The sequence below is a fragment of the Corynebacterium gallinarum genome (genome assembly GCF_014837045.1).
Classification (GTDB): domain Bacteria; phylum Actinomycetota; class Actinomycetes; order Mycobacteriales; family Mycobacteriaceae; genus Corynebacterium; species Corynebacterium gallinarum.
Genome location: NZ_JACSPR010000003.1, coordinates 56,508 through 171,850, shown reverse-complemented (window position 1 = coordinate 171,850; position 115,343 = coordinate 56,508). Strand labels below are relative to the sequence as shown.

Genomic DNA, 115,343 nt, shown 5'->3' with positions numbered 1-115,343 from the left:
GGCGCAGCTCTCCGCGAGCGAGGGGTACAGGTGTACCTATCCCATTCCTCCCTCTCCGCTGATGAACGACGCCGCGCAGAAGATGCCTTCGCCAATGACCGGGACTGCATCATCGTGGCCACCTCCACCCTGGAACTGGGCATCGATGTCGGAGACCTGGACCGGGTCATCCAGATCGGCACCCCAGGCACCGTATCCTCCTTCCTACAGCGGCTGGGCCGCACCGGACGCCGCGCCGGAACATCCCGCAACTGCCTGCTGATCACCATCGACGATGAGGACGGCCTCATCCACACCCTTGGATTGTTGCAGGCGTGGTCGCAGGGATATGTCGAAAAGGTCACGCCCCCACCACTGCCGATGCACCTTGCTGCCCAACAATTCCTGGCCGCAGCCCTGAGTAACGGCACCATCAACCTGGGCACATGGCGTCGGCTGTGGGCCGCAACCCCGCTGATGTCGGAGGAAGCACTGGGGATCCCTCCCGAACACATCCTCGATCACCTCATTTCCTCCGGCATGCTGGAAACCGACGGCGGCCAGGCGTTCATCGGGGTTGAGGCTGAAAAAGCCTTCGGGCGCCGACACTTCATGGAGCTGCTCTCCGCTTTCACCACCCCACCGGTGTTCACCGTCACCGACGGGCGCTATGACATCGGCACCGTGGAGCTGCGGACCATGCTCTCCGCTTCAGCGTCCGGTGCATCCAGCCCCGCCGCCCCAATGACGTTGTCGCTTGCCGGGCGGTTCTGGAAGGTGACCTCAATTGACTGGCGACGCCACCGTCTCCTCGTGGAACGCAGCGACACCGGATCTGTCACCCGGTGGGGTTCGGTCTCCCGGGGATTCGGTACCGAGGTCACCGCCGGGATGCTCGCGGTGCTGCGCGGGCAGGACCCGGCCGGTGTCACACTCACAAGACGCGCTACCGAAATGATCGGTCATCTCCGTGATGATTACGCCGAATTCACCCCCTCAACCGACGGGATGATCTATCGACCCACCTCGCGGGAAACCGCCTATGGACAGCTGTGGACCTGGGCTGGCACGGCAGCAAACCAACAGCTTGTGTCTGATCTCGGCCCTGACCTCGGCATGGAACTGGCACCGCAGCGCCAGCGGATCCGCCACGACCGGATCTTCATCCACCCGGACATCGCCGAATCCGAGTTACGTACACGGATCCGCGAGTCACGGGACCTACCACCGGAACAACGCCCCCTGCCCGAGATCAATGAGGATGCCCTCGATGAATTGAAGTTCTCGCAGGCATTACCCCGGGAATGGGCAATGCAGGTGCTGGCTGTTCGTCTGGTCAGTGAATAGCGCGTAGGCATCGGCCAGTCAGGTGCTTCTACGACCTGTCTACTCCTTCATTGTCGAGAAGCCCGGTTCACCCATGCCTTCGCTTCCCAGTCCAGAGGTGCGACGCATTCACCCTGATCTGCGATCGCACCACGAAGCTGTTCTTGATAGGTGCGGTATTGCTCCCCGCTGAGCTTCGACCACTTCTTTCCTCCTGGTGGCCGTGGCACTGCGATGCCCAGGGTCGGGTCCTCGGCTTCCTCATACACAATGCTGTCCACCGGTACGTGTAGGTAGGAATAGACCTCCAGCACAGCGGGATGCTGGAGGACGGCTAGATACTTCAACGTCATATTGATCCACTTCTGCGCATGCCCATAGGTGAAGTCGACCTTCTTGTTCTTATCGCCGTGAGGATGCTCTTTGAAGAAACTGATGCGATCTAGGCACCAACGCTCATGACGGTCATCGAAGTCCTGTTGATCACGAACAGGGTCCGTCTCGAGCTGGGTGATGACCCCATAGAGGGAGGAGTGAGTCTCGTCGAGCAGCTTATTCTTCTTAGGATGGGTACCGATGTGGGTGAGGGTGCGACACAGATCCCGGTACGCCCGATGGGATACAGCTTCGATCGCCTTCTTACTTTTCGGGGGAACTTCCTGAGCTACATTGGGTCCGAAATAGAAGGCAATGAGGTTGGCGATCCTAGCGTGCTCATCCATACCGACCACCTTATTGACTGGTTGCTGCGTGCGAAAGGATATCGCGGTTGTCGAGGAGGCTTGTGTACTTTTTCAGATCCGAGGGACCTGCGACTGCCCTGAAACATAGTGCCATTGACCGCCAAGAAAAGGCCCTGCGATTTGCGTCGCAGGGCCTTATCAAAGGGACAGTCAGCTCGAAAGCTCGTCTCCTTCTTCGACTCCGGAAGACCGGTGCCGGTACATGTGCAACAGTATTACCTTGAAAGTCCGAATGCAAGGCAAGGATTGGCGTGAACAGACCTAACCATGTAGCCCCGAAAACGCTGTTAGAAACACTCCCCCACGACCGTGCTGAATCTTACCTCAATCATTGTTCAGGAAACTCAGCTAGCGCTTCCGCTCTTTACCTGTGGGGAATGGATATGGCTGCAGCTCTGCATGAAGTGTTGAGCATGACTGAAGTCGCCGTTCGTGGCGCTATTGATGCACAGCTCCAGAGTTTCGCGAAAAGCCACGGTGTAACTACCGGTGAATGGATCAAAGAGAAAGATTCGCTTCCTCACCTTTCAGAGCTCAGGTTCGCGAACGGTAGACCTCTTTTCGATCATGCCTCGTTGCGCAGGATGTCACGGAAACAGGAAGGTGGCCGAACAAGGATGCATCCGCGCTCCCAGGCCAGTACGTCTCATGGTGATCTCATCGCTCAGGTGATGTTTGGGACATGGGGAGCAATGTTGCCAGATAAGAATGATTCCCGACCCCAGTCAGTACAGGAGGCCATCAACAGTCTTTGGCGTGAAGCACTGCAGGAGGCTTTTCCCCACCGAATCACGACTATTCGACGGTTCACCGCTCCCCAAACTATTGGTGATCATGTCCGTGTTTCTGCCACGCTTCGCAACAGGGTGAATCATGTTGACTCCCTGTTAAACGTAGATGTCGAGTCCTATCTTGAAAATACGATTGCACCTCTACTCCAGGCAATCGGCCCTGAGATTAAGCAGGTGATCATGGCCCAATCTCGTGTGCTCGCGGTCTGGCAACGACGGACGGTCCCGATGATCGGACCTGGGTTGAACATCAAACAGATCAGTCGGAACCATTGATCCTCACCACAATGCAGATTTCGCGACCTGCACGAACCCTTGCACTAACCCAACCAACACAAAAACCGAAGGCCCCAAACCCTTTCGAGTGTGGGACCTTCGGTTAGTGCAGTCAGGAACTGCGTGTTGTGCCCGGGGGGGGACTTGAACCCCCACGCCCTTGCGGACACTGGCACCTGAAGCCAGCGCGTCTGCCATTCCGCCACCCGGGCTGGGTGCTTCTTGCGACTTGTCTAAGATAGCATGCACCCCACGGGCAATACCAAATCCGCAGTTCAGCGCATTTTTCCAACACCCGCGACACTCTAAGCAAAATCCCCTGTCTGCTATTGAACCTATAACTTCTGGGGTCCAGCCCCCTATAATGACGCTATCGTGCGTTTGCCTTATCTCGCCCTGGCACGGCCTTGCTAACGGGGTCTCTCTGAGTCCTGAATGTGGATCCTGGTCACAGGGCGGGACAAACGCATGTTCTTAGGCGTTTTTGTCTATGGAATGCACATCTATTTATTAAGGAGGTCGCACCAGTTGGCTGGTTATGGTCGAGTGGCTAATGCGATGAACAGTCTGGCGAAGCTGGACAGTTCTTTGCAGCGCGGCCTCGATAATGCGTTGGCGTTTGTCTTTAGGGGTCGTGTTGTTCCGGCTGAGCTTGAGGAGTTGCTCAAGCAGGAGGCTGAGGACAATGTGGTCCACACGGCGGACGGTTATGTGGAAGCACCGAATGTGTTCAAGGTGTCGGTGAGCCCGAATGATTTCGCGAATCTCCTGGAGACTTCCCCGGATCTGGCTGGCCGTTTCGCTGATCAGATGATGAGGTTCTGTAGGAATCATTCGTGGTCGTTGGCGGGTCCGGTGGTGGTGTTGATCGCTGAGGATTCCGCACGGCACACGGGCCAGTTGAAGTCGGACTCGGAGAAGGATCCGGATCCAGAGCTGAATAGTGGTTTCCTGCCTATGGACGGTGATGGTGTTTTAGCTGTCACAGAAAGTGAGTCGAAGAACGTGTCCGACAATTCTCCTTATTCCGGTACCGAGTTCCTGCCCGCTCAGGAGGCGGCGCGTCCCCTGACCCACGGTGCACCGAGGGTGCAGACCAACGACAACCGTCATGTGGTGCCACAGTCGTCCGGGCCGGTGGTGACCCTGCTGTTGCAGGATGGCTCCAGTCGCACCTATCTGGTGAAGGAGGGGTCCAACATCATCGGTCGTAGCAATGATGCAGATCTACGCCTGCCGGATACGGGTGTGTCCCGTCAGCATGCCGAGATCACCTGGGATGGCCGTGATGCGATCCTGGTGGATCTGAAGTCCACCAACGGCACCACGGTCAATGACACCCCGGTGGAGAATTGGCTGCTGGCTGATGGCGATGTGATCACGGTGGGACATTCCAATATCGAAGTACGTATTGTCAGCCCGTAACGGGAAAGGGTGAGTATGGATTCTCTGGTCCTTCTTGGGCTGCGCGTGGCGCTGATCGTGGTGCTGTGGCTTTTTGTGCTGCTGGCGCTGCGTGCCATGAAAAACGATGTGAAGGTGGTGGGTGCGGCGTCGAAAAGCACTACGGTGGCCGCCCCCCAGGGGCTCGCGCGCGCCTTCAACCGTTCCACCCCACCACGTCTGCTCACCGTCATTGAGGGGCCGCTGGCCGGGTCCTCGATGGAGGTTGCGGATGACATGGTGATCGGCCGCAGCCCGGACTGCACGTTCGTGGTCGGCGATGATTACGCCTCGGGCCGGCATGCCCGCATCTTCAAGCGGGGTGCGGAATGGTTTGTGGAGGATCTGGATTCCCGCAACGGCACCTTCGTCAGTGGCGTGCGCATCGACCAGCCGGAGCAGATCGAGCTGGGTACCGATATCCGGGTCGGACGCACGACGGTGAGGCTTGTGCCCTGATGCTGAAACTTGATTATGCGGTGGCCTCCGACCGGGGTCTGGTGCGCAGCAACAATGAGGACTCCGCCTACGCGGGCCCCTACCTGCTGGCGCTTGCCGACGGCATGGGCGGCCACGCAGCCGGCGAGATCGCCTCGCAGCTGATGATCAACCACCTGCGCGCCCTGGACACCTACCCGGGCGACAATGACATGCTCGCACTGCTGGGCATGGTCGCCGATGAGGCCAACGCCGCGCTGGCGGAGGGCATCCGCGAGGACGCCACCCGCGACGGGATGGGCACCACGCTCACCGCGTTCATGTTCAACGGACGCGAGCTGGGCATGTGCCACGTCGGCGACTCCCGGGCGTATCTGCTTCGCGACGGCCAACTGACCCAACTCACAGTGGACGACACCTTCGTCCAGTCTCTGGTCGCGGAGGGCAAACTCGATCCCGAGGATGTCTCCACCCACCCGCAGCGCTCCCTGATCCTCAAGGCCTACACCGGCCACCCGGTCCAGCCCACGCTGCAGAACATCCCGGCGCTGGCCGGCGACCGCCTGCTGCTGTGCTCCGATGGCCTGTCCGATCCGGTCACCCACAGCACCATTGAGGAGACCATGCGCACCGGCACCCCGCAGGACGCCACCCGCCGCCTGGTGGAACTGGCCCTGCGCTCCGGTGGCCCGGACAATGTCACCGTGGTGATCGCCGACATCGTCGAGGTCGACGGTGATGATCCCTCGGTGGTGGGCACCGCCCCCGTTACCGCGGGTGCGCTCAACGGTGAGCAGCCGGATGATGCCCGCCCGGACACGGCCGCCAGCCGTGCCGCGGCGATCAGCCGGCAACCCAAGAGCATCGAACCGGTGCCGGAGATAGCGCAACCACCGGAGAAAACCTCGCGCAAACTCCCCGTCCTGGTCGTAGCCCTGGTCGTCCTCATCGGTCTCGTGGCCGCGGGATGGTGGGGCTACACCCGTATCCAAGCCACCTACTTCGTCACCACAACAACCGAGGACACGATCGCCGTGGAACAGGGCGTGGACTACCGGATCTTCGGATTCGACCTCCACGAACCGTACAAGGTGGCCTGCATCGACCGGAACGGGCAGCTGACCCTGGTGGACAACTGCACCACCGATCCCCCATTCACCCTGGATGACCTCCCGGAGAATCTCCGGGGCAGCATCCAGGACCTGCCATCGGGATCCTATGACGATGTCCAGGCACAGATGCAACGACTGGCACAACAGGCCCTCCCGGCCTGTGTGTCCACACAAGAAGGCGGATTCCGCGACAGACCTGGCGTGAACTGCAGGGAGGTGTCATGAACGTGACTGAGAGATTGAAACTACGTCGCACGGAGATGTGGCTGCTCGTGGTGGCCACCCTCGTGGTGGCGGTCATGCTCGTGAGTCTCGAGCTGGCCATGGGCAATGAACTGGACACCCAGGTACTGGTGCTGATCACCGGTTACCTGGGCGTGCTGGTGGTCGCCCACCTGGCCATGTGCTGGGTGGCGCCGTTTGCCGATCAGATCATGCTGCCGGTGGCGGCCACCCTCAACGGCATCGGCCTGGTGATGATCTACCGCCTGGACCTGGCCACCGGGTACACCACCGTCAACAGTCACCTGATGTGGACCTTCATCGGGGTGGTGATCATGATCGGGGTGCTGGTGGTCCTGCGGGACCACAAATCCCTCTCCCGGTACTCCTACCTGCTGGGCATCGTGGGACTGTTCCTGCTCGCCCTGCCCCTGGTGTGGCCACAGCCCGCCGGGGTGGAGGCACGCATCTGGATCTGGCTGGGACCGTTCTCCCTGCAGCCGGGTGAGTTCTCCAAGATCCTGCTGCTGCTGTTCTTCGCGCAGCTGCTGACCACCAAGCGCGCACTGTTCGCCGTGGCGGGCAAGCGTTTCCTGGGCCTGGATTTCCCCCGCCTGCGTGACCTCGCCCCCATCCTCGTGGTGTGGGCACTGGCGATCCTCATCATGGCCGGCGCGAATGACTTCGGCCCGGCGCTGCTGTTGTTCTCCACTGTCCTGGTGATGGTCTACCTGGCTACCGGACGCGGCTCGTGGCTGCTCATCGGCGCCGTTCTGGTGGCCGTGGGTGCCTATGCCGTATACCAGGTGTCCGCCAAGATCCAGGAGCGCGTGCAGAACTTCATCGACCCGATCGCCCACTATGACACCACCGGCTACCAGCTGTCCCAGTCCCTGTTCGGCATGAGCTGGGGCGGGGTCACCGGCACCGGTGTGGGCCAGGGATACCCCAACATGATCCCCGTGGTGCACTCCGACTTCATCCTCGCCGCCATCGGTGAGGAGATGGGCCTGGTCGGCCTGTCAGCCGTGATCATCCTCTTCGGCATCCTGGTCACCCGCGGCATGAAGGCCGCGCTGGCCACCCGCGACACCTATGGAAAGCTGGTGGCCTCGGGCCTGTCCATGACCATCATGATCCAGGTGTTCGTGGTGGTTGCCGGCATCTCCGCACTGATGCCCATGACCGGTCTGACCACCCCGTTCATGTCCCAGGGTGGTTCCTCCCTGATGGCCAACTACATCCTCGTGGCGATCCTGCTGCGTATCTCCGACAGCGCCCGTCGCCCCGCGATGATGCGTGCGCGTGAGGCCGCCGGTGCGCCCGGTGCTGCGTCCGCCAGGGAAGTATCCGCATGAACAAATCCATCCGCATCACCTCGCTCTTCGCGCTGGTCCTCATCGTGATCCTGCTGGCCAACCTCACCTGGATCCAGGGCTTCCGCGAGGATGAACTGGCCCAGAACCCGCTGAACAGCCGCAACTTCCTCGAGGCTAAATCCACCCCGCGCGGGCAGATCTCCGCCGGGGGTCAGATCCTGGCCGAGTCCTACCAGGATGACAACGGCTACTACCAGCGTCAGTACGTCACCAGCCCCCAGGCCTTCGGCCCGGTCCAGGGCTACCTGTCCGATATCTACGGTGCCGCTGGCCTGGAACTGGGGTACAACTCGGTGCTCAACGGCACCGACGCATCCCTGTTCACCTCGCAGTGGCTGGATGTGCTCACCGGCGCCCCGACTCGGGGTGCCAACATCGAACTCACCCTCGACCCGGATCTGCAGCAGACGGCCTACAACCAGCTGAGCAACAACGGTTATGAGGGTGCCGTGGTGGCCCTGCGCCCCAGCACTGGTGAGGTGCTGGCCATGGCGTCCTCGCCCAGTTTCAACCCCAATGCCATTGTGGATCCCGCCACCGCGGAGAACGCCTGGGCGGAGTACACCTCGGATCCGCAGTCACCACTGCTCAACCACGCCACCCAGGAATCACTGCCCCCGGGATCGATCTTCAAGATCATCACCACCGCGGCCGGTCTGAACAATGGCTACTCGGCTGATTCCACGGTCACCGCGGAGGCTGCGGTGACTTTGCCTGGCACCAACACCACCCTGACCAACTACGCCGGCCAGAGCTGTGACGGTGGCGGCACCACCACCCTGCAGACCGCCTTCGCCCTGTCGTGCAACACCGCGTTCGTGGAGATGAGCGTGGATGTCGGCGCCGACGCCCTGCGCGATGCCGCCGAGGGTTTCGGCGTGGGTGAAACCTACGACCTGGGTATCCCGAATGTCCCGGGTGGTCTCGGCGAGATCCCCGATGACGCGGCCCTGGGGCAGAGCTCCATCGGTCAGCGCGATGTGGAGATGACCGTCCTGCAGGCAGCCGTCATGGCGGCCACCGTGTCCAACGGTGGTGTGCGGATGGAACCCTACCTGGTCTCCCGGGTGACCGGTCAGGACCTCAGCGAACTGTCCACCCACGATCCGGATTCCGCCGGTGGTATCGACCAGGACATCGCCGAGCAGATCACCGAGCTGATGAAGGCATCCGAACGCAACACCGCCGGATACACCGGCGCGGATATCGCCTCCAAGACCGGCACCGCCGAACACGGTGCCGAGGGCACCCCACCGCACACCTGGTACGTCGCCTTCGCCGGTGATGTCGCCGTGGCCGTGCTGGTGAAAAACGGCGGCGGCATGGGTAGCAGCGCAACCGGTGGTGCCGTGGCGGCACCCATCGGTCGCGCAGTGCTCCAGGCTGCCGGAGGATTGAACTGATGAACACCGCAGATGACCATGCCAAACAGCGGCTCCAGGAACTGATCGGCCCCGATTACACACTGCAGTGGATCGTGGGCCACGGTGGCATGTCCACGGTGTGGCTGGCCGATGACACCGTCAACGACCGCGAGGTGGCCGTGAAGGTGCTGCGGCCGGAGTTCTCCGACAACACCGAGTTCCTCAGCCGGTTCCGCAACGAGGCCCAGGCCGCGGAGAACATCCACTCCGAGCATGTGGTCACCACCTATGACTACCGCGAGGTGGCGGATCCCGCCGGGCACACCTTCTGCTTCATCGTCCTGGAGTACATCCGTGGCGAGTCCCTGGCGGACATGCTCGAGCGCGAGGGTGCGTTGCCGGAGGAACTTGCCCTGGATGTCATGGAGCAGGCCGCCCACGGGCTCAGCGTGATCCACCGGATGGGTCTGGTGCACCGGGATATCAAACCGGGCAACATGCTCATCACCGCCAATGGCATCCTCAAGATCACCGATTTCGGTATCGCCAAGGCCGCTGCGTCGGTGCCCCTGACCCGCACCGGCATGGTGGTGGGCACCGCACAGTATGTCTCACCCGAGCAGGCCCAGGGCCACCAGGTGACCCCCGCCAGTGATGTCTACTCACTCGGCGTGGTCGGTTATGAAATGCTCTCCGGGCGTCGACCCTTCACCGGGGATTCCTCGGTGTCGGTGGCCATCGCGCACATCAACGAAGCCCCACCGCAGATGTCCACGAGTGTCTCCGCGCAGGCCCGTGAACTCATCGGCATCGCCCTGCGCAAGGACCCGGCACGCCGGTTCGCCGACGGCAATGAACTGGCGCGGGCGGTGTCCGCGGTGAGGTTGGGCAACCGACCACCGCAACCGCACAGCCCGGCGGTACAGGCGACGGCGGTCGCGCCGTCGCCAAGCGCCTCGACGGCGATGCTCGGCCAGGTCGCGCGCCCCACCACCTCGGTGCCGGCCTCCCCCACCGTGCTGCCCGCACGTCAGGAGAAACGCGGATCCGGGGTGGGCCTGGGTCTGCTCATCGCAGGCCTCGTCGCCGCGGTCATCGGCGGGATCATCTGGGCCGGTGCCACAGGCGTGTTCAGTGGCGATTCCGGGGAGACCACCACCCCGGAAACCATCACCCAGACCGTCACCCCGACGGAGACCACCACCTCCGAGGAACCCACGCTGGCACCACCCCCGGTGCAGCCGACGCGCCAACCGGTTCCCACCCCGGATGAAACGCCGACGCGGATTCCAACGACAACACAGGAGAGCCCCACGCGGGTCTCCCCCACCCCGGAGGAGACCGACGAGCCAGGGGAGCAGACCACCCCGGGCCAGCAGACCCGACCGACCGGTCTGCCCACCAACCCCGGTGGGCAGACCAACCCGGGCGGCACGAGCAACCCTGGCAACCCTGGTGCCACCGGCAACCCCGGCAATCCCGGTGCGCCGGGTACCAATGGTGGAAACGGTACCGGGAATGCTGGCGGTAATGCCGCCGGTGGTAATTCCCCGGACGCGGCGGATGAGCTTCTCATGTCGCTTGATGAATTGATGAATGTTGGAGGAAACCAGTGACCTTCGTGATTGCTGACCGTTATGAGCTGGGCGCCAGCATCGGCTCCGGTGGCATGAGCGAGGTGTTCGCGGCCACCGATCTGCTGATCGGCCGTGAGGTCGCGGTGAAGATGCTGCGCACCGACCTGGCCAAGGACATCAACTTCCGCGAGCGGTTCCGCCGCGAGGCCCAGAACGCCGGAAAATTGAGCCACCCGTCGATCGTCGCGGTGTTCGACACCGGTGAGGTGGACCGCGATGGGATCTCGGTGCCGTTCATCGTCATGGAACGTGTCCATGGCCGTGACCTGCGCGATATCGTGCGCGAGGATGGTACCTACAGCCCCAGCCAGGCCGCCACCATCATGATCCCGGTGTGCCACGCCCTGCAGTCCTCGCATGAGGCGGGCATCATCCACCGTGATGTGAAACCCGCCAACATCATGATCAACAACACCGGCGGGGTGAAGGTGATGGATTTCGGCATCGCCCGCGCCCTGGACGATTCCACCTCCGCCATGACGCAGACCGCTGCCGTTATCGGCACCGCCCAGTACCTCTCCCCCGAGCAGGCCCGCGGCAAACCCGCCGACGCGCGTTCCGATGTCTACGCCGCCGGCTGTGTCCTCTATGAACTGGTCACCGGCCGCCCACCGTTCGAGGGGGAATCCCCCTTCGCGGTGGCGTACCAGCATGTCCAGGAGGACCCGACCCCGCCGTCGGAGCACATCCCCGACCTCTCCCCCACCGCCGCACTCAATGTGGATGCGGTGGTGCTCACCGCCATGGCCAAGCACCCCGCCGACCGCTACCAGACCGCCGCGGAGATGGCCGCCGACCTCGAGCTGCTCTCGCGCAACGCTGTCTCCCGGGCGGCGCGTTCGCACGTCGAGAAGCCCGACGAGCCGGAGACCGTGGTGGTCCCCCAACGCTTATCGACGCCTCCACCCCCGCCCACCACCGCCATGCCCGCTGCCACAGCGGTGGCTCCTGCTGCTCCGACAGCGGTCGGTTCGAGGCCTGCGGCCGCCCCGCAACCCAAGCGCGGATCGAGGGCCCTGACCGTGCTGGCCATCGTGCTCACCCTCGGTGTCATCGGTGTGGGTGGCGCGTTCACCTATGACTTCCTCAACAACACCACCACCGCCACCACCCAGCAGATCCCCAACATCGTGGGCCTGCCGGAGAACGAGGCGGTCCTGGAATTGGAGCGGCTCGGTTTCACCGTCGTCCTGACCACCGAACCCAGCCCGGATGTGGCCGAGGGCCTGGTCATCCGCACCAGCCCCAATGTGGGCTCCGAGATCCGTGAGGGCGCCACCGTCACCCTGACCATCTCCAGCGGACGCGAAGTGGTCACCATCCCGGATGTCACCGGCCTCACCCTCGCCGAAGCGACCCAGGAGATCGAGGGCGCCGGACTGGTCCTCAACCAGTCCATCCGCGAGGAGAACTCCGACGACTACCCCGCCGGCACCGTCATCCAACAGAACCCCCAGCCGGGTGGCGAAACCAGCGTGGGCGCAAGCATCACCCTGACCGTCTCCACCGGCCCCTCCCTGGTCCGCGTCCCCGTCATCACCGGCATGCAGTGGTCCCAGGCCGAGAGCAACATCACCTCACTCGGACTGGTTCCGGACATCTACTATGTGGACAGCCTCCTGCCCGAGGGTCAGGTGATCTCCGCGAGTGGTCAGGGCACCGAACTGCGACGTGGTTCCACCATCACCGTGGAGATCTCCAACGGCATGCTCATCGAGGCACCCGACCTGGCCCGACTGGATGTCGACAACGCCCTCGAGGCGCTTCGCGACGCCGGCTGGACCGCCCCGGACACCTCCCTGGCGGAAGGCGCCCCCATCCCCACCGGCGCACTCGTGGACCAGGGCCTCATCGGACTCCAGGAACCCAAACCCGGCGAAACCCTGCGCAAGGATGCGGTGGTGAACGTCCGCCTATACCGCTTCGACCTGACCGCCCTGGTCCCCGAACCTTGAAGGAATAGCCCCGCGACAAAGCCACCGCCGCCGGCCCCGGCGCCTGCCCCCGCGCCGCCGGTATTCCCACCTGGTTTCCCACAGCTGTTCCCACAACCCTGATCCGGTCGATGGCAGCGGGAGCCTGCAGATGGCCGGTAGTGGCAGCTGTAGAGCTACCGGGAACCCCACTGGTACGTTAAGCTCGTAGAACGAACGTACCGGTTGTTTGACCCCCCCAAACGACGTTGAAGATGAAGGTGTAAGCACGTGCCCAAGGCAAAAGTTACCAAGAACTCGATCGCGCCGGTCTCCAGCAACCCCAGCGCCAACCGCACCCCGGTGAAGATCAACTCCACCGGCACACCCATGTGGTACAAGGTCATCATGTTCGGCTTCATGCTGCTCGGACTCCTCTGGCTGATCGCCAACTACCTCGTCGGCCCCCAGATCCCCTTCATGAACGAACTGGGCGCCTGGAACTACGGCATCGGCTTCGGACTGCTCATCATCGGCCTGCTGATGACCATGGGCTGGCGTTAACCCCCCTACAGCTTCAGGCCCCTCTGACCGGGTGCCACCGCGGATGACCCCCGCGGTGGCACCCGGTTTTTTGCTGTCCCCTCCATAAGCGGAATGCGGGTCGTGTGGGGGCCGGGGCCCTGAGGGGTACCCGGGGCGGCAGCATGGACCGGAGCGGATCCTTGAGGGGAAAACGGGCATCGGGAGTGGGAAAGCGTGGTGCACGGGCCTGAGAATAGTGGGTTTCGGTTCCCCTCCACCCCTGAAAGACGGTGTAGTTTTTGTAATTACATAATTGAACTGGTGTGCCTGTTGAACCTCACAGGTGATGTTCGATTCAATATCCGGTGTGAACTGCGGATATATTCCGCTTACCTATCATTCAGGGCCTCCTGCTTTTGTCGAACACATAGCCTATTAATTCTTTTCCACGTCCTGCAGCAAACCCTCCTCAACAGGTGGGAAAGTTATCCACAGCCACAGCGAGTTACACACATGTAATTGTGGATAACTGTAAATGGTGGCTCGGGAGAAAAGTTATCCACAGGCTGTGGAGAGGTCTGTGGATGGGTGGTCCCGGAAGCCAAGTTTTTGTTATTTCCCGTTCCTCCACAGCCTGTGGATAACTCTGTGAACAGTTTCCACGGGCGCGGTATCTGTTCGAATAGCACAGGTCATTTACCGGGTTTTTCAACCATAACCCCATGTTCGAACGACAAACGCGCTGTTCAGCACAATCGAATTACAAGAATGTGACTATCCACAGTGTGGATAACATCTGTGGATAAGTCTGGTGATTGTCGTTTCTTCACATTATCCACAACAGGTGTGGAATTCAATGTGGGATGATGAACCGTTGATGTGCGCAAAGTTAAATCTTGTCATTTCACATCGTGTGCATAACCCTGCCCCTGGGGATAAAAAGATGCTGGGCGCTTCCAGTACGAAGGAAGCGACCAGCATGTGATGAACTTTGTTAAACGGGGGTGGATTAGGCCATATTTCAGGGGTAGGGAATGCCCAGGAAGAGCACCACGATGACCACTACCAGCCCACCCAGGGCGATGATCCACTGGGTCCGGCGGGTCCGAGCACGGACCATGGGCCACACCAGCAGCGCACCCGTAATCAATCCTCCCAGGTGGCCCCACAGGGAGACATTGACGGCCAGGAAGGTGTAACCGATGTTGACGGCGATCAGTGCCAGCGGGGCACGCAGGTCCGCCCCGCGGAGGTAGAACAGGCCCACCAGGATGGACATCATGGCGTAGACGGCACCGGAGGCACCGGCGGTGGGGCTGAGCGGATCAAACCACACCACCGCGGCAGAGGCGCCGATACCACCGACGAAGTACATGACGGTGAACAGTGCCGGTCCGAAATAGTTCTCGATCTCACGTCCCAGCAACCAGAGCAGCACGAGATTGAGGAGCATATGGCCGGGTCCGATGTGGAGGAACATGCCACCGATGGCCCGGAGAGCTCCGATGCCGTCGGTCATGGCCGGCGCCCAGAGGATCCAGCTATCCGCCAGGGGGCTGTCCCAGAGGTTGTTTTGCACCGATCGGGACTGGATGGCGGTGATGAGGTAGACCGCGATGACGACCAGCGAGATGGTGGTGCTGGCCGGTGCCTGGCGGTAGATATCTGTCGTTTTCACTGTGGGGTGTCTCCATAACAGTGTCTGCATGAAGGGGTGGGGACAAAAATCAGGCCCCGCCAGTAGCTGGCGAGGCCTGATCGATAAGGGAAAACCCTTGAGAACCTACTTGATGATCTCGATGGACTCGATGACAACCGGCTCGGTTGGGCGGTCCATGCGGTCGGTCGGGGTGGTGCCGATGGCGTCGACGACCTTCTGGGACTCCGGATCGGTGACCTCACCGAAGATGGTGTGGGCGTTGTTGAGGTGCGGGGTCGGGGTGGTGGTGATGAAGAACTGGGAACCGTTGGTGCCCGGGCCTGCATTCGCCATGGCCAGCAGGTAGGCGCGGTCGAAGCGCAGCTCCGGGTGGAACTCGTCGCCGAAGTTGTAACCGGGGCCGCCACGGCCGGTGCCGGTTGGGTCGCCGCCCTGGATCATAAAACGGTCGATGACGCGGTGGAAGACGGCGCCGTCGTAGAACGGGCCCTCCTGGGAGCCGGATGCGTTGGCGGTCTTGTATTCCTTGGTGCCCTCGGCCAGGCCGATGAAGTTGTCCACGGTCTCAGGGGCGTGGTTTCCGAAGAGGTCGATGGAGATGTCTCCACGGTTGGTGTGCAGGATAGCGGTTGCGGTCTTCAAAGTCATGGAAACCACTATAACCCCAACCAAGCGTCCGCATGTTTCACTAGTCTGGGGTTTTAGAAAATGCTTCCGAGCAAAGGAGAACATTAAATGAAGACTCTTAGCGCAGCAGCGATGGGACTGTCCGGTGCCCGTGCGGCATATAAGGCCTACTCGAATTACAAGAACGAGACCAAGAACAAGGCGTATGACGCATTGTCGTCCGCGGCGGAGAACTACGGCCCGAAGGCCGAGGACGCCATGGAACAGGCCCGGGACAAGTATGACGAGTCCATGAAGAAGGCCGGCGAGGTCACCAAGGCTGCCCGTGCCCGCCTGGAAAAGGCCATCGCCGCAGCAGAGGAGAAGGGCGACAGCGCCCTGCCGGAACTGCGGTCCAAGAACAAGAAGCTCAGCCGCAAGGTGCGTCGCCAGGCAGCGAAGCAGGAGAAGAAGTTGAACAAGAACGACAAGGACAGCCACTGGGTGCGCAACCTGGCGCTTCTCGCGCTGACCGCCTCCGGTGTCGCAGCACTGGCCTACGCCCTGATGAACAAGGACAAGAACACCCCGGGCACCACCCCACCACGGGTCCAGGACGAGGAGCAGACCCCGGTGCAGGAGGCTGTCGACGGCGATGACGCCGCAGCCGCAGACGAGCCGGTGCTGGTGTACTCCACCGAAACCGGTGATGATGCCGCAGCCGAGGTCCCTGCAGATGACGCGGTGGAGAACCTCGCCTCCGAGCTCGAGGCCGACGCCGCCGGCGATGCAGACCTCGCAGCAGATGCCGCTGACGTGGCAGAGCCCACCGCGGATGCCGCAGACGAAACCCCCGAGGATGTCGACGCCCTCCTGGAGGACCTCTCCGACGCAGAGACCATCCAGGCCGAGGCCGACGCGGTCCAGGCTGAATACGACGCCAAGAACGCCCCGCAGCGCGAGCAGAGCGACAAGGATAAGTAAGACACCTGGGAGTCACCCCTCCTGAACGACCAACAGCCACTCCCCTCATCGGGAGTGGCTGTTGTGTTTTCCCAGGTTATTAAGCCAGTTACTCTCCGGCGGGAACAGCGATCTCGAGATGCGCCAGGGTGTGCATGAGATCGAGGAACTTCTCGGGAGTCAACCCTGCCTCCATCACGGCCTGACGGGCGGCGTTCTCCAGAGTGGCCACACTGCTGTGCACCTGATCATGGACATCCCTACCGCGGTCGGACATGAAGACCACAACCTTGCGCCTGTCCACGGGGCTGGCCTCGCGATATACCAGCGCTGCTGATACGAGCTTGTCCACGGCGCGGGTCAAGGTCGCACCCTGACACCCCGATGCCGCGGCGATTTGGGTCATGGCTGCACCATCGTTCCGGGTGACGGCCTCAAGAACCATCCATTCATCCAGGGTGAAGTTGTGCTGTGCCACGACGGTGCCCAGCAATGCGGTGAGTGTTTTCGCCTCCTGCACCGCTATTGTGACTAGTGACTCAGAAATGTTGGTAATGTGATCTGGATCAGCACGCGAGTCGCGCTGATTCTCCCGGGTTTGCATCAGTGGACTCCTCACACACGGTGCCAATCTGGCTGGAACATCAGTCACCTGCAAGTTTAGTAGAATCCTTCCACTTTAAACATTTGAGAATGGTTAATTTTCGGATTCAATAATTTCATCTGTGGTCAGCGCAGCGGATGACCTGAAGCCCCTCCGTCGCGTAACCGTCTTCCCCCTTCACACCCCGAGGCGACCATCCCGAGGAGGTTTACCACCGTGTCCCCCACATCCAATCGTCGTCCCCTCACATTCCTGAACCGGGATTCCCCCCGTGGTGATGTCTACCGGATCGGCATGCTTGTCCCCTTCCAGGGGCCTGCGGGTATCTTCGGGCCCTCCTGTGTGGCGGTGGCGGAGCAGGCGAAGATCGAACTGAATGCTACCTCGGGCATCGGTGGCCGGGAGATTGAACTGGTATATATCGATGGTGGCCGGGATCCGGATACCATCACCCGTGAGGTGGCGGCCCTGGTTCAGGGCGGTGGCATTGATGCCATCACCGGTTGGCATATCTCCTCCATCCGGAAGAAACTGGTGCCGGTCCTCCGCAACCGGATCCCCTATATCTACACCTCACTGAGCGAGGGGGATGTGCCCAACCCCGGGGTGTTCCTCGCGGGTGAGGATCCCGAACAACAGATCTTCCCCGCCCTGAAATGGCTGCGGGAACATTTGGGGCACCGCAGTTGGTATGTGGTGGGTGCTTCCTATATCTGGCCGGTGAAGTCCCTGGAGAAGACGACTCTGGCGGCGAGTGACCTCGGTCTGAAGATCGTGGGCAGCACGCTCGTTGGTATGGGCGGTGGTGGTGACCCGCTGCTCCCCCGTGCTGTCGCTGCCAGCGGATGTGATGCTGTGCTGATGCTCCTGGTGGGTCAGGATGCCGTGGAGTTCAACCGCAGCTTCACCGACCACGGCCTGCAGAAGACAATCATCCGCTACAGCCCTCTCATGGAGGAGAACATGCTGTTGGCCAGCGGCGTCGATGCCACCGAGAACCTCTACTGTTCCGCATCCTATTTCCGCACGATGACCAGCAGTTCCGCGTTGGATTTCCTGGGAAGATATGTGTCCATCAATGGGATTACCGCCCCGCCCATGAACAACATGGCCCAATCCTGTTACCAGGGCGTCTACACGCTTGCCCACCTGGCACGACGAGGCCGCAGTGTGCGTCTGGAGGATTTCAACCGGATCATTGATGATCTGGAATTCGACAGTCCCCGCGGGATCATCAGATTCCGGAACAATCAGGCCATCCAACCGGTGAGTATCGCCCGGGCCGAGGGGTTTGATTTCAATGTGCTCAGCACCCTCACCCCTCATCTAGAGCATTAATGACAGTGCGGGTACCACCACAGCGACAGGGGCCAGGATCAGCCCGAAGAGGATGAAGGTCCGCCACCTGATCTGTACACCTGCCCGGAGAAGCTGATCGTGCCAGAGCAGGGTGGCCAGGGAGGCCCACGGGGTGATGATGGGCCCGGTGTTCACGCCGATGAGCAGGGCGAGGTATTCCTGCGTGGTGGTGACGGCGGGTTCCAGCGCCAGGAAGGCGGGGATGTTGTTGAGGAGGTTCGCGGCTACCGCACCGGTGGTGGCGATGGTGAGGGGGGTGGCGTCGTCAAGCATGGCCTGGACCAGCTGCGCACCGCCGAGCACGCTGACGGCGGTGGCCACGGTGGACATCGCTGTGGCCAGCAGCAGCGACGGCCAGGGAATGAGGTGGACGCGGAGGAGGTCAGGGCGTTTGATCCCCGCGAGCACCACCATGACCACCGCCGCCACGCTGCTGGACAGCCAGTACGGGATCGGGGACGCGAGGGCCGGCAGCAGCAGACCGAGGGTGATCAGGGAGGGACGCAGCAACGGGTCAGCCGTCGGTTGTTCCCGGCGGGGGCGATCGGCTGTGGTGCTGGTGACGCGTTCCGGCAGGCAGTTGATCAACAGGGCGGCACCCATTGCAATGCCGGTGGCGATGGTGGCTGGGACCCAGGCAGCGGTGATGTAGTCGAGCTCGGAGGCGAAACCACCACCGGATAGCGCCAACAGGTTGGTCAGGTTGGAGACCGGCAGATGCAGGGAGGCGATATTGGCGATCCACACCACGGCGAAGGCCACCGCCATGAGATTGAGACCGTTGCGCCTGGCCACCGCGATGGCCAGGGGTGTCAGCAGAATGGCGGTGGTGTCCAGGGAGAGGAACACCGTCACCACGATGCTGATGAGGATCAACCCCGACCAGAGAGCTTGTCGACGCGCGCCCGCCCTCACCGGGGCCACTGTCTCCAGGGCGCGGGTCACCGCGTCGAAGACGCCCACTTGGGCGGCGATATTGACCACCACGGACATGCCGGTGACAAAGGCGAAGATCGGCACGAGTCGACCGAACAGTGTGTAAGCCTCCGCCGCATCGGCGGAGACAAGCGCGATGGTGGCAACAACCGTTGCCACCATCGCGATGAGATTAACCCGTTGGCCCATGACTGTTTATAGTGGCACAGCCACGGATCCGGCGGACTCGCTGCTCTCCGTCTCCTCCCGGTTGCGGAAGAAGAACACCGAAACCACGTAGATCGCCGCAACACTGATCTGCACCATGCCGACGACCACGGGTGAGGTGGTCTCCCAGGAACCGCCGATCATCATCAGGGCCGGGATGGTGGCGGTGGTGAAACCCTGCAGTATCGCCAGGATGCCGGCAGATGGTGTCCACCATGCCCCCGGCACGATCAGCGCCAGGAAAAACGAGATGAACAACAGTGCCCAGGATGCCCACAACCAACCCATCTGTGGGGCTGCCCCGTCGGAGAAATTGATCATGGCCAGGACCGTGGCAATGATTGCCGCCCATCCGCAGTACCACCCCAGCGCCCTGCCGGATCCTCCCAGTAGGGAGTTCAATGCCACCGTGAGATAGGTGAAACCGAACAGCGCGAAGCCGACTGCGCCGAAGGTTGTGGTGGCAGAGGTGGGTGAATCCGGTTCCACAGATGCCACCAGCAACAGCGCGGCGAGGACAAGGGTGGATCCGGCAAGAAGGTTGATGGGTATCGCGGCTCTGCCATCAACACGACCGAGGAACACCAAGCCGTTGACAAGAAGCACCGCGCCGACAAAAAGCAAAGCCACATTAGACATGCTCTCGCTCCATGGGTCTTGTGAGGATGGGGATGACACGTGGCACCGGTGGGGTGGGGACAAACAGTGTGATCACTGATAACCGGCCGCCCGGGGCCACGTGAGCATGGGATTTTCTATGCGGTGGCGGTGGCACCCACCGGAGCACGCTTACCCTCCATCGGGTTGGTGGCCTCGATGATGGATCCCACCTTGAGCACGCGGGCTTCGTCGAAGGCACGACCGATGATCTGAAGGCCGATCGGAAGACCATCGGTCAGTCCGACCGGGACGGTCATGGCCGGCAGACCGGTGAGGTTGCTCGGGCCGGTGAAGCGGATGAAGTTGTCGATGAGATCCACATCCTGACCATTGAGCTTGGCGGTCGGTGACCCGATATTGGGTGCCATGACCGGCAGGGTCGGTGCGATGATGACATCGACGTCCTGGAGCGCCGCGGTGAACTCCTGCTTGATCTGTCGACGTGCCTGCTGGGCCTGGAGGAAGTCCACACCGGAGAACAACTCACCGAGTTCGAAGAGGAAACGGATGTCCGCGCCGAAATCATCGGGACGATTCTGCAGATCACGGTGGTGGATGGCTGAGGCCTCAGACAGACTGGTCGCCAGTTCGGTCCACTCACTGATCGCCAGGCTGGGGATCTTGACGGTCTTGAGGGTGGCACCCTGGCTGACCAGGTCCTCAATCTGCCTGCGCACCGCCTGCTCGATGGGTGAGTCGACATCGCGGAAGAAGTAGTCCTCCTCCACTCCGATGACCAGATCCCTGGCGTCCCCTCCCAGATCGGCGGAGTAATCCGGAACCGGGACATCAACGGCGGTGGGGTCACGGTGGTCGAAGCCTGCGATGGCCTGGAGTGTGGCGGCGGCATCAGCGACGGACTTGGACATCGGTCCGATGTGGTCCAGGGTCCAGGCCAGTGGGTAGCAGCCGTATTTGGCCACGCGGCCGTGGGTAGGTTTGAGTCCCACCAGGCCACAAGCTGCGGATGGGATACGGATCGAACCTGCGGTGTCGGTGCCGAGCGTGGTGAAGGACGCGTCGGAGGCCACCGCTGCTCCGGAACCGCCACTTGATCCACCGGGGACCTTGTCCGTGTTCCACGGATTCTGCACGGAACCGAAATGCGGTGAGTTGTTATCGATACCCCACGCATATTCGTGCATGTTGAGTTTTCCAGTGAGGACGATACCCGCCTCACGCAGCTTCTTCACCACCGAGGCATCATCCTGGGATACGAAGTCGCGGTGGATCTTGGAGGCCATGGTGGTGACCTCCCCGCCGACATAGATGTTGTCCTTGATGGCCATCGGGATGCCGTGGAGGGGGCCGCGGTAGTTGCCACCGGCGATCTCCTCCTCGGCGGCCTTGGCCTCCGCCAGGGCTGCGTCATCGCGGAAGGAGATGTAGGCGTTGGTTGTCTCATTGACCTCATGGGCGTGATCCAGAAGCGCCTGGGTGAGCTCCACCGGGGAGACTTCCTTGGCCTCGATCAGTTTGCCCACCTCGGTGGCAGTCTTGTTGAGCAGTTCCTTAGCCATTGTGATCTCCTCCCGGGAGGTTGCGCAGCGCAATATCCGCGTCGTCGAGGTTGATGTTGTCCAGATTTGCCTTGAGCTGTTCGATCTCAGCCCACTTGCTCTCGAGCTTCTGCAGATGTTCCTCGCTGGGGTGGATACCCTTCAGCGCGAGTAGATCCTTCACTGACACACTCATCAGATCTCCTTGTTCAGGGGTGGTAGAACGTTATGGGGCTTGGATGGGACATCCCGGTAGGGCCGGGAAAAGTCGGGGAGCTTGGGGAGGCTGTGGACCCGACCTGAGGTCTCAGATTTAAGACCATGTGAATTAGTTCCATTTGGAACTAATTCAGAGCATATGTGATCCAGGTGACATTGGCAAGGGGGTGTGGTGGTTTCCGGGAGATCAATTTTCTGCCCCCGAGACATGACAAAACCCCGCGTTCCCCTCCGGAGAGGGAAACGCGGGGCTGTCCTCGGAGTCCTTGACCGGGCCTACCGCTGCAGCTCGTGGCTGAGGGAGTCCAGTTCGCCGCCACCGGCCATCTGGAGGGTGAGTTCCTCCAGAGTGACCTTGTCGCGGGGAACGTCGAGGACCTGCCTACCCAGGTTGAGCAGGATAAAATGGTCACCCACCAGGTGTGCATGGTGGGGGTTGTGGGTGATGAAGATGACGCCGATGCCACGGTCGCGGGCGGCAGCGATGAAACGCAGGACCATGCCGGACTGTTTCACGCCGAGGGCGGCGGTGGGTTCGTCGAGGATGAGCACGCGGGCACCGAAGTAGATGGCGCGGGCGATGGCGACCACCTGGCGCTGACCGCCGGAGAGTGACGCGACGGGGACCTCGACGTCGTGAAGCTCAATGCCCATCCCACGCAGCTGCTCGTCGGTGATGCGACGCATCTCATCCTCACGCATCCGGCCGAGGCGGCCGGTGAGTTCCTGGCCGAGGAAGAAGTTGCGCCACACACTCATCTGTCCGACCACGGCGAGGTCCTGGTAGACGGTGGCGATGCCGGCGTCGAGGGCGTCACGGGGGGAGGTGAAGTCCACGGGTTCACCGTCGACAAGCATGGTGCCGGCGCTGGCGGGGTGCAGGCCGGACAGGATCTTGATGAGGGTGGATTTGCCCGCACCGTTGTCACCGAGCACGCAGGTGACGGCCCCGGCGCGCACCGACAAGGTGATGTCGCTCAGCGCGCTGAATGCGCCGTAGTTCTTGGAGATGCCCTCCAGGCGGATCAGTTCTGTCATGACCGCTCCTTGTTGAAGCGGGCGAACCGGTTATTAGTGATCACGGCGAACAGCAGCATGCCGCCGAGGAAGAACATGAACCAGTCGGGGTTCCAGCCGGCGTAGACGATGCCCTGGTTGGTCATGCCGAAGATGAGTGCGCCGATCATGGTGCCGATGACGGTGCCGCGTCCACCGGTCATGGACACGCCACCGATGACGGCGGCGATGATGTAGAGGAACTCATTGCCCACGCCCTGGCCGGCCTGGATGGAGTCGAAGGTGAACAGGTTGTGCATGCCCAGGAACCAGGCGGCGAAACCGATGAACATGAACAGGGTGATCTTCACGCGCTTGACGGGAACACCGACCGCGCGGGCGGCCTCCTGGTCACCGCCGACGGCGAAGATCCAGTTGCCGAAGCGGGTCTTGAACAGCAGGTAGGTGCCCAGAGCCACGAACAGGATCCACCAGAAGACGGTGATGCGGATGTTCACGCCGAAGATGGGGATGGAGCTGGCGAACACCGCACGCGCGGAGGGGAAACCCTCCATGTCGGCGATGGTCGGGGTGGCCACGGCCCCCGCAACGAGCTTGGTCAGTGCCAGGTTGAGGCCCTGCAGCATGAGGAAGGACGCCAGGGTGATGAGGAAGGAGGCGATCCTCGTCTTCACCACCAGGTAGCCGTTGAAGAAACCGATGGCCAGGGAGATCACCAGTGCCAGCAGTGCGCCCACCCAGGTGTTGAGCCACAGGTTGTAACTCAGCATGGAGGCGGCCAGTGCGGCGGTGGTGACGGCGACACCAGTGGACAGGTCGAATTCATCACCGATCATGAGCAGGCCCACGGCGATCGCCATGATGCCGATGGTGGAGCTGGCATACAGCACGGTGGCCATGGCATCCCAGGAGCGGAACGCCGGGGCGACGATCATGAAGAAGGCGAAGATGATGACCGCGCCGAGCAGACTGGTCAGCTCGGGGCGGCGGATGAGGCGGGTGAGCAGGTTGTCACCGCGCGCCGCCGCGGCAGGAGATTCAGTAACCGGGGTACTCATCGCAGACCTGCCTGTGCCGCGTCGGCGATGATGTCCACGTTACTGACATCGACGAAGCTGGGTCCGGTGTAGACGGGGCGACCGCCGCCGACGGTGGTGCCGTTGCGGTGCGCGAGCCACAGGGCATCCACCGCCAGGTAACCCTGGAGGTAGGGTTGCTGGTCGATGGCGAAGGCGATGTCACCATTCTGGATGGCGGCGACCAGGGCGGCGTTGGTATCGAAGGTTCCGATGGAGACTTCCGCACCGGCGCCCCCGGCGGCCTGCACCGCGGTCAGGGCCACGGGGGCGACCAGGCCCATCACCCAGTCGATGCCGGGGTCCTGGGCCAGCTTGGCCTGCAGGGTGGACTGCACGGCGGTGAGGTCCATGCCGTTGACATAGAGGGTCTCCACCTTCCCGGCGCCACCCATGCCGTCGGCGACACCACCGCAGCGGGCCTCCTGGGAGGAGTTGCCCTGTTCGTGGATGACGCACAGGACGTGTTCCGCACCATCGTCGGCAAGCCGCTCACCGGCGAGTTCACCGGCCACGCGTTCCTCCTGGCCGAAGAAACCGCTCAGGCCGTAGTCCTGGTAGGTGTCCATGCCGGCGTTGAGGCCGACCACGGGGATACCGGCGTCCACGGCCTTCTGGGCGGTGGGTCCGAGCGCCTGGGCGTTCGGCATGGTCACGGCAATGCCGTCCACATTGGCGTCGATGGCGGATTGGATGAGGTTGGCCTGGTTGGGCACCTCGGGGTCGGCGGAGTAGCGCAGTTCGATGTTGTCTTTTTGCGCGGCATCTTCTGCACCCTTGCGCACCAGATCCCAGAAGGTGTCACCGGGTGCGCCGTGGCTGATCATGGACACCACCAGGCGTGGGGTGTCCACGGTTCCGCCACCACCGCTCCCGTCGTTGTCTGTGGGGCGGGGGGCACCGCCGGTGGCTGAGCATCCGGTCACGGCCAGGGCCAGTCCGAGCACAATCGCAGCAGTTCTAATTAGTCTCACCTACGTAAGTCAACGCAGGTCAGGGGCCCAAGTCAAACATCTGACCAGTGTGGTTAATCGATTCAGATGGTTCTTACTGGGGTTTAACCGGCGGTGGTGGAGCGGGCGATGACGGAGCAGGGGGCTTCCATCGCAGTGAGGTGATCGTCGAAAAGCATCCGTGCGCACAGCACCCCCTGGTCGCGCAGGGACTGGCGCACCGTGGTCAGTCCGTGTTGCTTTGCGACGGGCCCGTCGTCCCACCCGGTCACCGTGATCGCGCCGGGTACCGCGCGCCCCGAGGCGCGGATGACGGGCAGCGCGCCGAGCGCGATCTGGTCGCTCATGCAGATCAGGGCGTCGGTGGCGGGGTGGTGCAGCAGGAGCTTATCGACGCCCTCATGCGCCTCATCACCATCGTTCCGCCCCAGAAACAACACCGGCACATCCGCCCAGTTCAGGCAGGCCTCCTCAACCGCCGCGCGGTAACCCTCCAGCCTGCGGCGGTGCACCTCGAAGGTGATGGCCTGCGGATCCGGCCCATAACGCAACGCCTGCGTGCGGTGCTGCGCCTCCGGCAGGGCGATGATCGCCGGATGCTGACGCCCGTGGAGCGCCAGGCGCGCGACCCCCCGGGCAGCAGTGGTGTCATCCAGATGCACCAGACCCCAACCCTCCCGCGCCGGGCCACCACTGACCACCACGGGCTGACCGGTTTCCTCCAGCGCACTGAGCAGGGGGTTGTCATCCGAGGTCGCCCACACGATATACCCGGCCACATCCATCGACAGGATGCGCGCGGAATCCTTCGGCCCCTCCTCACCGGTCACCGGGATCATGGTCATACCCATCCCACGGGTCACACACTCACTGGCCACACCGGAGAGGAAGGCGGACGCCACCGGATCATCAAAGGCATAGGTGAGATGTTCACCCAACACGATCCCGATCTGCAACGGCGCACCCCGACGCAGCGCCGACGCGGTGGGGTGGGGGCGTCGATAACCGATCTCATCAGCCGTCGCCAGCACCCGTTCCCGGGTGTGTGCCGCCACGCGGTCGGGGTGGTTGTAGGCATAGGAAACCGTCATCACCGACACACCGGCAGCCTCGGCGACATCGGCCATGGTGGGATGTTTGCGCCGGGGCCGGCGGGGAAGAGGTTGTGGCTGGGGTGTTGGCTGGTCCTGGGGAGTGGGCATGAGCAGGTCTTCCGGGGTGGGCAGTTGCGGCTGTGTATCGATAAAACACGTGGTTTTAACGATACACAGGCAGGCTTGGAGCTTTGGCCTGGGATGGCCTCGGTGTGGGTGTTCCCTCAGTGAGGTGACAGAAGGGTTGTCAGTGTAGAAAGTGAGGGCCTCAGTGTAGAAACTGACGCTCTCAGTGTGGAAAGTGAGGGCCTCAGTGTTCTACAGTGAGCGCTTTCTGGCGGGTATACTTGCCCGCATGCATCTGTATTTCCTGTAACGGCTGAGTCTGCTGACCGCTCTCGTTGAGTTTCTCCGAGCCTGCGGAAGCCACTCGTTCTGACCCTCATCGGGTCGCCGTCATCTCGCGTGCCCATCCGCCGATACCTGTGGTGTGGGGTGCGCCTGTGTAAAAGGACTAAAAATGCATACCGCTATTCGCCGTCTTCCCGCGCGCGCCCGCGCGCAACTCACCGCCTCCGACGTATCAGTCATGAGAGGCACCAACCCTGTTCTCAATCATGTTGATCTCATCCTCACCCCGTCGTCACGCGTGGCGATCGTCGGTGAGAACGGACGGGGAAAATCAACACTGCTCCATGTGCTCGCCGGCACCCTCATTCCCGATAATGGCACCGTGCAGTGCATCGGCACGATCGGGGTGGCCGAGCAGGAAATGGACACCTCCGACCAGCGCACCGTCGGCGAGGTCATCGCCCAGGCCATCGCCGAACCGCTTGCCGCGCTGACGCGACTCGAGGCTGCAGGCCACCTGCTTGCCGACGGAACAGAGAACGCCACCGCAGAATATGCAACCGCACTAGAACACGCCGAGGCTCTCGATGCCTGGGATGCTGAACGACGCGTGCAGATCGCCCTCGAGGCACTCGACGCGGAAACAGGCACCGCCCGCCCTCTGGCGGAACTGTCGGTCGGTCAGCGTTACCGGGTGCGCCTGGCCTGCCTCCTGGGTGCCGACGATGATTTCCTTCTGCTCGACGAACCCACCAACCATCTCGATCGTGGTGGACTCGACTTCCTGACCGCCCAGCTCCGGTCCCGCAATGGCGGGGTGGTGATCGTCAGTCATGACAGAGCACTCCTGTCGGACTTCGCAGACACCATCGTCGACCTTGATCCCACCCAGGACCATCGCCCGCGGATCTACGGAAATGGTTATGCAGGTTACCGGGAGGGGCGCGCGGCCGAACGGGAGCGCTGGGAGCAGCAGTACAACAAACAGCAGGAGGAACGATCCCGCCTGCAGGATGATCTCAGCGCAGCCCAGAACCGGCTCATCTCCGGGTGGCGGCCAGGTAAGGGAACCAACAAGCACGGCCGGGCCACCCGGGCGGGTGGTCTCGTGCAGAATGTCCACCGACGACGCGAAGCCCTTGAGGCCCACGCCATCACGGTTCCTGAACCGCCCCTGGTCTTCCGTTTCCCGGAACTGCCCACCCGGACCGGTGTGACGTTGTTGAGTGTGGAGAATGTCAGCGTCAGCGGGCGATTGCAGGGCCCGGTGTCGTTCTCACTATCGCGGGGTGGTCGGCTCGTGGTGACCGGACCGAACGGGGCCGGGAAATCCACCCTGCTCAGGGTCGCCGCTGGTGAACTCGCACCGGATACCGGAGTGGGGCGGACAGCCGACGGGATCCGGGTGGGACTCCTCCGCCAGGAATCACATCTCCCCTTTGATCGGCGGGCCAGCGAGGTCTACAACACCCACCTCAGTGCACTCGTCAGCGCCGGGGTAGTCCCTCCCTCGGAGGCCACCGGCATCTCCCAGCTCGGATTGTTGAAACCACCGGAACTGGATAAGCGGGTGAGCGAGCTGTCAATGGGCCAGCAACGACGCCTCGACCTGGCGCTCGTCCTCGCCGCACGTCCCCACGTGCTGCTTCTCGACGAACCGACCAACCACCTCTCCATCACGCTTGTCGACGAGCTCACCGACGCCCTTACCTCCACCCAGGCAGCTGTTGTCCTGTCCTCCCATGACCGGCAACTCCTGCGTGATGTGCAGGACTGGCCGAGCATCAGTCTGTCGCCAGTGACCGATAACGCGATGCCGGGTTAATCCGGAAGGAAACAGCGTGCACTCCCCCGGGTGCGCGCAACAAAAAACCACCTCAGGACTTTAGATCCTGAGGTGGTTATCTTGTGGAGCATAGGAGAATCGAACTCCTGACATCCTGCTTGCAAAGCAGGTGCTCTACCAACTGAGCTAATGCCCCATGTTCCTGGTGGGCCTAGCAAGAATCGAACTTGCGACCTCATCGTTATCAGCGATGCGCTCTAACCGACTGAGCTATAGGCCCTGGGAACGAAATAGAACTTTACCCACAGTTCACAAGAGACACAAATCCGCTGGTTAAACCATCTTTTAATGGTCACCAGCGGATGTGTTCCCAGTGTCTGTTCCCGGTCTATGGGTGGGAGTTAGTCGACTTCCTCCTGCAGCTGCACGGTGAGGCCACCGAAGAGGTCGACGATCGCGTTGTAGATGATCGCGGTCAGGGGTGCGAGGATCGCGATGGTGATCGCGGCGATCGCACCCAGGAGCGCGGAGACACTCAGGACGAGCCCGAAGGTGATCGCCTGCTCACCACCGACGCCACCGATGACGTCGTTGACGTTCTGCCAGACACCGGCGGCGTCCAGGCCCACATACAGAACAACCACGCAGATGATCCAGGCGACCAGTCCGATGATGGACAGTGCCAGCGCCACCCGGAAGGTGGACAGTGGTGAGATGCGGGTGATCGTTACGTCTCTGGTTGCCACGTGCTACTCCTCGCCGTCAGCAGAGTCGGTGTCCTCGGCGTCAGCGTCAGCGTCGGTCTCAACCGCCGCAACCGCCTTCTTGCCCGGGATCTTGGAGGCTGGGCCGTCGACATCGCCCTTGGCCACTGCCTCGGCTTCCTCCTCGCCTTCCTCCTCGACGTTCTTGTCGATGGCGAGCAGTTCCACGTCGTCCTGCAGGTTGACCAGGCGCACACCCATGGTGGCGCGGGAGGACGGGCGGATCTGGTTGACCTCGGTGCGGATGACACCGCCGGCGGAGGTGATGGCGAAGATCTCGTCGTCCTCCTCCACGGCGAGGGCACCGATGAGGCGTCCACGCTTCGGGGTGTACTTGAAGGTCACCACGCCGAGGCCGCCGCGGCCCTGGGTGGAGTACTCGGAGATCGGGGTGCGCTTGCCGTAACCACCGGAGGTGGCCACCAGCAGGAATTCACCGTCGCGGACCACGCTCATGGCCAGCAGCTGGTCGTCCTCGCGGAAGCGCATGCCCTTGACACCGGCGGTGGCACGGCCCATGGGGCGCAGCTGCTCATCGTCGGCGGTGAAGCGGATGGCCTGGCCGTACTCGGAGGTGAGCAGGATGTCATCGCCGTCATTGACCAGGGCGGCACCGATGAGGCGGTCGCCGTCATTGAGGTTGATGGCGATCAGGCCGGCGGAGCGGGCGGATTCGTAGTCGGTGAGACGGGACTTCTTCACGCGACCCTGGGCGGTGGCCAGGACCAGGTAGGGGGCGTCCTCGTAGGTCTGGATCTGGATGACCTGGGCGATGCGCTCCTCCGGCTGGAATTCCAGCAGGTTGGCCACGTGCTGGCCGCGGGCGGTGCGGGAGGCCTCGGGCAGTTCATAGGCCTTGAGGCGGTAGACGCGACCGAAGTTGGTGAAGAACAGGATCCAGTCGTGGGTGGAGCTGACGAAGAAGTGGCGGACCACGTCATCCTGCTTCAGCTCGGCACCGCGGACACCCTTGCCGCCACGCTTCTGTGACTTGTAGGCATCGACCTTGGTGCGCTTGGCGTAACCGGTGGAGGTGATGGTGACCACCACGTTCTCCCGGGCGATGAGGTCCTCCTCGGAGACATCGCCGGTGGCGGCGATGATCTGGGAGCGACGCTCGTCGCCGTACTTCTCGACGATCTCCGCGAGCTCATCGCGGACGATGGAACGCTGACGCTCCGGGCTGGCCAGGATGTCCTTGAGGTCGGCGATGATGTTCTCCAGCTCGGCGAGCTCGTTGACGATCTTCTCACGCTCCAGGGCGGCCAGGCGGCGCAGCTGCATCTCCAGGATGGCATCGGCCTGGATCTGGTCCACATCGAGGAGGTTCATCAGGCCGTCGCGGGCCTCCTCCACGGTGGGGCTGCGACGGATCAGGGCGATGACCTCGTCGAGCATGTCCAGGGCCTTGACCAGGCCGCGCAGGATGTGGGCGCGCTTCTCCGCCTGGTCCAAACGGTACTGGGTGCGGCGGACAATGACCTCGATCTGGTGCGCCACGTAGTAGCGCAGCATCTGGTCCAGGCGCAGGGTGCGGGGCACACCATCGACGATGGAGAGCATGTTGGCACCGAAGTTGGTCTGCAGCTGGGAGTGCTTGAACAGGTTGTTGAGCACCACACGCGGGACGGCGTCGCGCTTGAGGGTGACCACGATGCGCATGCCCACGCGGTCGGAGGACTCATCCTCGATCTTGGAGATGCCCACCAGCTTGCCGTCACGGACCTGCTCCGCGATGTTGGAGATCAGATTGTCCGGGTTGACCTGGTACGGCAGCTCGGTGATGACGATGACGGTGCGGTTGCCCTCCTCCTCGATGGAGGTGACACCCCGCATGCGGATGGAGCCGCGGCCGGTGGTGTAGGCATCGTGGATGCCCTTGTCACCGATGATGAGGCCGGAGGTCGGGAAATCGGGACCCTTGACAAACTCCATGCACTTGTCCAGTGCGGTGGATTCATCGGCCTCGGGGTTCTCCAGCAGCCAGAAGATGGCGTCGGCAAGCTCGTTGAGGTTGTGTGGCGGGATGTTGGTGGCCATGCCCACGGCGATGCCGCCGGAGCCGTTCATCAGCAGGTTGGGCACACGGGAGGGCAGGACATCCGGTTCGGTAGTCTTGCCGTCGTAGTTCGGGGAGAAGTTGACGGTGTTCTCGCGGATGTCGCGGACCATCTCCATGGCCAGCGGGGTCATGCGGCACTCGGTGTAACGCATGGCGGCGGGGCCGTCATTGCCGCGGGAACCGAAGTTGCCCTGGCCGTCAACGAGTGGGTAGCGCATGGACCACGGCTGGGCCATGCGGACCAGGGTGTCGTAGATCGCGGTGTCACCGTGCGGGTGGTAGTTACCCATGGTGTCCGCCACCGGCTTCGCGGACTTCACGTAGCTGCGGTCGGGGCGGTAGCCGTTGTCGTACATCGCGTACAGCACACGGCGGTGCACCGGCTTCATGCCGTCGCGGACCTCGGGGAGTGCGCGTCCCACGATGACCGACATGGCGTAGTCGATATAGCTCGACTGCATCTCCTCATTGATGTCAATGGGATGAACGCGGTCGAACGTTTCGTTATTGTCGTCGCTCACTAGTTACCTTCCAATGGTGTTTGAACTACCACGATCTTACCCGCCCCAGCCCGGAAAACCGCCCCCAGGATGCGTTTTCGGCCACATCACGGCCAAATTCGATACCAGACTGATACCATCCCCCGCATGGCCATGACCTTGAGACTCACCGATGATCAGGACCGGGCACTGACCCTGCTCGCCCGCGCCCAGGGCTCCAGTAAACAGGAGGCCGCGATCCGGGCGATCGTGGCGGCGGCGGCCCGCGTCGTGGCCGATGCGGAAGTCGCGGACCTGGCGCGCGCGTACGTGCCGGAATACGCGGACGTCGACAAGCGCCTGAGGCGGTCGCGGTGAGGGGGCTCAGCGCCGAACAGATGTTGCTCATCGCCGATGAGGTATGCGCAGCGCACGGCGTGCGGGTGCGCGATTTCGCCGCCCTTGCAGCGGCCGCGGCGGTCAGCAGCGCCAGTTTCCACGGCGTGCGCGTGGACGACTCCCCGGAAGCCATGGCCGACCGCGTGGCCACCACCATCACCGCGCTCCGGCCCCTGAGTGGGCGCAACGGCCAGCTCGCGGCTGCGACCCGACGGATCCTGCGACATCTCAACGCCTGAGCGGGGTGCTTGTCGACGCCCCACTGCCCCACCGTCCCCGACCGGTCCGGCGCATTGCACGCCCCTGGTCGCAACTGTAAACTTTGTGACTGTTGTGATTGCAGTGACAGAAGTGGCGCTGTGGAGGAAGAATTACAACGTTGTCCTCTCCACGAAAGATCGGTGTTTCCGGCTGCCCGCCGGGAATGCCGGTCTTTTTCTCGTTACTATGTTCCCCATGACTTCACTCAAGGAACTTCTCGTAGGCAACCGTTTCGATGCAGCGGTCGCCGACATGGCCAACTTCATCACCACCACCGTGGACAAGCAGTCCGGTCTCACCGGCATGGCCCTCAAGGGTGCACTGAGCACGGCCACCAAGTTCGACTCCGACATCGTGGCCAAGGGTTCCCGGCGCGTCATGCCCGAGATGGCCGAGGGCCTGGATCCCCTGTGGCAGGAATACACCACCGGTGGCGGCACCGACTTCGGCGCCCACCTGGTGGCCAACAAGGACCGCGCCATGGATGCCATCCTCAGCGTGGCCGACCGCAACTCCGACACCATCAACATCCCCGGTGTGTCCAAGATGTACGGCACCCTCCGCGGCAAGGCCGCCAAGGTCGTGGAGCAGGAACTGCCCACCATCGGTCAGCTCGTGGAAAAACACGCCCGATAGACAGTGGCCACCTCACTCGACCCGACCCAGCGCTACAGCCTGCCCACCAGATGGGTGCTGTTTCTGAGCGGGATGTTCATCCTCTCCCTCGGCGTGGCCGTCACCGTCCACGCCGGCCTGGGCACCACCACCATCTCCTCCCCGCCGGCGGTGCTGGCGGCCGCCACCAGTTACTCACTGGGCACCTGGACCGTGGTGGTCAATGTCATCATCATGATCATCACGGCCCTGATCCTGGGGCGTAATTACAAGGCCACCATGCTGTGGCAGCTGCCGATCTCCATCCTCTTCGGCGTGATGTGTGATGTGAGCCTGTGGCTGACCCGCTGGGTGGACCCACAGAACTACCTGGTGGCCTGGATGCTCGTCATCCTCGGCACCATGGCGGTGGCGCTCGGCATTGTCATGCAGCTGCTCGGGCAGATCGCCTTCATGCCGGGTGAGGCCGTCGTGCAGGCGCTCAATACCAAACTGACCACGCTGGATTTCGGCGCCTGTAAGCAGATCGTCGACTGGACCCTGGTGGGCATCGCCGTGATCATCTCACTGGTCACCATGGGTGGCCTGGTGGGTGTGCGCGAGGGCACCGTCTTCGCGGCCTTCGGCATCGGTTTCTTCGTCCGGCTCTGGCAGAAGCTGTACCTGAAAAGCATCAGGAGGAACTAGCTGGGGGCCGGGGTGTTCCCGGCGCGGGCAGCCCGTAGACCATTGAGGATGACAATCACCTCGGCAACCTCATGCACCAGCACCACCGCCGCCAACCCCAGCACACCGGTGATCGCCAGGGGGAGCAGGACGATGATGATCGCCAGGGACAACACGATGTTCTGGTTGATGATGGTCCGGCCCCGGTGCGCATGGGCCAGAGCTCGCGGGATCACCCGTAGATCATCACCGGTGAAGGCCACATCCGCGGACTCGACAGCGGCATCCGCCCCTTTCGCACCCATGGCGATACCCACATCGGCTGAGGCCAGGGCGGGGGCATCATTGATGCCATCCCCGATCATCGCCACCGGTCCCCTCTCCGCGAGGCCGGCCACCGCCCGGGCCTTGTCCTGTGGGCGCAGTTGCGCGTGGACATCCTTGATTCCCGCCTCCGCCGCCAGAGCCTCAGCGGTGCGCCGATTATCACCCGTCAGCATGGTGATCCCGAAACCCTGCGCCTCAAGCAACCGGATGACATCGGGGGTCTCCAGGCGCAGTTCATCACGCACCCCGATCGCACCCACCGGTTGCTGATCACGGTGGATGACCACCACGGTCATTCCCTTGGTCTCCAGGTCCTCGACGCTGCCCACCAGCGGACCAGGAGCGAGCCACCGGGGGCTGCCCACGGCGATGCGGGCGCCGTCGATAAGCCCGGTGATGCCCTCACCGGCAACCTCGGTGACCTCCGCAGCTGCGGGAGCCTGGGGTGCGGCAGCGGTGATCGCAGCGGCCAGCGGGTGGGTGCTGTGTGCCTCCAGGGCCGCTGCCCAGCCCAGTACCTCCGCCTGGCTGGCGGCACCGGTGGTCACCACCTCCGCCACCGTGGGCTGGTTGCGGGTGAGCGTGCCCGTCTTGTCCAGGGCCAGCTGCCGGATACCACCGAGACGCTCGAACGCGGCACCGGACTTGATGACCACGCCGAATCTACTGGCCGCACCGATGGCCGAAACCACCGTGACCGGCACCGAGATGGCCAGGGCACACGGGGATGCCGCCACCAGGACCACCAGGGCGCGTTCAATCCACACCCCCGGATCCCCCAACAGGGAACCGATCACCGCGACCAGCGCAGCCAGGATGAGCACCCCGGGTACCAGGGGGCGTGCCAGACGATCAGCGATCCGGGCGCGGTCACCCTTCTCATGCTGGGCCTGCTCCACCAGGGACACCACGGTGGTCAACGAGTTGTCCGTCCCGGCCGCGGTCGCCTCCACCTCGAGCACACCGGAGATGTTGATCGATCCCGCCAGCACCTGATCGCCGGGCCCGACCTCCACCGGGATGGATTCCCCCGTGATCGCGGAAACATCAAGACTGGAGCGCCCGGAATGCACGATCCCGTCGGTGGCCAACCGCTCCCCCGCCACCAGACGCAACCTGTCCCCGGGGAGGAGTTCATCAACAGACACACTGCGCGTGGTGTTGGCTGCGGTGACCACCGTGGCGGTGGCGGGAATCAAGGCGAGCAGGGCACGCAGACCTGCGCGGGCCTTATCCATCGCCCGGTCCTCCAAGGCCTCGGCGACGGAATAGAGAAAGGCCAGTGCAGCTGCCTCCTCAATGAAACCGAGAATCACCGCACCGGTGGCACTGATGGTCATGAGCAGGCCGATACCCAACCGACCCCGGGTCACCAGGTTTCTCACCGCGCCGGGAACAAACTGAGAGGCTCCCAGGAGCAGAGACACCCAGAACAGGACGGATGCGAGGGTTCCTGCCCCGGGGACGAACCAGTCCAGAATCAGACCAATCAGCAGGGCCACACCGGATGCCACCGGGATCAGGACGGCCCGGTCACGCCACCAGGGGGTGTGTTCCTCCGTGTCCACCACTGTGTCTGTGGGTTCACATCCACATGCAGAGGTCACTGTTCCGGATCCCCCTCCGGGGCACAGCAGCCCACGACGGGGCACTGCGGATCAATGCAGTCTGCGTTCTCATCGACCGCCAGGGTGATATCCACCAAGGCGTTGAGTGCGCGTGCCAGGTGGGCATCGGCGATCTCATAGCGGGTGCGTCGACCCTCCGGTTCTGCCACCACAATCCCGCAGTCACGCAAACAGGCCAGGTGGTTGGAGACATTGGTGCGCGTCAACCCCAGGGTGGTGGCGAGTTGAGCCGGATAACCGGGGGTATCAAGCAGGGACAACAGAATCCGTGACCGGGTGGGATCAGCCATGGCCCGACCCAACCGGTTCATCACATCAAGACGCGAGGCAATAGTCAGCATATGCTGACCATACATCAGGTACTGACCTATCGACCGGGAATTCCGACGGAGGTTTTGACGGGGAACTCCCGCCATAGGTGTAGGCCTCGGACAGCACAGAACCCGGGGACCGATGAGGTTTCCCGGGTTCTGATGTAGTGCTGTGATTAACCCTGATTCAACAGGACATTAGAGGCGGTTGGGGCCTGCAACAACCTGCTCACGCTTGTTGATCACGCTGCGTGCACCGGCAACACCGGCCATGGATGCCAGCAGGGCACCGACCAGCAGACCACCGAAGGTCCACCAGGATCCCTCAGCAACCTCAGGGGCGGCTTCCTGGGCAGTCTGGCTGGCCTCATCAGCCACCTGACCGGCGGTCTCCTCAGCCTCAGCCTGTGCCTGATCCACGTCCTCCTGGGAAGTGGCATCGGCGGCACTCTGGGCGTCCTGGCTGGTCACATTGACGGCCTGGGCGGCGGTGTCAGCGACAGTTCCGGCAATGCTGCCAAACGCGCCCAGAACCGAGGTGCCCAGCCAACCGGCCAGGAAGATCACCGCGAGCATGGAGGTGGCCCAGGTGAGGAAACCGTGCAGCAGGCCACCACGGACAGCGAGTGCACCGGCAACATAACCGGCCACCAGGAAGGCGATGACCAGACCCACCAGGGTCCAGATGCCCAGCACAGTGGTGCTGGAGTCCTGCAGCCCCAGGGCTGCGGCACCGATGCCGAGCAGCACCACCAGGGCGATGAAGGTCACCGCACCGGCGATGATCGCACCCCAGGAAACATTCCGGTTGGCAACATGCGGATCATCGGTGCCGATCCAGGCTTCCTGTGCGGAGTGATCATCCGGGGCGGTACGGGTTTCAACTGCGCTGGAAGAAGGTGCGACACTCACCCCTGCTTCATTTCGGTGGGCTGCATGATTACCTGCGGGTCGGTTTACTTTTTCGGCCATGGGTACGCTCCTTTACTGTTGTGCTGCACGATCTCCGATGTGTGTATCGGCTGTCGTGCCCCAGACGCGCACCCCATCTGTCGCAGGGAGAATCGGGCAGAAGCGGGCCAGAGCCCACAATCAGAGGATTAGAGCGCCATCTAAACGACAAAGGTGCTGGTGAGAGTTTCGGACCCAAACAGATAACAGTATTACAACAACCTGAAGTATTGGTTGAGAGTTACTGTTTTCGGCATTTCCGGTGTCGCCGGAACACATCCATGGTAGGAATGCCTAGTCGAGCAACCCGGCGAAGGACACGAAGCGATCCGCCACGATCCCCGGCTCACGCGCCCACCGGTTGTGGCCCAGTTCCCCGGGCAGATCCTCGAAACGCACATCGGCATTGGGCAGGAACTCAGCCAGGGCCTCACTGGAGGCGGTCGGACAATCCTGATCATTGGTGAACCGGGTGAACAGCACCGGCAGTTCCAGGCGGCTGAGGGCTGCCACATAATCCATATCCTGGCCGGTGAGATCATCCAGGGAATTCCGCTTATGGAAGCGCAGCCATTCCCGCATGTGGGCACCTGCCTGACGCCCATAACCGAGGAAATCACGCCCCAGGATCCTCCCCGGCCAGTACCCCAGACCGTGGCCCCCGACCCGTCCCAGGAACAGGGCACCTACCCCGAGTCGACGCCCCATCTGGGGATCGAAGGCGGGGCGGTACGGGGATCCGGACCCCACGCCGAAAATACCGCGGAGGTTGAGTTCGCGGGTGTCCTCGCGGGCGGCGAAGAGACAGGAGATCTGCCCACCCATGGAATGGGCCAGGAAGATCATGGGGTGATCGACCGGCAGACCCAGTTCCTGTTTCACCGCGCGGACCTGACGGGGGAAATCCTCCGACGCCAGGTCGTGATAACCCCAGGTGCTGGACCGGGTGGCCCGCGCGGAGCTCTGGCCCTGGCCCCGGAGTTCACCGATGGCCACGGGGAAACCACGCTCGGCCAGTTCCGCGGCGAGGGGCCGGAAGTAGTATCCGCCCATGCCGAAACCCGGCCACACCATCACCAGGGGCTTGTCATGCCCGCTCTCGTGCCCGCTCCCCTGCCAGACCTGCACGGGGGATACGGAGGCATCGGGCATCTCGACGTGGACGGTGGTGGTGGGTTCAGTTGCTTTCACCCGTCCCAGGGTAGCCAGAACCCAGGCCCCCGGGAATGCAGAACACCCCGTGGGATACCCACGGGGTGCGCTGCTGGGATGACCCAGACGTTCTAGACGTCGAGGAAGCGGACATCCTTGGCATTACGGGTGATGAAGCTGCGGCGTGCCACCACGTCATCGCCCATGAGGATGGAGAACAGCTCGTCGGCACGCTGGCCGTCGAGGAGGTCCACGCGACGCAGAATACGCACGCTGGGGTCCATGGTGGTCTCCCACAGCTCGCTCGGGTTCATCTCACCCAGACCCTTGTAGCGCTGGATGCCGTCATCCTTGTTGATCTTGCGGCCGGCCGCCAGACCCTCCTCGAGCTGCTGGTCGCGCTCGGCATCGGAGTAGGCGAAGCCCGGCTCCCCGCGCTGCCACTTGAGCTTGTATAGCGGTGGCTGGGCCAGGTAGACATGGCCCTCGGCGATGAGATCCGGCATGAAACGGAACAGCAGGGTCAGCAGCAGCGTGGCGATGTGCTGGCCGTCGACGTCAGCATCGGCCATCAGCACAATCTTGTGATAGCGCAGCTTGTTGATGTCGAATTCATCGTGGATACCGGTGCCCAGGGCGGTGATGATCGCCTGGACCTCGGCGTTCTTCAGCACCTTGTCCAGACGTGCCTTCTCCACGTTGAGGATCTTGCCACGCAGCGGCAGGATCGCCTGGAACATCGAGTCACGACCCGACTTGGCGGAACCACCCGCGGAGTCACCCTCCACGATGTAGAGCTCGGACTTCTCCGGATCCTTGGAACGGCAGTCGGCCAGCTTGCCCGGCAGTCCGCCGAGGTCGGTGGCGGACTTGCGACGGACCAGGTCACGGGCCTTACGGGCCGCCAGGCGCGCCTGCGCGGAACCGACAGCCTTGTTGATGATGACCTTGGCCTCGGCCGGGTTGGCCTCCAGCCAGTGGCCGATGTGCTCATTGGCCATGCGCTGCACAAAGGACTTGATCTCGGTGTTGCCGAGCTTGGTCTTGGTCTGACCCTCGAACTGTGGTTCGGAGACACGCACGGAGATCACCGCGGACAGGCCCTCACGGCAGTCATCACCGGTGAGGTTGGTTTCCTTCTCCTTGAGCAGCTTGTGCTCGCGGGCATACCGGTTCATCAGGGAGGTCAGCGCGGAACGGAAACCCTCCTCATGGGTGCCACCCTCAATGGTGTTGATGGTGTTGGCGAAGGTGTGCACGGACTCCTTGTAGGAGGAGTTCCACTGCATGGCGATCTCCACCTCGTGCTCCTCGGCCTTGGCCTCAAACGACACGATCGACGGGTGGATCGCGGTCTTGGTGCGGTTGAGGTGGTTGACGTAATCCTCGAGCCCGTTCGGGTAGTGGAAGATCTTCTTCTTCTCACGCTTCTTGGGCTTCTTCGGGGCGTCGGTGACCTCGGCGTCGACAAGCTCGGTTTCACCGTCGGCGTCGATCTGGTCGAGGGAGAGCTCGACTGCGGTGTCGCCCTGCTCGGCCAGTGCCTCGAGCTCGAGTTCCTCATCGGAGGCGCGGTTGTCGGTCAGGGTCATGGTCAGACCCTTGTTGAGGAAGGCCATCTCCTGCAGGCGACGCGAGATCGTGTCGAAGTCGAAGTCGGTGGTCTCGAAGATCTCGGCATCCGGCCAGAACCGGATGGAGGTGCCGGTGCCGCGGGCATTGGCGCCCTCGACCAGGTCCTCCGGGACCGAATAGTTGAAGTTCTGGTACCAGTGCTTGCCATCTTTTTTAATGTGCGCCTCGACGCGCGTGGACAGGGCGTTGACCACGGAGATGCCCACGCCGTGCAGACCACCGGAGACAGCATAGGAATCGGAGTCGAACTTACCGCCGGCGTGCAGCTGGGTCATGACGACCTGGACGGTGGGTGCACCTGAGGCGTGCATCTCCACGGGGATACCACGGCCGTTGTCGACGACCTCGACGCCGCCGTCCTCCAGGAGTGTCACGTCAACGCGGTCGGCGTAGCCAGCCATGGCTTCGTCCACCGAGTTGTCCACGACCTCCCAGATCAGGTGATGGAGGCCACGCGGGCCGGTGGAACCGATATACATTCCGGGGCGCTTGCGGACTGCCTCGAGACCTTCAAGGATGGTGATCGATGAAGCGTCATAATTGTGTTCAGTGTTTGCCACTTTAAACGAACACTCCTCGCTACTTTTCCGATACAGACCTTTTAATCCTACACCCTTAGGCCCCTACGCAGTAGTGGGGCACAACGCCGGAAACGGCGAAATAGGCCCCTTTTTGAGCGTTGGTGCTTTCAAACTAGCCGTAGGTGTCCCGCGGACCGCGTCCCTTCACATGCAACGGGCCCTTGCGCCAGCTCGGTGCCTGGGGTCCGTAGATGCGCAGCTCCGCAATGATGTCCGGACCCACCTTTTCGGCGATGACCTGCAGGATCTGCTTCTGCATCATGCGCAGATTGGTCGCCCAGGCGGTGGAATCACAGGTGATGAACAGTTTTTTATCCTTGATCATCTCCACTTTTGTGTGCTGGGCGATCTTCGGTCCCACCAGCTCAGCCCAGTGCGAGGTGACCCAACCTGCGGCGATGTCCCGACCCCACCCCCGCGATCGGATTTCCCGGTTGAGAATGGATCCCAATGGCTCAGCCGAACGCACGTACGGTTTATAGCGGCCGTCCGGGCCGGTGGGTCGTCCCCTCCGGCGCTTGTCTCCGACCCCACTGCCCCCGTTTCCCCGTTCCCCTGCGGTGCGGGGAGTGGTGCGTCGAAAAGCATCTTTGTTGTTCAGGTCGGGCACCCGACCGTTGCGGCGCTGGGCCTCGCGGCGCACCCGCTCGAAGGCCTGGGCGATGAAATCCTCGTCGTCGGTCATGGCTGTGTCTCCGGCTGCTCGTCCAGCAGGGAGATCCGGCCGTCATCGGTGTCTCGCACGGTGACGGTGTGGCGGGCGGTGATGGCGTCGGCGAGGTTGGCGGGCAGGTCATCGCTGACGGCCGCGGTGATGATCACCTGTTCGGCATCCCGGGCGATGACGACGAGTTTCTCCCGTCGGCCGGCATCGAGCTCGGAGAAGACATCATCGAGGATGAGGATCGGATCGGTGCCGTCAGAACGCAGCAGGTTGAACTCCGCGATCCGCATGGACAGCGCGAACGACCACGTCTCCCCATGGCTGGCGAACCCCTTCGCGGGTTGGCCACCGAGATGTAATTCCAGATCATCGCGGTGCGGGCCCACCAGGGACATGCCGCGCTCGATCTCCCGCTGGCGTTTGGCGGCCAGTTCGGTGAGCAGGGTGGCCTCGATGATGCCGGCATCGAACCCCGGGAACTGGCTCAGGCCCTGATCGATGGTGGTTTTGTAGTTCACCGCCGCCGGGCGCGATTCCGGGGCGATGGTCTGGTACGCATCATGGACCTGGGATGACAATTCCTGCACCAGGGCGAAACGGGCGGCCATGACTTCCGAGCCGAGACGGGCAAGCTGCCCGTCCCAGGTGTCGAGTGTGGCCAGCGCCGCCGCCCCCTCATCGGTGCCATACCCCCGGCGCAGGGGGATGGTGGCGGTCTTGAGCAGGGCGTTTCGCTGTTTGAGCACCTTGTCATAATCCGCCTTCACGCCGGCCATGCGGGGTCGGCGGGTGGCGATGATGTCATCCAGATACCGTCGGCGCTCCGCGGGTTCCCCGCGCACCAGGGCGAGATCCTCCGGGGCGAACAACACGGTCTTGATCACCCCGAGCAGCTCACGGGGGCTTTTCACGCGGGTGCGGTTGATCTGCCCCTGGTTGGCGGCGTGCGGTTTGATCAACAGGTGCGCGGCCAGTTCCCGCCCCTGGTTGACCGCCACCGCGGAGATCCGGGAATCCGTGGCATTCGCCCGCACCAGCGGGGCATCCGCGGACACCCGGTGGGACGACAGGTGCGCCAGGTACCCGATGGCCTCGACGATGTTGGTCTTGCCGAACCCATTACGGCCGATGAAAATCGTAATTCCAGGTTCGAGCTCGACCTTCAGCTCCGGCCAGGACCGGAAATCACGTAATTCCAGCGAACGGATGTACAAGGTTTGCGGTCCCTCCCTTCGGGCGCGAGATGGGAACTGGATATGGGGTGCGGAAGGGGTGTGATCTGGGAATTTATCCAGCTCACACCCGGGTGTCGGTCTAGCCCGGCAGGCGGACCGGCATGAGCAGGTAGGTGAAGTAGGTCTCCGGGGTCTGGAAGACACCACGTTCATCGGCCTCCGGGAATTCCTCCGGTTCCGGGATCATGATGGCCGGGCGGGACGGCTCGGTGAAGCCGAAAACCGCACGCGAGGTGGGGATGACAGACAGTCCGTCCTTGAGGTAACCCGGGTTGAAGGCGATCTTGAGATCCTTGCCGGTGAACGCACACGGCAGCACCTCCTGGGCGTGGCCGGCATCGGAACCACCGGCGGACAGGATGACCTGACCGTCGCTGAATTCCATGATGATCTGGGCGTTGCGGTCAGCCACCAGGGAGACACGACGCACGGCGTCGAGCAGTGGGGCAATCTCCACCGAGGCGATCGCGGTGTGTTCCTTGGGCAGCAGTGGCTGGATATTCGGGAAGTCCGCGTCGAGCATGCGGGTGGTGCTCTCCCGGTTATCGGTGCGGATACCGAACAGGCCTTCGCGGCCGACCTGCTCGCCGGCGCCCACGGCGATCCCGATTTCCTCGTTGAGTCCGGTGTCGAGGGTGCGGGCGTTTTCCAGGAGGGTCTTCGCCGGGATGAGCAGCTTGGCCTCGATGTCGGAGCTGGCGGGATCCCACTCGAAGGTGCGCAGCGCGAGGCGGAAACGGTCGGTGGCCGCGAGGCTGATCTGGTTGCCGTGGATCTCCATGTTCACGCCGGTCAGCATGGGCAGGGAGTCATCCTTGCCTGCTGCGGAGGCAACCTGGGTGACGGCCTCGGTGAACAGCTTCGGGTTGATCGAACCGGTGCGTTCCGGCAGGGACGGCAGCGGAGGGTAATCATCGAGCGGGATGGAGGGCAGCTCGAAGCTGGCGGAACCACAGGACACCAGGACCTTAGAACCATCGAGGCGGAAATCAACCGGCTTGTTGGGCAGGGTGCCGATGATCTCGGAGAGGATCTTGCCGGCCACCGCAATGCGTCCGGGAACAGCGACCTCGGCGGAGACCCGGACACGGGTGGACACCTCGTAGTCGTAACCGGCGAGCTCCAGGCCCTCGTCATCGGCGGTGATCAGCATGGCTCGCAACACCGGCTGGGTTGGCTTGGTGGGCAGGTTTCGAGCAACCCAGCCCACTGAGGTGACCAGATCCTCCCTGGCCACACGGAATGACACGTTTTGTGGCTCCATGCTGACTTAAAGCTCCTTGCAGAAAAGTTCGTTATCGAAAAATGCCGGACCAGGGGCACTGGCCACGACAGGACACAACCCTTCGATGCCACGGATGTGGTGTGGGTTCATGACAGGTTGCCCTGAACCCGTGCAGCCACCGGTGGGGTTGTGGAATTACACATCCCTAACGTACCTGGGCACCTGACGGTTCGGGAATTTGTAATTTCATTTCCCTGCCGTTCGGAGCGTTGCCCCGAGGCGAGATTTTTGTCATTCACCAACGTTTCTCCCCACCCCCTCTTTCTCTTAGTTAAGTTCTAGTTATAAAAGCGGTAGTAACAGTAAGTCCTGTGCACTCTGTGGATGGAGCATCATCGGCCAAGGTAGCCGTGAAAAACGTGGTTGTGAAACCGGGTGTGGAAAACCTGTGGATAACTCGACCGGGCTGTGGATAACTTTCCGGGCGGTATTTCTATCCCCAGTTCGGTCAAATGTATCCCCAGCTTATGCACACTTTTACTGGGTTTGTCCACAGGGGTTTCGCCTAGCCCCTCCAATCCTAAAAGTGACGCGAATCACGGAATTACAAGTTTGTAATTACACAGCTGTGAATAGGTCTGTGGATAATTTCCCGGTCGTTTCACCCTCTTTCCGACAACTTTTCTTGTCATTTCACCGCTCCCCCGCCTCCTAGGGTGCTGACCAGCGGTTTTACCGCCAGGCCCTCACGGGTGAATGACAAAAGGTGTGGTTTGCTGATGGCAGCGGGATGCGTCGACAAGCTCTCCCCTGTGGATACCGCCCCCGAATCACACAAAACCCGGCCCACCAGAGGTGAACCGGGTTTTATGTCATTTTCGCCCCGGGTACGGGGCGCTGGCACGCGGCGGGTTTAGCTGCGGCCGCGGGATTTGATCAGCTGGGTCAACTGCTGGATCTCGTCGTAGGTGTCGCGCTTCTCCGTCATCTCCTGCCGGATCTTGCGGTCGGCGTACATGACGGTGGTGTGGTCCTTGCCGCCGAAGACATCACCGATCTTGGGCAGGGACATATCGGTCAGCTCGCGGCAGAGATACATCGCCAGCTGGCGGGCATGCGCCACGGCACGGGTCTTGCCGGCGCCACGCAGGGTGTCCACGGAGATCTTGAAGTACTCCGCGGCGACCTCCATGATCACCGGTGCGGTGATCTCCATGTCCTCGGGCTCCGGGAGGATGTCGCGCAGTGCCACCACGGCCATCTCCTTGTCGATCGGCTGGTTGATCAGCGAAGAGTAGGCGGAGACACGGATGAGCGCGCCCTCGAGCTCACGGATGGAGGACTCGAAACGGCTGGCGATCAGTTCCAGGACCTCACGGTCCACGTGCGTGCCGTCTGCCTGGGCCTTCTTCATCAGAATCGCGATACGCGTCTCCAGGTCAGGTGGCTGGATGTCGGTGATCAGACCACCCTCGAAGCGGGTGCGCAGGCGATCCTCCAGCGTGGTGAGCTGGCGAGGCGGTCGGTCGGAGGACAGGATGATCTGCTTCTCTGCCTGGTGCAGGGCGTTGAAGGTGTGGAAGAACTCCTCCTGGGTGCCTTCCTTACCGGCGAGGAACTGGATGTCATCGACCATGAGGATATCCAGGTTGCGGTACCGGCGTTTGAAGGATTCCTGCCGGTCATCACGCACGGAGTTGATGTAGTCGTTGGTGAATTCCTCACTCGAGACGTACTTGATCCGCAACCCGGGCTGAAGTTCCTGGGCGTAATTGCCCACCGCGTGCAGCAGGTGGGTCTTACCCAGGCCGGAACCACCGGAGATGAACAGCGGGTTGAAGGCCTTCGCGGGACTCTCCGCCACGGCAACCGCGGCGGCGTTGGCGAACCGGTTGAACGGCCCGATCACAAAGTTCTCAAACGTGTACTTCGGGTTCAGCGACACTTCCCTGTTGGGGTTGTGAGCTGGGGTTTCACGCGGGATGCGCAGGGGGTGGGCCGGCTGTGGCGGTGGTTCCACCGGAGCCGGACTGGGGTCAAAACCCTGGTCGAAGGCCGGCATGCTGTGGGTCTGTTCCCAGGTACCTGCGCTTTGCGACGCCTGGCCCCGCTCACCACCAACGACATACTGCCCCGGCGCCTGATTCCGTGGGGTCTGCTGGTGCTGGGCCGGAGCATGGGGCCGGACCTCCTGCTGGGCCGGGTGCTGGCTCTGATGACCCTGGTAATCCTGCTGCCCCTGCTGGTGGTGCTGATCCTGCTGGCCCGGGTACGGGTAGTTCAGTTCCTGCTGCCGGGGCGTGGGTGGGGCGTTGGGGTCCTCGCCGTCGCGGGAGGGTTCCACACTGACCGCAAGGCTGAATGACCTGCCCATACGCATGGACAACACCTTGGTCAGGGACTCCCCCAGATCATGTTCGATGGCGTTTTTCGCCAGTGCATGCGGGGTGGAGAGCACGGCATAGCCGTCAACCAGGGCAATCGGCTTGGCCAGGTTGAGGTAGGCGCGCTGGGTGGGGGTCAGTGGTGGTATTCCACTGTCCTGCTGCTGGCTGAGGGAATTGAGGTCTTCGACGACCTGACGCCAGGTTTCGAGCAAAGAAGATGAGTTCTGGCTCACTATTCTGGGTATCTCCTTTTGACGAAACGTTCAGTATTTACATCTTTCCGCGGGGCGCGGAGAGATTAATTTCAGGTGTTTGCGGGATGGCGGGCAAATGACAAAAGTTCAAACGTTGTCCACGGGTGGGGTGGAGAGTTTCTACAGTCTCCTCCACACCCCGAAAACGGCCCTCACCATTGTTTCCACAATGTTGTCCACAGCTGTGGATAACTTTTTTGAAAATCACTTATCCACAGGATACTTGAGAACCTGTGGAAATAGTGCATCGCCTCATAAACTGCCTCTACCTGCATTTTTGTCATTCCACTCCCCCGGTTACAACGGGGATTGAAAAGTTATCCACAGGTGGAGGTTTTCACAAGGTGTTGATCCCAACCGGTTTCACTGTCCTGTTTTCATTGTTACCCGCAGGTCAATCACTGTGTCCAACCCCTGTGGAAACTCCGACCGGGCCCGCCCACCGCCAGGGGTTGGCAAGTGCTCGTCGAAAAGCGTTCAGGCGGGCAATACGCCCTCTCACCAGTGGTTAATGCCACGCTTGTAATTTCAGGGGCACCCGCGTTTTGTGGGCTAGGTCAATTTGTTTTTGCATGTCAAGTTGCCGTAAGCTGGCCTAGTCTGTCACATCGTATGGATGAAGTTATTAATCCCTAATAGCCCAACCATGACGCATGTGCTTTGAGAGCAGCACTTTCCATGAAGTGCAGCGGTGGCTCCCATCCCAGGGACCACAACTCAATTCGAATCATCCAAACTCTGTTGGGTGATCGTTCCCCGGAATCGGGCTGTTGCGGAAGTCGTTACCACGGCTGTGTCCGCAAGGGAGGTCCGTCGTACCGGTGTGTCCGGTGACCTGACAAACAAAATTTTAGGAGTGTTTTAACGTGGCAAAGGGCAAGCGGACGTTCCAGCCGAACAACCGTCGTCGTGCACGTGTTCACGGCTTCCGTACTCGCATGCGCACCCGCGCCGGCCGTGCGATTGTTGCGGCTCGTCGTCGCAAGGGTCGCGAGAAGCTGACCGCGTAGTAGCGTCACCAATCCAGGTGTCATAACGTTGCTCCCCGCGCAGAATAAGCTGACCTCATCCGTGCAATTTCGCACCACGATGAGGAAAGGCCGACGCGCGGGAAGCGCCACCGTTGTGGTGCACCTGTGGGATAGTGCCGAATCGTTGGACGGTTCCGGAGAACAGGGCGAAGTCGCCTCCTTCGGTGGTCCACGGTTCGGCCTCATCGTTTCCAAAGCCGTCGGGAATGCGGTGATCCGTCACCGCACCTCCCGACGGCTTCGGCATGTGTGCGCCCGTATCGCGGCGGATTCACCGGAGCTGCTCACCCCGACCCACCATGTGGTGGTCCGGGCGTTGGCGGGTTCGGGACAGGCATCATCGCAGGACCTGGAGCGGGATATCCGTCATGGTCTGAAGAAGGCCGGTCGTGTGCGAACCGATAAGTGATGACCCACAGGTCATCCCACAACCGAAAGGGCCCGCGGCGAAGACGCTCGCGGGTGCGGTCCGCTTCTACCAAAAGTACCTGTCCGGCCTTAAGATGGGTTCGACCTGTCGCTTTGATCCTGTCTGCAGTACCTATGCGTTGAAGTCAGTGTCCGTGCACGGGGCCGTCAAGGGCACCGTGCTGGCTGCTGTCAGGTTGGCCAAGTGTGGACCGTGGCATCCCGGGGGTTTCGACCCGGTGCCCAATCCCGGCTACTGGTCCACGGAAACGGTCAGGTAGACGCCTTATCCTGTTTGCCTCAACCGTGAGCGCATGGTGTCCTACAAGTACATACGTCTTATAAACAACCGAGGAGTTTCGACTCACAGTGCTCAACTTCATCTATTGGCCGATCTCGGCCATCCTGTGGTTCTGGCACCAGGTGTTCAGTCTCGTACTGAGCCCTGATGAGGGAATCACGTGGGCCCTGTCGATCATGTTCCTGACCTTCACCGTTCGTGTGGTCCTGGTCAAGCCCATGGTCAACACCATGCGTTCGCAGCGCAAGATGCAGGACATGGCTCCGCGTATGCAGGAGATCCGCGAAAAGTACAAGAACGACCAGCAGAAGATGATGGAGGAATCCCGCAAACTCCAGAAGGAGGTGGGAGTCAATCCCATCGCGGGCTGTCTCCCCATGCTGGTGCAGATCCCGGTGTTCCTGGGTCTGTTCCACGTGCTGCGGTCCTTCAACCGCACCGGCGAGGGCGTCGGCCAGCTGGGCATGTCCATCGAGGAGAACCGCAACACGCCCAACTACATCTTCGATGTGGATCATGTGCAGTCCTTCCTGGCCGCGGATCTCTTCGGAGCCCCGCTGTCGGCGTACATCACCATGCCGCAGGAGGCGTACGCAGCCTTCGACTTCGATGTCTCACGGATGAACATTGCGCTGGTCGCCGCACCGATGATTCTCATCATCGTGGTGGCCACCCACATGAACGCCCGTCTGTCGGTCAACCGCCAGGAGGAGCGCAAGCGCTCCGGCAAGCAGGCCGCACCGGCCAATGACCAGATGGCCATGCAGATGCAGATGATGAACAAGATGATGCTGTGGTTCATGCCGCTGACCATCCTGTTCACCGGTTTCATCTGGACCATCGGTCTGCTCATCTACATGATGTCCAACAATGTGTGGACCTTCTTCCAGCAGCGTTACATCTTCGGCAAGATGGACGCCGAGGAAGCCGCTGAGGACGAGCTGAAGAAGGCCGCCAAGCGTTCCACCGCCCCCAAGCCTGGAGCGAAGCCGGTCAACGTGAAGAAGCGCAAGAAATAAGACCTGCTCAACACCACAACAGCCACCAACCACTGGGTTGGTGGCTGTTGTCGTTATAGTTGAAGATTGATACAGCCCTGCACCCCATCCCAGGCAGGCGCACACCCCCGCATCCAAGGAGCACCCTTCCATTGACCACGCCACCAGCAGCCGCTGAACTGTTCGGGGACAACCTCGACAAAGCCATCGCCTACCACGAGTCCCTGGCCACCGACGGGTCCATCCGCGGTTTCATCGGACCCCGTGAGATCCCCCGCCTGTGGGATCGTCACATCCTCAACTGTGGTGTCATCGGTGAGGCCATGGATCAGGGCATCTTGGTGGCGGATGTCGGATCGGGTGCGGGTCTGCCCGGTATCCCCCTGGCGATTGCCCGCCCGGATCTGGAGATCATCCTCATCGAGCCGCTGCTCAAGCGGTCGGTGTACCTGGGTGAGGTGATCGAGCAGCTCGGACTGGACAACGTCTCCGTCATCCGTGGTCGTGCCGAGGAGAAGGCGGTGCGTAAACAGATCGGGCATGTCGACGTGGTCACCTCCCGTGCGGTTGCCCCCCTGGGTCGTCTGGCCAGCTGGTCGCTGCCGCTGGTGAAGGTCGGTGGCAGGATGATCGCCATGAAGGGCGCCAGCGTCGCCGAGGAGATCGAACGCGACGCCAAGGCCATCCGCAACGCCGGCGGCGGCGAGGTCAAGGTGTACACGGTCGGCGGGGAGCTTCTCGACGAACCGACCACCCTCATCTCCATCAGGCGCGAGAAATAGGGCGAGGAAATAGGACACCGTCTTCTCGGTGTCATCCACAGCCCGACCAGCTGTGGTGGAATGGTAACGGTCCAACGCACTAATGTGGATGTGATGCCACGTAAATAGATAAGGGATGGTAGACGTCGATGGATGACAATACATTTTGGGAAGACACACCTATTGCCCAGGCAGCACGCCGGGCTGCCCAGGTGATGACACCCAACTCCCTTAACCTGCCGAAACCCCCGCAGCCGAGGCTCATCACCATCGCCAACCAGAAGGGTGGGGTGGGTAAGACCACCAGCACCGTGAACCTGGCGTCCTCCCTGGCCATCTACGGGCAGAAGGTGCTTGTGGTGGATCTGGATCCGCAGGGTAATGCCTCCACCGCACTCGGTGTGGAGCACCGTTCCGGCACCCTGTCCTCCTATGAGCTGCTCATCGGTGAGTGCACCGCCGACGAGGCGATGCAGCCGACCACCGCGCATGAGAACCTGTTCTGCATCCCGGCCACCCTGGACCTCGCCGGCGCGGAGATCGAACTGGTCAGCCTGGTGCGCCGCGAGTACCGCCTGGCCGATGCGCTGGGCCTGGAGTTCATCACCGCGCACGGCTTCGACTACGTGCTCATCGACTGCCCGCCGTCCCTGGGCCTGCTCACCATCAACGCGATGACCGCCGTGACCGAGGTGCTCATCCCCATCCAGTGCGAGTACTACGCCCTGGAGGGTGTGGGCCAGCTGCTCAACAACATCACCATGCTGCGCCAGCACCTCAACCGTGAGCTGCACATCTCCGCGATCCTGCTGACCATGCACGATGCCCGCACCAACCTGGCCGAGCAGGTGGCCACCGAGGTCAATGAGCACTTCGGTGCGGTGGTGCTGCAGACCAAGATCCCCCGGTCGGTGAAGGTGTCCGAGGCACCGGGTTATGGCCAGACGGTGATCAACTACGATCCGGGTTCCCGCGGTGCCATGGCCTACCTGGATGCGGCGAAGGAACTGGCCACCCGTGGTGATTTCCTCCCGTCGGAGGAATCCGGTCCGATAGGCGTAAAACCTGCTGGTTCGCAGTAAACTTCTATGAATACCTACTTTGTGTTGTGCTGTATGAAAGGTGCGTCGTAAACGATGGCCCAGAACAAGGGTTCCGACAAGTCCCCGGCGGAGAAGCGTAAGGGCGGTCTGGGCCGCGGTCTGGCCGCACTGATCCCATCCGGTCCAACCGATTCACCGGGTCTGGGTGGTGGCGCCGCCGACATCATTCTCGGTGGGGCCGTCGGTGAACGCGCACGTCGTCGTCCCGATGCCGCACCACGCCCGGGTCTGCCACCGATCACCAAGCCCGACACCCCGGCCCGGCCCGAGGGCGCTGCGCCCCGGCCCGGTCCGGTGCGCACCCCGGAGCAGCAGCCGGACCACACCCCGTCACACACTGCGTCACCCACCCCGACCCCGCACCCAACCGCACCGGTGGCGCAGGAGGGTGGGGATGAAACGTCGATAAGCGAGTTCGGTGCCTCCTACCAGGAGATCCCGATCGATTCGATCGTGCCCAACCCGCACCAGCCCAGGAGTGTCTTCGACACCGAGGCGCTGGATGAGCTGGTGCACTCCATCCGCGAATTCGGGCTCATGCAGCCGATCGTGGTGCGCCCGTCCGGTGATGGTTTTGAACTCATCATGGGTGAGCGTCGTCTACGTGCCTCCCGGCGTGCCGGCCTGGAGTTCATCCCCGCGATTGTCCGCGAAACCGATGATTCCGCGATGCTGCGCGACGCCCTGCTGGAGAATATCCACAGGGTGCAGCTCAACCCGCTGGAAGAGGCGGCCGCATATCAGCAGCTGCTGGAGGAATTCGGTGTCACCCAGGCGGAACTGGCCGACAAGCTGGGCCGGTCCCGCCCGGTGATCACCAACATGATCCGCCTGCTCAACCTGCCGGTCAATGTGCAGACCAAGGTCGCCGCCGGTGTGCTCTCTGCAGGTCACGCCCGCGCGATCCTCGGACTCCGCGGCGGGGATGAGGCCCAGGACGCGCTGGCCACCCGCATCATCGCCGAGGGGCTGTCGGTGCGTGCCACCGAGGAACTCGTGCTGCTGACCAACCGCGGTGAGGACGAGGAGAAGAAACCCCCACGGGATAAGGCCCCGACGCCGGAGGTGTTCACCCGTGCGGCGGAATATCTGGCCGACAATCTCGACACCAAGGTGTCGGTGACCATGGGCAAACGCAAGGGCCGGCTCGTGGTGGAGTTCGGCGACCAGGATGACTTCGAGCGCATCATGGGCCTGATCCAGGGGCAGCAGGACTCCTGAGGGACAGGACACGAGTAGAGAGGAAATACTGGCATGCAGGCGTCATTGTTTCCCATCACCCCGGACCAGCTGTCCCTGCTGCATCCGCAGGCCCGCCGGTCGGTGTTCTGGGAGCTGGAACCCGACACGGCACAGCAGGTGCAGGACTCCGGCTACCCCGAATTTGAGAAGGAGGCGTGGCTGACCACCACCCTCTACGAGCAGGAGACCTGCGGGTATTCCATCGGGTACCTCAACCCGGAACCCACCCCGTCGGCCCCGGCGATCTCCACGGTGATCTACTGCCGACGCGAATTCGCCCCCGGGGCCACCGTCCTGCCCACCGCACCGGTATCCCACGATGCCGCCCTGATCACCAGCCTGTTCATCGAGGAGGTGTTCCGCGGGGTGGGCATGGAGGCGGTGCTTCTCGACGCCGCCCTCGTCGACCTCATCAAGATGGAGGTGCCGGCCGTCGAGGCGTTCGGTATCCGCGACATGAAGATCAACGGGTCCGTGGGACTGGACCCCGTTGTCCGGGAGCTCGTCGCCAAACGCAACGACATCGGCCTCATCGAGGTGTCCGTCCTGGAATCCGCCGGCTTCGAGGTCGTGGAGGACCACCCGGTGCTGCCCCGCCTGCGCATGGAGATGCCACCCCAGGACCCACTGATGAGCGCCATGGAGGCACAGCTGCTGCTTGCGGACGTGGAGGCGGCCCAGTAGACAAGTAGACAGATCCCGGTCGCCTACTGGCCCCTACGCGTCGTTGATGGGGGATCTGGTGGGTGGGGGCACCGACGTATCAAAACGTGTACTCGCCAGGCGTCGCTCCGCAATCGTGATCACATCAAAGACATCATGGGCCAGATAACCGGTGACTCCCCTGTCGATTGATTTCCTGGTGAGAACCCCCGCTGCCGTGAGGTTGTCCAGGGCCTGCGCTGCCGATGTCGTGGTTCCACCAAAGATCTCAGTGGCCACCTTGACAGTGAGCAGGGGATGATCGGGAAGCTGCCTGAGGATGCGGTATTCGATGGAATCCGCCCGCAGGGCTCTCCTCTTCCCGGACACCTGCCTGTAGTGACTGACCCGGTTCTGCCATTCCTGTTGCAGCCCGCGGAGTTCCTCCGCCAACCGCGTGGCCTGCAGGGTGGCCTCACCGGTAGCCTCGAAGAAGATCTCCAACCAGTCGAGGACCCCTGTCGAGTCGGGTTGATCATCCCGGAACCTTGTGAGGCCGTGGACGTACCTGTCCGACCATGTTCCCAGAACCATACTGACGGGCAGGATCGGTGACCGTACCAATCCACGCCGTTGAAGAACCGCGTGGATCAGGGCACGCCCCACCCTGCCGTTCCCGTCGGGGAACGGATGAATCGTCTCAAACTGGGCGTGAACCAGCGCGGCCTGGATGAGTGATCCGTGGGTTGCTCCATTGAGATAATCCACGAGGTCATCCATCAGAGCCGGAACGTGGCGTGGCGGGGGCGGCACGAATTCTGCTTCGAGCGGTGAATGGATTGTCCCACCAATCCAGTTCTGGGTGGTTCGGAAACCACTGATTGCCGGATTCCCCAGGAGGAGATATTGGGCTGCGTTGATATCTTGCGCAGTTATTTCCCCTGCAGAGCGCAGCTGGTGGCTCATTTCCTGCAGAACGCGGACATTATTTGCTACCAGCTGGGCTAGTTTCTTACCGGGGGCGTCAGGATCCAGCCTGGTCAACTCCGCGATGGCCACCTTATCGGGCTGGGGTGCAAGGCCCTCAATGCGCGATGAAGAGATGGCTTCCGAGCGGAGCAGGAATCGTGCGATTCCCTCCAACCCGGTCCCCGAATCTCCCGCATTACCCATGGATATCGCCAGAATCTGTTGCTCCACGGAGCTGGCCTTGCGTGCCAGGTCACTGGGGATGTGGATATGGCGTTCCACCAGAGGGTCCGGCACGTAGGCGTGGTAGGTGCCCCCTGCGCGTGCCCGCCTGCTTCTCCCCGGACCATCACCAGGAGTCCAGAACTGTTCAATCCACTGAGCCATAGTTCTTATCCTTGCATCGATGAGGCCTGCATCCAATGATAACTCTTATCCTTGGATGCTCCGGCCGGGGATAACAGGATAACTCTTATTGCTGCCCCGCCAACGACCCCGCCAACGACGCCGGCGATGACACCGGCACACACACCACTGCCGGGGTGGGACACCTCATCATGCGGTGTCCCACCCCGGCAGTCAGCGTTCCCGGAGGCTTTCCGGGACAGGTCTATTCAGCTTCAGATTGGAGCAGTTCGCTGAACTTGAAGGTGCCGGTCTTGGGCTGTTCGTCCTCATCCAGCAGGTAGAGGCGTTTGACGGCCACCACGATGGCTTCGGCGATGCGGTCCCGCATGGTGGGGTCGGTCATCACGGCGAGGTCCTCGGGGTTGGTGAGGTAGCCGGTGACGATCTCCACGGTGGGCATCCGGGTCATGCGCAGCATGTCCCAGGTGCGGGCGTGGCTGCCGCAGCTGTTCAACGGGGTGCGGGCGGTGATCTCCTTGACGATGTAGGACGACAGCGTCTCCCCCACCAGGGAGTTGGCGCCGTTGTCGGAACCAAAGTAGAAGGTGGCCACGCCATTGGCCTTGTCATTGGGGTAGGCATCGCACTGGAGGGTCAGGGTGAGGTCGGCATCGAAGGCGTTGGCGATGGATGCGCGGTCCGCCACAGACGGGTCATCCATGTGGGGACGGGAGAGGATGGTCTCCATGCCGGCGGCGATCATGCGGCCCTCGAGGCGGGTTGCCAGATCCCAGAGGATCTCGGATTCACTGATCGTGCCGTAGGGACCTTCGACGACCTGACCCCGGTTGGCGCCACCGAGCCAGGGGTCGATGACCACGCGTTTACCCGCAAGACGCGGGCCTGCGCTGCGCACACGTTCGCGCTCCTGGATTGCGTGGGCGGAACCGCCGGTGATGCGCAGACCCAGGCGGGATAGCGCGCGGATGGTGTCGGGGCCACAGATGCCATCGACCTGTAGTCCGTAGTTGAGCTGGTAGTCCATGACGGCGCTGTGGGTGTATTCGCCGAAGCGGCCGTCGATACGTTCCCGGTAGAAGCCGAGCTCCTGCAGGTGGGTCTGCATCTCCACCACGTCGTCACCGACCAGGTTGTTGCCCGGCTGGTAGGACAGAACGCGGGCGCCCAGGGTGTAGGAGGCCTCGCGCAGCACGCGGAGAGTGAGGTCATCGATGAAGCCCGTGGGGATGATCCCGCGGGCCTGCTGGAAGGCCTTGAGGTGTTCGCTCAACCCATTGTCGAAGTACGTATCCTCTTCATGGAACTTGCGGGACTCTGACCGTGTGGCCATGTCCCGTTCGTATCCTTCGATCACACCGAGGCGCGCAAGCGTATTGCGTACCTCGGCTACACGGGGGCTGCGATCACCAACCCTCAAGACGTCTGACACCCTGGTCCTCTCGCTGTTCACACCGCACCCCATTGGTGCTTCCGGATGTTCACTGGTTCGTCGAATCTGTTTCTGAATTCTTACTAATAGACTATCAGTTAGAGGTGTTGTTCCAGCTTCGCTACGATCTCGTTCTTGGGTCGCAGACCCACGAATTCGTCCACCTTCTGACCACCCTTGAAGATCAGTACAGAGGGGATGGACATGATCTGGAACATTGCGCCCAGGGTGCGCTCCGCATCGACATCAACGCTGGCCACGACAATCTGGTCACCGTATTCCCCGGCGATTTCCTCGATGATCGGGCTCAGCTTCTTGCATGGCCCACACCACTCCGCCCAGAAATCGACGAGGACCGGCTTGTCGGACTCGACGACGGTGGATTTGAAGGTCTGTTCGGTTACTGCGATTACATTGCTCATGGTTGTTCCTTATGACTGGTGGTGGTGGCGAAAACACCCGGACAGGGATGGTCCGGCCCGTGGGGCGTGCCGACGGGGAGATCTCACGGTGACGGTGTGCCGTCACCCGCGCTCAGACGGTGCTTGTCGACGCATTCACCTAGGCTAATTGTTCTCGTGCACGGGGACTCACGTGTCCGGCCACGAAACGGCAACAAGTCGGACACGTTTCAACCCACGTCTAAATTGACTGGTATTAATAATACCTTATATCTGGTTGGCCAGGTAGTGTTCCGCGTCGATGGCGGCCCGGCAGCCGGAGCCGGCGGCGGTGATGGCCTGCTGGTAGTGGCTATCCACCAGATCACCGGCGGCGAAGACGCCGGGGACGTTGGTGCGGGTGGACGGGTGTTCCGCCACCACATAGTTGGAGGAATCCAGTTCCACCTGGCCCACGAGCATCTCGGAGCGCGGATCGTAGCCGATGGCCACGAACATGGCGGTGACATCCAGATCGGACAGTTCGCCGGTGACGGTGTCCTTCAGCTTCAGTCCGGCAACCTTGCCGTCGTTCTCGACGACCTGCTCGACGGTCTTGTTGGTGACGAACCGGATCTTCTCGTTCTTCTTGGCGCGCTCCAGCATGATGGCGCTGGCGCGGAACTCCTCGCGGCGGTGCACGATGGTGACCGAACGGGCGAACTTGGTGAGGAAAGTGGCCTCCTCCATGGCGGAGTCACCGCCACCGATGACGGCGATGTCCTGGTCGCGGAAGAAGAACCCGTCGCAGGTCGCGCAGGCGGAGACGCCACGGCCGAGCAGTTCCTTCTCGCCCGGCACGCCCAGGTAGCGGGGTGCGGAACCCATGGAGAGGATGACGGCACGTGCCTGGTATTCATCCTCGCCGACCCAGATCTTCTTGATGTCACCGGTGAGGTCAACGCGGTCGACCAGTTCCATGTGCATCTCGGTGCCGAACCGCTCAGCCTGGGCACGCATGTTCTCCATGAGCTCCGGGCCCATGATGCCGTCCTGGAAACCGGGGAAGTTCTCCACATCGGTGGTTGTCATGAGAGAACCGCCGTACTCATAGCCCTCGAACATGATGGGCTTGAGATCGGCACGCGCGGCGTAGATGGCAGCGGTGTAGCCGGCGGGGCCGGAGCCGATGATGGCAACATCGTGGATCTTGGACTGTTCTTCAGACATTGACTTCCTGTTTTCCTTCTACGCGGTTGTTCTTCCCACAGTGGCAACCCCACCGGGTGCATGCTGGATGCGTGCACCGCATCCTCATGAAGTGTAGGTGGCCGGGAACGGCCACCCTATTTAGGCACTGCTTCTCATTCAACGCAAATGACCCGGCTAAAGGTTCCTGATTGTTCCAACATCACAGGGTGGCCGGGATGTTCACTACTTCACAACACCGGAACCGGTGGCGGAAATTCCCCCGGCCTCCTCGGGCGTCGGCTCTGTTTGCCCACCGACGAAGAAATCTGCCTGCAGCAATCCGCGCAGTTGCTGTTTGGCGCGTGCCCGACGCGATTTGATGGTTCCGGGTTTCACACCCTCGAGCCGTGCCACATCCTCGATGCCGTATCCGCCGAGGTCAACCAGGAGCAGGGCGTTGCGCTGATCGACGTGGAGCTGGTCCATGGCCTGGCGGATGGTCAGGGCCACATCGAGGTAGCCCAGGGGGTCGACGGCCAGGCGGGGATCCTCGGCGGGTGTGGTCTCGGTGTCGTCGAGGATGGCCAGTTCCCTGCGGGTGCGGTGTTTGGCCCAGTCGAATCCACTATTGAGAACGAGCTTGTGGAGCCAGGTCGACAGGGCCGCCTCCGCCCGGTAGAGGTGCATGTTGCGACTGGCCTTGAGCAGGGCCTCCTGGAGGATGTCGTGGGCGTCGTCCTCGTTGCGGCTGTACCGGCGTGCCGCCCATTTCAGGTGTCGTTCGTGGCGGGTGATGATGGTGGCAAATGCCCGGGCATCTCCCCCGACGTAGGTGGCCACCAGTTCCGCGTCGGTGGGATCATCACCCCGTGGGTGGTTGGTGGTGGCCTCCGGTGTGACTGTCACTGCTATCCCCCGCTCAGTGGAACACTCCCCGGTGTCCCCTTTGCCGCTGTCTGGTGTCCCCCAGTATGTGGGCTGGGCCACCCGGTGGCCTGGTGGATTCCCATTTCAGTGGGCAGCGATGTCGGATGTGATACCTGGTGTGACCTGGTAATCCTTCCAATATGACATGTCAGCTAAGAGGGTAGTTACTGTGATAACCACACCTTATGGCCCAAATGTCAGACGTGTAATTCAGCATCTTTACAGTCAGATCTCAGCACTTTGGTAGGGGGTCTTCTACTGATGAGATCTCCCACCCCATCAGACGGAAAATGCGGGCCACCCGTGGGCATGTGCCCGTGGGTGACCCGCGGTGGCGGGAATGGCCTATGGAGGGATTACCAGCCCACCATCTCCACCTCGGCGATCTGCATGGCCGGGTCCTTCTGCGCGGTGTTCGTCGAGGTGACCTCCTCCACCCAGATCACCACGGACTCCACATTGGCCGGCAGGTTGCCGGGCTGCTCAATGGTGTGGGTGATGCTGCGGGAGGCGAAGATGATCTCACCGATCTCGATGCCGCTGGACAGGGAACGGGGCGCATCGGTGGTGAAGGCGAACAGCTTCACCGTGGAGGTGACGGTGGCGTCGGCATCCGGCCCCGGGGTGAGGATCACATGGGCGAGCTGGGTGGGATCCTCGAGGGTGACCAACAGCCCCTCTGAACCCGTGGAGGTCCAGGCGGTGGAGGTGTCCCCATCGGTCACCGCGCCCACCTCATCGCGTCGGCCCTCGTCCCACTCATGGGCGGAATCCAGGGTGCGGTACAGCGGCGGGCCGACGGGTTCGGCGTCGTCGGAGTCGCCGGTCGCACCGGCCTCGGCCGGTGCGGTCACCGCGGTTTCGGTGGCACCGAGCGGGGATTCCTCATTGTCGGCACTGAGTAGGCTGGTGAGGAAGGCGGTCACCACGGCCACCATGGATACCAGCAGGAACACCACGAGGGCGATCACCGCCATCATCTTCACCGAGTATTCCGGTGCACCGAAACCGGACCGTCTGGTCGGGCGCGGGGTGCGTTCGGTGTCCACCTGCAGCTGGACGGGTTCCTCATCGTCGGTGTGGAGACCGCAGTCACGGAGGGCCTCGGACAGGTCGTGCAGGGTGTCGGGGTCCACTGTCTCCCCGTCCGGGTCGGCCGCGTTGAAGGCGCGCGCCTCGGAACACAGCACCGCGACGTCGGCGGGTGCGGAGGAGGCGTCGATAAGCATGTCGAGCGCGGCGGCCAGGGAGGTGACATCGCGTTCGCGGCTGGCCTCGGGCAGCACCACCGGGAAGGCGAGGACGGCGTGGCCCTCGGTGTTGATGCGGATGCGGGACTTGTTGTCCAGGCCGAGGGGGATGCCGGCGGCGTGGGCATCGGCCATCGCGTTGGTCAGTTCCGCCATCGCGTAGGACGCGGCGCGGGGATCGGCACCGTCCTCGGCGACCCGGGCCAGGGAACTACCCGGGATCCAGTCGGCGACGATGAGACAACCGTTGCGGTAGGCGCGGGTGCGGATATTCGGCGGGATCGCAGCGCTGTCCAGGGCGGCGAGCTTCTTCGTGCGACGCTGCACCTCATAGGCCACACCGGCGGCGGCCGCAGGGGTGAGCGGTGCATAGGGGGCGTTGCCGGAGGTGTCGACGAAGATGAGCGCGACCTCCCTGCCGGTGGCCACCTCACGGGCCTGCCAGAACCGGGCGCCCGGCACACCACCGTGATCGGCCAGCAGACGGAAGGCACCATCGGAGACCGGCGCACCCGGCACCAGACGGGGGCCACGGACGATACCGGCGGACATCGGTGGTGGCACCGGGGTGGAGGCGAACTCATTGGCCACGATGATCTGGGTGGACAGCTCCTGCTCGGAGACCTCACCGACATCGAGGGACAGGTCCTCATCCGGGCGGATGAAACGACCCATGCCGGGGATGCGGGCCAGGGCCTTACCCAGGTTCTGCACCTCGGGCAGGCGGGACCGGGACAGCACCGCACCGGTGCCGATGAGGAACACCACACCGATGACACCGAGGTAGATCAGGTACCCGAAGGACCCCAGGGTGCCGAAGAGGACATCGCCCATGGTGGCCTGGATACCCAGGCCGAGCAGCCATGCGACACCGGCACCGACCAGCGCGGACCCCAGTGCCCACAGGGAGGTCTTGAGCACCGAACGCATACCCAGCAGACCGAGTTTGCGACGCAGCAGGTAGGCACCGATCACCGCACCGGCGACGAAACCGAAACCGTTGGCCGCACCGAGCAGCACCACCACACGCTCCGGGGAGTTGGACAGCACCGGGGCGGCCAGGGACAGCACGATCTTGGTGACGGTGATGCCGGCGATGATGAAGGTGGGGGTCCACGCCTCCTCGCGGGCGTAGAACACACGCAGGTGCAGCAGCACCAGCGCATAGGGCAGCAGCGTGAACGCGGAGAAACTCAGGGTCCAACCCAGGATGTTCGCCGAGGCGGCATCGAACTCACCCCACTGGAACAGGGCGTTGGCGATGGGCACACCGAAGACGGTGAAGAACACCACGATCGGGATCAGCGCGATGAACGTCAGTTTGGATCCCAGGCCGAGATCGGCGACCACCGCGCGGTCATCACCGTCGGCGGCGTTGCGCGACAGGCGCGGCATGATGGCGGTCAGCAGGGTGACACCGATGATGCCGTACGGCACCTGCAGCAGCAGCCAGTGCTGCTGGTAGATGAACGGCGCCGCCGCATCCGCCAGCGAGGCGATACGGGTGGTGACCACATACCCCAGCTGTGAGATGGCGACGTAGACGACAATCGCCATGGCCATGCCACCGAACTGTTTGAGGCGGTCATCCAGTCCCCACAGCGGACGCAGATCGATCCCGGCCCGGCGCAGGTACGGCACCATGATCAGGGTCTGCACCACCACGCCCAAGGTGGTGCCCACACCCAGGAACACGATCTGCGGATCGAACAGACCCACCTGCGCGTCCTGCGCCAGGCGCCACGGCATCACCATGTAGGTGCCCAGCACGATCAGGGAGATGATGTTGTTGACCACCGGCGCCCAGGCACCGGGTTTGAAGATCTCCCGGGTGTTGAGCACCGCCATGAACAGCGAGAACAGTCCGTAGAAGAAGATCTGCGGCAACAGCCAGTAGGCGAATGCCGTGGACATGCCGACGTTGACCTCACCGTCGACATCCAGCATCATCCGCGTCAGCAGCGGCGCACCGACCACCGACAGCACAGTGACACCACCGAGCAGTGTCACCGACAGGGTGAGCAGCCGTCGGAAGAACCCGGAACCCCGGTCGGCGTCCTCCCGCTCCGCGCGGGTGAGCACCGGCACCACCAGTGAGGTGAGCACGGCACCGAGAACGATCTCGGTGATGAGGTTGGGCAGCGTGTTGGCGGTGTTGAACGCCGACGCGATCGCCGGGGACAGCGCAGCACCGATCATGACGGTGCGCAGGAACCCGGTGATCCGGCTCAGCAGGGTGGCCACCGCCATGGAACCGGTGGAGCGCACCACATCCGCGTCGGAGGTCTCCCGGCGCGCCGGGGGATCCTCGCGGTCAGGCGTGGCCAGCGCGGTGCCCGCACCACCCGTGCTGTCACCGCCCGCGGAGCCGGAGCCGGACCCGGAGGCGGCACCCGATGCAGCCCGTGAGGCGGTTCCGGGCACGGCCTCATTGACCGTCGCGGTGTTCTCGGCGGCGGCCTCGGCGGGTACAGCCGGGGTACGTGCCGGGGTGCGTTCCGGGGTTGCCGGTGCCGCGGGGGCCACCGACGTCACGGGAGCCGGCTGCTCCTGTCGGGTCTGCCCCGTCTCCTTCGGGACGGGCCGGTAGACCGCCCCGGTCGGTGCACTTTTCAGGCTGGACCGGTCCTCCCCGGAGGGTGCCGGGGTGCGGGGTGGTTGTTTCTTGCGGGTCTCCGGCACGGGTGCCGGAGGGGTCGGAGTAACAATCCGGGAGCGTTGTCCCGTGGGTTGCCCCGGATTCATCGGAGTGGAACTCACTGGTGACCATTCTGTTCGTGTACCCACCCGTGGTGGGTGGGCACGTCGATGTGGACTGATTGAACGGATACGTTAGTGCGCACCGGGTGGTTTCGGCGATCCGGAGCCGTCATCGGCGCAGCCACGGCCGCGGGGTACGTACCGGGTTGCTTGACGACGCCCCTCCCCCACGCTTCCCGGTTTCGTCGGCCGCACCACGCCGTGCGGTGCGGAACGGGACCCGGCCCGGTGGCCGGCATCCGGGGATGCCGGGGGGCCACCGTGGGATGTCCGCCCCTTCTGCTTCCTCACGCGCAGCACCCGGAACACCAGCAGCGCCCCGAGCACCAGGATGCCGAGGGCGACGATGCCGACGGTGCCGAGCACGCTGGGGCGCGGCAACACGGAGATCTCCACCGGGTCACTGATGGTGGCGCCGTCCGGGGAGGCCAGCCACACCGTGAGATCGGTGCGCTGGTTGTCATCGGGCAGGTCGGCGGTCATCTGCAGGGTGATCGAGCCGAGGGCCGGGATGCGGACCACACCCGGGGTGTGCACCCGTGCATTGTCGGAGCTGGCGTAGAGGATCTGGGCGGCGGCCGGCAGGGGCAGGCCGTTCTGCGCCACGATGATCAGCGGGGAGGATGCGGAGGTGCGGGTGTAGACATTGCCCGGTGGCAGCAGTGCCACCGAGCTGCGCAACTGCTGCAGCATGTCACGGTTCTGGTTGAGCAGATCCTCGGTGGCCGCGGTGGCATCGGTGTGGTCGGTGTAGGAACGGCGGTGGGTGACCGTCATGGCGCGCAGGAGATCGTGGCGCAGCGGGGCGGTGAAACCATAACGGGTCAGGGCGATGCCCTGGTCATTGAACATCAGCCCGGTGAGATCATCGATGTAGGTGGCCTGTTGGGTGGCGCGGAGGATCTCGGTGTCGGCGATCTGGGAGGGATCGTCGAAGGGCACCCCGAAGGAGGTCTCATCCGGCATGCCGTTGATGGTGACCGACTCGGCCAGCTTGGCCTGTTGGCCCGCATCGGCGGTGAGGTAATCGGGCAGCGTCAGGGGGCGGGCCGCACCGGAATCGATGAGGTCCGCGGTGGTGTCCAGGAGCATCTCGGCGTCAGCACCCTCCAGGACTGCGGAGGGCATGACCAACACCGGGCTGTCACCGTCACTGTTGCCCACCGTGAGCCGGAGGGCACCCTGACCGGTTAGGGTGCGGGCGGTCGTGGAATCCAGGGTGACATCGAACCGGGCATCCGGGTTGGAGAAACCCACCGTCTCCGGGGAGGACCCCAGGGTGGCCAGCGTGGCTGCCAGGGAACCCTGGTAGCTCACCGCCGTCACACCGGGGGCCAGCTGGTGGAACCGGTCCGCCGACGGGGTACGCCACACGGTGTTGTCCGCCACCAGCACGGACACGGGGATCTCCGGTGGGGGCGCCGTGGTGTCGGTGGCGGGTAATTCGGGGTTGTCCAGGGAGGCCTGGCCCGACGGTCCGGTGGCGGGGATCGGGGTCACCGACTCCACCTCCCACACCTGCTCCAGGCTCATCTCCCTGCTCAGGGTGTCGGCCAGCCCCAGGTTGCCCGCGGTGGCCGGGGTGACATAACCGGTGCCCGGGATCACCACATTGCCCACCGGGGTGACACCGAGGATCTCCTCGAGGACGGCACCACCGCGCTGGACGGCCTCCCGCATGAGCCACTGGTTGCCGGTGGAGTTCACGGCATTGAGATCGGTATTGGACCACGGCAGCGCCACCGTGCAGTTGGTGGCCACCGCCCGACGGAGTTTGTCCAGGAACACCGCGGCATCGGCAGCACCCGTTCCCGGGGTGCCGGTCACCGGTTCATTCGTGGAGGTCCACAGATCACGCAGGCGCTGGTTCTGGCGCACGGTACTCACCCGCCGGTCGGTGACGGTGTAACCACCGGTCATGCGGTGCACCACGCTGATCAGGGCGGGGTCGAGGGCCAGGCAGGAGGCTTCCTGGACGGGTGTGGGGGCGGAGAGGAAGGCGTCGACAAGCTCGGTGAGGCGACCCCCGGGGGCGAGCTCCCCGGCGAGCTCGTCGGACTCCAGCAACAGTGGCGGCGTCTCGGGGGCCTCGCCCGTCTCCCCGCCGAGGACATGGGTCTCGGCGGTGAAGGGGTACAACACGGTGGTCGGGGTGGGTGCGGGAGGCTCCTCCTCACCGGTCACAGGCGCGGGCGCCTCCGTCACCACCGGCAGCAGAAACCGCTGGGAATCCAGATGGCTGGCCGTCCCGTCGAGCTGACCGGACAGGGCAATGCGCACCGGGTACGCGCCGGGTTCGGTGATGGCGAGGGTGACGGATTCATCAGCGTCGGTGGGCACCCGCATGGTCGTGGTGGCGGACCTCCCCGGTGCGATCTGCTCATCCAGCACCAGCTGCGTGCCGTAATAGGGGTAGGAGCCGGATCCGTCGGAGGCTAAAGCCATGCGTGCGGTGGCGTTGTCGGTGGCGGCGTTCCCACGCTGGGCCAGCAGGGTCACCTGGTCGAGGTCCGCGGAGGTGTTGTTGCTGATCTCCAGCTCCAGGACCAGTTCATCACCGGCGGTCAGGGCCCCGGTGAGGTGGACATCGGTGATCTCCAGCTCGACATCGTGGACCTGATCATCCGCGCGGGCGAACGGGTTGATCCACTGGTCGGCCACGACGGGGTCATCGGGGTCCAGGGGCAGCGGCAGGGCGTGGGCTGCGGGGAGCGTCGGGCCCGCGGCTCCCAGCCCGATGAAGGCCGAGGCCCCCAGTAGTGTGGTTGCCGTCACAGTGGCGATGAGGTTGCGGGGGGCGGATGACCTGCCCCCGGACGTGGGATTCCCAGGTGCCCGAACCGGTCGCATGGACAGGTCCGCCTCCTTCCCGGTCACCGCGGGGTGGCCCTTCCCTCCGCCTTCTCCCGGCGGGCGAACTCAGGCAGCATGTCATGGGCCTGGCGCGCGAGCTTGCGCTCATCGGCGAAGGCGAGATGCTCGATCAGTTCATTGGCGGGGATCCAGGACACCTCGGTGACCTCCGGATCCTCATCGTTGAGATCACCATCAACATAGCGCAGCAGATGGTGGTGCACCGTCTTGTGGATACGCCTGCCCTCGGAAACGAACCAGTAATCAATGACACCCAGCTCGGCGAACACCTCACCATGGATGCCGGTCTCCTCCCACACCTCACGCTCGGCGGTGGCGGACTTGTCCTCGCCCGGTTCCACATGGCCCTTCGGCATGGACCACAGCAGACGTCCACGGCGGTCGAGCCGCCCGATCAGCGCCACGTAGATCTTCGACAGATCCACCTCACCGTTGTCCATGACAGCCTCAGCCAGCCCGGACACCACGAGCCCACCGGCGGAGGTCTCATTCGACGTCTCCATCCGGGACTGCTGGTTGGCCTGGTGGACCCGCTGGTTGCCGCGGTGGGGTCGGCGACGCTGCTGGGATGCTTTACGACGCCCCCCTGACCTGCCCTCACCCTTCTTATCGGGGGGTGCGGTGGTGCTGGTGCTGGCTGTGCCTGTGGCGGTGCTGGACCGGGTCTGCTCGCCTGCAGTATCTGCACTGTGTGCGCCTCCTGCGCCACCTGAGCCACCGCGTCCGCGACGACGCGAACGCTTCCGGCGGTTGGGGTTGGAGGAACGCTGCTGCCCGGACTCCCCCTGCTGGGAGGTCTTGTCCTGCGGGCCGGCAGACTGCGCCCCGGTCTGTGGCTTCTGGGCCGTGGACTGATTCTGCTCCTGCTGGACGCGGGTATTCTGGTTCTGACCTGAAGGGCGGCGAGAACGGCGGCGGCGCCTACGTTTAGGCGCCCCGCTGGTAGTCCCCTCTGGCTTCAAGTCACTCATTTGTGTAATGGTATCGTGCACGACCGCCAATCGGTATTAATGAACCGCTCTTCCACCGGGATGGTGGTGCCGGCCGGACAGTATTATGTTTCCAGCGTGGGGCACTGGGTAGACTCAGAGCCGTGAATTCCCAGGATGCCCCAAACCAGGAGACGGACGCCACCACGGACCGTCTCGCACTCATGGCGCGCGCGCACCAGGCTGTCGGGGAGCTGTCCCCCATTCTCACACCCCTGGCCGCCGCCTTCACCGAACAGGGCCACTCCCTGTACCTGGTAGGTGGTTCCGTGCGTGATGCCTTCCTGGGCACCCTGGGCAATGACCTCGATTTCACCACCTCCGCTCCCCCGGAGATCACCCGTGCCATCCTGGATGATTACGCCGAGGTGGTGTGGGACACCGGTATCGCGTTCGGCACCCTGTCCGCCGAGAAGCACGGCCAGCAGATCGAGATCACCACCTTCCGCTCCGATGTCTACGACGGCACCTCCCGCAACCCGGAGGTCACCTTCGGTGACACCCTCGACGGGGATCTCATCCGCCGTGACTTTAGGGTCAACGCCATGGCCGTGGAGATCGCCGGTGACGGTGCCCTGTCCTTCCACGACCCGGTCGGTGGTCTGGAGGATCTGCTGCACCGGCGTCTGGACACCCCGGCCGCCCCGGAACAGTCCTTCAACGATGATCCCCTACGGATGCTGCGAGCCGCCCGGTTCGTCTCCCAGCTGGGGTTCACGGTCGCCGACCGCGTGGTCACTGCCATGACGGAGATGTCCGGGCAGATCAGCCGCATCACCGCTGAACGTGTGCAGGTGGAGCTGGACAAACTCATGCTGGGCACCCACCCCGAGGAGGGCATCGACCTCATGGTCGACACCGGCATCGCCGAGGTGATCTTCCCCGAGATCCCCGCCATGCAGATGACCCAGGACGAACACATGCAGCACAAGGACGTCTACCGTCACTCCCTGCAGGTCATGCGCCAGTCCATCGACCAGGAGACCGAACCCGACCTGGTGCTGCGCTGGGCGGCACTGCTGCATGACTGCGGCAAACCCGACACCCGTGACTTCAGCGAGGACGGGCGCGTCAGCTTCCACCAGCACGAGGTGGTGGGTGCCAAACTGGTGCGCCGCCGCATGCGCAAACTCAAGTACTCCAAGCAGATGGTGAACGATGTCTCCCAGCTGGTGTTCCTGCACATGCGGTTCCACGGCTTCGGTGAGGGACAGTGGACGGATTCTGCCGTGCGTCGCTACGTTGCCGACGCCGGTGAGCTGCTCCCCCGCCTGCACAAACTGGTGCGCGCGGACTGCACCACCCGGAATAAAAGGAAAGCACAGCGCCTCCAGGCCACCTACGATCATCTGGAGGAACGGATCACCGACATCGCCGCCCGTGAGGATCTGGCCCGCGTGCGACCAGACCTGGACGGCAATGAGATCATGGAGATCCTCAACATCCCTGCGGGACCCCAGGTGGGTAAGGCCTGGGGTTTCCTCAAGGAACTACGCCTCGAACGCGGACCGCTCGAGCGTGATGATGCCATCGCCGAACTCAAGGCATGGTGGGAAGGAGAAAAAGATGAGTGACTTCTACGCAGATCGACTCTTCAACGCCCTGGAACGCAATGAGGTGGCCCCGGGCACACTGCTGGTCGCTGCACCCGATCTGGCCTCCCCGGAGTTCAGTCGCAGCGTCATCCTCGTCATCGACCACTCCCACGCCACCACCTTCGGTGTGAACCTGGCCTCCCGCAGTGACCTGGCGGTGGCCAATGTCCTGCCCGAGTGGACCGAACTCACCGCCAAACCCCAGGCCCTCTACATCGGTGGTCCTCTGAGCCAGCAGGCCGTGGTGGGACTCGGTGTGACCAAGCCCGGGGTGGACATCGAGGCCTCCACCGGGTTCAACAAACTGGCCAACCGTCTGGTCCACGTGGATCTGCGCGTGACCCCGGACGAGGTCAAGGACGACCTGGAGGGCATGCGCTTTTTCGCCGGTTACGCGGAATGGGCACCGGGCCAGCTCAACGAGGAGATCGAACAGGGTGACTGGTATGTCGCCCCCGCCCTGCCCTCGGATGTGCTCGCGCCGGGACGGGTGGATGTGTGGGGCGATGTCATGCGCCGTCAGCCAATGCCCCTGCCGTTGTACTCCACCCACCCCTCGGACCCGACCGACAATTAAGCCCGGTAGTGTCGGCTCCCAGGTTCGAGGACGAGAAAGGTCGATGCATGTGAGTTCGGAAACTCTTCGGGAGATCCGTGGCGGGATCAGGGAGACCAGTGCCGTGGGCCTGGGCCTGGTTCCCCTCGGTCTGGCCTTCGGTCTGCTCATGGTGCAGTCCGGGTATGCCTGGTGGTGGACCCCGATATTTTCCATCGTGATCTACGCCGGATCCATGGAATACCTGGCCATTGGATTGATCACCGCCGGTGTGGGGCCGTTCTCGGCGCTAGTTACCGGCTTCATGGTGAATTTCCGCCATATCTTCTACGGACTTACCTTTCCCCGCAACGCCATCCAGTCGAGGGCGGGGCGGGCGTATTCCACCTATGCGCTTACCGACGAGGCCTATGCCATCGCATCCGCCCGCCCTCCAGGGGAGATCAGTGGCACCCGCCTTCTTACCATCCAGATCGTGTGCCAATCCCTGTGGGTCTTTCCCGGCATCATCGGGGCCGTGGCCGGCCAGGCGCTTCCCGACGGGCTCAAAGGCATGGAATTCGCCCTGACCGCACTGTTCGTGGTGTTGGCCTGGGAGGCGTTCACCAACAATAAGGACTGGTCGCTGCCCCTGACCGCCGTGGCGCTGGCCCTGCTGGCCGGATTTCTCGCCCCGGGTCAGATGCTGGTGCTCGCCCTGACCGCCTACTTTGTCATCCTCCTGTTCCGGTTCCGCCTCCCGGGGCTTGACCGCAGGATGGAGATGCGGGTTCCCGACAATGGGTGATTACGGACTCCCCGTCGGCGTGAGCCTGGGCCAGGTGGCGGCGGTGCTGATCCCCGTCGCCATCATCACCGTGCTGCTCCGCCTCTTCCCCTTCGTGGCCATGCGGGGCGTGAAGAACAACCAGCTCATGGGCGTGCTCAGCCGGACCATGCCGGTGGGTGTCATGAGCGTGCTGGTGATCTACACTCTGTTCTCCTCCACCGGTGAACCCGGCGGCATCTGGGCCTCCCTCATCGCCGTGGGCATCACCGCTCTGTTGCACTGGTGGCGACGCTCCGCCGGCCTGTCTATCGTGGGCGGAACCGTGGCGTATATGGTGCTGGTCAACGTGGTGTTTCCTTAACCCGGCAGGTTTCTCGGGGTGTCACTGGGATAGCAGGCGCTGTCTGCCCTCCGTGCCGTGGGTGTACCCGGCCCGGTCTGCCAAGGGGCCGACCCGCTGTCCCGGGGCGTGCAGCTCGGCCAGGCCCGCACCCCGAGCCCGTCCATGTTCATGGGCCCAGTCCAGCATGGTGTCCGCCAATCCGGTGTTGCGCAGGGGTTCGATGACACGCAGGAAATCGATTAGTAGCTTCATCGTCCCGCCCCCGGCCAACTGCGGGATGAAGGTCAGTTGCATCGCACCCACCACCGTGTTCGAGTCATCCCGAGCCACCGCCAGGTAGTGCGAGGATTCGTGGGTGAGTACATCAAAGGCGGCTTCCAACCGGGTGAGCGCTGAGGGATCCAGGGGTGTGCCGTCAAGCATCTCGGTGATGGCGGGGACATCCTCACGCCGGGCCGGGGTGATGATGAAGGACCTGTTGAGGATGTGCACCTGGGTTCCAGAGGAGTGGGTACGCATCCTGCTGACCACGGCATCGAGCCAGTGGCCGACGCTGATGCGGGCGGTTGGGGTGTCCGGGTATCGGCAGCGCAGGTGGGCGCCGGAACGGTCCAGGATGAACCACAGCATCACACCATCGGTGTGGATCGCGGCGCTGACGTACTGGGCGTCGAGGCCGATATCGTCGATATGCACGGGCAGACGGCGCAGGTCCAACCAGGATATGGCGAACATACCGGGGGTCTCGGGCAGGCCACCCCAGGGGATGAGGATCTCCTCCAGGGGGTGGCTGCCCAACAGCACGGCTTCGCGTACCGCGGTGGCTGCCCCCTTGATGTCGGATTCTGTGACCTCGATGACGGAGTTGGTGATGAACCAGCCGCAGGAATCATGCCAGCGCTCATCAAAACGACTGTGTACAGGAAATACCGCACGCAACGGGACATTGGCCTGTTCGCGGGTCACCTCCGCCATGATCGAGGTGGTCAGTGCCAGCGTGCTCACGCCGACGGACCGTGCGTGGGAGGAATAGATGGCCAGATCATTCACACCGAAGATATCGCGCACCTCCACCCGCTCCGGCTGGGCAAGGGCATCACCCAGTGGCAAGGGAAACCGCGGCATCTTCCCCTCCCCTGCCGCAATGATCTCCCGCCAGCGTCGGTGGATGGAATCTGGAGCCGGGGGTCGGGACCGCAGTTCGACGGTGTGCTCCTCGAAGGCAGGTACGGGATCACTGATGTCCCCGCCCTCCAGTGCCTCGAGTAGATCTCGGGCGAGGATGAGCATGGACCACATGTCCACATGGGAATGGTCACTGGCGAGGATGATGACGGGCCCAGCGGTGGCCTCAACCACGCAGAGTCGGTGGGATGGGCGGGCATAGGGCGAGCAATGCCGGTTGAGTACGAGGTTTAAAGCATCGTTCATCGTTTCCCCCGGTGCGATGGGATGTTGGATCCAGGCGCCGGGGTGGACCTCAATACGGTGTGCCTGAACCTGTCCGGCCGAATCTGTGCTGAAAGCGGTGCGCAGGGTGCCGTGGCGGTCCACCACCTGTAGCCATGCGTGGGAGAGCTCATCATGGTCGACCCTGTCGTCCAGGCGGATACTCAGCGCCATCCAGCTGCCGGTGCGCTCACCCGCACCGACGTGTCTGTTCTGGTCGAAGGAGACGGGTACCGCGTCGCCGGGGGCCGACACGGTGGCCTGGTAGCTGTGCAATGTGCCGAAGGGAAGGAGTAACTGGTCCACATGAGTCAGTCTCATAGCGGTAGTATAACCCACATACCTATCGGTTGATAGATAAATGGCTAAGGAGACCCAGCATGCTTGAGCACAGCACCTTCGAGGTTCCCGGATCGACGTTGTCCGTTTCCTATAGTGATGAAGGTGGCCAACCTGTCGTACAGCTCCATGGGCTGAGTTCATCCCGGAAGCGCGACCGGCTCCTGGATCTCGACCTCGGCCGTGGACTTTCTGGCACCCGCTTGCTTCGCTACGATGCCCGGGGGCACGGATATTCCACCGGCCGGGCGGTGGCGGGAGACTACACGTGGGAGTGTCTCAGTGCCGACCTGCTGGCGCTGCTGGATGCCTACTTTCCCGACGAGCAGGTCCACGGGGTCGGGCCGTCTATGGGATGTGCGACCCTCCTCCATGCCGCGGTGCGGGATCCGGGGCGCTTCTGCGGTTTCACTTTCATGTTGCCACCGACCGGTTGGGAGACACGGGCCGCGCAGGCTGCCCACTATCTCTCCAGGGCTGATTTTATTGAATTGAACGGTATGGATGCCCTGCTCATCGCGGAATCAATGGGTGCGCATCCCCCGGCAGAAACCGGTGTGCCGGATACGGTGCCCGATATCGCCACCGGGTTGCTTCCCTGGGCCTATCGTGGCGCCGCGGCCAGCGATCTTCCCCCACGTGATGCCATCAGGGGGATCGCGGTCCCGACAACAATCCTCAGTTGGGTGGATGATCCTGGGCACCCGACGTCGACCGCGATTGAACTGACCAGGCTCCTGCCCGACGCACAACTGCGTATCGCCACGACCCCGGCTGAGGTAAGGCAATGGCCACGTCATCTTTGTGATGATGTGGCCCGGTACGGGACCTAGATGATTGATTCCGGGGGGTTTAGTGGTCATAAGCAATCAATGACCGCAGCACCGGTTGCCCAGGCTTATGAATTAACCGTGGAGGGCGACGTCTGCACCATCACCTACACCCCGGCGGACACCCTGTTATTAGAACAGGCCATAAATGAGTCGGATGAACAGATAGCCTCTTCACTGCTGGCGGACCTACCAGGGGTGTCGATGGATGATCTATCTCTCCTTGTCAACCACGTCGGACAGAATCTACTTTTCAGTGAGGATCTAACCGTTGCTTCCTTCGCGGATTCCCCCGCTGCGGAAACTGCAGCACGGGTGAACGCCGCAGCAGTGGCAGCAGGATTCCACGAGAATGAGATATTTACTTCCCTGCAACTGTTGCGAGGGGTTTTCTTTGCTCTGATATTCATGTGGGTTTATATGCCCTCGGAGGATGGGGACTATGTGGTTGAGCCAGTTGTGTATACCAAGGATGAGGCCCGTGAGGCGCTGGTAGGGATGGCAACGACTGGGTTGTTTGATGAGGCTATCTCAGACGCCAGCGAACCGGGTGTCAGACACATTGAACGGACGATGGAGATGCTTGAGAATTCCACGATGATCTTCAGAGCACCTTTGCTGGAATGCGTCGGGGAGGATCCAGCCACCCCGGTGGACCCAGGTCCAGGGGATGAAGTCCCCACCCCGGGTGGAGATAATCGGGGTGGCTCCCTGTCTTCCTTTGGCAGCAGCTAACCCATCCTCCACTGACCGATAAGCCTCACCCGTGCAGTGGAAAGTTGGGACGCCCACCGCACGGTGGCGGTAGCACCCCTAAGGTACGATGGGATGAGTTTTAATCCCCTCCTGCGCCAGCCGGGTGCGGTCATCGGTCCGCCCGGTTGATTGAGTATGTCGGCAGCAGGGCCCTGCATTGTGATTCTAGGATCATCCACATGAATGTTCACCGTCCCGCCACCGTTCTCGCCATGGCTGCCGCACTACTGGTCACCTCTGTTCAGATGCCCGGGGCCAGCGCTCATGAGCTGGTCGTGAATGAGGATAGCTGCACCATCACCTACACCGGGCGTGATGAGGACAAGGTGAACCGGGGTCTGGATCAGGCGATCCTCGCGTCCTATGACCACCTGAGTCGATCCATCCCGATGTCCAGCGCCTATGACGTTTCCCAGCTCACCAATTATGTCTTCGATAACTGGGGCACGCGGGACTTCTCCACCGGGGAGGCATTCCGGGGCACCCCGGTCAATGGTGTCGCCACGCGCCTCAACCGGCAGGCGATGAATGCGGGTTTCCGGGAGAATGAGATTTTCGAGATCATCAACTTCCAATATGAGATGTCGCTCAGCGTGGTCACGGCACGGCAAAGGATCATGGGGCCGACGCAGCCGGTGACCATGAGCCATCAGGAAGCCCTTCTCACCGCCAACACCATCCGCAACACCGATCTCACCCCGCGTGGCGAGTTCAGCCGGGCAGGTAAGCGCACCATCGACTTTCTGGCCCAGCAGGGACATGACCTGCTGGAGCAGGTCTATGAACCGGTGTTCCACTGCGCTGACGGGGACATCGATGATGAGCTCCCCGATCTGCCGGTGAAGGCCTTCGGATCGTCGGGCAGCAGCTAAACGGACAACTACCCCACCTGCGGGAACTTGGTCACCGCCTCCACCCACAGACCCTCGAATTCCTCGGCTGTGATCATGCGTGCGGTGATGTCGGGGAAATCCGCGTAGGAATCCGGGTGTGGCACCGTCTCATTTGGTGTGGCCGCCAATCCCTCCTGGTTGCCACCGATCACCCCGGCGCCGGTGACGGTTTCGCCGGCGGTGGTGCCGGCGAGTTCAATGATCCGCACCATGGTGCACATGGCCGGGGAGGTGGGGGTTGCGTCGACAAGCTCCCTCATCTCCGCGACGTGGATGGCCGACGGGTGGCCGGGGATCTCGATCTCGGTGCGCACGTGGATAATTCTGCTCATGGCCCACGAGTCTACGGGTGACATAAATCAACGGGGGCAATGATTCCCATTACGGGTGAAACCTCGTAAGTTTGTGTAGGTGGTCAATTACGCATTTGTCATTGCAGGTTCCGAGGCAACCGGCGGCGCCGGTATCCAGGTCGACCTGAAAACGTTCCAACAACTGGATGTCTACGGTATTGGTGCCATCACGTGCATCGTCGCCTTCGACCCCAAGAACAACTGGAATCACCGCTTCGTGCCGGTGGATCCGGATGTTATCTCCAACCAGATCGAGGCGGCCACCGGCGCCCATGATCTCGAGGTGGTCAAAATCGGCATGCTGGGCACCCCCGCGACCATCGACACCGTCGCTGGCGCCCTGGAAGCCAACTCGTTCAGGCACGTTGTTCTCGACCCCGTCCTGATCTGCAAGGGCCAGGAGCCGGGCGCGGCCCTGGACACCGACACCGCCCTGCGCGACAAGGTCCTCCCGCAGGCCACCGTCATCACCCCCAACAACTTCGAGGCCACCACCCTGTCCGGCGTGGAAAAGCTCGAGACCATCGATGATCTCAAGGAGGCCGCCCGTCTCATCCACGAACAGGGCCCCCAGTATGTGGTGGTCAAGGGTGGCATGGACTTCCCCGGTGAGGACGCCGTGGATGTGCTTTTCGACGGCTCCGAGTACCACGTGTTCTCCGAGCGCAAGATCGGTGAAGACCGCGTCTCCGGCGCCGGCTGCACCTTCGCCGCCGTGATCACCGCCGAACTGGCCAAGAACGCCTCCGTGGTTGATGCCGTGGCCACCGCCAAGCGCGTGGTCACCCAGGCCGTCCGCGACGCCGTTGCCTCCAACGCGCCGTTCACCTCCGTCTGGCTGAGCGCGGACAACAAGTAGACCCCGTTAGCCCACCGCCCCGCCGACACCCTGTCGGCGGGGTTTGTTCTGCGCGCTTATCGACACCGCCCCTGCCACGCGTGTGGTGGCGGATGCAGGGCGGGGCCCAGTAGGTGATGGCAGCATGGAAAAATCCCGATGTTTCACGTGAAACATCGGGATTTTTCCTCGGCTCCTATGGGAAACTAGCTACGGAACATGCCCTGAACCTGCTCCCACAGATTCGGAATGAAGGCGAAGGCTGCACCCGCCAGTGCTGCAGCGCCGGCGAAGAACCCGCCGATCGCGCCCAGGAAGCCTGCGCGGCCGGAGTCGGAACTGCCCGCCGAGCTGCCATTGTTGTCACTGTCAGACTGGGACCCCTCCCCCGCGGTGAAGGACTGCGCCGGGGAGATCTCCACACCACCGAAGGGATCCTCGGTGCGCACATACCAGCTGTGGCGACCCGCCGGGACATCCTCCCAGACCATAGATCCGGTATCGCCGGAGGCAACATCAGAAACCGAACCAATTTCCTCAGAGGTGAGGAAATCCACGCTGAACGAGTCGCTGGCCAGGGTGCGGCCCTCCGGTTCAATGCCCAGCTGCGCATAGGGCAGGTCGAATTCCTGGTACATCCATGGATCCTCAGCCGGTCCCATGAGGGAGGGCTCGTCGGAGTTGTACTGTCCCAGGGATGGTGAGTAGGTGCGCACCATCATCTTCTCGCCTTCGTTGTCGAAGTGCAGCAGGCGCAGGAAGCCCTGGCCGCCCTCGGGCAGGCCCTGGTAGTCAAACAGCATGGAGGTGACAGTGCGCTCAGCAACGCCGTCGCCGTCATCGTCGAAGGAGTCGGTGCGCTGGTAGGCGTCGTGGTAGTGGCCGGACATGATCATGTGCACGTTCGGGTTGGTGGCGGCCACCTCGTCGAGGATGCGCTGCGGGATCGGCCCGAGACCACCGGTGGTGAGCATGAACTCATGCAGGTTAATGATGGCCACCCGCTCCGGGTGCTTGGCCAGAACCTCGTTCATCCATGCGATGGCGTCATCACCCGGGGCCCAGCCCATGGCCACGTTGATGAAGTCGATGCCGCCGGCGGAAAACAGATCATAGTGGCCACGGTTGTCCCGGAAGCTCTCCATGTACCACGGGTTGTCTGTGAAGCGGGCCTCGCCGAAGCGGCTGCTGAATTCGCTGAAGTCATCGTTGACGTAGTCCACGTCGTGGTTGCCGGCGATGACGGAATACGGCAGACCGGCCTCGTCCAGGCGGTCGTACTGCGGGACGGCGTTGGCCCACTGCTCCGGCTGGTCGTAGTTGTCCACCACGTCACCGGTGTGGAACAGGAACTGGATGTTCTTGTTCTCATGCTCCTCCAGCAGGTAGTCGTGGATGCTCTCCTGGTGCTGGGTGTACTGCTCGTTGTAGTACTGGGTGTCGGATTCCCAGGCGAGAGTGAAGTCGTAGTCGGAGCGCGGCACATCATCCGGGTGGGCGGGTGCCACCTCCGAGTCACGGGTGGTGTGGTCGGGGCCGGAGAAACCCTCGGAGTGCTGCACGAGCACGGTGACGGTACCGTTGTCGGCGAACTCGGCGGCGTTGACCAGGCCCTCGAGGGTGAAGTCCTCGGCCTCTGCGCCGGTGAGGTGGCGGTCCAATTCCACCCACTCCGATCCCCTGAGGGCGTACAGGATCACCTGTGCGCGCCCGTCGGCGTTGCCTGCCCAGTTGACGCGCAGCTGGGTGTCCGTGGCCAGGTTGTCGGCGGCATCCACCTCGAACAGCTGGTACGGGAAGGCGGTGTCCGAGGCGGCCTCGGTGCCCAGGCCATCAAGACCGGCGAGCTTGTCGACGTCCTCCCGGCTCAGGTTGGTGGCCTCGGTGCGGTCGGTGGTGGCGGCGTCGGCAACGGTGCCGGTGGCCATGCGCACCCGCCCACTGTCGAGCGCCGGGGTGTCGGCCTCCAGGAAGGTCAGGTCCAGATCATCCCCACTGGGATCATTCGCGCGGGCGGTGAGGGTGACATCACCGGCGGCCACGGTCTCCCCACCGGTCGGTGCGAAATCACCGCTGATGGGGTTTTCCTCCGGGGTGGTGAAGGTGATGGTGTGCTCGGTGCGGTTGCCCACCTTGTCCTCGGCGCGGATGGTGATGGTGTGCTCGCCGGCCGGCAGGTCGAGGGATCCGGTGGTGAAGGGCAGCTCCACGCGTTCGCCGTTGAGGAGGGTTTCGATGTTCTCCACACCGGCACCCGCGTCGGTGGCGGTGGCGTTGATTTCCACCGCGCCGCGCAGCTCGGCGCCGTCGGTGACACCGGTGACGTTGAGCTCCGGGCCGGTGTTGTCCACACGCACGGTGCGGTTGATGGTTTCACCATCCGCGCGGGTGACGGTGACGGTGTGCTCCCCGTCGGTCACGCCGGTGGTGTCCCAGGCGTGTGCCACACCGGTGAAGGCATCCTCCGGCAGGGTGAAGGTGGCATCGAAGAAATCGAGCTTCCCTGCGCTGTCACCCATCTTCAACCACTCCTGCTGGTCGGTGATGCCGGCCGGGGTCAGGGTGCGGCCATCGGGCAGGATGAGGCGCAGGTTGCGGATCTGGAAGTCGTCGTTGTTCTCATTGAGGTCGATGGCCGCGGCCGCCTTGGTGCCGGCGTACACGCTCACGGTGACGGTGCCGTCATCATTGACGTGGTACAGCGGAACAGCGGTGGAGACGGATTCAATGCGCTCATAGGTGCCCTCATCGAAGATGAGGAGCTCCTCTCCCCCGGCGAGGATGCCGTTGCGGAAGAACACGTCGGTCTGGGTGATTTCCATCGCGAACGTCGGCGCCGCTGGGAGGCTGGGGGACGTGGTGACGGGGGAAGCGTCGATAAGCAGCTCGACGTCCTCCCCGAAGGTGTCGGACGCGCCGATGATGTCGGTGGTGCCGTTGACCCACTGGTCATTGGTGAGGTTGAGACGCACCGGGTCGGTGTTGGCACCGTCGACACCCAGGCGGACCGGGTCGGTGGTGACGGTGTTGATGCCATCAGTGGCGGTGACGGTGTACTCGAACCAGGCCTTGCCGGTGATGTCCGCGGCCGGCAGTTGCCAGGAGTAGTTGCCCTCGGTGTCGGCGGTGAGGTTGATCTCCTGCGCCTCGGTGGAGATGTTGGAGCGCAGGTTCAGGGTGAGGGTGCGCACCAGTTCATTGTCGGTGGCCTCGAAGGAGAAGGTGAACGGCTCACCTGGGGTGATGGTGCCGGAGGTGGTGTCGGTGACCACCGGGGCCTGGGTATCCACGGTGACCGGCAGCAGCGGGTTCGGCAGTTGGGAGGGGTGTGCGGTGCCCGGGGTGGGGCTGGCGTTACCGAGCAGGGTCTGCTTGAGCAGGTCCCCGGCGTCGACGGCGTAGTTGAGGGACCGGTTGAGCTCCACATCGGAGGCGCCGGCCATGTTGTAGTACCCGCGGTTGATCATGTGACCGGTGTTGGTCTGGATCTGGATGCCACGTGCCGAACCGTTGGCCATGCCACCGGAGTTGATCTCCACCAGATCCACACCTGCGGTGAGGTTGGTGCCATAGGCGGCGTTGAAATCGGCGGCGGTCAGCTCATTGTTGGGGCCGTTCTTGATCCAGAACACCAGGGAGGCACCCGGGGCGATGATGACATCACCCGGCTGGGAGGCCCACACCGCGGCATTGGTGTTGATGAACTCATCCTGTGGGTACAGGTAATTGAGGGTGTAGTCGGAGAAATCCACTGGCTCAGCGGTGGTGTTGGTGACCTCGATGAACTCGTAGGCATCGGAACCGCCGACATTGTCGGAGTTGGCCAGCAGTTCGGTGAGCACCAGCGGGGCGGCCACGGTGGGTGGGGTGAGGCCGTCGAAGATGGCCAGGTCCAGCTCGGGGTCCACCACCGGGTCCTCCGGGTCTGCGGGGAGCTCACCGGTGGCACCTCCCGGCAGTAACTGATCCGCGGTGATGACACCCGGTGTCGGGGCGGTCTGGGTGCGCACCGGGACAGCCGAATGCTCCCCTGCCACCGGGAGGGCGAACTCGACGCCCAGCTGCACACCGGCGCTACCTGAGGGGTAATGCGACCAGCTGGAGACCTCACCGTTGTGGAGGATACGGATGCCACGGTCACCACCGTTGGCCATGCCGTTCTGCCCGGTGGCGCGGAAGATGCGTGCGGAATCATCCATGCCGTAGAAATCCCGGAACTCCTGTTCGGAGCGGGCGAAGGAATCGATGTTGGTGGCGGTGTAGTTCAACCAGATGACCACCGTCTCACCGGGGGTGACAGTGACAGGTGCGCCGAGGTCGAGGGCAACATCGCGGGTGGTGTCGGTGGAATCGGCGTAGCTGTAGGCGAAGGTGTACTCCCCCGCCCCGATCGTTGCGGGCACCGTTCCGGTGTTGTGAACCTCGAAGAACTCGAACTCATCATGCCCGGTGGTGTTGGGCAGGATCTCGGTGATCACCAGATCAGACGGGGTGCCTGCGGTGGCGGCAGCAAGATCGGCGACCGCGGTGGTGAGATCACCCACTGCGTTATCCTGGGCGACCGCGATGTGGCCGGTGGTGACGGCACAGGCGGCGGTGGCTGCGATAGCCAGACGTAGACCGTTTCTACGGAGTTTCAAGGTGGTGTCCTTCTCGAGGGTGCGTTGTTGAGTTCTTCACTAGCGCGACGGACCAACCCTGGGCGGGCGTCCACTCCCCTGCTTTCTGAAACACGGCATTGCGGAACACGAAAAACACCCCGGTGCACAAGGCGGGGTGTGTCGGAAAAGGAGGGTGGCGGATCTCTACCACGGGGCTGTCCGGCTGCTGAGAAGAACCTTAGAACTGCCCGTTGAATAAGGTATGAACTATGGAGTAATTGATGGTGTCATTCGGGTATCTAAGATGTGATGCTATCTTTTCTTGGCCAGGATGGCGGCCATCTGGGCACTCCGCACAGTTGCTATACAGGTGACGTACCCTGGATCTGATCACCACTGACCCGGCAGCACCCCACCGAAACCCCCCGATACCCCAGCGAGGCACCAGAATGAATCTCAAGGACAAGAAGGCCGCGGACACCCGACAGCGGTTTATCACCGCCGCCCGGGAGCTCTTCCTGGAAAAGGGATTCGGCCCGACGTCGATGAACCAGGTGGCCCAGCGTGCCGGGGGCAGTCGTGCCAACCTCTACCTGCATTTCCGGAACAAGCCGGATCTCATGCTGGCGCTCATGCAGGAGATCGAACCCGGGATCCGGGCACCGATCCGGGAGGTGTTCGACCTGCCGGAGCACACGATGGAATCCATCATGGGCTGGCTGGGCGACATGGCGACTTTGTGGCGTGAGCATTCCGTGGAGTTCTCCTCCATCGAACAGGCCATGGCCGAGGATGCCGTGGTGGCCAATGAGTGGCTGGACATGCTGCGTCGTCTGAGCAACTCGATCCCCGAGCTGGAGGACAATGAGGAACGCCGCTACCAGTTCATCATCAGCCTGATGAGCCTGGACCGGAATTTCTACTTCCTCTATGTGCGTAACCAGGGCACCAATGAGGAACTGGTCCACCGCTCCCTGGCCCGGCAGTGGTTGACCGTCTTCGAGCTCTAGGTCTAGTCCCCCACCAGCAGGGCGGAGAGGTTGTCCAGTTCCTGTTTGAGCAGGATCGGATCGATGCCGGAATCTTTGTACATGCAGGCAATCTTCGTGGGGATCTCCGCAGCCTGCGTCCGGAGTGCCCTGCCCTGGTCGGTGAGGGTGATGATGAGTCTGCGTTCATCCACGGTGTCGCGCTGCCGGGTGAGCAGGCCCGCCTGCTCCAGTCGGCGACACACAGGGGTCAGGGTTCCGCTGTCCAATCCGAGTTCCCGGACCAGTTCATGCATGCCCCGGGGTCGGTCATGTTCCCACAGTGTGAGCATGGTGATGTACTGCGGGTAGGTCAGGCCCAGGTCGTTGAGAAGTGGCTGGTAGGCGCGGGTTACCGCCCGGCTGGCCCGGTAGAGGGAGAAACACAGCTGGTTGTCCAGGGAGAGTTCGGGATGGCTGTCCATAGGGGGAAATGTTACCGCACCCCACAGAAAAAGGTTGTGCACAACTTAATTGTGGTGCATGATGGGCGTTGTTCCCGAGCATTCCCCCAACTCGCAAGGAGTCACCCCTCATGGACGCGTTGTACAGCACAGAAGCACTCGCCACCGGCGCAGGCCGCAACGGTCACGCCGCCACCGCCGATGGATCCCTGGAATTCTCCATGGCCATCCCGAAGGAGATGGGTGGCAGTGGCGACGGTGCCAACCCCGAGCAGCTGTTCGCCCTCGGCTACGCCGCCTGCTTCCACTCCGCCCTGCAATCAGTCGCCCGCGCCGAGAAGAAGGATCTCGGTGACTCCTCCGTGGGTGCCCGGGTGTCCATCGGCAAGCAGCGTGAGGGCTTCGGTCTGGCTGTGGACCTCGAGGTGGTCATCCCCGCGCTCGGACAGGAGGAGGCCCAGGCTCTGGCGGATGCCGCCCATCAGGTCTGCCCGTATTCCAACGCCACTCGCGGCAACATCCCCGTGACCGTCACCGTCTCCCAGGACTAACCACTCCCCCGGTAGCTGACAAACGGCCGCCATCCCCTGGGCAACAAACCAGGGGGCGGCGGCCATCAGCACTTGGTGTCTAGCTCTTATCCAGTTGCAGGATCTTGTCACCGGCGACGCTGCCGACGAAGATCCGGTCACCGACCTCCAGTGCGGTGGTGGGGTTACCGAAACCGGGGACTTCACCCGCGGCGACGGTTTCCACGGTGAAGGTCTCCGGGTCGAGGGCGAAGACGTCGTAACGCTCCGCTGGCTTGAGGTCGCCGAACTCATAACCCACGAAGGTCTCGAAGGAGTCGATGACCTGGCCGGTCACCAGCAGCTTGCCGTCCTCGGTGTAGCGCAGGTTGTCGGGCATGATCTCCATGGCGACGGTGTTGAGGACCTCACCGGTGGTGCGGTCGAGCTCCACCAGTTCGCGGCCACCCCAGGAAGCGACATAGAGGGACTGGCCATCCGCGGACACGGCGATGCCGTTCGGGGTGGACATCTCGGAACCCTCCACCACGGACCAGCCCTTCTCGGGGGTCCAGTGCAGGACCTCACCGGTGGCCTCGCCAGCGAACGCCTTCTCAAATTCGGCCTGCATGTCGGCCGGGTTGAGGAAGTTGGTCACGTAGAAACCATCGGTGTCGGGATCGGCCACCACGCCGTTGCCCATGCTGCCCTCGGGCAGGGTGGAACATCCGACCCAGGTCAGGGCCTCATTGTCCACGGTGAACACCTCGATGCTCTCACGTCCGCCGTGGTTGACCACATAGAGGTATTCGGTGCCGTCCTCGGCGGTTTCGGCTCCCAGGCCGTGGGGTGCGGCCACCGATGGATCCAGTGGGCCCTCGCACTCGCCGAAGGTGGCGGTGTCATGGGCCTCGGTGATGTTCTCAGCGGTCCAGACGTTGGTGAGTTCACCGGTTTCCGGGTCCACCGCGTGCAGGCTGCCCGCGCCGCCGTCCTCGGAACCGGGGTTCTCGGACATGCCGCTGAGGAACACCGTGCCGGACTCCAGGAGGACGAGATCCTCCGGCTTGGTGGGCCCGTCGAGCAGGGTCTCGGTCCAGGCCACCTGCTGCGCCTGGGTCGTGGTGCTTTGCGACGCCCCGGTGGTCACCGTCCCCGTCGACGTAGCGGTCGCCGTCTCGGTCACCGTGTCGATGGCGGTGGCCGTGGAATCAGCTTCCCCGGACGGGGAACAGGCGGACAGGACAAGCAGACCGGTCAGGGCGGCTGCGGTGGGGATCAGGCGGTGAAGGCGCATGGGGCTCCTCGTATGTAGGGGGTTTAGCGTGCGAGCACGAGCTTCGGGCAGGTGCCCTGGGCGCGGGACACGCAGATCATCATGGTGCGGTTGGCCTCCTGCTCATCGGCGGTGAGGATGGAATCGCGGTGATCCACCTCCCCGGAGACCACCGTGGTCTCACAGGTGCCGCAGGTGCCGGTCTCACATGAGGAGATCACGCTGATCCCCTCCCGCTTGGCGGCGTCCAGGATGGACTCGTCCGCACCGACGGTGACGGTTGTGCCCGACTGGGTGAACTCCACCTCGAAGGGTTGATCATCACCGTCACGCACAATCACCTTCGGGGCGAAGCGCTCCAGGCGCAGACTCCCCTTCTGCCAGTGCGCGGACTTCTCCTCCACGGCCTGCAGCAGGCCTTCCGGACCACAGCAGTAGATCAGCGTGTCCTCGGCTGCCTCTGCGAGGGCGGCATCCAGATCCAGGTGGCCGAGCTCATCCTGGGGAACCAGCTGGACGCGGTCGCCGTAGGCCTCGAGCTCGGAGACAAACGCCATGGAGGAACGGGTGCGCCCGCCGTAGAGAAGGGTCCAGTCCTTACCCTGGCGTTCCGCCTCGCGGATCATCGCGAGGATCGGGGTGACGCCGATGCCACCGGCGATGAACAGGTAGCGCCCGGCATCGACGAAGCGGAAGTTGTTGCGGGGCCAGGAGATGGTGATCGGGGAACCGTCGACAAGCGTGTCGTGGACCGCGGCCGACCCGCCGCGTCCGGCAGGCTCGCGCAGCACGCCGACCCGGTAGGAGGTCGGGTCTTCGCAGTCACCGGCGAGCGAGTACTGGCGGACCACACCGTCAGGCAGGTTGAGGTCGATGTGCGCGCCCGGCTTCCAGCGCGGCAGCTCACCGCCGTCGGGGTGGGTCAGCGTCAGGGAGATCACGCCGTCGGACTCGGTCGTACGCTTGTCGACGACCAGATCCAACGTGCGGACGGTCGTGCGCTTGGAGCGTTCAATATCGGCCAGATCCCAGTGGACATTGAGGGAGCGGCGGGCCGGCAGCAGCGCCATGCGCACGAAGTCGAGGGAATCGGGGTCATCGACGGTGATGGACGGCAGACGCTCGAAGAGCACCTGCAGGCCGATGGATCCCTGCACGCGCGCCAGCGGGTTGCCGAGGCACTTGTGGCGGCCGGTGGAAAACGCCAGGTGGTCCTGCGGATCCGGGCGGTGGATATCAAATTCGAAGGGGTTGTCCTGGTAGGACGGGTCGGTGTTGACCGAGGACAGGGCGATCCACACCATGTCACCCTTCTTGATCTCCGCGCCACCGAGCTCGATGTCGATCATGGCCTGGCGGGAGGCGAAGGTGGAGGACGGACGACGGCGCACCGTCTCCTCGAACACCCGGGACCACAGCTCGGGCTCCAGCAGGGCATCTTCGAGGGCCTCGGGGTTCTTCTGCAGGAACAGCAGCGCGTTGGCCATGGCCTGGGCGGTGGTGTCGGTGCCGGCGGCGCAGAACTCGGTGAGGTGGATGGCGATCTGGTCGGAGCTGAGGATGAAGTTGCCGTCCTCGTCCTTCTGGGAGGCCATGATGGAGATGAGATCGCGGGCATCGGAGTCGCGGCGGGACTCGATGACCTCACGCAGCTTGAGGTTGCCGGCGACATAACGCTCCCACACCTCAGAGCGCATCGGCTCGGGCAGGGGCTCCTGTGCGGAGGCGAGCACGGCGAAGAAATCATCGCGCAGCTGACGGATCTGGGCATCCCAGGAGTAGTCCAGGCCCATGTGGGCCAGCAGCGTCTGGGTGGTCAGCTCCAGGCAGTAATCCTCCAGCAGGTTGCCGGAGCCGTTGTTCTCGAACTTGTCGATGATGCGGTGCGCACGCGCCTCGATCTCCGGGGCGAGGGCATCCATATCTTCCTGGAGGAAGCCCAGCTGTGCGACACCACGGGCGATGGTGTGACCCTGTGGATCGGATCCGACCAGCACCCGGGAGATCAGCTCCGCGGAGATGACGTCCTGGAACTGCTCGGGTACCTCGATCAGACCACCGTTGGCGGCGGAGGAGAACTTCTTCCAGTCACCGAGCACCTGCAGGGCGTCCTCGTGGCGGGTGACCATCCAGGCATTGAGGTAGGGGTAGAAGAACGTCGGGGTCTCATCGCGGAACTCCGCGAAGTGGGCGGCCGGGTCCATGTAGTAGGCATCCCCCATGGCGTCGAAGCCGTGGGCGACGGGGCACCGGCCGAAGGAGACAGGGGCGGTGGGGGCGTCGGTGAGGGTGTCGCTCAGGCCGCCGTTGGCTGCGGCTGCGTTGATGGCGTTGATCGCGGCGGCGGATCCGGTCTTGTGCGTGGAAGTAGACATATCAGTGGCTGCTTTCAGGTTGGAGCTGGTGATGCTGGAGGGGGTGTTAACCGGCGAGGTAGGCGCCGGCGGACGGTGAGAGGATCTGGCCGGTGTAGTGCGCACCCGCATCGGAGGCGAGGAACACCAGGGTCTCGGCGATCTCCTCGGGTTCGGCGAGCCGCTTGAGGGGCTGCATGGACAGCAGTGCCTGGACGTGCTCATCGCCGGACTGGGTCAGCAGCGCGGTGTGGATGCCTGCCGGTGCCAGCGCATTGACGCGGATGTTGAAGGGGGCGAGTTCACCGGCGACCGCGCGGGTCATGCCGACCACGGCTGCCTTGGAGGCTGGGTAGTAGGCGGGCATGGGCAGGGCGACCAGGCCCGCGACAGAGGCGAAGTTGACGATCGCTCCCCCACCAGCGGCCTTGAGCAGCGGTGCGGCTGCGCGGATGGTGAAGAAGGTGCCATGGACATTGATGCGCATGACGCGGTCGAAATCCTCATCGGGGATGTCGGTGAGGAACTCCGGGGCGAAGGCCTCCCCGCGTTTCATGTGGTCCATCATCGTGTGGTTGATGGAGTCCAGCCATTCGGTGGCCCGGCGGTTGGGGGTGTTCACGCCGGCGGCGTTGATGAGGGCGTCCAGCTTGCCGTGCTCGGTGGCGATGCGGGCGAAGGCCTCGTTGATGGCGGTGGAGTCGGCGATGTCGAGGGCGATGGTGGTCACGGCCTGCTCGCTACCCAGCTCGCGGTCGAGGTTGTCCTGCGAGATGTCCAGGGCGTAGACGGTGGCGCCCTCACGGATGAATGCCCGCACGGTGGCCAGTCCCATGCCGGAACCGGCTCCCGTGACCACTGCGATTTTCCCGTTGAGACTCATCTCAACCCTCCTTGCGATTGGGCGCTTAACCACTTTTTGTGATTGCGCACACTATGCCGGAATCATTGGACACGTGTCTAGCGATCCGGGGGTGGATGTCGCCCATGCAGGCTTTTCGACGAAAAAACCACCCCTGAATGGGGTGGTTTTGAGGTTATTCGGTGTGTGATCGCCCGGGTCCGGGGCCGGGGTGGGTTGTGTTTCCGGTTGCTATGCTCCCGCCGTCAGTGGCACCACGCCCACCACCACGGAGACCACCAGCATGACGATGGACACCACGCAGGCGCGCCACAGCACCTTCTTGTGGTGGTCACCCAGGTTGACGCTGGCCAGTGACACCAGCAGCAGGATCGCGGGCACCAGGGGGCTCTGCATGTGGACGGGCTGGCCGGTGATGGAGGCCCGGGCCATCTCGACGGGCTCCACCCCGAAGTGGGAGGCACTTTCCGCGAGCACCGGCAGGATGCCGAAGTAGAAGGCGTCATTGGACAGGAAGAAGGTCATGGGGATCGACAGGATGCCGGTGATCACGGCCAGGTGCGGGCCCATGACATCAGGGATGACGGTGGTGATCCAGGTGGCCATCGCCTCCACCATGCCGGTGCCGTTGAGTACACCCACCAGGACAGCTGCGGCCAGGACCATGGACACCACGCCGACGATGCTGGAGGAATGTGCCAGCATCTCCTCCGCCTGATCCTTCACCTTCGGGAAGTTCACGGCCAGGGCTAGACCGGCGCCCACCATGAAGATATAGGCCAGGGGGAGGATATCGGCGATGAGCAGCACCATGACGGTGACGGTGAGCAGGGCGTTGAACCAGAACAGGCGGGGGCGCAGGGTGGCGCGGTGCGGGTCCAGGAGGGTGTCGGTGAGGTTCTCGGACAGGGTGGGCTCATCCAGGTCGATCTGCTCGGTGCGTTCCTTCACCAGCACGCCCCCGGTCGGCTGAGACTGACCGGAACCGCGGCCACCTGCCGGGGTGCCGCCACCCAGGCCGGGGCCACCGAAGCGGGAGGAATCAATTTTGCCCAGGCGCTTGCGCTCCGCCAGGCCCAGGAACCAGGCGAAGATGATGCACACGGCCACACCCGCGATCAGCGACGGGATCATGGGGACGAACACCTCGGCCGGATCCAAGCCGAGTGCGGTGGCGGCACGGACGGTGGGGCCACCCCAGGGCAGGATGTTCATCGTGCCGTTGATCAGGCCGGCGACACAGGTCAACACCACCGGGCTCATGCCCAGTCGCAGATAGATGGGCAGCATCGCGGAGGTGGTGATGATGAAGGTGGTCGAGCCGTCACCGTCGAGGGACACCACGCCCGCGAGGATCGCGGTGCCCAGGACGACCTTGGCGGGATCGTCGTGAAGCACCCGGGTGATGCCGCGGATCAGCGGATCAAACAGGCCGACATCGATCATGATGCCGAAGAACATGATGGCGAACATCAACAGTGCCGCGGTGGGTGCCATGTCCTTGACGGCGTCGAGCACCATCTCCCCCATGCCCAGCCCGGCGCCCGCGATGAGGCCGAAGATGGTGGGGACCAGGAGCATGGCCACCATGGGGGTCAGGCGACCCAGCATGATCAGTGTCATGAAGGTGAGGATCATGGTGAAACCCAGGACGACCAGCACACCATCGGAGGGTGTGTGACTGACCGCGTAATCCGAGGCGAGGGTAAATATGGAGCTGCTCATCGCAAGCCCTTCCTGATTGGCCGTGAGTGTTCTATATTGCTGACGGCAGTCTAAGGTGGTCTGGATCACTCCCGGAAGTGTTGCGCGCATTGCGGTCACTACTGCGCATTTAAAGAATTAAGTGCATTTAGCTCACGGCCGAAACGCCAGGACAAGGCCGTATTCTGGTCACCATCAGCTCCCCCAACAAGAAAGACGGCCATCATGCGTTTTGCCACCCGCATCCTGGTGATCCAGGTGCTCACCGTCGCGGTGGTTGTCGCTGTGTGCTCCGCGGTGTTCACCTCCTTGACGGTGGAGCAGCTCAAGGCGGAGGCCGAGCAGTCCGCGCTGTCGATCAGCCGGGTGGTCGCCGCTGACCCCCAGGTGCGTGAGCAGGTGGCGCGTGACACCCTCACCGGCGCGGAACCCACCGCCGACGAGCTGGCCCGGGGACCCCTCCAGGAGTTCGCCCACGCAGCAGAGGTGAGCACGGGGGCATTGTTCATCGTCATCACCGACGGCAATGGCATCCGGCTGGCGCACCCGGATCCGCAGCGGTTGGGCCAGGTGGTCAGCACCAGTTTCGACGCGGCCCTGCGTGGGGAGGAGACCATCGCCTGGGAGACGGGCACGCTCGGTGAGTCCGCGCGGGCGAAGGTGCCGGTGTTCGCGCCGGGTACCACCACCCCGGTGGGTGAGGTCAGTGTGGGTTTTGAACGCGCCAGCGTCTTCGACCGCCTGCCTCCCCTGCTCATGGCGGTGGCGGCCGGTGCGGTGCTCGCCCTGATCATCGGTGCGGGCGTGGCGGTGGTGATGCGTCGCCGGTGGGAGGAGATTACCTTGGGCCTGCAACCGGAGGAGCTGGTGGAACTGCTCAAGAACCACACCGCGGTGCTCAACGGCGTGGAGGAGGGTGTGCTGGCGCTGCGCCCCGACGGCACCATTGACGTGCACAACCAGCAGGCCCGGGAGATTACTGGGATCCAGGCGTTGGCGGGCAGGACATTGCAGGAGCTCGGGATGGATGAGGGGATCGTCGACAAGCTCCTGCGCGGTGACCGGCCCGGGGCGGTCAGCCTCAACAACCGCATCCTCTACCTGGATTCCCACCCGGTTACGCGTGGGGATCAGGAGCTCGGCCACGTGATCACCATCCGCGACCGCACCGACATGGTGGAACTGACCGAACGCCTGGATTCCGTCCGCACCATGACCCAGGCGCTACGTGCCCAGCGGCACGAGTTCTCCAACCGCATCCACACCGCCACCGGGCTTATCGACGCCGGCCGCCCCCACGACGCCGCCGCGTTCCTCCGGTCGATCGGTGGGCACGGGGGCCAGGTGCACCCCCTGCTCGGTGCGGAGCTGCTGGAGGAGGCGTTCCTCAGTTCTTTCATCACCACCGCGGCGATCACCGCCTCGGAACGCGGGGTGGGTCTGCGCATCACCGACGACACGCTGATCCTCGGGGAGGTGGACAACGCGGAGGATATCGCCACCGTCCTGGGTAACCTGCTCACCAATGCCATCGACGCCGCCACCCGTGGTGACGAACCCCGGCAGGTGGATCTCACCCTCCTGGATGACGGCGCCACCCTGGTGATGACCGTGGCGGATACCGGCCCGGGCATCACCGGGGACGTGGATGTCTTCGCCGCCACTCCGGTGGTGGATGATTGGAGGGATACCATCCACGGCCACGGAATCGGATTGAAACTGAGCCGTGCCCTCGCGCGTTCCCTGGGCGGGGATGTGTGGATCATCGACCGTGGTGGCCTGGAGGCGGGATCCGGTGCGGTCTTCGGTGCCAGTCTGCCCGGGGTGATGCGCTCTGGACAGCCCTCCCCCGCACCGCCGACCCCTGAAGGAAAGGACAACCGATGACGAGAACACTGCAGGTGCTGGTGGTCGACGATGACTTCCGGGTGGCGGACCTCCACGCCGCGGCGGTGGAGGCGGCACCGGGGTTCACGGTGGCCGGTACCGCCCGCACCGTCACCGAGGCGCGTGTCTTCCTGGCGGAGCGCCCCGTGGATCTGCTGCTCGCCGATATCTACCTCCCCGACGGTGATGGCATCACCCTGGCACGGGCGAGTGACGTTGATGCCTTCATCCTCAGCGCCGCCGATGATGTCCCCACCGTGCGCCGGGCACTGCGCGCCGGGGCGCTGGCCTACCTGGTCAAACCCTTCCCCCAGCGGGTCCTCATCGAACGGCTGGACCGCTATGCCCGTTACCGCCATGTGCTCTCCGGATCCCAGGGACTGTCACAGGAGAAGGTGGATCAGGCGCTCGCCATCCTCAACGGGGCGCAGGCCCCCACCCCGGTGTCGCGCTCGGCCACCGAACAGCTGCTGCTGGATGCCCTGGGGGGTGGGGAACTGTCCGCCACGGAGGCCGCTGAACTCGCCGGGGTGTCCCGGGCCACCGCCCAACGGCGACTCGCCGCGATGGCCAGCAGTGGCCTGGTGCAGGTGAGGCTGCGTTATGGTCAGTCGGGCAGGCCGGAACATCTGTATTCCCGGCCGGGCAGGTAGGGGTTGGTCCGGTGTTGTGATACCCGGGCCATGGTGGTGGAACGGATAGATCACACCTGATGTGACTTATTTCAATCTGTGAATTCTGCGGGCATGATGTCACTTTCTTGCCTGGTCTGAGATCATTTCACCGGGGTTGGGTGTCGGGATGAATGTTCTGTTACCTAAATACTGATTTATAAGTATCAGGTTAGCTCATAATGGGGTGTCTGGTGGCGTGTGCCCGCCGAGCTGTCCACATGTAGCTGATTGACTGCGGGGCATAATGGGGGCATTGGCCCGTCCCGCCCTGTGGGATGGAAATGTTTCACGTGAAACATTGTTTGTTCCACGGTGTCGGTCCTGTTTTGGGATGTCTGCAAAAGAGGTGGTCAGGATTGGTTTTGCACCCCCGGGTGCGGAACGATATTCAGAATGAACACCGACATCACCAACGACGGTGTGCCACCAGAACCTGCTGGCTCCTCAACTGGAGTAGCGGTTGCTGACGCTCACCGTGAAAAGAAATTCTTCGGCCAACCCTGGGGTCTGGCCAACCTCTTCGGCGTGGAAATGTGGGAGCGGTTCAGCTTCTACGGCATGCAGTCCATCCTCGCCTTCTACCTGTACTACTCCGTCACCGACGGCGGACTGGGTATGGATCAGGCCGCCGCGTTGTCCATCGTGGGCGCCTACGGCGGCTTCGTCTACATGACCTCCCTGGTGGCCTCCTTCCTCGCTGACCGTGTCTTCGGGTCCGAGCGCACCCTCTTCTACTCGGCCATCATCGTCATGATCGGCCACGTCGCCCTGGCTCTGGTCCCCGGCTATGTGGGACTGGCCATCGGCCTGGTCCTCATCGGCCTGGGTTCCGGTGGCGTCAAGACCGCCGCCCAGGTGGTCCTCGGCCAGCTGTATTCCCGCACCGACACCCGCCGTGATGCCGGTTTCTCCATCTTCTATATGGGTGTCAACATCGGTGGCCTGTTCGGCCCTCTGATCACCAACGCCGTGTGGGGCTGGGGTGGCTTCCACTGGGGCTTCGGCATCGCCGCCATCGGCATGGCCGCGGGCCTCATCCAGTATGTGGCCATGCGCAAGACCACCATCGGCGCTGCGGGCCATGACATCCCGAACCCGCTGCCGAAGTCGGAGTACCCGAAGTGGATCGGCGGCACTGTTGTGGTCGTGGCCATCGTGGTCGCCCTCATCGCCACCGGCGTAATCAAGCTGGAATGGCTGTCCAACATCACCGCCACGATCGCCCTGATCGCCGCCGTGGGACTGCTGGCCCAGATGTACACCTCCCCACTGACCACCGCAGCCGAAAAGTCCCGCCTGCTCGGGTTCATCCCGATGTTCATCGGTGGCGTGCTGTTCTTCGCCATCTTCCAGACCCAGTTCACCGTCCTGGCCGTCTACTCTGACGCCCGTCTGGACCGTAACTTCCTGGGCATTGAACTGCCCCCCGGGCTAATCAACTCCTTCAACCCGATCTTCATCATCATCTTCTCCGGCATCTTCGCCACCCTGTGGACCAAGCTGGGTTCCAGGCAGTGGTCCACGGCCGTGAAGTTCGGTGTGGCCAACATCGTCATCGGCTGCGCCCTGTTCTTCTTCCTGCCGTTCGCCGGCGGGGAGGCCAACTCCACCCCGATGCTGCTGATCATCTGGGTGTACTTCCTGTTCACCATCGCCGAGCTGCTGCTCTCCCCCGTCGGAAACTCCCTGGCCACCAAGGTCGCCCCGCAGGCGTTCCAGTCCCGCATGTTCGCGGTCTGGCTCATGGCCGTGTCCATGGGTACCTCCCTGTCCGGCACCCTCGGTGGTTACTACGACCCGACCAACGCTGAGGCGGAAAAGACCTTCTTCATCACCGTCGGTGTGGTCACCATCATCATCGGTATCGTCATCATCGCCTCCAAGAACTGGGTGACGAAGAAGTTCATCGACGTGCGCTAACTGATGCGGTTGCAATAGACGTCGTAAAGCAAAAAAGGGGCCCTCCCTGAGGGCCCCTTTTCCTATCCCGCGATCACCCGGGTGAGCAGACGCGCGAGACGGTCCGGCGCCAGCGAGCGACCCAGGTAGAGCGCCTTATCCAGCGTGGACACCCCGTGGTGCACCCTGCCCCGCGCCCACCGGCTGCGGGGATGCAGCGCCTGCCACACCGCCTCGGCCACCTGCTCCGGGGTCAGCCGCACCCCCAGGCGACGCGTGGAACTGGCCGTGACATCCGCCAACGGCGTCTTCGCCCACAACGGCCAGATATCAAGCACGCGGATATCATCACGCCGCCACTCCAGACTGAGCGCCTCCGTCAACCCGGCCACATAGAACTTGGTCGCCGAATACACCGCGATCTGGGGCTGCCCGTAGATCGCGGAGGCCGACGCCATGTTCACCAGCTGCGCACCCGCGGTGCGCCGGAGGTAGGGGTGGGCCGCCCGTGCGCCGAGGGTGACGCCGGTGCAGTTGACCTCGATGAGCTTTGCGACGCCCGCCCCATCCGCATCCCGCAGGGGCCCATCCATGATGATCCCCGCGTTGTTATCCAGCACATCCAGCATCCCGCCGGTGTGGGAGGTGAAGTCCTTCAACGCGGCATCCCAGTCCCCCGCACTGGTTACATCGAGGTGGCCGGTGATGAGGGTTCCGGGTGTGTCGGCGGCATCGTAGGTCACCGGGGCAATGTCATAGGCGCCGACGGTCCACCCCTCCGCAAGGAAACGCTCGGCCACGGCCCTGCCGATGCCCTGTGCGGCACCGCTGATGAAAATACTTGGCATGGTGAATATTTTAGGGGTTAGTTAAGGGCGAGGATGCCTACGCGGGGAAGAAGGGTTTATCTCGGCGTCGACAAGCATCTGCCTGCTACCCCAGCGCCACGTACCCCGCCTCGAAGGTGGGATAGTGCAGCGAGCCGAGCAGGCTGAGCAGCAGCTCACCGCTGAGGACGGTACCGCCGGGCATCGCGGGTTCCATCGCCGGCGGCGGGGTGACACCGAGTTGATCGGCGATGAAGGTGACCACCTCTTCCATGGTGGCCGGGCGCTGATCCACCGCATGCACGACCGCGGGCGGATTCTCCAGGGTGAGCATCACCTCCAGAGCGCGGGCCAGATCCACCTCATGGATACGGTTGGTGCGCTGCGCGTACTGGACCGGGGTGTGGTTGACCACCTTCCGGATCATCATCTCGCGACCTGGACCGTAGATCCCGGCGGGGCGCACGATGTGAGCATCGAAGAGATCGATGGCCAGGAGCTCCGCATCCCGCAATAACCTGCCACGCGGGGTGATCGGGGCTGGTTCGTCCTGCTCGGTGAGCACCTGCTCCCCCGCCTTCCCCTCAAATACCCTGGTGGAGGACACGAACACCACCCGTGGTGGGACCGCGGGCAGTGCCTGCGCGAGGTTGGTCAGCGCATCGAGATACCCGGTGGGATGCCAGGGAGACTGGGCCTGTTCCTGGGCCGGGATCTGGGTGGATGCCTCCCCCATGCTGGGGCTGAGGGTGATCACCATCGCATCCACATCCGGCAGGGGCTGTTCCAGTGGCTCCACCAGATCCGCCGACAGCGCCTGAAAAGACCTGGGCAGATTACCGGTGGTACGCCGTAGCGCCACCACCTCTCCGCCCGCAGCCACCAGGCTCTCCCCCAGGCGCGTGGCGGTCCTGCCGCAACCGACCAACAGGGTGCGGTGTGGGATTCTCTGATGGTCACCCTGTGGGATTTCGACGGTCTGGGGTCTGTCGCTGTTATTCTCCGGGGAGTTCATGTGTGTTCTATCGCTTCCTCTGGGTACGGATCACCGTCCGTTGATGTGCGGGTGGGTGGGACTGACGGGTAACGCTGAGATGGGTGACACGAAGCCTGGGAACGCTGATCAGCAGCGCGGTTCGCGTCGCGGTGATCCAAGGCTAGTGAACATCAGGTGTGATCAGTGGATGGGGCTTGGTTTCCCAGGTCACGGTCGTGACACCTTGGATTCAAGGCACCCGGCTATCTGATTACCCTTCGTGGTCTATCTAAGAGATGTTACTTTCCCTGCCCGGCACACGGCCTCGTCCCGGTGTGGTCAGAGTGCCTGCATGAGCAGGCGGGTCATGGCATCTTCGGTGACGGGTACCGGGTTGTCCTTCGGTGCGGCGGTGATGATGCGTTCCACGGCCTCCGGGATATTGTCCTGGGTGAACCCGATCTCCCCCAGGTGGCGGGGTGCAGTGATGCGCTCATACAGCTCGTCGAGTCCGTCCACAGCGTCCTCCACCCCGAAGACCTCGGCCAGGCGCCCCACATGGGCTGCATCACCGGCGGCGGCGTTGAACTGGAGGACGTGGGGCAGGATAATCGCGTGGGTCTCCGCATGCGGCAGGTTGAAGGTTCCCCCGAGCACATGACAGATTTTGTGGTGGAGACCAGACCCGGCGGAGGAGAAACTCAAGGCCGCGAGATAACAGCCTGCGAGGGTGAGTTCCCGGGAGGCGACCATATCGGCAGCGTTGGACGCAGCAGATAATCCCGTGAGTCCATCCCGGAGCAGTCGGGCCCCCTCCAGGGCGTGGGCCCGGTTGATGGGATCTGCCTTGGGCGCCCAGAGGGAGTCCACACAGTGGGCCATGGCGTTCAGTCCCGAGGCGACTGTCATCCCGGTGGGCAGGGTGGACAGCAGGTCGGAATCGTAGACCACCACCTTGGGAAGCACCGTGATATCGGTGCCGGTCGTTTTGGTGCGGTTCTCGGTCATGCCCCACACCGCGGTGGCCTCCGATCCCGCATAGGTGGTGGGCACGGCGATGATGGGCAGGCCGCTCGTCAGCGCGACCGCTTTGGCCAGGCCTGTCGTGGAACCCCCGCCGATGGCGATCAGTGCGTCGACATCCGCGTCGGCGGCAACCCGGCGCGCACGCTCGGCCACCTCCTTGGGCACATGCATGACCACGTCGGTGAACACCGCAGCCACTCCGGTTCCGTCGGTGATCTGCCGTGCCGTCGCCTCCTCCCGGGTAGAGGTGATGAGCATGGGCCGATGGGCCCCCAGTGAGGTGACGGCCTGTCGGACATTGGCGGCAGCGAGGCCGGTACCGAACCTGACCTCCTGCGCGAGGAGCTGGTGGTTGAAGGTGAGGGGTGTCATTTTTCTCTCCCGTTGCGTGCGGTGGGGGGTGCGTCCCGGTCATCGGTGGACACCAGCGTAGCGACGAGCTTGTCGACGCCTATGTCGCCCGCAGTGATATCCCCAGCCGCTTTTCGGAAAACAGCATGATCAGTGCGATACCGAGTGCGCCCGCGGTTGCCGTGAGCCACCAGGACGTGTGCCAACCGCCGGCCTGCGCGGCCAGCCACGCCAGCACCACCGGACCGAGGAAGTTTCCGGTGTTCTGCAGCTGGTTCATCAGACCCACCACGGCCGGTGGTGAACCCCCGGGTGGTGCCAGGTCCACGGCGATCCGGAACATGGAGGTCGGGATCAGTGCGCCGACCATGGAGAAGATGCAGACCAGGATGAACTGGGTGATGAAGGTGCCGGGCAGTGTGGACCAGTCCACTGCATACACGCCGATGGCAGTGATGCCCATGACCATGAAGGCGGTGACCACCAGCGAACGGATGGACAATCCGCGTTGCAGCAGGAATCCCGCCAGCACCGCACCCACCGCGTTGATCCCGCCGGCGACCGCCGACAGTGCGCCACCGAGCACAGCCCCGACGCCGTATTCCTGGTAGACGGTGGGCAGGAACCCGATCACCGCAGTCCACTGAATGGTGTAACAGGAGAACACCGCACCGGCGACCCACGGTTTCCAGCTGCGCATGGTGATCCACACCCGGTGGAAGGCAGCCCCCACCCCACCCTCCCGCGGTGGATCCGGTGCCGTGTACCTCACCAGCAGTGGAATCCCGACCGCGGTGATCACCGCCATCATCCAGTACCACATGCGCCAGTCGGTGACCTGGAGGAGAAGGGAGCTGCCCAGCACCGCGATGAAGGTCGCTGTGCCCTGGAAACCGGCCCACGCCCCCATTGCGATGGTCAGGCGGTGGGTGGGTGTCTCCCGTCGGATGAGGGCGGGAGCCGTGACCGTGACCGAGAGATAACCGATGCCCTCCAGGGCACGGGCCGCCATCATCACCCCGGACATGGTGGCCAGGGCGCTGATCACTGTGCCCACCACCAGCAGCACCAGCCCGAGCGCCATGGTGCGGCGCAGGCCCACGTGCTCGCTCACAACGGATGCCGGGATCCCACCCAGCATGCCAGCCAGCTGCACCAGTCCCAACAGCAGACCTGCCTGCACCAGGCTGATGCTGAGGTCCCCCTGGACCTGGGTGAGCGCGCTGGGGAGTTTCCAGATGTGCATCGCTGCGATGACACCGCAGACCACCACGACAATCCAGGTGGTGTTGTCCCCATGGCGACGTGTGCGGGAGGGGGTGGCAGCCTGCGAGACAGTGGACATGCCGGGGAGCTCCTAACCTCGGACGGTGTTATAGATAGGTGACACTAGCCCAGTCCCCCGGCATTGATTCAGGGATTGTTGATTTAGTTGCCCCACGGGTGCACCCCACCCTGCTTTACGACGAAAAAAGCCGCCCGAGGAGCAGTTCGGTGAACTGCCCTTCGGGCGGTGATCATGCAACACAGCCTAGGAATTCTGTGCTTCATCCTTGGCTTCGTTCTTCACGTGCTGCGCTGCCTGCTGGGTATCGTCCTTGAGGGTGGAAGCATGGTGCTTTCCCTCCTCCTGAACGTTCTGCACGCTGGAACGACCGGTTTCCTGCAGGGTCTGGGCTGCCTCCTGTGCCTGTGGCTTGAGATTCTCACCCATTTCCTGCGCGGCGCTCTTGGCCTCCTCGACGAGGGGCTCGGCCTTGTCCTTGAGCGCGGCGGCAGCGTCCTGCTCCGGCTTGCTGGAGGGCATCATGGAACCGACAAGCCAACCTGCGCCGAGGGCGATGAGCCCAGCGGCCAGTGGGTTGCCCCGGGTGCGCTGCTTCACCTGCGCGGGAGCGCCCTGAACCATCTCGCCAGCCCGGTCCTTGGCATCCTGTGCGTGTGCCTTGGCATCGTCCAGGGTGCTGCTGTCATCTGGGCTGCCCATGATTGACTCCTGAAAACCGCGAACCTTGTCGCGGACCTTGTCGGTTTGACGGTCAACAACCTTGGAGGGGTCTACCTTCTCTGCCAGGGCATCAACATCGCGGCTGAGCTCGTGACGGGTGCGGTCGATGTCTGCACGGATCTGATCAGGATTGTCGCTCATGGTGACCCACTTAGTTCTGCATCTAAATGGGTGACGGGGTCGTCGGGGATGTCGCTTCGCGCTCCTTCGGCGGGCGTTGGTGCGATGGCTGGAGGGAGTTCGATTCTGCCCCGCTCCGCCTCCTCCCCATTGCTGACCACCCAGAGGTGTTCCACGGCCAGTTGACCCATCCTCTGTTGTGGATGGTGCCATGTCCATGGGTTCTGGGAATTCTCTATCGTCCCCGTCTCGTGCGGCAGATGGTGCCGGGGCATCCGCATATCCCGAAAGGCACCTTGCTTCCAACCATCCACCACTTGCACTCACAGGTCCCCCGACGGACGAACGGTTAATTGCCCCCTATTGGCAACATCAGTTATAAGTGATAATTTGTGGTCACGGCGAGATGGGAAGTCTGCACAGACTTTATAGATAACTGGCTCGATTCCCTCCCTGATGATGTTTATGATGCGGTGCTGGCCGCCACTGAATATCTCGGAATATCTCGCGGAACAGGGTCCCACCTGTGGGAGGCCATTCGTCGATACCATTTCGCGGTCGCGTTATAAAAACTTGAAAGAGTTACGCCCTCGGGAAAAATCAGCCGCCAAGAATATTAGGATCCTCTTCGCGTTCGATCCTCGCAGGAGGGCGATTTTCTTAGTCGCTGGAGACAAGACCGGTCAATGGAATAAGTGGTACGACAGGAATATTCCCCTCGCTGAAACCCGCTTTGAGCAGCATCTTCGAGACCTTCTAGAGGGGGTTAACCGCTTTTCACCAACCCCACCATCGCAAACCGTAGATTCGGTATCAACATCATCTTCTAGGAGAACCCCCATGACTTCACTTGATGACTTCCGCCGACGACGTCCCGGAAATCGGGAGAATATCGATCGGATCAAGGCCGGGATGTACGCGGATGCACGGGCCTATCGGCTGCGAGCTCTCCGCCAGGACTCCGGCCTCACGCAAGAATCCCTGGCGAAGAAAATCGGAGTGGGACAGAACAGAATCTCCCAAATGGAAAACGGCCACCTCGCCTCGGCCCGGGTGTCTACGATTCAGAAGTACGTCGACGCTTTAGGGGGAAGTTTGGAGCTCATCGTCAGGCGAGCTGACGGCAGCACCGTCACCCTTCCGGTTGATGAGGAGCAGGAAGGTGTGACAGACACCTGATAGGGCGTGATCCATACCAGGATCACGCCCCATCAAGGCCTGCCCCCACACAACCATCATCCTGCTCCCCACGGCGTCGATTATTGCCATTCAACGCCCCGGCATGTGACGCCCATCATAGGTAGCATCGGGCCCATGACTGCTCAAGCACATCAGGCCAAGCATGCGTCCCTGTGGCAGGAGGACGCTGTCTCGCAGGACTTCCCGACACTTGAAGGTGACCGTTCATTCGATGTGATTGTCGTGGGAGGTGGGATCACCGGGATGACCACGGCCCTGTTGCTCGCCCGTGAAGGCAGGTCGGTCGGTCTGATTGATCAGAACAAGGTGGGCACCGGCACCACCGGGTACACCACCGGCAAGGTGACCAGTCAGCACCATCTCACCTATGCCCGCATATCCAAGACCCACGGTCAAGACGGTGCCCGGGTTTATGCCCAGGCGATGGAGGCGGCCAAGGAGCAGGTCGCGGGTTTCGTCGATGAGGGTATTGACTGCGATTTCCGGCGTCGGTCCGCGATCCTCTACGCCACCAACTCCGGTGAGCGCAAACAGCTGGAGGAGGAGACCAGGGCCGCGCAGCAGGCCGGTCTGCCCGCCTTCTTCGATGAGGCGGTGGACCTGCCCTTCCGCACCCGCGGTGGCATGCGTTTTGATAACCAGGCCGAATTCCACGCGGGACGCTACATGGATGGCCTCACCCGTCTGGCCACCGAGGCCGGTGTGGAGATCTTCGAGAACACCCGCGGCACCGATGTCGACGAGTCCGACACCGGCTGTGTCGTGCACACCCCGAACGGTCTTATCCGGGCCCAGCATGTTGTGGTCGCGACTCTCATCCCCTTCCTCGATCGTTCCCTCATGTTCGCCCGGGCGTACGCCTCCCGGTCGTATGTGGTTACCGCGCGTATCCACGACCCCCTCCCCGACGCCAGTTTCATGGCGGCCGGGTCACCGCAGTACTCGATCCGGTCGGTGCCCCACGACGGCGGCGAGTTGCTCATGGTCCTGGGTGAGAGCCACAGCACCGGTTCGCCGAAGGCGCAGCCGGAACGCTACGACAAGCTGGGTGACTTCGTGAACCGGCACTGGAATGTCCAGTCTTTTGAGCACCGCTGGTCCTCGCAGGACTACATGCCCGATGACCACGTCCCCTACATCGGACCGGTCACTGCGCGTTCCACGCGGGTGTTTGTGGCCACCGGTTTCAAGAAGTGGGGTCTGACCGCTGGCACCCTTGCCGGGATGCTGCTTACCGACGCCATCTCCGGCCGCCCAAACCCATGGGCGGACCTGTTCACCACCACCCGGGTCAAGGCATTGGCTGCCGCACCGAAATTCCTCACTGCCAATACCCGCGTGGCGGTCCGCATGGTCGGTGACCGGGTGCTCAGCCTGAAACAACCAGATATCACCGAGCTCCAACCGGGTGAGGGTGGGATTGTCAGCTCCTGTGGCAAGAAGGTCGCCGGTTACCGCGATGAGGCGGGCAACCTGCACGCCGTGTCCAGCACCTGCACCCACCTCGGATGCCAGGTCGCCTGGAACGGGGCCGAACGGACCTGGGACTGTCCCTGCCATGCCTCACGGTTCACCGTTGACGGCGATGTGCTCAACGGTCCGGCCACCCGTCCCCTGCCACCACGTCGCACGCCCTGATGGAGGGGTGCGGTTATGTCCGGTGGGTGATGTCGAGGGCGGTGGTGATGACGTCGACAAGCTCCCCGTGCACCGCGTACGCCGCGCGCTGACGGCGGGCACCGGTCCCATCAGCCAGGATGTCCGCCACCGTCGCCTCGACGGTGTCCAGCTCCCCGTACTCGGTGAGCACCGGGCGGAGATGGTCGAGGAAACCGGCGAGCACCTCTGCGGCCGGGGCGGGTTGACCGGTGGCCTGATCGATCAGCTCCTCCTCCGTTCCGTACCGGCTGGCCCGCCACGACCAGAGCTGCAGCACCGAGGCGGGCACCTCAGGTGCGGGTATGCCCGCCGCCCACTCCCGCGCCACCGTCTCCACCAGGGCGCGCACCAGCGTGGCGATCGTCGCGGCGTGCTCCGCCTCCAGGCACACATCCGCCACGCGGATCTCGACGGTGGGATGATGCTCGCACACCCGCGCATCGAAGTAGAGCATGCCGGGATCCAGCGGGACCCCGGTGCTCAGGAGCGCAGCCCGGTGCTGTTCATAGGCGTCCGCCGAACCGAACACATCGGTCGGCCCGGCCGTGGGCCACCGGTTCCACGCCTGGTAGCGGTAGGACGCGAAATCGGTATCGAACCCCTGCCAGAACGGGGAATTCGCACTCAGAGCCAGCACCACCGGCAACCACACCCGGATGCGGTCCAGCACCGCCACCGCCTCCTCGGGTGACTCCGCCTGAACATGGATGTGAAAACCGCAGGTGAGCTGCTCCTTCACGGTGAAGCCGAAACGCTCACTGATCCGCTGATAACGGGGATTGGGCACCAGATGTGGGGAGATCGGCCCCGGCGAGGTGGGCAGGGCAACCACGCGACCCCCCACCCGGGAGGCCACCGTGTCCGCCAGTGCCCGGCCCGCCCGGATCGTCTCCAGCTGGGCGGCGAGCGTGGTCTGTGGTGGGTAGGCGACCTCGAACTGTTCCTGCTGGAACTCCGTGGTGATCTCATGGCCGCTGGGATCACCGGGCTCACCGGGATCAGCCCGCTGGCCCATCGCTTCCTGGGCTTCGGCGTGCAACTGGACGGCCCTGTCTCCGGCGGGCAGCGGAGAAAAGGTCGCTGCATCTACCAGCAGCAGTTCTTCCTCAACTCCGAAAGTGCGCATAGATCCATCTTGCCTCTTGGGGGCCAGCCCCGGCAATGGTTTCAGTTTCTTTCCTCCCTTCTTCGGCCCAGGGGGTGATGCGTGCAGCATGTCCGTGCCCGGTTGTGCCGTACAGTGGGGCCTTCACTTGGAGCTACATCCCACCACCGTCTGGAGGTTTCCCCCATGAGCATTGACCTTCCCGCCGATGTCGATGTCCTCGTGGTCGGGGGTGGGCCCGCCGGGTTATCCGCCGCCACCTGGCTGGGCCGCTACCAACGCTCCACCCTGGTGGTGGACACGGGGCACCAGCGCAACCTGCCCGCCCAGTACGCCCACGGCCTGCTGGGGCGCGACCCCACCACCGCCCGGGAACTCCTCGCCGATGCCCGCACCGGATTGGAGCAGTACCCTCAGGTGCTGCTGCGTCAGGGCACGGTTACCGGCCTCAGTCGCGATGGGGACGGATTATTCCATGCGGTGATCGAGGGGGCGGAGACTGATGGGATGGCCGAGATTAGCGCCCAACGGATCGTCCTGACCACCGGGGTGCGTGACCGTTTCCCGGAGGTCGCCGGTTTCCATGACCATTACGGCCGGGATGTCTTCCACTGTCTGGCCTGCGATGGACTCACGGCTCGGGGGCAGACGGTGATCGTGCTGGGTTCCGGGGCGCACGTGCCCGCCTATGCCGCGGAGGTGCTCGAGTGGGCGGACACGGTCCGCATCATCGCCGAGAATGCGGAGGCTTTCGCCGAGGGGCAGCGGTCGATGCTGGGTGCCCACGGAATTGAGGTGGTGGACGGCCCCGCCGAGGCGTTTGTTGGCGAACCGGGCGCGCTGGAGGGGGTGCGCCTGGTCGATGGTGAACTGATTGAGGGCAGCACGGTGTTCTTTTCATATGCCCACCACCCCGCTAATGATCTCGCCCGGCAGCTGGGGTGCGACCTCGACCATGAGGGCCAACCGGTGATCAATGGGTATCAGCTGACCAGCGTGGAGGGGGTTTATGCTGCGGGCGATATCATCGCCGGGTGGCAGCTCATCCCGATCGCGCTCGGGACGGGTACCGCGGCGGGGCTGGCCTGCGCCACCTCCCTGCGCGGGCATGCCACCGCCGCGATGGCGCCCGATCCTGCCCCGCCGACGGGTCTGTTCAAAGCCCACGAGCCTGCTTGACGACGCTCCCCCTCCCGCACCTTTCCAGGTTCCGTGCGGGAGGCTGGTGGCAATGTTTCACGTGAAACATTGCGAAAATTTCTAGTACAGCACCCACGCGGAGGGGAAACTCTTCTGGGCGATGACTGACCCGCCCTGGGTAACCTCCACCCCACCACCGACAACCTCGATGATCGACGGGGAGGCGTTGACATAGAATTTGCCCGTCGCCGGATTGGAGCGCGCCGGGTCCACCGCTGCGGTGAGGGTGCCTCCGAAGATGTCGGAACGGTAGGTCATTTGCCCACCGGCCTCGCACACGGTGATCCACGCGTCGCTGTCCCGGCCAGCGTAGATGAGGTTCTCATTCCCGCGACACCGTGTGGCGGAATTGTCGATCCATCCCGTTGCGGTCAGGCCCGCCTGTTGCGCGGCGGGGGGGATCACCGCAGCCGGAGGTTCCGGGGTGGCACTCCTCTCGACGGAGCGGGCTGAGGACTGCGGCGTGGTGGGAGTCGTCGTCTGGATGGAACTACGCGTCGGGGTTACCGTGACAGTACTGCGCCCGGTGGTGCTGGGTGCCTCCAGCTGCGATGTCACAACGACCGTGACCGTGTCCGGGCTGACGGTCTCCGCAACTGTGGAATCCCCCGGGCGCCCGCTGATGAACAACCATGCAAGAACGGCGATGATCGCGAGCGCTAGAAGGGCGATCAATCCGATGAGGAGCCCGCTGGGTTGGTTCTTCCCCGAGGGTGTCGTGGCATCCTGGGGATTGTCCCAGGGGTTCCGCATCCCCGGGGTGTGATGTTCATGGCCTGGTTGGTTGGGTGAACTATCCCAGGGGTTCGTCATGATGCTTCTCGATTTCTCATACGGACTGTGGATGAAGTGATGCCGGGAATCTAACAGGCGGCGGAGGGGGCTTGTGTCAGCGCTGGCTGCACAGTGGATATTAACGTGTCGGCCATGGCCTGAGCATCGGCGAAGGAACCCGATCCGGGCCTGACGATCATGGCCAACGCTGTGGTCTGACCACTAGTGGGGTCGGTGCTCAGCCCGAACTGACGGACGCTATAGGCCCCGTCGGGTTGCGGCCCCCACCCACCCTTGAACCGCGCACCGGGGAGCTGCCCTATCCCCCACGACTGACCGGGTTCCACCATCGCCATGTTCTGCAGCACCGGTTCGCTCCCCCTGATGCACCCGAGGGTGGCGGCAAAACGGGCCTGATCAGCAGGGCTCCACATGGTCTGACCGAAGGAACTGAAACCGTCCCGTGTGACCACCGTGTTGACGGTGACATCGTTCCTGCCCTCCCGCAGGATGTCGGTTGTCGCCTGGCCCGCCTGTTCCGGGGTGCCCAGTGATGCCCACAGTGCTTCGGCGGCGTTGTTATCGGACCACTGGATCGCTGCGGTGACATTCGTGGTCTGTGCCGGATCCTGCCGCACTGCTGCGATGGCGAGGGGAACCTTGATCGTGGACCATGCAGCGGCGGCACTCATGTCGCCGGCTGTCACCTCCGTGGATCCATCGGAGACGGCGATGCCTGCCGTCCCGCCGTATACCGCGATCGTCTGATCAACCGCAGCCTGGAGTGCCTGTGCGAAGGACTCCCCCTGCTGGGGTTCTTCCGTCGGCAGCACGGGTGCCTCGGCGGCGGGCGGCGAGGTGGGGGTGCTGGTGAGCGTCACCGTGGAGGTCGGTGGCCCCGAGCTCTCGGTGGTGTCGATGGTGTCGATGGTGCACCCGCTCAGCACCACCGACGCGGCCAGTGCAGCCCCCCAGAACCGGAGCCGGGAACCTGCCATCATGAGATGTAGACAACCGCGTTGTTGCCACCGGTGCAGGTGACATAGTCACCATTGTCAGTGCAGTTCATGGAATAGGACATCCCCGTCACCGGGCTGTAGGCCGTGATGGTCCCGGTGGTCTGGCCGGTAGCCACATGGAAATCGACGAAAGCGACCCGGACCTGCTGGGCGAATTCCTGACTGGTCACACTGCTGCCGGTATACACATTATCGAAATTGCCGTCCGGATTACCGGCACGGGCTGATGCATTGGCGGCGAAAGCAGAGGCTGGCAGGGAGGCACGGGATGGTCGGGCCACCTCCTGTTCCACCGGCGCTGCTGGCGGTGAATCCGCTTTCTCCTGCTCCGGGGCAATGACAATCTCGGTGACGATGACGGGCTCCTCGGTATCTGCGGCCCCGAAGGACAACATCCCGGCCTGACGGGCAATGACCGCGCCAGCGGCGATGAGGGCAGCCAGAAGGACAACGATGATCACGGGCAGTATCCACCCGTTGTTGTGTGTGGTCTGCCCCTGGTAGGAACCCGGTCCCTGGTACGAAGCGTGAGCAGCGCCCTGCACATTCTGCCCGGCAACCGGCGGGAATGATGTCGTTTCCGGGTTGCTCTCCCACGGATTCTGAGGCGCGGAACCAGCAGACCACGGATTCGGCGCACCGGAGGAACCCTCCGCAGCGCCGGAGGGTTGGTTGGGGTCAGGTGCCCACGGGTTTTGTTGCGTCATCGCCCTATCCTTTAATCTCGTAGCCAGCCGTGTCAAAGGATTATCGCATCTGATATCAGGCGAACTCCACTCTGTCCACTATATCGGGATCGCTTCCCCAGCAGGGTGGGATGGGCGTCGATAAGCTCCCTAGGCGGTGACACCCTGCGGGGTCAACTCCTCCAACACGCCCAGGACATCAACCTCGGTGAGGACATCGGTGGCCGGATCCAGCGCGGCGTGATCGCCGAGGAGCTGGCGCACATAATCGACATCCTTGTCACCACGACCGGAGAGATTGACCAGGATGTTGATCGGTTCGGTGGCCTCGGCAGCCATCTTGAGGGCGTGGGCCAGCGCGTGGCTGGATTCCAGGGCGGGGATGATGCCCTCATAACGGGAGAGCATGCGGAAAGCCTGCAGGGCCTCGGCGTCGGTGGCGCCGACATACTCCGCGCGACCGGTGTCCTTGAGGTAGGCGTGCTCCGGGCCCACGCCGGGGTAATCCAGGCCGGCGGAGACCGAATGGGAATTGCGGAGGTTACCGTCCTCATCCAGCAGGGCGTAGGAGTTTGACCCGTGCAGGTGCGTGGTCCGGCCCTCGTGGATGGGTGCGCCGTTGAGGTCAGTGTCCAGGCCATAACCAGCGGGTTCCACACCGATGAGGCGGACCGTGTCGTTGCCGGGCTGGTCCTCCAGATACTGGGCGAACGCACCGATCGCGTTGGAGCCACCACCTACACAGGCGACCACAGCATCAGGCAGCGCGCCGGTGCGCTCCAGCATCTGCTCGCGGGACTCCCGGGAGATCACCGAGTGGAACCGCTTGACCAGGGTGGGGAATGGGTGTGGGCCGGCGGCGGTGCCCAATAGGTAATGGGTGTCCTCCAGGTTGTTCACCCAGTCGTTGATGGCCACATCGATCGCGGAGCTCAGGCCATTGCCGGATTGCTCATCCACAGCGACCACCTCCGCACCCATCAGGCGCATGCGGTAGACATTCGGCTGCTGACGGGCGACATCCTTGGCACCCATGTAGACGGTGCACTTCATCCCGAACAGGGCCGCCACCATCGCGATAGCGGTGCCATGCTGACCGGCGCCGGTCTCGGCGATGAGACGGGTCTTGCCCAGGCGCTTGGCCAGCAGTGCCTGACCGATGGTCTGGTTACCCTTGTGCGCACCACCGTGCACCAGATCCTCACGCTTGAGGAAGATCCGCGCGGTACCCCTCCCCTGCCCCTCGAGCGGCAGGTTGGCGCACTCGGTGATCGGGGTCGGGCGACCGAGGTAATTGGTGTAGAGATCATTCAGTTCCTGCTTAAACGTGGGATCCTCCAGGGCCTCCACATAGGCACGCTCCAACTCATCGAGTGCCGGGAGGAGAATCTCCGGGACGAACTGGCCACCGTATTCGCCGAAGTAGGCGTCAAGGAGGGTCTGGCGGGTAGGCGTTGCTGGAGTCGTCATGGTGTGCAGGCTTTCTGGGAAACAGTCACGGGAAACAATCATGGGGGCAACTGGTGGGGTACACCTTCAGCAAAAACCGTAACACCAGGTGGTGGGTGGGGAGGAAAAACGGGGGGTGGAAAGCGTCGACAAGCATGGAGCTCGAGAACGCAGAAACGGCAACCCCCACGTGGGTCGTGGGTGTTGCCGTGTGGAAATGTTGGTCGTCCTTGGTGGGGCTAGGCGGAGGCGCGGGCCTTCTGCTCCTCCGCATCGCGGCCGTAACGCGCGGCCAGCCAGGCACAGATCATGAGCTGGATCTGGTGGAAGATCATCAGCGGCAGGATGAGCAGACCCACATTCGCCCCGCCGAAGATGACCGCGGCCATCGGCAGGCCGGTGGCCAGTGACTTCTTGGTGCCGCAGAACTGGATGGCGATGGAATCCCCGCGGTTGAAGCCGAAGCGGGTGGCGATGAACATGGACAGCCACAGCATCGCCACCACCAGCACAATGGAGAACACGATGAGGAAGGCGATCTCCCAGACGCTGATGGTGGACCAGACACCCGCGACCATGCCCGCGGAGAACGCCGAGTAGACCACCATGGCAATCGACCCGCGGTCGACGATCTTGGTGGCCTTGTTCGCGGCGAACCCCTTGACCCAGCGCCTGGCCACCTGGCCCAGAATGAACGGCAGCAGCAGCTGGATGGAGATGTCCACGAACACCTGCAGATCCACTCCCGCTCTCCCACCGGAGGTCATGAGCAGCATCACCAGCAGCGGGGTGAAGAACACACCCGCCAGGTTCGACAGTGATGCTGCCACAATGGAGCCGGCGATATTGCCCTTCGCGATCGAGGTGAACGCCACCGATGACTGCACGGTGGACGGCACCAGCGTGAGGAAGAGGATACCCATATAGAGATCCTCGGAGATGAAGAACAGCAGCGGCTCCAAGCCCACACCGATCACGGGGAAGATGACAAAGGTGATGGCGAGGATGGTCAGGTGGAGTCGCCAGTGCTTCAGACCATTGAGGGCCTCCTGCGTGGACAGTCGCGCTCCATAGAGGAAGAACAACAGGGCGATGGCGATCTTCACCGCCACATCGAACCATTCGGCGAATGTTCCCCTCGCCGGCACGATGATGGCAATGATGACCGCCAGGATGATCAGGACGATTAACGGATCCAACCGTTTCAGGCGTGCAAGCATGTGTGTTAGTGTACGGCTCCGGTTGCAGGCGGGTTGGGTGCGCATGGAGCAGATCAGGAGGATGCAGAAATGGACTGTCAGGCTCCCCCGCCCCTGGGCGAATCGGGTGCGTCAGGTAGTGTTCACTGCAGTGCATCGGGGCATGTGTCCGAGCATGCCTCCAGCAGTTTGTGAGGGCTGGTGACTGATGCGGTTGATCGCGTAGGGTGAGTCCCAGAGTGGTCGTGGAACTGGTGAGAGCGCCGCGCATGATGTGGAGTGGGTCCTTTCGGTGAGGAAACCAATTATTGGATTCCCCCACTAATGTGTGACCTGCGAGAATACTATTCGGGCAGCTCCCATTGCTGGTATTCCACGATGCGGGGACTCCCATAATGGGGCCGACCCACTTTTTCTCCTGCCGTTAATTCAATTTCTCATTATTTGATAACCCACTCCTGTGCTTTTTATTTACGTCACAGTGATGTTGCGCCACCACACTCCGGGGTGGTTGCGAAACTGCAGCGGCGGAACTATTTCCGCCCGTTTCCATCGGTTTCCTGTGATCTGGGGTTCCCGCCGGAAGATCGGGTGGACTATCGTCGACACCATGACTTCACTCTTCTCCCCTCTCCAGCTCCGTGGCCTCACCGTCCGCAACCGGGTGTGGATGGCGCCCATGTGTCAGTACCAGGTGACCACCGAGGACGGTGTGCCCAATGACTGGCACCTGGTTCACTACGGTGCCCGTGCAGCAGGTGGCTTCGGCCTCATCATCGCGGAGGCCACCGGAGTGAGCCCGGAGGGGCGGATCTCCCCCGCCTGCACCGGACTGTGGAATGACGAGCAGGTGCAGGCCTGGAAGCGCATTACCGACTTCGCCCACACCCAGGGAACGCCGATGGGTGTGCAACTCAACCACGCCGGCCGCAAGGCGAGCACCTATCCGTGGCTGCCCGGCAACCCCAGCGGAACCGTCCCGGCGACGGGGGGTGGTTGGCGGATCCTCGGCCCCAGCGCCGTGGCGCAGAAGGGACTGGACGTTCCTGAGGAAATGACCCTGGCGGATATCCAGAAGGTGGTCGAGGACTTCGCCGCTGCATCCCGTCGCGCCGTGGACGCCGGGTTCGATTCCATCGAGATCCACGGCGCCCACGGTTACCTCCTCCACCAGTTCCTCACTCCCCTGGCCAACAAGCGCACCGACGATTATGGTGGCTCCTTCGACAATCGCACCCGCCTCATCCGCGAGGTGGTCACGGCCGTGCGTGCGACCATCCCGGAGGAGATGCCCCTCGTGGTGCGCCTGTCCGCCACCGACTGGATCGACGATGAGCCGTCCTGGGACGCGGATCAGACGGTTCGTTTCGTGGAGATCCTCAAGGGTCTGGGCGTGGATGCCGTGGACATCTCCACCGGCGGTGCCGCACCCGCCCGCATCCCGGTGGGCCCGGGCTACCAGGTCGACTTCGCCGCCCGGGTCAAGCGGGAGGTCGGCATCCCGACGTCCGCGGTCGGTCTCATCACCGAGCCCGCCCAGGCGCAGGAGCTTCTCGACGACGGGCTCGCCGACATCATCAGCCTCGGCCGTGCCGTACTCCGCGACCCCTCCTGGCCTCTGCGCGCGGCCCATGAACTGGGTCTGTCCACCGAGGAGATCCCCTACCCCGCGTCCTACTGGCGTGGGGTGTGGCCGGAGAAGGTGACGGTCTAGAACCCCCAGAACCAAAAGAGAAAGAGGGCGATGTTTCACGTGAAACATCGCCCTCTTTCCCGTCGTAGCGAATCAGACCACCGAGGCGCTCAGGGTATCCCCCTCCTGCGTGAGGTTCGCCTCCCGCAGACCTGAGGTGGCCGGCCCGGAGATGAGGGAGCCATCCACGATGGAGAACTTGGAGTTGTGCTTGGTGCATGTCACCACATCGCCCTCCACCTTGGTGATGAACTGCCCCTGGTGGGGACATGCGGAGGAATAGGCCACGAACTCACCTTCGGCGGGCTGCGCGATGATGACCGAACCGAGAATCACTGCGCTGCCGACGGGGACCTCGGTGGCCTCAATCTCCTTGGGCGGGTTGCTGCCACACGCGGCCAGGAAAGCCCCGGCGAAGGTGGTGGCGGTGCCCAGGAGGAAGGTGCGACGACTGCATGCGGGGAAGGATGTGCTCATGTTCCCAGTATCTCCCGTGACTGCATGAAGAACCAATAGAAGACCCCCGGATGTCTGCAACACCACAGTGCAGCAACACGCCGGGGGTCCGGGAAGGCAGGGTCAGCGGATCTCCCGCCGCTGCGCACCGATCAGGCCGAGGATGATGCCCAGCACACCCAGGCCGGTGAAGATGACGAGTGTGCCCAGATTGTCCCCCGACGGGGTCGCCGTGTGGGACAGCGGTGACAGGTCGATCTGCTCCGGGGTGAGTTCGAACAGAGGGCCCAGGATGGACACCACGCCGGCGGTCACCACCGGCAGCCAGGCCAGGTGGATGGCCCGCGGGAACCAGCCGGCCAGGGCGGTCGCGATGCCGGTGAAGATGATGGTCTGCAGGAACATGGACCCACCCGAGGCGAGAACCAGAGCGTGCCCGTCCACCACTTCCCCATCCTGGAGACGCAGGGCGATGAACCCACCGAGGATACCCAGCACCGTGCAGGCCACACCGGTCAGTAACGCCGTTGCCACGGCTCCCCACAGGGGCGCCCACCGGGGCGTGCCGACCGCACGCATGGCGTCGACAAGCCTGATGCGCTCCTGCCCCACATAGGTCACCAGTGGCTGCACGACCGCCACGGAGACCATCACCGCCACCATCTGGAAGATGTAGACGATGAACTCACTCTGCAGATCCTCCGCGGGCATCAGCTGCTGGAGCACATTGAGGGTGGAATCGTTCTGCTCGATCAGTGGGATCAGTGAATCCACCAGCGGCAGCATGCTGAGGATGATCACACCGGTGGTGACCGACCACGCGACCACCGCACCCCGGTGGGTCAGCAGGTTGAGTGAGAGCAGGCCCCGGATGCGCCGTGGTGCCCGCTCTCGGGACGCGCGCTGCGGGATGAGCGAAGAGTTGAAACTGCGGCGGGTGTCCAACGCCAGGGCGATGAGTGTCAATGCCACCGCGATGCCCGCCGCGATCGACAGGGCCGACCAGTCATCATCGGTGAACGGCATGATCTGTGCGCGCCACCCCAGCGGGGAGATCCAGTTGAACACGGTCGCGGAGACCGCATCATAGGCATCGGCGAACATCCGCACGAGGAAGGACACCGCCACGGCGAGCAGCCCCAGACGCGCGAGGTTGATCGAATTGCCCCACAGTGCCTGCAGGATACTGGTCAGGCCGATGAAGGCCGACATGATCACGGTGGTCATCAGGCCGTAAGTGACGGCACCCTCGAGGGAGATCTCATCGGTGCTGAGGTAGTGCAGGGCGATGAGGATGAGGATGCTGACCACTCCCACCATGAGCGCCACGAGGTGTGAGGCCACCAGTGCCGCGAGGATGATCTTCGAGCGCGGCAGCCCGGCGGACTGGATGAGCTCGGCCTCCCCCTTCGCCTCCGCCCCGCGGTGCATCGCGGTGATGAGCAGGACGGCCATCGCCGCGGCGAGCACCATCATCCACGCGCCTGTCTCCCAGGTGGTGAACTGGCCGATGGTGCCCGGCTTGGGGAAGATGCCGTACATCGCACGGGTGCCCATGTTGTCGCGCATCCCGTCGACAAGCCCCTCGCGGTCGGCGAGGGTCGGATAGTAGCGCAGATAGGCCGGCGGGGTGAGCGCCAGGAAGGCCCACAGGCCCAGGCTCCACCAGATGATCATGGTGCGGTTCAGCCGGAGATTCAGCCGGATCAGGTGGGTGATCATGAGGTCTCCTGTCCGTAGTGGCGCAGGAAGATCTCCTCGAGGGAGGCCGGGGTGCTGATGATGTCCTGTCCCCCACCGTCGATGATCACCCGGAGGATCGCCGGCACCGACGCGGCCTGGGTGGTGAGGCTGAGATGCTGGCCGTCGAAGTCGAGGTCCGGGTGGTTGCTCAGCTCCGGTGGGACGGCGGGGACGGTCGCGGTGATCCGGTGGGCGGAGATATGCCGGAGGTAACTCACTTCATTGGAGGCCACCGACTGGCCATCCTTGATCACCGTCACGTAATCGCACAGCGTTTCCACCTCGCTGAGGATGTGGCTGCTGAGCAGAACCGATCCACCCCGGTCGCGGAAGTTGCGCACCTCCTTCACGAAGACGTTCTCCATGAGTGGATCCAGGCCGGAGGTCGGCTCGTCCAGGATGAGCAGTTCCGGCTCGGGTGCGAAGGCGGCGATCAGGCCCACCTTGCGTCTGTTGCCGGTGGAGTATTCGCGGACCTTCTTGTCGGCATCCAGATTGAACACCTCGATCAGCTCCTCCTCCCGGTCACGGTCGACGGGCAGACCCCGCAGCGCCTCCAGTGCGCGGAAGACCTCCCGGCCGGTGAGATTCGGCCACAGGGTGGCATCACCGGGAACATAGCCGATGCGTTTGAGCACAGCGGGATGTTTGAGGGGGTTCTCCCCCAAGACCTCCACGGTGCCGGAGGTTGGCGTCAGCACCCCGATGAGGGTGCGGATGGTGGTGGATTTCCCGGACCCGTTGGGGCCGAGGAAACCATGGATACTCCCCCGCTCCACCGTGAGCGAAAGATCATCCACGGCCGCGAAACGTCCGAATTTCTTGACCAAGTTCTGTACTCGAATTGCGGGAGGGCTCATGCCCTCCATTCAACCTGTTCCCGATCACTCACGGGAGATGCGTGACGATGCCCACCGCCCCCGCCGGCCGGGGTGGGTGCCGGGAGTGCGGGCGTGCGGTGGGAAAGAAAAAACCGGCGATGTTTCACGTGAAACATTGCCGGTTCAGTTCGGGTGGGTTACTGCTTCTTCGTCGCTGCCTTCATGGCAGAGATGAACTCGGTCAGTTCTTTCCGCAGGCCCTCCGGGTCCGTGATGGTGGAGGGGTTCGGGTGCTCACCCTCGCAGTGGGAGGCGATGATCTTGGTGATCGCGGAACCGGTGATGGCTCCCGCGGCTCCCGCCGCGATCGCATCCGCCACGTGCTTCGGGGAGGAGATGCCGAAGCCGAGGAGGATCGGTGCGCCATCGAAACGCTTGATGTTGTCCACCACATCCGTCAGGCCGGTGGTGGAGGATTCACGCTCGGTGCCGGTGACCCCGTCACGGGAGATGGCGTAGATGTAGCCCTTGGAGGCGGCGCTGACGCCCTCCAGGGTGGTCTCCGAGGCCTGCGCCGGGGCGATGAAGATCGGGTCGATGCCCGCGCCCTCGGCGGCCTGGATGAAGGGTGCGCCCTCACGGACGGGGACGTCGGGCAGCAGGATGGAATCCGCACCGGCCTCCGCGAACTCGCGGTAGAACTTATCCAGTCCGCGGGTGAAGGGCACGTTGCCGTAGATGAGCATGCCGATGGGGATCTCCGGGTAGGCCTCACGTACCCGGGCGATCAGTGCCAGACAGGAATCCACGGTGGAGCCACCGTCGAGTGCCCGCAGGTGCGACTCAGCCACGGTGGGCCCGTCGGCAACCGGATCGGAGAACGGCACACCGAGTTCCAGGGCGTCCGCACCGGCCTCGATGGCGGTGGAGATGATCTGGAAGGAATCTTCCGGACTGGGGTCATTGAGCATGATGAAGGGGACGAAGGCCCCCTCCCCCGCCGCGTCGAGACGGGCGAACATGTCGGTGTAACGGCTCACTAGCGCTCCTCCTCCTTGAGGATCAGTTCCGGCTTTTCTTCCAGGGTTCTACGGATGTGGTCGACGTCCTTGTCGCCACGGCCGGACAGCGACACCAGGATGGTGATCTGCTTGCCCTCCTCCTCGGCGACCTTCGCGCGCTTCAGCGCGTAGGCCAGAGCGTGGGAGGACTCAAGGGCGGCGATGATGCCCTCATAGCGTGCCAGGTACTGGAACGCCTCGAGCGCCTCGGCATCGGTGATGCCGACGTAGGTGGCGCGACCGGTTGAGTGGAGGTGGGCGTGCTGCGGGCCCACTCCGGGATAGTCCAGACCGGCGGAGATGGAATAGGACTCCTCCACCTGTCCGTCGGAACTGCGCATCAGGAAGGACCGGGTGCCGTGCAGGATGCCGATCTGTCCGTTGGTGATGGTGGCTCCGTGCTTGCCGGAATCCAGGCCCTCACCGGCGGGCTCGGCGCCGACCAGCTCCACGCCCTCCTCGTCGATGAAGTCCGCGAACATGCCGATGGCGTTGGAACCGCCACCGACGCAGGCGACGACCACATCCGGCATCTTGCCGGTACGCTCGAGCATCTGCGCCTTGGCCTCCTCGGAGATCACCTTGTGGAACTCACGCACGATCGTCGGGAACGGGTGCGGTCCGGCGGCGGTGCCCAGGAGGTAGTGGGACTCGTGGAAGGTGGCGGTCCAGTCACGCAGCGCCTCGTTCACGGCATCCTTGAGGGTGCCGGAACCCGACTCCACGGGGATCACCTTCGCGCCGTGCAGCTGCATGCGGTAGACGTTGGGCTGCTGACGCGCGACGTCCTTGGCGCCCATGTAGACCACGCACTCCAGGCCGAGGAGGGAGCACGCGAGGGCCGTGGCGGTGCCGTGCTGGCCGGCGCCGGTCTCGGCGATGATGCGCTTCTTGCCCATGCGCTTGGCCAGGAGCGCCTGACCGATCACCTGGTTGGTCTTGTGGGCACCGCCGTGCACCAGATCCTCACGCTTGAGGAAGATGCGGGCATAACCCCTCCCCTGCCCCGGCAGCGGCAGGTTGGAGCATTCGGTCAGCGGGGTCGGACGACCGAGGTAGTCGCGGAGGTAGGCGGCGAGCTCCTGGCGGAACTCGGGATCGTTGGTGGCATCGATGAAGGCCTTCTCCAGCTGATCCAGCGCGGGCAGGAGTGACTCGGCGACGAACTGTCCACCGAACTCACCGAAGTAGGCGGGCAACAGTGTGCTGCCACCGAGGTTCTTGTTGTCAGTCATGGTCTCTATTTAACCCTTAGTAATGGCCTAGTAATGGAAGGTGCGGATGGTGGAGAAGATCTTGAGGATCGCGCCGGCGTCCTTGGCGCCCGCCCACTCCCCTGCCCCGGCCGGGTACTCCACACCGGAGTTGATATCCAGACCACCACAGCCCACGGACAGGGCATCGGCGGCATTGTCCGGCGAGATGCCGCCGGCCAGCAGTGCGGAGGAACGGACCTCGGGCGGGATGGTGGACCAGTCGAAGGACTCGCCGCTGCCACCCTGGTGGGCATCCAGCACGAGACGGTCGACCTTGTCGGCCAGGGCGACGGCGATCTCCGGGCCGAGCTCTGAGGTCATCGACACCGCACGCCAGACCTCAACCTCGGGGCCGACCTCGGCGCGGACGGTGTCCATCAGAGCGAGTTCCGCCTCGACGGAATCCTGCAGCGGCGCGTGGATCTGGACGGCCGCGATGCCGTCCTGGATCAGTTCGTCGTACCCGGATGTCCGGCGGCTGACCGCCACATAACGCAGACCCGGTTCCGCAGCGATGATCCGGGCGGATGTTTCACGTGAAACATTGCGCGGTGAGGCCTCCTCGAAGATGAGTCCGCCGTGGGTCGCACCGGCCGCCCGCGCGGTCTGGGCGGCGGTTGGTGAGGTCAGCCCGCACACCTTGTTGGTGCCGTAAACCAGTTCCCGCGCGGCGAACTCCACATCCGGCTGACCGGTCAACTGGGAGCCCACGAGGAAGCCATGGGAGTGGCCACCGAGCTTGCGGACGGTCTCATTGTCACGGACGCCGGACTCGGAGATGAGCACCGCGTCGGTCGGGATGAGCTTGGCCAGACGGCCAGAGCGGTCGAGGTCGATGGAGAGGTCATGGAGGTTGCGGTGGTTGACACCGAAGATCTTCGCACCCAGTGTGATGGCACGCTCTACCTCCTCCTCGTCGATCACCTCGGTGAGCACGTCCAGGCCGAAGCACTCGGCCTCGGTGGCGAGTTCGGTGTAGGCGGCGTCGTCAAGCACCGACAGCATCAACAGGATCGCGTCGGCTCCGTAGTAGCGCGCGGCGTGCACCTGCACCTTGTCGATCACGAAATCCTTGCACAGCACCGGCAGGTGCGTGGACGCGGAGACGGTTGCCAGATGGTCGTAGTCGCCACCGAAACGGTCCGGTTCGCACAGCACGGAGATGCCGCTGGCGAAGCGGGAGTAGATCCGTGCGATGTCACCCGGCTGGTAGTGCTCGCGGATCATGCCGAGCGAGGGGGACGCGGACTTGCACTCCATGATGAAGCGAGCCCCTCCCCTACCCTGGTTCAGGGAGTCATACAGCGAACGGGTCGATGCGGGCAGCGCCTCCACATCCACGTGGGCGATGCGGGCGCGGATCTCCTCGAGGTGTCCACGACGACCCTCGACGATGCCTTCTAGAACGGTGGGCATATTAGCCACGGTAATCAATCT

Annotated in this window: 99 protein-coding genes, 3 tRNA genes and 1 pseudogene (2 of these 103 cut by a window edge); 43 read left to right on the top strand and 60 right to left on the bottom strand. The window is 63.4% G+C overall.

What is annotated here, in order from left to right; all coding sequences use genetic code 11:
- Positions 1-1,326, top strand: partial view of a DEAD/DEAH box helicase gene (locus H9627_RS05510; RefSeq protein WP_191733014.1) — the 3' portion only. It extends 804 nt beyond the left edge of the window; 1,326 of the gene's 2,130 nt are visible here — the last part of the coding sequence; its start codon lies beyond the left edge, outside the window; its stop codon occupies positions 1,324-1,326.
- 47 nt (positions 1,327-1,373) lie between these two features.
- Here H9627_RS05510 and H9627_RS05505 read toward each other — a convergent pair whose 3' ends face one another.
- Entirely contained in the window at positions 1,374-2,027 is a 654-nt protein-coding gene (locus tag H9627_RS05505) for a hypothetical protein (protein WP_191733013.1), read from the bottom strand.
- Positions 2,028-2,431: 404 nt separating this feature from the next.
- On the opposite strand from H9627_RS05505, the gene H9627_RS05500 reads away from it, so the two are divergent.
- Positions 2,432-3,115 carry a hypothetical protein gene (locus H9627_RS05500; RefSeq protein ID WP_191733012.1) on the top strand — a complete coding sequence of 228 codons (684 nt, stop codon included), beginning with the start codon at positions 2,432-2,434 and terminating at the stop codon, positions 3,113-3,115.
- A gap of 129 nt (positions 3,116-3,244) precedes the next feature.
- Here the strand turns inward: H9627_RS05500 and H9627_RS05495 are convergent.
- A tRNA-Leu gene (locus tag H9627_RS05495) sits at positions 3,245-3,327 on the bottom strand.
- Positions 3,328-3,673: 346 nt separating this feature from the next.
- Between H9627_RS05495 and H9627_RS05490 the strand changes: the two genes are divergently transcribed.
- The 8 genes from H9627_RS05490 (at position 3,674) to crgA (ending at position 13,187) form a co-directional block, all read left to right on the top strand.
- Positions 3,674-4,540: a DUF3662 and FHA domain-containing protein gene (locus H9627_RS05490; RefSeq protein ID WP_191733204.1), complete on the top strand. Its 867-nt coding sequence runs from the start codon at positions 3,674-3,676 to the stop codon at positions 4,538-4,540.
- A 15-nt stretch (positions 4,541-4,555) separates the two neighbouring features.
- Complete coding sequence (locus H9627_RS05485; RefSeq protein ID WP_191733011.1) at positions 4,556-5,017, top strand: FHA domain-containing protein FhaB/FipA; 462 nt, start codon at positions 4,556-4,558, stop codon at positions 5,015-5,017.
- Complete coding sequence (locus H9627_RS05480; RefSeq protein ID WP_191733010.1) at positions 5,017-6,333, top strand: PP2C family protein-serine/threonine phosphatase; 1,317 nt, start codon at positions 5,017-5,019, stop codon at positions 6,331-6,333. Before H9627_RS05485 ends, H9627_RS05480 begins: the two co-directional genes overlap by 1 nt.
- Positions 6,330-7,688 (top strand): FtsW/RodA/SpoVE family cell cycle protein, encoded by a 1,359-nt coding sequence (locus H9627_RS05475; protein ID WP_191733009.1) that lies wholly within the window; start codon positions 6,330-6,332, stop codon positions 7,686-7,688. The genes H9627_RS05480 and H9627_RS05475 overlap by 4 nt, the downstream gene beginning before the upstream one ends.
- Positions 7,685-9,112: a penicillin-binding transpeptidase domain-containing protein gene (locus H9627_RS05470; RefSeq protein WP_191733008.1), complete on the top strand. Its 1,428-nt coding sequence runs from the start codon at positions 7,685-7,687 to the stop codon at positions 9,110-9,112. The genes H9627_RS05475 and H9627_RS05470 overlap by 4 nt, the downstream gene beginning before the upstream one ends.
- The gene (locus tag H9627_RS05465) at positions 9,112-10,689 is read left to right on the top strand and encodes a serine/threonine-protein kinase (protein WP_191733007.1); all 1,578 of its coding nucleotides are present in this window, start codon (positions 9,112-9,114) and stop codon (positions 10,687-10,689) included. The genes H9627_RS05470 and H9627_RS05465 overlap by 1 nt, the downstream gene beginning before the upstream one ends.
- A complete protein-coding gene (gene pknB / locus H9627_RS05460) occupies positions 10,686-12,665 on the top strand; it encodes a Stk1 family PASTA domain-containing Ser/Thr kinase (RefSeq protein ID WP_191733006.1) in 1,980 nt (659 codons plus the stop codon). Before H9627_RS05465 ends, pknB begins: the two co-directional genes overlap by 4 nt.
- Positions 12,666-12,914: 249 nt before the next feature.
- Entirely contained in the window at positions 12,915-13,187 is a 273-nt protein-coding gene (gene crgA, locus H9627_RS05455) for a cell division protein CrgA (protein ID WP_191733005.1), read from the top strand.
- Between the two features lie 982 nt (positions 13,188-14,169).
- On the opposite strand, the gene H9627_RS05450 is transcribed toward crgA, so the two are convergent.
- Positions 14,170-14,856, bottom strand: a complete 687-nt coding sequence (locus tag H9627_RS05450) for a rhomboid family intramembrane serine protease (RefSeq protein ID WP_191733004.1) — start codon at positions 14,854-14,856, stop codon at positions 14,170-14,172.
- 75 nt (positions 14,857-14,931) lie between these two features.
- Positions 14,932-15,468, bottom strand: a complete 537-nt coding sequence (locus H9627_RS05445) for a peptidylprolyl isomerase (RefSeq protein WP_318247764.1) — start codon at positions 15,466-15,468, stop codon at positions 14,932-14,934.
- A gap of 75 nt (positions 15,469-15,543) precedes the next feature.
- Here H9627_RS05445 and H9627_RS05440 point away from each other — a divergent pair, with 75 nt between their 5' ends.
- Entirely contained in the window at positions 15,544-16,398 is an 855-nt protein-coding gene (locus H9627_RS05440; protein ID WP_191733002.1) for a hypothetical protein, read from the top strand.
- Positions 16,399-16,486: 88 nt separating this feature from the next.
- On the opposite strand, the gene H9627_RS05435 is transcribed toward H9627_RS05440, so the two are convergent.
- Entirely contained in the window at positions 16,487-16,897 is a 411-nt protein-coding gene (locus H9627_RS05435; protein ID WP_318247762.1) for a MarR family winged helix-turn-helix transcriptional regulator, read from the bottom strand.
- Between the two features lie 378 nt (positions 16,898-17,275).
- Between H9627_RS05435 and H9627_RS05430 the strand changes: the two genes are divergently transcribed.
- Positions 17,276-18,319: a substrate-binding domain-containing protein gene (locus tag H9627_RS05430; RefSeq protein WP_191733203.1), complete on the top strand. Its 1,044-nt coding sequence runs from the start codon at positions 17,276-17,278 to the stop codon at positions 18,317-18,319.
- On the opposite strand, the gene H9627_RS05425 is transcribed toward H9627_RS05430, so the two are convergent.
- The 8 genes from H9627_RS05425 to H9627_RS05390 all read right to left on the bottom strand — a co-directional run bounded on the left by H9627_RS05425 (position 18,308) and on the right by H9627_RS05390 (position 26,034).
- Positions 18,308-19,465, bottom strand: coding sequence for an ArsB/NhaD family transporter (locus tag H9627_RS05425; protein WP_191733000.1), 1,158 nt, complete (start codon positions 19,463-19,465; stop codon positions 18,308-18,310). The genes H9627_RS05430 and H9627_RS05425 overlap by 12 nt on opposite strands.
- Before the next feature lie 6 nt (positions 19,466-19,471).
- Complete coding sequence (locus H9627_RS05420; protein WP_191732999.1) at positions 19,472-20,122, bottom strand: AmiS/UreI family transporter; 651 nt, start codon at positions 20,120-20,122, stop codon at positions 19,472-19,474.
- Between the two features lie 116 nt (positions 20,123-20,238).
- Positions 20,239-21,663: an amidase gene (locus tag H9627_RS05415; protein WP_191732998.1), complete on the bottom strand. Its 1,425-nt coding sequence runs from the start codon at positions 21,661-21,663 to the stop codon at positions 20,239-20,241.
- On the bottom strand, positions 21,656-21,838 hold the full coding sequence (locus H9627_RS05410; RefSeq protein WP_191732997.1) for a hypothetical protein: 183 nt from the start codon (positions 21,836-21,838) through the stop codon (positions 21,656-21,658). The genes H9627_RS05415 and H9627_RS05410 overlap by 8 nt, the downstream gene beginning before the upstream one ends.
- A gap of 299 nt (positions 21,839-22,137) precedes the next feature.
- On the bottom strand, positions 22,138-22,899 hold the full coding sequence (locus H9627_RS05405; RefSeq protein ID WP_191732996.1) for an ATP-binding cassette domain-containing protein: 762 nt from the start codon (positions 22,897-22,899) through the stop codon (positions 22,138-22,140).
- Positions 22,896-23,936 carry an ABC transporter permease gene (locus H9627_RS05400; RefSeq protein ID WP_191732995.1) on the bottom strand — a complete coding sequence of 347 codons (1,041 nt, stop codon included), beginning with the start codon at positions 23,934-23,936 and terminating at the stop codon, positions 22,896-22,898. The genes H9627_RS05405 and H9627_RS05400 overlap by 4 nt, the downstream gene beginning before the upstream one ends.
- On the bottom strand, positions 23,933-24,928 hold the full coding sequence (locus tag H9627_RS05395; RefSeq protein WP_191732994.1) for a substrate-binding domain-containing protein: 996 nt from the start codon (positions 24,926-24,928) through the stop codon (positions 23,933-23,935). The genes H9627_RS05400 and H9627_RS05395 overlap by 4 nt, the downstream gene beginning before the upstream one ends.
- 83 nt (positions 24,929-25,011) lie before the next feature.
- Positions 25,012-26,034, bottom strand: a complete 1,023-nt coding sequence (locus H9627_RS05390) for a LacI family DNA-binding transcriptional regulator (protein WP_191732993.1) — start codon at positions 26,032-26,034, stop codon at positions 25,012-25,014.
- Between the two features lie 487 nt (positions 26,035-26,521).
- On the opposite strand from H9627_RS05390, the gene H9627_RS05385 reads away from it, so the two are divergent.
- Positions 26,522-28,177 carry an ABC-F family ATP-binding cassette domain-containing protein gene (locus H9627_RS05385; protein WP_191732992.1) on the top strand — a complete coding sequence of 552 codons (1,656 nt, stop codon included), beginning with the start codon at positions 26,522-26,524 and terminating at the stop codon, positions 28,175-28,177.
- A gap of 84 nt (positions 28,178-28,261) precedes the next feature.
- Here H9627_RS05385 and H9627_RS05380 read toward each other — a convergent pair.
- From H9627_RS05380 to gyrA, 4 genes are all read right to left on the bottom strand, one after another.
- Positions 28,262-28,334: transfer RNA gene (locus H9627_RS05380), tRNA-Ala, on the bottom strand.
- Between the two features lie 7 nt (positions 28,335-28,341).
- Positions 28,342-28,418 (bottom strand) — tRNA-Ile (locus tag H9627_RS05375).
- Between the two features lie 121 nt (positions 28,419-28,539).
- Positions 28,540-28,884: a DUF3566 domain-containing protein gene (locus H9627_RS05370; RefSeq protein WP_191732991.1), complete on the bottom strand. Its 345-nt coding sequence runs from the start codon at positions 28,882-28,884 to the stop codon at positions 28,540-28,542.
- A 3-nt stretch (positions 28,885-28,887) separates the two neighbouring features.
- A complete protein-coding gene (gyrA, locus tag H9627_RS05365) occupies positions 28,888-31,485 on the bottom strand; it encodes a DNA gyrase subunit A (RefSeq protein WP_191732990.1) in 2,598 nt (865 codons plus the stop codon).
- A 126-nt stretch (positions 31,486-31,611) separates the two neighbouring features.
- Here gyrA and H9627_RS05360 point away from each other — a divergent pair, with 126 nt between their 5' ends.
- The 4 genes from H9627_RS05360 (at position 31,612) to H9627_RS05345 (ending at position 33,405) form a co-directional block, all read left to right on the top strand.
- Entirely contained in the window at positions 31,612-31,821 is a 210-nt protein-coding gene (locus tag H9627_RS05360) for a CopG family transcriptional regulator (protein WP_191732989.1), read from the top strand.
- Positions 31,818-32,081, top strand: coding sequence for a TetR family transcriptional regulator (locus H9627_RS05355; protein WP_191732988.1), 264 nt, complete (start codon positions 31,818-31,820; stop codon positions 32,079-32,081). Before H9627_RS05360 ends, H9627_RS05355 begins: the two co-directional genes overlap by 4 nt.
- Positions 32,082-32,298: 217 nt before the next feature.
- The gene (locus tag H9627_RS05350) at positions 32,299-32,739 is read left to right on the top strand and encodes a DUF6918 family protein (RefSeq protein ID WP_191732987.1); all 441 of its coding nucleotides are present in this window, start codon (positions 32,299-32,301) and stop codon (positions 32,737-32,739) included.
- A gap of 3 nt (positions 32,740-32,742) precedes the next feature.
- Positions 32,743-33,405 carry a YczE/YyaS/YitT family protein gene (locus H9627_RS05345; protein ID WP_318247761.1) on the top strand — a complete coding sequence of 221 codons (663 nt, stop codon included), beginning with the start codon at positions 32,743-32,745 and terminating at the stop codon, positions 33,403-33,405.
- On the opposite strand, the gene H9627_RS05340 is transcribed toward H9627_RS05345, so the two are convergent.
- From H9627_RS05340 to dnaA, 9 genes are all read right to left on the bottom strand, one after another.
- Complete coding sequence (locus H9627_RS05340; protein WP_191732986.1) at positions 33,402-35,318, bottom strand: heavy metal translocating P-type ATPase; 1,917 nt, start codon at positions 35,316-35,318, stop codon at positions 33,402-33,404. The genes H9627_RS05345 and H9627_RS05340 overlap by 4 nt on opposite strands.
- Positions 35,315-35,680 (bottom strand): Cd(II)/Pb(II)-sensing metalloregulatory transcriptional regulator CmtR, encoded by a 366-nt coding sequence (cmtR, locus tag H9627_RS05335; protein WP_191732985.1) that lies wholly within the window; start codon positions 35,678-35,680, stop codon positions 35,315-35,317. Before cmtR ends, H9627_RS05340 begins: the two co-directional genes overlap by 4 nt.
- Before the next feature lie 168 nt (positions 35,681-35,848).
- Positions 35,849-36,562 carry a TIGR04086 family membrane protein gene (locus tag H9627_RS05330; RefSeq protein ID WP_318247760.1) on the bottom strand — a complete coding sequence of 238 codons (714 nt, stop codon included), beginning with the start codon at positions 36,560-36,562 and terminating at the stop codon, positions 35,849-35,851.
- A 333-nt stretch (positions 36,563-36,895) separates the two neighbouring features.
- Positions 36,896-37,792: an alpha/beta fold hydrolase gene (locus H9627_RS05325; protein WP_318247759.1), complete on the bottom strand. Its 897-nt coding sequence runs from the start codon at positions 37,790-37,792 to the stop codon at positions 36,896-36,898.
- A 92-nt stretch (positions 37,793-37,884) separates the two neighbouring features.
- The gene (gene gyrB / locus H9627_RS05320; RefSeq protein WP_191732983.1) at positions 37,885-39,948 is read right to left on the bottom strand and encodes a DNA topoisomerase (ATP-hydrolyzing) subunit B; all 2,064 of its coding nucleotides are present in this window, start codon (positions 39,946-39,948) and stop codon (positions 37,885-37,887) included.
- Positions 39,949-40,081: 133 nt separating this feature from the next.
- Complete coding sequence (locus tag H9627_RS05315; protein WP_191732982.1) at positions 40,082-40,654, bottom strand: DUF721 domain-containing protein; 573 nt, start codon at positions 40,652-40,654, stop codon at positions 40,082-40,084.
- Complete coding sequence (gene recF / locus H9627_RS05310; protein WP_191732981.1) at positions 40,651-41,847, bottom strand: DNA replication/repair protein RecF; 1,197 nt, start codon at positions 41,845-41,847, stop codon at positions 40,651-40,653. The genes H9627_RS05315 and recF overlap by 4 nt, the downstream gene beginning before the upstream one ends.
- A gap of 100 nt (positions 41,848-41,947) precedes the next feature.
- Complete coding sequence (dnaN, locus tag H9627_RS05305) at positions 41,948-43,132, bottom strand: DNA polymerase III subunit beta (RefSeq protein ID WP_191732980.1); 1,185 nt, start codon at positions 43,130-43,132, stop codon at positions 41,948-41,950.
- Positions 43,133-44,006: 874 nt separating this feature from the next.
- The gene (gene dnaA, locus H9627_RS05300) at positions 44,007-45,713 is read right to left on the bottom strand and encodes a chromosomal replication initiator protein DnaA (RefSeq protein ID WP_191732979.1); all 1,707 of its coding nucleotides are present in this window, start codon (positions 45,711-45,713) and stop codon (positions 44,007-44,009) included.
- Between the two features lie 887 nt (positions 45,714-46,600).
- Here dnaA and rpmH point away from each other — a divergent pair.
- From rpmH to H9627_RS05260, 8 genes are all read left to right on the top strand, one after another.
- Positions 46,601-46,744: a 50S ribosomal protein L34 gene (gene rpmH, locus H9627_RS05295; RefSeq protein ID WP_006768697.1), complete on the top strand. Its 144-nt coding sequence runs from the start codon at positions 46,601-46,603 to the stop codon at positions 46,742-46,744.
- A 28-nt stretch (positions 46,745-46,772) separates the two neighbouring features.
- Positions 46,773-47,174, top strand: a complete 402-nt coding sequence (gene rnpA, locus H9627_RS05290; RefSeq protein WP_191732978.1) for a ribonuclease P protein component — start codon at positions 46,773-46,775, stop codon at positions 47,172-47,174.
- Complete coding sequence (yidD, locus tag H9627_RS05285) at positions 47,155-47,454, top strand: membrane protein insertion efficiency factor YidD (RefSeq protein ID WP_191732977.1); 300 nt, start codon at positions 47,155-47,157, stop codon at positions 47,452-47,454. The genes rnpA and yidD overlap by 20 nt, the downstream gene beginning before the upstream one ends.
- 88 nt (positions 47,455-47,542) lie before the next feature.
- Positions 47,543-48,493 carry a membrane protein insertase YidC gene (gene yidC / locus H9627_RS05280; RefSeq protein WP_191732976.1) on the top strand — a complete coding sequence of 317 codons (951 nt, stop codon included), beginning with the start codon at positions 47,543-47,545 and terminating at the stop codon, positions 48,491-48,493.
- A 131-nt stretch (positions 48,494-48,624) separates the two neighbouring features.
- Positions 48,625-49,254, top strand: a complete 630-nt coding sequence (gene rsmG / locus H9627_RS05275; RefSeq protein ID WP_191732975.1) for a 16S rRNA (guanine(527)-N(7))-methyltransferase RsmG — start codon at positions 48,625-48,627, stop codon at positions 49,252-49,254.
- Between the two features lie 128 nt (positions 49,255-49,382).
- Positions 49,383-50,315, top strand: coding sequence for a ParA family protein (locus tag H9627_RS05270; protein WP_191732974.1), 933 nt, complete (start codon positions 49,383-49,385; stop codon positions 50,313-50,315).
- A gap of 54 nt (positions 50,316-50,369) precedes the next feature.
- A complete protein-coding gene (locus H9627_RS05265) occupies positions 50,370-51,557 on the top strand; it encodes a ParB/RepB/Spo0J family partition protein (RefSeq protein ID WP_191732973.1) in 1,188 nt (395 codons plus the stop codon).
- Between the two features lie 33 nt (positions 51,558-51,590).
- The gene (locus H9627_RS05260; RefSeq protein WP_191732972.1) at positions 51,591-52,262 is read left to right on the top strand and encodes a hypothetical protein; all 672 of its coding nucleotides are present in this window, start codon (positions 51,591-51,593) and stop codon (positions 52,260-52,262) included.
- Between the two features lie 33 nt (positions 52,263-52,295).
- Here H9627_RS05260 and H9627_RS05255 read toward each other — a convergent pair whose 3' ends face one another.
- The 8 genes from H9627_RS05255 to H9627_RS05220 all read right to left on the bottom strand — a co-directional run bounded on the left by H9627_RS05255 (position 52,296) and on the right by H9627_RS05220 (position 65,340).
- Positions 52,296-53,576, bottom strand: coding sequence for a Fic family protein (locus H9627_RS05255; protein ID WP_191732971.1), 1,281 nt, complete (start codon positions 53,574-53,576; stop codon positions 52,296-52,298).
- A 223-nt stretch (positions 53,577-53,799) separates the two neighbouring features.
- A complete protein-coding gene (locus tag H9627_RS05250) occupies positions 53,800-54,987 on the bottom strand; it encodes an N-acetylmuramoyl-L-alanine amidase (protein WP_191732970.1) in 1,188 nt (395 codons plus the stop codon).
- A gap of 98 nt (positions 54,988-55,085) precedes the next feature.
- Positions 55,086-55,409, bottom strand: coding sequence for a thioredoxin (trxA, locus tag H9627_RS05245; protein WP_191732969.1), 324 nt, complete (start codon positions 55,407-55,409; stop codon positions 55,086-55,088).
- A 246-nt stretch (positions 55,410-55,655) separates the two neighbouring features.
- Positions 55,656-56,597 carry a thioredoxin-disulfide reductase gene (trxB, locus tag H9627_RS05240; protein ID WP_191732968.1) on the bottom strand — a complete coding sequence of 314 codons (942 nt, stop codon included), beginning with the start codon at positions 56,595-56,597 and terminating at the stop codon, positions 55,656-55,658.
- 204 nt (positions 56,598-56,801) lie between these two features.
- The gene (locus tag H9627_RS05235; protein WP_191732967.1) at positions 56,802-57,464 is read right to left on the bottom strand and encodes a sigma-70 family RNA polymerase sigma factor; all 663 of its coding nucleotides are present in this window, start codon (positions 57,462-57,464) and stop codon (positions 56,802-56,804) included.
- A 377-nt stretch (positions 57,465-57,841) separates the two neighbouring features.
- Complete coding sequence (locus tag H9627_RS05230) at positions 57,842-61,480, bottom strand: murein biosynthesis integral membrane protein MurJ (RefSeq protein WP_404826195.1); 3,639 nt, start codon at positions 61,478-61,480, stop codon at positions 57,842-57,844.
- 87 nt (positions 61,481-61,567) lie between these two features.
- Positions 61,568-64,345 carry a hypothetical protein gene (locus tag H9627_RS05225; RefSeq protein WP_225213514.1) on the bottom strand — a complete coding sequence of 926 codons (2,778 nt, stop codon included), beginning with the start codon at positions 64,343-64,345 and terminating at the stop codon, positions 61,568-61,570.
- Between the two features lie 23 nt (positions 64,346-64,368).
- Positions 64,369-65,340 (bottom strand): NUDIX hydrolase, encoded by a 972-nt coding sequence (locus H9627_RS05220; RefSeq protein WP_191732964.1) that lies wholly within the window; start codon positions 65,338-65,340, stop codon positions 64,369-64,371.
- A gap of 182 nt (positions 65,341-65,522) precedes the next feature.
- On the opposite strand from H9627_RS05220, the gene H9627_RS05215 reads away from it, so the two are divergent.
- The 4 genes from H9627_RS05215 to H9627_RS05200 are packed head-to-tail and all read left to right on the top strand — an operon-like array spanning position 65,523 to position 68,639.
- A complete protein-coding gene (locus tag H9627_RS05215) occupies positions 65,523-66,932 on the top strand; it encodes a CCA tRNA nucleotidyltransferase (protein ID WP_225213541.1) in 1,410 nt (469 codons plus the stop codon).
- Positions 66,925-67,530, top strand: coding sequence for a YqgE/AlgH family protein (locus H9627_RS05210; protein WP_191732962.1), 606 nt, complete (start codon positions 66,925-66,927; stop codon positions 67,528-67,530). The genes H9627_RS05215 and H9627_RS05210 overlap by 8 nt, the downstream gene beginning before the upstream one ends.
- 43 nt (positions 67,531-67,573) lie before the next feature.
- Positions 67,574-68,296: an AzlC family ABC transporter permease gene (locus H9627_RS05205; RefSeq protein ID WP_191732961.1), complete on the top strand. Its 723-nt coding sequence runs from the start codon at positions 67,574-67,576 to the stop codon at positions 68,294-68,296.
- Positions 68,289-68,639 carry a branched-chain amino acid transporter permease gene (locus H9627_RS05200; RefSeq protein WP_191732960.1) on the top strand — a complete coding sequence of 117 codons (351 nt, stop codon included), beginning with the start codon at positions 68,289-68,291 and terminating at the stop codon, positions 68,637-68,639. Before H9627_RS05205 ends, H9627_RS05200 begins: the two co-directional genes overlap by 8 nt.
- A 21-nt stretch (positions 68,640-68,660) precedes the next feature.
- Here H9627_RS05200 and H9627_RS05195 read toward each other — a convergent pair whose 3' ends face one another.
- Positions 68,661-70,391 (bottom strand): GNAT family N-acetyltransferase, encoded by a 1,731-nt coding sequence (locus H9627_RS05195; RefSeq protein WP_191732959.1) that lies wholly within the window; start codon positions 70,389-70,391, stop codon positions 68,661-68,663.
- 59 nt (positions 70,392-70,450) lie between these two features.
- Between H9627_RS05195 and H9627_RS05190 the strand changes: the two genes are divergently transcribed.
- The 3 genes from H9627_RS05190 to H9627_RS05180 all read left to right on the top strand — a co-directional run bounded on the left by H9627_RS05190 (position 70,451) and on the right by H9627_RS05180 (position 72,867).
- On the top strand, positions 70,451-71,242 hold the full coding sequence (locus tag H9627_RS05190) for an alpha/beta fold hydrolase (RefSeq protein ID WP_006768723.1): 792 nt from the start codon (positions 70,451-70,453) through the stop codon (positions 71,240-71,242).
- 39 nt (positions 71,243-71,281) lie between these two features.
- Positions 71,282-71,974, top strand: a complete 693-nt coding sequence (locus H9627_RS14175; RefSeq protein WP_225213513.1) for a hypothetical protein — start codon at positions 71,282-71,284, stop codon at positions 71,972-71,974.
- A gap of 200 nt (positions 71,975-72,174) precedes the next feature.
- Positions 72,175-72,867, top strand: coding sequence for a hypothetical protein (locus H9627_RS05180; RefSeq protein WP_191732958.1), 693 nt, complete (start codon positions 72,175-72,177; stop codon positions 72,865-72,867).
- A gap of 8 nt (positions 72,868-72,875) precedes the next feature.
- Here H9627_RS05180 and H9627_RS05175 read toward each other — a convergent pair whose 3' ends face one another.
- Positions 72,876-73,220 carry a hypothetical protein gene (locus H9627_RS05175; protein ID WP_191732957.1) on the bottom strand — a complete coding sequence of 115 codons (345 nt, stop codon included), beginning with the start codon at positions 73,218-73,220 and terminating at the stop codon, positions 72,876-72,878.
- Positions 73,221-73,299: 79 nt separating this feature from the next.
- On the opposite strand from H9627_RS05175, the gene thiD reads away from it, so the two are divergent.
- Entirely contained in the window at positions 73,300-74,100 is an 801-nt protein-coding gene (thiD, locus tag H9627_RS05170) for a bifunctional hydroxymethylpyrimidine kinase/phosphomethylpyrimidine kinase (protein WP_191732956.1), read from the top strand.
- Between the two features lie 185 nt (positions 74,101-74,285).
- Here the strand turns inward: thiD and H9627_RS05165 are convergent, their stop codons facing one another.
- Positions 74,286-78,719: a metallophosphoesterase gene (locus H9627_RS05165; RefSeq protein WP_191732955.1), complete on the bottom strand. Its 4,434-nt coding sequence runs from the start codon at positions 78,717-78,719 to the stop codon at positions 74,286-74,288.
- 410 nt (positions 78,720-79,129) lie between these two features.
- On the opposite strand from H9627_RS05165, the gene H9627_RS05160 reads away from it, so the two are divergent.
- Positions 79,130-79,690 carry a TetR/AcrR family transcriptional regulator gene (locus tag H9627_RS05160; RefSeq protein ID WP_191732954.1) on the top strand — a complete coding sequence of 187 codons (561 nt, stop codon included), beginning with the start codon at positions 79,130-79,132 and terminating at the stop codon, positions 79,688-79,690.
- Between the two features lie 2 nt (positions 79,691-79,692).
- Here H9627_RS05160 and H9627_RS05155 read toward each other — a convergent pair whose 3' ends face one another.
- On the bottom strand, positions 79,693-80,133 hold the full coding sequence (locus H9627_RS05155) for a MarR family winged helix-turn-helix transcriptional regulator (protein WP_191732953.1): 441 nt from the start codon (positions 80,131-80,133) through the stop codon (positions 79,693-79,695).
- Between the two features lie 110 nt (positions 80,134-80,243).
- Here H9627_RS05155 and H9627_RS05150 point away from each other — a divergent pair, with 110 nt between their 5' ends.
- Positions 80,244-80,663 carry an organic hydroperoxide resistance protein gene (locus tag H9627_RS05150; protein ID WP_191732952.1) on the top strand — a complete coding sequence of 140 codons (420 nt, stop codon included), beginning with the start codon at positions 80,244-80,246 and terminating at the stop codon, positions 80,661-80,663.
- A 79-nt stretch (positions 80,664-80,742) separates the two neighbouring features.
- Here H9627_RS05150 and H9627_RS05145 read toward each other — a convergent pair whose 3' ends face one another.
- The 4 genes from H9627_RS05145 to H9627_RS05130 all read right to left on the bottom strand — a co-directional run bounded on the left by H9627_RS05145 (position 80,743) and on the right by H9627_RS05130 (position 86,838).
- Positions 80,743-81,918, bottom strand: a complete 1,176-nt coding sequence (locus H9627_RS05145) for an SMP-30/gluconolactonase/LRE family protein (RefSeq protein WP_191732951.1) — start codon at positions 81,916-81,918, stop codon at positions 80,743-80,745.
- 23 nt (positions 81,919-81,941) lie between these two features.
- Complete coding sequence (locus H9627_RS05140) at positions 81,942-84,272, bottom strand: cytochrome P450/oxidoreductase (RefSeq protein ID WP_191732950.1); 2,331 nt, start codon at positions 84,270-84,272, stop codon at positions 81,942-81,944.
- 46 nt (positions 84,273-84,318) lie between these two features.
- Positions 84,319-85,134 carry an SDR family NAD(P)-dependent oxidoreductase gene (locus H9627_RS05135; protein ID WP_191732949.1) on the bottom strand — a complete coding sequence of 272 codons (816 nt, stop codon included), beginning with the start codon at positions 85,132-85,134 and terminating at the stop codon, positions 84,319-84,321.
- Between the two features lie 210 nt (positions 85,135-85,344).
- Positions 85,345-86,838 (bottom strand): CitMHS family transporter, encoded by a 1,494-nt coding sequence (locus H9627_RS05130; protein ID WP_191732948.1) that lies wholly within the window; start codon positions 86,836-86,838, stop codon positions 85,345-85,347.
- 204 nt (positions 86,839-87,042) lie between these two features.
- Between H9627_RS05130 and H9627_RS05125 the strand changes: the two genes are divergently transcribed.
- The 3 genes from H9627_RS05125 (at position 87,043) to H9627_RS05115 (ending at position 91,298) form a co-directional block, all read left to right on the top strand.
- Positions 87,043-88,704, top strand: coding sequence for a sensor histidine kinase (locus tag H9627_RS05125; protein ID WP_191732947.1), 1,662 nt, complete (start codon positions 87,043-87,045; stop codon positions 88,702-88,704).
- Entirely contained in the window at positions 88,701-89,357 is a 657-nt protein-coding gene (locus tag H9627_RS05120; RefSeq protein WP_191732946.1) for a response regulator, read from the top strand. Before H9627_RS05125 ends, H9627_RS05120 begins: the two co-directional genes overlap by 4 nt.
- A 414-nt stretch (positions 89,358-89,771) precedes the next feature.
- The gene (locus tag H9627_RS05115) at positions 89,772-91,298 is read left to right on the top strand and encodes a peptide MFS transporter (RefSeq protein WP_191732945.1); all 1,527 of its coding nucleotides are present in this window, start codon (positions 89,772-89,774) and stop codon (positions 91,296-91,298) included.
- Between the two features lie 62 nt (positions 91,299-91,360).
- Here H9627_RS05115 and H9627_RS05110 read toward each other — a convergent pair whose 3' ends face one another.
- The 5 genes from H9627_RS05110 to H9627_RS05090 all read right to left on the bottom strand — a co-directional run bounded on the left by H9627_RS05110 (position 91,361) and on the right by H9627_RS05090 (position 96,606).
- Positions 91,361-92,125 carry an SDR family oxidoreductase gene (locus H9627_RS05110; protein WP_191732944.1) on the bottom strand — a complete coding sequence of 255 codons (765 nt, stop codon included), beginning with the start codon at positions 92,123-92,125 and terminating at the stop codon, positions 91,361-91,363.
- Positions 92,126-92,210: 85 nt separating this feature from the next.
- On the bottom strand, positions 92,211-92,987 hold the full coding sequence (locus H9627_RS05105; protein ID WP_318247757.1) for a sugar nucleotide-binding protein: 777 nt from the start codon (positions 92,985-92,987) through the stop codon (positions 92,211-92,213).
- A gap of 432 nt (positions 92,988-93,419) precedes the next feature.
- Positions 93,420-94,478, bottom strand: a complete 1,059-nt coding sequence (locus tag H9627_RS05100) for a maleylacetate reductase (RefSeq protein WP_191732942.1) — start codon at positions 94,476-94,478, stop codon at positions 93,420-93,422.
- Between the two features lie 79 nt (positions 94,479-94,557).
- Positions 94,558-95,802, bottom strand: a complete 1,245-nt coding sequence (locus tag H9627_RS05095; RefSeq protein WP_191732941.1) for an MFS transporter — start codon at positions 95,800-95,802, stop codon at positions 94,558-94,560.
- A gap of 186 nt (positions 95,803-95,988) precedes the next feature.
- The gene (locus H9627_RS05090) at positions 95,989-96,606 is read right to left on the bottom strand and encodes a DUF3618 domain-containing protein (RefSeq protein ID WP_191732940.1); all 618 of its coding nucleotides are present in this window, start codon (positions 96,604-96,606) and stop codon (positions 95,989-95,991) included.
- A gap of 435 nt (positions 96,607-97,041) precedes the next feature.
- Here H9627_RS05090 and H9627_RS05085 point away from each other — a divergent pair.
- From H9627_RS05085 to H9627_RS05075, 3 genes and pseudogenes are all read left to right on the top strand, one after another.
- Positions 97,042-97,263 (top strand): annotated as a pseudogene (locus H9627_RS05085) (type II toxin-antitoxin system RelE/ParE family toxin); the annotation flags it as partial.
- Positions 97,264-97,425: 162 nt separating this feature from the next.
- Positions 97,426-97,764, top strand: a complete 339-nt coding sequence (locus tag H9627_RS05080; RefSeq protein WP_191733200.1) for a helix-turn-helix domain-containing protein — start codon at positions 97,426-97,428, stop codon at positions 97,762-97,764.
- A gap of 135 nt (positions 97,765-97,899) precedes the next feature.
- The gene (locus H9627_RS05075) at positions 97,900-99,423 is read left to right on the top strand and encodes an FAD-dependent oxidoreductase (RefSeq protein ID WP_225213512.1); all 1,524 of its coding nucleotides are present in this window, start codon (positions 97,900-97,902) and stop codon (positions 99,421-99,423) included.
- A gap of 13 nt (positions 99,424-99,436) precedes the next feature.
- Here H9627_RS05075 and H9627_RS05070 read toward each other — a convergent pair whose 3' ends face one another.
- Positions 99,437-100,570, bottom strand: a complete 1,134-nt coding sequence (locus H9627_RS05070; RefSeq protein WP_191732939.1) for a glutamate--cysteine ligase 2 — start codon at positions 100,568-100,570, stop codon at positions 99,437-99,439.
- 165 nt (positions 100,571-100,735) lie between these two features.
- On the opposite strand from H9627_RS05070, the gene H9627_RS05065 reads away from it, so the two are divergent.
- The gene (locus H9627_RS05065; RefSeq protein ID WP_191732938.1) at positions 100,736-101,728 is read left to right on the top strand and encodes an NAD(P)/FAD-dependent oxidoreductase; all 993 of its coding nucleotides are present in this window, start codon (positions 100,736-100,738) and stop codon (positions 101,726-101,728) included.
- 81 nt (positions 101,729-101,809) lie between these two features.
- Here the strand turns inward: H9627_RS05065 and H9627_RS05060 are convergent, their stop codons facing one another.
- From H9627_RS05060 to H9627_RS05040, 5 genes are all read right to left on the bottom strand, one after another.
- Positions 101,810-102,502, bottom strand: a complete 693-nt coding sequence (locus H9627_RS05060; protein ID WP_225213511.1) for a hypothetical protein — start codon at positions 102,500-102,502, stop codon at positions 101,810-101,812.
- 110 nt (positions 102,503-102,612) lie between these two features.
- Complete coding sequence (locus H9627_RS05055) at positions 102,613-103,524, bottom strand: serine hydrolase (protein WP_191732936.1); 912 nt, start codon at positions 103,522-103,524, stop codon at positions 102,613-102,615.
- On the bottom strand, positions 103,521-104,249 hold the full coding sequence (locus tag H9627_RS05050) for a hypothetical protein (RefSeq protein ID WP_225213510.1): 729 nt from the start codon (positions 104,247-104,249) through the stop codon (positions 103,521-103,523). The genes H9627_RS05055 and H9627_RS05050 overlap by 4 nt, the downstream gene beginning before the upstream one ends.
- A 129-nt stretch (positions 104,250-104,378) precedes the next feature.
- On the bottom strand, positions 104,379-105,698 hold the full coding sequence (gene trpB / locus H9627_RS05045; protein WP_191732934.1) for a tryptophan synthase subunit beta: 1,320 nt from the start codon (positions 105,696-105,698) through the stop codon (positions 104,379-104,381).
- Between the two features lie 218 nt (positions 105,699-105,916).
- Positions 105,917-106,897 (bottom strand): bile acid:sodium symporter family protein, encoded by a 981-nt coding sequence (locus H9627_RS05040; RefSeq protein ID WP_191732933.1) that lies wholly within the window; start codon positions 106,895-106,897, stop codon positions 105,917-105,919.
- Positions 106,898-107,486: 589 nt separating this feature from the next.
- Here H9627_RS05040 and H9627_RS05035 point away from each other — a divergent pair.
- Positions 107,487-108,590 (top strand): NADH:flavin oxidoreductase/NADH oxidase, encoded by a 1,104-nt coding sequence (locus H9627_RS05035; protein WP_191732932.1) that lies wholly within the window; start codon positions 107,487-107,489, stop codon positions 108,588-108,590.
- A gap of 72 nt (positions 108,591-108,662) precedes the next feature.
- Here the strand turns inward: H9627_RS05035 and H9627_RS05030 are convergent, their stop codons facing one another.
- From H9627_RS05030 to trpD, 7 genes are all read right to left on the bottom strand, one after another.
- Entirely contained in the window at positions 108,663-109,046 is a 384-nt protein-coding gene (locus H9627_RS05030; protein WP_191732931.1) for a Rieske (2Fe-2S) protein, read from the bottom strand.
- A 102-nt stretch (positions 109,047-109,148) separates the two neighbouring features.
- Positions 109,149-110,747, bottom strand: coding sequence for an ABC transporter permease (locus H9627_RS05025; RefSeq protein ID WP_191732930.1), 1,599 nt, complete (start codon positions 110,745-110,747; stop codon positions 109,149-109,151).
- Positions 110,744-111,628, bottom strand: coding sequence for an ABC transporter ATP-binding protein (locus H9627_RS05020; protein ID WP_191732929.1), 885 nt, complete (start codon positions 111,626-111,628; stop codon positions 110,744-110,746). The genes H9627_RS05025 and H9627_RS05020 overlap by 4 nt, the downstream gene beginning before the upstream one ends.
- Positions 111,629-111,786: 158 nt before the next feature.
- Positions 111,787-112,629: a tryptophan synthase subunit alpha gene (trpA, locus tag H9627_RS05015; RefSeq protein ID WP_191732928.1), complete on the bottom strand. Its 843-nt coding sequence runs from the start codon at positions 112,627-112,629 to the stop codon at positions 111,787-111,789.
- Positions 112,629-113,885, bottom strand: a complete 1,257-nt coding sequence (trpB, locus tag H9627_RS05010) for a tryptophan synthase subunit beta (protein ID WP_191732927.1) — start codon at positions 113,883-113,885, stop codon at positions 112,629-112,631. The genes trpA and trpB (H9627_RS05010) overlap by 1 nt, the downstream gene beginning before the upstream one ends.
- A 27-nt stretch (positions 113,886-113,912) precedes the next feature.
- Positions 113,913-115,337, bottom strand: a complete 1,425-nt coding sequence (gene trpCF / locus H9627_RS05005; protein WP_191733199.1) for a bifunctional indole-3-glycerol-phosphate synthase TrpC/phosphoribosylanthranilate isomerase TrpF — start codon at positions 115,335-115,337, stop codon at positions 113,913-113,915.
- A protein-coding gene (trpD, locus tag H9627_RS05000) for an anthranilate phosphoribosyltransferase (RefSeq protein WP_191732926.1) crosses the window boundary here: on the bottom strand, positions 115,324-115,343 show its final stretch. Its footprint extends 1,009 nt past the window's final position; 20 of the gene's 1,029 nt are visible here — the last part of the coding sequence; its start codon lies beyond the right edge, outside the window; its stop codon occupies positions 115,324-115,326. The genes trpCF and trpD overlap by 14 nt, the downstream gene beginning before the upstream one ends.

What these genes read in the sequence shown, in the direction of transcription:
- H9627_RS05425 (WP_191733000.1), bottom strand. Translation starts at nt 19,465, where the DNA reads ATGGGCCAACGGGTTAATCTCATCGCGATGGTGGCAACGGTTGTTGCC.
- H9627_RS05130 (WP_191732948.1), bottom strand. Translation starts at nt 86,838, where the DNA reads ATGAGCAGCTCCATATTTACCCTCGCCTCGGATTACGCGGTCAGTCAC.
- H9627_RS05030 (WP_191732931.1), bottom strand. Translation starts at nt 109,046, where the DNA reads ATGAGCACATCCTTCCCCGCATGCAGTCGTCGCACCTTCCTCCTGGGC.
- H9627_RS05465 (WP_191733007.1), top strand. Translation starts at nt 9,112, where the DNA reads ATGAACACCGCAGATGACCATGCCAAACAGCGGCTCCAGGAACTGATC.
- H9627_RS05360 (WP_191732989.1), top strand. Translation starts at nt 31,612, where the DNA reads ATGGCCATGACCTTGAGACTCACCGATGATCAGGACCGGGCACTGACC.
- H9627_RS05135 (WP_191732949.1), bottom strand. Translation starts at nt 85,134, where the DNA reads ATGAGTCTCAACGGGAAAATCGCAGTGGTCACGGGAGCCGGTTCCGGC.
- H9627_RS05200 (WP_191732960.1), top strand. Translation starts at nt 68,289, where the DNA reads ATGGGTGATTACGGACTCCCCGTCGGCGTGAGCCTGGGCCAGGTGGCG.
- H9627_RS05065 (WP_191732938.1), top strand. Translation starts at nt 100,736, where the DNA reads ATGAGCATTGACCTTCCCGCCGATGTCGATGTCCTCGTGGTCGGGGGT.
- H9627_RS05390 (WP_191732993.1), bottom strand. Translation starts at nt 26,034, where the DNA reads ATGGCCGATGTCGCCGAGGCTGCCGGTGTGTCGGTGATGACGGTTTCC.
- H9627_RS05215 (WP_225213541.1), top strand. Translation starts at nt 65,523, where the DNA reads ATGGCGCGCGCGCACCAGGCTGTCGGGGAGCTGTCCCCCATTCTCACA.
- trpB (WP_191732927.1), bottom strand. Translation starts at nt 113,885, where the DNA reads ATGACTGACAACAAGAACCTCGGTGGCAGCACACTGTTGCCCGCCTAC.
- H9627_RS05490 (WP_191733204.1), top strand. Translation starts at nt 3,674, where the DNA reads ATGAACAGTCTGGCGAAGCTGGACAGTTCTTTGCAGCGCGGCCTCGAT.
- H9627_RS05055 (WP_191732936.1), bottom strand. Translation starts at nt 103,524, where the DNA reads ATGATGGCAGGTTCCCGGCTCCGGTTCTGGGGGGCTGCACTGGCCGCG.
- H9627_RS05175 (WP_191732957.1), bottom strand. Translation starts at nt 73,220, where the DNA reads ATGAGCAGAATTATCCACGTGCGCACCGAGATCGAGATCCCCGGCCAC.
- H9627_RS05160 (WP_191732954.1), top strand. Translation starts at nt 79,130, where the DNA reads ATGAATCTCAAGGACAAGAAGGCCGCGGACACCCGACAGCGGTTTATC.
- H9627_RS05110 (WP_191732944.1), bottom strand. Translation starts at nt 92,125, where the DNA reads ATGCCAAGTATTTTCATCAGCGGTGCCGCACAGGGCATCGGCAGGGCC.
- H9627_RS05505 (WP_191733013.1), bottom strand. Translation starts at nt 2,027, where the DNA reads ATGGATGAGCACGCTAGGATCGCCAACCTCATTGCCTTCTATTTCGGA.
- trxA (WP_191732969.1), bottom strand. Translation starts at nt 55,409, where the DNA reads ATGAGCAATGTAATCGCAGTAACCGAACAGACCTTCAAATCCACCGTC.
- H9627_RS05410 (WP_191732997.1), bottom strand. Translation starts at nt 21,838, where the DNA reads ATGAGTGTGTCAGTGAAGGATCTACTCGCGCTGAAGGGTATCCACCCC.
- H9627_RS05315 (WP_191732982.1), bottom strand. Translation starts at nt 40,654, where the DNA reads ATGACCGACGACGAGGATTTCATCGCCCAGGCCTTCGAGCGGGTGCGC.
- H9627_RS05090 (WP_191732940.1), bottom strand. Translation starts at nt 96,606, where the DNA reads ATGAGCGACAATCCTGATCAGATCCGTGCAGACATCGACCGCACCCGT.
- H9627_RS05125 (WP_191732947.1), top strand. Translation starts at nt 87,043, where the DNA reads ATGCGTTTTGCCACCCGCATCCTGGTGATCCAGGTGCTCACCGTCGCG.
- H9627_RS05210 (WP_191732962.1), top strand. Translation starts at nt 66,925, where the DNA reads ATGAGTGACTTCTACGCAGATCGACTCTTCAACGCCCTGGAACGCAAT.
- H9627_RS05190 (WP_006768723.1), top strand. Translation starts at nt 70,451, where the DNA reads ATGCTTGAGCACAGCACCTTCGAGGTTCCCGGATCGACGTTGTCCGTT.
- H9627_RS14175 (WP_225213513.1), top strand. Translation starts at nt 71,282, where the DNA reads ATGACCGCAGCACCGGTTGCCCAGGCTTATGAATTAACCGTGGAGGGC.
- H9627_RS05220 (WP_191732964.1), bottom strand. Translation starts at nt 65,340, where the DNA reads ATGAGTGACTTGAAGCCAGAGGGGACTACCAGCGGGGCGCCTAAACGT.
- H9627_RS05050 (WP_225213510.1), bottom strand. Translation starts at nt 104,249, where the DNA reads ATGACGCAACAAAACCCGTGGGCACCTGACCCCAACCAACCCTCCGGC.
- H9627_RS05500 (WP_191733012.1), top strand. Translation starts at nt 2,432, where the DNA reads ATGGCTGCAGCTCTGCATGAAGTGTTGAGCATGACTGAAGTCGCCGTT.
- H9627_RS05475 (WP_191733009.1), top strand. Translation starts at nt 6,330, where the DNA reads ATGAACGTGACTGAGAGATTGAAACTACGTCGCACGGAGATGTGGCTG.
- H9627_RS05070 (WP_191732939.1), bottom strand. Translation starts at nt 100,570, where the DNA reads ATGCGCACTTTCGGAGTTGAGGAAGAACTGCTGCTGGTAGATGCAGCG.
- H9627_RS05480 (WP_191733010.1), top strand. Translation starts at nt 5,017, where the DNA reads ATGCTGAAACTTGATTATGCGGTGGCCTCCGACCGGGGTCTGGTGCGC.
- H9627_RS05430 (WP_191733203.1), top strand. Translation starts at nt 17,276, where the DNA reads ATGCTTGTCCCCTTCCAGGGGCCTGCGGGTATCTTCGGGCCCTCCTGT.
- H9627_RS05025 (WP_191732930.1), bottom strand. Translation starts at nt 110,747, where the DNA reads ATGATCACCCACCTGATCCGGCTGAATCTCCGGCTGAACCGCACCATG.
- H9627_RS05415 (WP_191732998.1), bottom strand. Translation starts at nt 21,663, where the DNA reads ATGGCTAAGGAACTGCTCAACAAGACTGCCACCGAGGTGGGCAAACTG.
- H9627_RS05205 (WP_191732961.1), top strand. Translation starts at nt 67,574, where the DNA reads ATGCATGTGAGTTCGGAAACTCTTCGGGAGATCCGTGGCGGGATCAGG.
- H9627_RS05180 (WP_191732958.1), top strand. Translation starts at nt 72,175, where the DNA reads ATGAATGTTCACCGTCCCGCCACCGTTCTCGCCATGGCTGCCGCACTA.
- H9627_RS05420 (WP_191732999.1), bottom strand. Translation starts at nt 20,122, where the DNA reads ATGTCTAATGTGGCTTTGCTTTTTGTCGGCGCGGTGCTTCTTGTCAAC.
- H9627_RS05230 (WP_404826195.1), bottom strand. Translation starts at nt 61,480, where the DNA reads ATGAATCCGGGGCAACCCACGGGACAACGCTCCCGGATTGTTACTCCG.
- H9627_RS05470 (WP_191733008.1), top strand. Translation starts at nt 7,685, where the DNA reads ATGAACAAATCCATCCGCATCACCTCGCTCTTCGCGCTGGTCCTCATC.
- H9627_RS05040 (WP_191732933.1), bottom strand. Translation starts at nt 106,897, where the DNA reads ATGCTTGCACGCCTGAAACGGTTGGATCCGTTAATCGTCCTGATCATC.
- H9627_RS05060 (WP_225213511.1), bottom strand. Translation starts at nt 102,502, where the DNA reads ATGCGGAACCCCTGGGACAATCCCCAGGATGCCACGACACCCTCGGGG.
- H9627_RS05155 (WP_191732953.1), bottom strand. Translation starts at nt 80,133, where the DNA reads ATGGACAGCCATCCCGAACTCTCCCTGGACAACCAGCTGTGTTTCTCC.
- H9627_RS05350 (WP_191732987.1), top strand. Translation starts at nt 32,299, where the DNA reads ATGACTTCACTCAAGGAACTTCTCGTAGGCAACCGTTTCGATGCAGCG.
- trpB (WP_191732934.1), bottom strand. Translation starts at nt 105,698, where the DNA reads ATGACGACTCCAGCAACGCCTACCCGCCAGACCCTCCTTGACGCCTAC.
- H9627_RS05400 (WP_191732995.1), bottom strand. Translation starts at nt 23,936, where the DNA reads ATGAGTACCCCGGTTACTGAATCTCCTGCCGCGGCGGCGCGCGGTGAC.
- H9627_RS05020 (WP_191732929.1), bottom strand. Translation starts at nt 111,628, where the DNA reads ATGAGCCCTCCCGCAATTCGAGTACAGAACTTGGTCAAGAAATTCGGA.
- dnaN (WP_191732980.1), bottom strand. Translation starts at nt 43,132, where the DNA reads ATGGAGCCACAAAACGTGTCATTCCGTGTGGCCAGGGAGGATCTGGTC.
- H9627_RS05225 (WP_225213514.1), bottom strand. Translation starts at nt 64,345, where the DNA reads ATGCGACCGGTTCGGGCACCTGGGAATCCCACGTCCGGGGGCAGGTCA.
- H9627_RS05140 (WP_191732950.1), bottom strand. Translation starts at nt 84,272, where the DNA reads ATGTCTACTTCCACGCACAAGACCGGATCCGCCGCCGCGATCAACGCC.
- H9627_RS05095 (WP_191732941.1), bottom strand. Translation starts at nt 95,802, where the DNA reads ATGTCCACTGTCTCGCAGGCTGCCACCCCCTCCCGCACACGTCGCCAT.
- H9627_RS05405 (WP_191732996.1), bottom strand. Translation starts at nt 22,899, where the DNA reads ATGACAGAACTGATCCGCCTGGAGGGCATCTCCAAGAACTACGGCGCA.
- H9627_RS05440 (WP_191733002.1), top strand. Translation starts at nt 15,544, where the DNA reads ATGAAGACTCTTAGCGCAGCAGCGATGGGACTGTCCGGTGCCCGTGCG.
- H9627_RS05265 (WP_191732973.1), top strand. Translation starts at nt 50,370, where the DNA reads ATGGCCCAGAACAAGGGTTCCGACAAGTCCCCGGCGGAGAAGCGTAAG.
- H9627_RS05450 (WP_191733004.1), bottom strand. Translation starts at nt 14,856, where the DNA reads ATGCAGACACTGTTATGGAGACACCCCACAGTGAAAACGACAGATATC.
- H9627_RS05120 (WP_191732946.1), top strand. Translation starts at nt 88,701, where the DNA reads ATGACGAGAACACTGCAGGTGCTGGTGGTCGACGATGACTTCCGGGTG.
- H9627_RS05485 (WP_191733011.1), top strand. Translation starts at nt 4,556, where the DNA reads ATGGATTCTCTGGTCCTTCTTGGGCTGCGCGTGGCGCTGATCGTGGTG.
- H9627_RS05195 (WP_191732959.1), bottom strand. Translation starts at nt 70,391, where the DNA reads ATGAGACTGACTCATGTGGACCAGTTACTCCTTCCCTTCGGCACATTG.
- H9627_RS05145 (WP_191732951.1), bottom strand. Translation starts at nt 81,918, where the DNA reads ATGCGCCTTCACCGCCTGATCCCCACCGCAGCCGCCCTGACCGGTCTG.
- H9627_RS05385 (WP_191732992.1), top strand. Translation starts at nt 26,522, where the DNA reads ATGCATACCGCTATTCGCCGTCTTCCCGCGCGCGCCCGCGCGCAACTC.
- trxB (WP_191732968.1), bottom strand. Translation starts at nt 56,597, where the DNA reads ATGTCTGAAGAACAGTCCAAGATCCACGATGTTGCCATCATCGGCTCC.
- H9627_RS05035 (WP_191732932.1), top strand. Translation starts at nt 107,487, where the DNA reads ATGACTTCACTCTTCTCCCCTCTCCAGCTCCGTGGCCTCACCGTCCGC.
- H9627_RS05080 (WP_191733200.1), top strand. Translation starts at nt 97,426, where the DNA reads ATGACTTCACTTGATGACTTCCGCCGACGACGTCCCGGAAATCGGGAG.
- H9627_RS05260 (WP_191732972.1), top strand. Translation starts at nt 51,591, where the DNA reads ATGCAGGCGTCATTGTTTCCCATCACCCCGGACCAGCTGTCCCTGCTG.
- H9627_RS05150 (WP_191732952.1), top strand. Translation starts at nt 80,244, where the DNA reads ATGGACGCGTTGTACAGCACAGAAGCACTCGCCACCGGCGCAGGCCGC.
- cmtR (WP_191732985.1), bottom strand. Translation starts at nt 35,680, where the DNA reads ATGCTGACTATTGCCTCGCGTCTTGATGTGATGAACCGGTTGGGTCGG.
- H9627_RS05075 (WP_225213512.1), top strand. Translation starts at nt 97,900, where the DNA reads ATGACTGCTCAAGCACATCAGGCCAAGCATGCGTCCCTGTGGCAGGAG.
- H9627_RS05100 (WP_191732942.1), bottom strand. Translation starts at nt 94,478, where the DNA reads ATGACACCCCTCACCTTCAACCACCAGCTCCTCGCGCAGGAGGTCAGG.
- H9627_RS05255 (WP_191732971.1), bottom strand. Translation starts at nt 53,576, where the DNA reads ATGGCTCAGTGGATTGAACAGTTCTGGACTCCTGGTGATGGTCCGGGG.
- H9627_RS05115 (WP_191732945.1), top strand. Translation starts at nt 89,772, where the DNA reads ATGAACACCGACATCACCAACGACGGTGTGCCACCAGAACCTGCTGGC.
- H9627_RS05270 (WP_191732974.1), top strand. Translation starts at nt 49,383, where the DNA reads ATGGATGACAATACATTTTGGGAAGACACACCTATTGCCCAGGCAGCA.